Below are 111,700 nucleotides of genomic sequence, written 5' to 3'. Positions count from 1 at the left end.
CACCATCGCGGGCGTTGCTGCTGGTATGCGTAACACCGGCTAACCTCCGCCCTTCGTCAGCATAAATCCCCGGATAGCGCCGTACGCGCCCTATCCGGGGATTTTTATTAATGGTGCAGCATCTCGTCGACAATTTGCTCTTTATGCAGCGCATAAGGGTAGTACGTCGGCCAGTTGTCCATCTCTTTCAGCAGGGACTCGTGCGAATCATTCCCCATAAAGATATGAAAATGCTGTGATTTTCTCGGGCCAATCGTATGATCGCTAAACTGAACGAATTTTGGCGCTTTCGAGTCTGCCTGCTGGCATTCAAATAAATAACGCACGCCTTTCTTGCCGGAAGCATAGTGCAGGATCTTATAGCCGGAATAGGCGTATCGGCAGGCGTTAACGTCTTTCCCGACGTGGAACTCCATCACGTTGTCTTCAATCCCAATTTGATCAACGTCGGTGGCGTACCCCTTCTTATAATATTCCCGATACTCGGCGACGCTTTTCCCCCCCGCTTTTTTGGCCTTCTGCTCCAGCACCGGATCCAGGTCCCCATTAAGCAGATACGGATTCACCGATTGCCAGATTCCATCCCAGTCGCTTAACGGGCGATCCTTGACGTCTTTATCGGCGAAAATGCCTTCGCTCGCCTTAACTTCCGCCTCCGTCAATGCGGGGCCGTGGCTGTGGTGGCCGTGGGCAAAAGCCTGGCTACCGGCCAGCAGCATGCCGACGCCGAGCGCAAATGCGGGTATCTTTCTGGTCATTACTCTCTCCTGAGTTAACTTTTGCAATCGATGGTTACGATATAACATAACATTTATATTGTGCAACATCTGATGCGCGGAGATCCGCCTGACTTTTGCCCTTCCCGCGATGTCGGGTATGATAAAAACGTGGGGCTTTTTAAGGAGCAGGAATGGACGGCCATCTCAGTCAGCACATTGACGCTTTAATTAAAGGCCCGACGGCAATCAGGCAGGTTCGCTTTACCACGGAGCATCGCCCGGCCTCCGGGCTGGCGCTGCAGGTCGATTTTCCGCGCCTCGACGTTATCCTCGAAGGCCAGCGCGGCGATCCCGGCATCAAGGCCGAGCCGGCGCTGCTTGCCCGCTATGATGTGCTGTATATCCCCGCAGGCGGCTGGAATCTTCCGCAGTGGCAGGCGCCCTGCACCGCGTTGAGCATTCAGTTTGGTAAGCAGCAGCTGGAGTTCACCCTCCAGCGCTGGGACGGCAAGACGCTGCATATTGAAGAAAGAGTGCAGACGCCGCGCCGCGGCCCTCGCGTGGGCTCCTTTCTGCTGCAGGCTCTCAATGAAATGCAGATGCAGCCGCAGGAGCAGCAAACGGCGCGCTACATCGTGATCGGCCTGCTAAGCCACTGCGCCGATCTTCTCGGCAGCCAGGTTCAAACCTCTTCCCGCAGCCAGGCGCTGTTTGAAGCCATCCGAAAATATATCGATGCTCGCTTCGCCGAACCCTTAACCCGTGAGTCGGTCGCCGAGGAGTTTTACCTCTCCCCCAACTATCTCTCCCATCTGTTCCAGAAATGCGGCCCCATGGGCTTTAACGAATACCTGAACCACGTTCGTCTCGAACAGGCCCGAATGCTGCTAAAGGGCCATGATATGAAGGTTAAGGATGTCGCCCACGCCTGCGGCTTTGCCGACAGTAACTACTTCTGCCGCCTGTTTCGTAAAAATACCGAACGCTCGCCGTCAGAATATCGTCGCCAGTATCATAGCCAGCTGACGGAAAAGCATCCGCCGGCGGAAAACTAGATTTTTGTAAGTTCTCCCTGTCAGCCATCCCCACGGATCTCTCCAGGAACGCCAGGCACAGGCGGATAAACGTGATCTAAGTCACCCTTACCCGCAATGCGTACATTTATCCAGTTTTTGGCAAATTTGTCATCTGGCGACCCGCCGGGCAGAGGCCGTATTCTTATCTCAACGTCACTGAATTGAGAATTGAGGAAAGGCTATGGAACTCTATCTGGACACCGCGAACGTAGCAGAAGTTGAACGCCTGGCACGCATCTACCCGCTGGCCGGAGTAACCACCAACCCCAGCATCATCGCGGCGGGAAAAACGTCGGTTTGGGACGTTCTGCCGCGCCTGCAAAAAGCCGTTGGCCCGGATGGGGTCCTGTTTGCCCAGACCATGAGCCGCGACGCGCAGGGCATGGTTGAAGAAGCAAAACGCCTGAGTAACGCCATACCCGGCATTGTGGTAAAAATCCCGGTCACCGCCGAAGGCCTCGCCGCGATAAAGCTGCTGAAAAAAGAGGGTATCACCACGCTCGGTACCGCGGTCTACAGCGCCTCTCAGGGTGTGCTGGCGGCGCTGGCCGGGGCAAAATACGTCGCGCCTTACGTCAACCGCGTTGACGCCCAGGGCGGCGATGGCATCCGTATGGTGCAGGAGCTGCAGACCCTGCTGGAGCTGCACGCGCCGGGCAGCAAAGTCCTGGCCGCCAGCTTTAAAACCCCGCGCCAGGCGCTGGACTGCCTGCTGGCCGGGTGTGAAGCTATCACCCTTCCTTTAGATGTAGCGCAACAAATGCTCGGCACGCCTGCGGTAGAATCAGCAATAGAGAAGTTTGAGCACGACTGGAGTAGCGCTTTTGGAAATCTGAACCTGTAACCCGATCGGCTAACCGCCCGAGGGCGGTATCACGGTCATCCAGGAGGAATAGAAATGGATCGCATCATTCAATCGCCAGGCAAATACATTCAGGGTGCAAATGCTATCACCCGCCTCGGTGGCTATCTCAAACCGCTGGCCGAGCGCTGGCTTATCGTTGGCGACAAGTTTGTGCTGGGCTTTGCCGAAGAAAAGCTGCGTCAAAGCCTGACCGAAGCCGACCTTGTCGCCGAAATCGCCCCGTTCGGTGGCGAATGCTCACATAATGAAATCAATCGCTTGCGCGATATTGCAGGCTCAGCCCGCTGCAATGCCGTGCTGGGTATCGGCGGCGGAAAAACGCTGGATACCGCAAAAGCATTAGCACATTTTATGAATCTACCGGTGGTGATTGCCCCAACCATCGCCTCCACCGACGCCCCCTGCAGCGCGCTCTCGGTTATCTATACCGACGAGGGCGAGTTCGACAGCTATCTGATGCTGCCGCGCAACCCAAACATGGTTATTGTTGATACCCAGATTGTTGCCGGCGCTCCGCCACGCCTGCTGGCGGCCGGTATCGGCGACGCGCTGGCCACCTGGTTTGAAGCCCGCGCCTGTTCGCGCAGCGGCGCTACCACCATGGCCGGCGGTAAGTGCACGCAGGCGGCGCTGGCGCTGGCTGAACTGTGCTACCACACGCTGATTGAAGAGGGTGAAAAAGCGATGCTGGCGGCGGAGCAGCATGTTGTCACGCCTGCGCTGGAAAAAGTTATCGAGGCCAACACCTATCTCAGCGGCGTCGGTTTTGAAAGCGGCGGCCTCGCCGCCGCGCACGCGATTCACAACGGCCTGACCGCCCTGCCGGACGCCCATCATTACTATCACGGAGAAAAGGTTGCCTTCGGAACGCTGACGCAGCTGGTGCTGGAAAACGCGCCGGTAGAAGAGATTGAAACCGCCGCCGCTCTGTGTCACAGCGTGGGCCTGCCGCTCACCCTGGCCCAGCTGGATATCAAAGAGGATATTCCGCGTAAAATGCGGATCGTCGCCGAAGCCGCCTGCGCAGAGGGAGAAACTATCCATAATATGCCTGGCGGAGCCACGGCGGATCAGGTCTACGCCGCGCTGCTGGTCGCTGACCAGTACGGGCAACGTTTCCTGGAGGAGTGGGAATAAACAAAAAAGGCCCTCGAAGAGGGCCTTTTTTTACACCGCCGGGCGCACGCCCAGCGTGTGGCAAATCGCGTAGCTCATCTCCGCGCGGTTTAAAGTGTAAAAGTGAAAATCCTTCACCCCTTCGCGGCTTAAAATTTTGACCATATCCATGGCGATGTTCGCCCCCACCAGCTGGCGAGTTTCCGCATCATTATCCAGACCTTCGAACATTTTCGACATCCACGTTGGAATACGCACGTTGGTCATGTCGGCAAATTTCTTCGCCTGCTTGAAGTTGGATACCGGCAGAATGCCCGGGATAATTTCAACATCAATCCCCGCGGAGACGCAGCGATCGCGAAAACGCAGGTAGCTTTCAACATCAAAGAAGAACTGGGTAATCGCCCGGTTCGCGCCAGCATCGACCTTACGCTTCAGGTTCAGGAGATCCGCCTGGGCGCTTTTCGCTTCCGGATGGACTTCCGGATAAGCCGCAACGGAGATATCAAAATCGCCCACTTCTTTCAGCAGCGTAACCAGGTCCGCAGCGTACATATCCGGCTTACCGCTACCCGGCGGCAGGTCGCCGCGTAGGGCGACGATATGGCGGATCCCGTTGTTCCAGTAATCCTGAGCAATTGTGCGCAGCTCGTCGCGGCTGGCGTCGATACAGGTCAGGTGCGGCGCCGCCTCAAGGCCGGTACGTTCTTTGATACCTTTGATGATGCTGTGGGTACGGTCGCGTTCACCGGAGTTAGCCCCGTACGTCACTGAAACAAATTTTGGCTTCAGGCTGCTTAAGCGATCGATGGATTTCCACAGGGTTTGCTCCATTTCACTGGTCCGCGGCGGAAAGAATTCAAAAGACACATTAATCTGGCCCTGCACTTCTGCCAGGCTCTGATTCAGGGCTTCCCGCTGATTGGCGTGAAAAAAGCTCATACCTTACCTCATCAATCGCATTTTATTGTTTGTCGTGTTGCGAACTTCTATACGTTTAGACGTCCAGATGTAAAAATGACGGAAAAGAGCCCGGGCGTCAACAGAAAAATCAGCGTAAAGAGTGAGGAATATTCAGGGAAGATGAAATTAGTTCACGTCATTTCGGCTAAACGCCGTAGGGTTTGGCGCTAAGCTAATGATTCTTCAAGCACAGGGATCAGCCACGCAAGCAAAGCGTCATTCTGCGGCAGCGTTACCACGCCTAACGCCAGCGGAAAATGCAGGCTGGCCCCATCCAGCGGATGAAATACCACGCCCTGACGCTGGATAGCGGCAAAGGATGCCGGCAGCAAAATCATCCCCTCCCCGCGCGCGATGCGGGCCAGCAGAACGTCATGTTCTACGGGCTCTTCCACGTAGGCAGGCGTATACCCCGCGCGTTCAAACATCCGTCGGGTGTAGTCAAAAAATGCCGGATTGCGCTCGCGTTTAAACCAAAACAGCGGCCGATGGTTAAAGTCCCTTAGAGCCAGTCCGGCGACGCTGGATTCCGGCCATGACGCCGGCAGCGCGGCGATCAGCGGCTCCTGATAGGGCAAGGGGGATAAAATCAGCCCGCTGGCATCAAGGGGAAGCGCCACCAGCGCCGCGTCCAGCCGGCCCTTGCGCACCTGCTGCGCCAGGGATGGCGAGCCGTGACGGCTAATCTGCAAAGTGCGGGCATTATCCCTCAGCGCAGCTTCAGCGGCGGTAAAGACCCCCTGTTCAAAGGCGGTTGTCAGCCCGAGCCGCAGCGGCGGCTGCCCGCTATCAGACAGCTGGCCCAGGGCGGTTAAGGTTTGTTCCTGTAGCGCCAGCAGAGGGCGAATCATATCCAGCACCCGCTGCCCGTCCTCGGTCAGGATCAGGCCCCGGGTATGGCGCACGAATAGCGCGGTTCCCAGCTGCTCTTCCAGGTGACGGATATGACGGCTAAGCGGCGGCTGTGAGATAAATAAGCGCTGCGCCGCCCGGCTAATATTGTTCTCCTCCGCCACCACGGCAAAATAGCGCAGCAGACGAAGATCCAGAGAATAGAGGCGTAAATTTGTCATACCGAAAAGGTATCACGAAAAGGGTATTACTCAAGCCCGGCAAACTTTCTTAACCTCCTCATCACACCCCACATTATGAGGAAAGATCGTGACTTCAGAACGTTTTACTACCGGTATGGAAATGCTGCAGCGCGTTGACGGTAAGGGCGGCGAAGCCGTCGTTAACAGCCTGAGCGACATCGCCCCTGATTTTGCCCGCTTTCTGGTTGAGTTCCCTTTTGGCGATATTTACGCAAGACCCGGGCTCGATTTGCGCAGTCGTGAAATCGCCACCATTGCCGCGCTGACCGCTTTAGGCAATGCTGCCCCGCAGCTAAAGGTGCACATCGCAGCCGGACTGCACGTCGGCCTGACGCAGGAAGAGATCGTTGAAGCGATCATGCAGATGGCGGTCTATGCCGGATTCCCGGCCGCCCTGAACGGGCTGTTTGCCGCCAAAGAGGTGTTCGCCAGGCCTGGCGGAAAGAGAGACCGGACGGGCGCCCGGCCTCTCTGATACGGAGACTACAGCAGCTGCGCCAGGCGATTAATATCCGATTGAATCGCGCCAGCGGTAACATCGCGCCCCGCGCCCGGGCCGCGGATCACCAGCGGGTTATCACGATACCAGCGGCTGTCGATAGCAAACACGTTATCGCACGGCAGCAGTGCCGCCAGCGGATGCTCCTGGCGCACGGCTTCAACGCCAACGCGCGCCTTGCCGTTGGCGTCGAAACGCGCGACATAGCGCAGGACCAGGCCCATTTCACGGGCGGCCTCAAGGCGCTGTAGCATCTGCTCGTTCAGCTCTTCGCCATTCTCAAAGAAGTGATCGACGGACCCTTCTTCGCAGTGCGCCGGCACCAGCGATTCAACGCGCACCTGATCAGGCTCGATATCATAGCCCGCCTCACGCGCGAGGATCACCAGCTTACGCATCACGTCTTTACCCGAAAGGTCAACGCGCGGATCCGGTTCAGTCAGCCCCTGCTGCCATGCCTGATCGACCAGGTCAGTAAAGGGTACCGTCCCGTCAAACTGCAGGAACAGCCAGGAGAGCGTCCCGGAGAAAATACCGCTCAGCGCCAGAATGGTATCGCCGCTATCGATCAGATCGCGCACCGTGTGGTTTACCGGCAGTCCGGCGCCGACGGTCGCGTTGTACAGCCAATGACGCCCCGTTTTCTCAAACGCGTCGTGGATCTGGCGGTACTTATCGCTGCTGCTGGCCCCGGCCAGCTTATTGGCGCTGATCACGTGGAAGCCGTGGCTGGCAAAATCAAGATACTGATCGGCCAGCTGCGCGCTGGCGGTCACGTCCAGCACCACTAAATCATCATACGGGTGGGCACGCATCCACAGGAACAGCGATTCTTCATCCTGCTCAACGGCTTCATCATGGAAGAAGGCCAGCGCGCGGCTGGCGTCCAGCCCTTCATAATTCAGCAGGCTGCGGCGGCTATCCACCACCCCGGCGAGGACAAACTCAAAGCCGGTGCGGGCGGAAAGCGTGGTTTGCTCGCGGGCAAACAGCTCCAGCCAGCGGGAACCGATGTTGCCTTTACCAAAGAGCACCAGACCAATACGCTTTTCCGCGCGGAACAGCGACTGGTGCAGACCCTGAATCAGGCTCTCCGTTGGGCCCGCGCGCAGCACGGCAACCAGGCTAATCCCCTCTTCAGATTGCCAGGTAAACTCGACAGGCTGCCCCTTCAGCTGCTGCCAGAAGCGGTGGCAGTGCAGCGGATTGCGGGTGACGCCCGCGCCAACCATCGCCACCAGCGCCAGCTTCTGGCGCAAACGCAGCTCGCCCGGTAAACCGGCTTCATCGAGCAGCCTCAGCGCGCTGTCCGCCACTTCAGCGGTATAGCAGAACTGCAGCAGCTTGCGGTCGGCATGGACGCCAACGGCCAGCGGGCGCAGCTGAGCGCGTTTAAAGATCAGATCCAGCTCCTTGTGCGCCAGCTTGAAATCCTGGCCCGCGGGAACCTGGAACTCAATCAGGCACACGTCGTCATGGCTGGTGACAATTCGCGCCCCGGTCCCGGAGGCCAGAACGCGTTCAATACGCGTAGAACCCTGATCGGGCGTGTAGCTGCAGCGCAGCTGCAGATCGATATCGCTGCCGGAGACCGGCTGGAGCGTACGCGCATGCAGAACCGGCGCCGCCAGGCGAGCCAGCTCGCTGGCCTCATCCAGGCGCAGCAGCGGCAGCAGGCAGGCATCCTTCACTTTACGCGGGTCAGCGCTATAGACGCCGGCGACATCGCTCCAGATAGTGACGCGGGACGCGCCGGCAAGGGCACCAATTTGGGTCGCGGAATAGTCGGAGCCGTTACGTCCCAGCAGCACGGTTTCTCCGGCGTTGTTACGCGAGATAAAGCCGGTTACCACCAGACGTTTGTTCGGATGCTGCGCCATGAGCTGCTGCAGCAGCGGGTAGGATAAACCTTCATCCACCTGCGGCTGTGCCGAACGCTCGGCGCGCAGGAAGCTACGCGCATCAAGCCACGCGGCTTCCAGCCCCAGCTGATTGAGAACCGCAGCCATCAGGCGCGCGGACCAGACTTCGCCGTGGCCAACCACCTCAGCGTATACCGCATCGGTGACGCCGCTATCCAGTAAACCCGCCAGTCGTTCAAGATCGTGAATGAAGGTCGCGATAAGCGTGTCGGCAGCGTCTGCCGACAGCAGACCGGAGATCAGCTCCATCTGATAACGACGCAGCGACTGCTGTACCTGATGCGCAGAGAGGCGATCGGTCTGGCTGAGCTTCAGCCAGCTAATCAGCTGGTTGGTGGTGCTGCCGGCGGCGGAGACAACCATCATATCGCCAGCCTGCGAGTATTCCGTCATGATCCCCGCGACGCGCAGGTAACATTTCGCATCCGCTAAACTACTCCCACCAAATTTGTGCAGCTGACGACCCTTCGCCCCTGCCTGCGCAATCACACTCATGTTTATTCCTCGTTTGCTGCCCGGAAGCCATTTTCCAGGTCGGCAATTAAATCTTCACCATCTTCAATACCGGTCGAAATACGCAGAAGCGTTTCTGAGATCCCCGCCGCCGCACGTGCTTCAGGCGCCATACCTGCGTGGGTCATCGTCGCAGCGTGAGAAATCAGACTTTCTACGCCTCCCAGCGACTCCGCCAGCGTAAATAGCGACAATCCGCTCAGGAAACGACGCAGCGTCTGCTCATCGCCATCCAGCTCGAAGCTTAGCATCGCACCAAAACCTTTTTGCTGACGCGCAGCAATCTCATGCCCCTGATTTTCCGGCAGAGACGGATGATACAGTTTTTTCACCAACGGCTGAGTTTTCAGATAGTCGACGATCGCCTGCGCGTTGCGCTGGGCAACTTCCATACGCGGGGAAAGCGTACGCAGACCGCGCAGCAGCAGGTAGCTATCGAAGGCCCCGCCGGTGACGCCGATATTATTCGCCCACCATGCCAGTTCGGTGACAGTCTGCGGATCTTTGGCAATCACCACGCCGGCGACGACGTCTGAATGGCCGTTCAGGTATTTGGTGCATGAATGCAACACCAGATCGGCTCCCAGCGCCAGCGGATTTTGCAGAGCCGGGCTCAGGAAGGTGTTATCCACCACGCTCACCGCCCCCGCCTCACGCGCCAGCGTGCAGATTTTCGCAATATCCACCACTCTCAGCAATGGATTACTTGGGCTTTCGACCAATACCAGCTTCGGTTTTTCCGCCAGCGCAGCGCTCAGCGCCTGCTCATCGTTTTGATCGACAAACAGCACGCGGTAGCAGCCGCGTTTCGCCAGGCTATCAAACAGACGATAGCTGCCGCCGTAGCAGTCGTGCGGCGCCACCAGCAGGTCGCCCGGTTTCAGGTAAACGGTGGTCACCAGCAGAATAGCCGACATGCCGGTATTGGTCAGAACCGCACCCGCGCCGCCTTCCAGCTCCGCCAGGGCGCGCTGTACCACGTCACGAGTTGGGTTGCCGCGACGGGAATAGTCATGGGCACGAGGTTCGTTAAAGCCGGTGAAGTTATAGGTGCTGGAAAGGTGGATCGGCGGGACAACGCAGCCGTACTGTTCGTCGTCATTTAAACCGCTACGCACTGCGATGGTGGCCTGTTTACGCGTCATGTTGGGCAGTTCCTGGGCTGAATCGGTGAAATGTCAGACTCCAGAGTAATCATTGTCACAATAGACGTCAATACATCTGGACATCTAAACTTCTTTGCGTATAGATTGAGCAAACTGGAAATAGCCGTTAAAATTATATGCATTAGCGCACATCCGTATCGGCTTATCTCATGTCGGAAAGATGAGTCATGCGGTAAACTACGCGCGATTATGGCCCGGACTCAAGATTCAGGCCCTTAACTAATGACTAGAGGATTAAAGGTATCTCATGGCTGAATGGAGCGGCGAATATATCAGCCCATACGCTGAGCACGGTAAGAAGAGTGAGCAAGTAAAAAAAATTACGGTTTCCATTCCTCTGAAGGTGTTAAAGATCCTCACAGATGAACGCACGCGTCGTCAGGTCAACAACCTGCGTCACGCCACCAACAGCGAGCTGCTGTGTGAAGCGTTCCTGCATGCATTTACCGGTCAACCGTTGCCTAACGATGAAGACCTGCGTAAAGAACGCAGTGATGAAATTCCTGAAGCGGCGAAACAGATTATGCGTGAGATGGGCATCGACCCGGATACGTGGGAATACTAAGCCAATAAAAAAGGGCAGAAGACAACTTCTGCCCTTTTTTATTTCTCAGCGTTTGACGGCGAGAGAAACAAAAAAGCCGCCCTGAGGCGGCTTCTTCTTCCGGCAACTTACTTGCTGCTGCCCGGTACGCTGAAGCGCTTGTTGAAGCGGTCAACACGGCCACCGGTAGCAACATCACGCTGTTTGCCAGTGTAGAACGGGTGGCATTTACCGCACACGTCGAGGTTCAGGTCGTGACCTACGGTAGAGCGGATTTTCATGACGTTACCGCAAGAGCAGTTAGCAGTAACTTCTTCGTATTTCGGGTGAATATCTTTTTTCATGGGAGAACCTCAGTTAAGGCCGCGTCGCTCTTCCAGCCCTAACGCCAGACACCACGCGATGTTAATAATTTCCCGTAGACTTTCCGCCGTGCGGAATTCATGGGTAATAGTATACGCTTTGATGCTGCACGAAGCACACCAAAGGCGGCGAATCATACAGAATTTGACCGGCAGATGCAAACTGATCCGCGAGCCCTTATCACAATGTGTATACTAACCGGCCAGATTTCAAGTCAGGAAGATGACATGCCCGTCGCCCACGTAGCCCTGCCCGTTCCGCTGCCTCGTACCTTTGACTATTTGCTCCCTGAGGGCATCACGGTCAAAGCGGGCTGTCGCGTGCGCGTGCCGTTTGGTAAACAGGAGCGCATTGGAATTGTCACCGCGATTAGCGAGCGCAGCGAGCTGCCGCTGGATGGGCTCAAGCCGGTCGCAGAAGCGCTGGACGCCGAGCCGGTTTTTTCTTCCTCTATCTGGCGGCTGCTGCTGTGGGCTGCCGACTACTACCATCACCCGATTGGCGATGTGCTGTTTCACGCTCTCCCCATCGCCCTGCGCCAGGGAAAACCGGCCAGCGCGACGCCGCTCTGGTACTGGTTTGCAACCGAGCAGGGCCAGGCGGTTGACATCAACGGCCTCAAGCGTTCGCCGAAGCAGCAGCAGGCGCTGGCCGCGCTGCGTCAGGGAAAAATCTGGCGTCACCAGGTAGCGGAGCTGGAGTTCAGCGACGCGGCGCTGCAGGCGCTGCGCGGGAAAGGGCTCTGCGAGCTGGCGAACGAAGCGCCGGCCCTTACCGACTGGCGGACCGGCTTTACCGTACCCGGAGAGCGGCTGCGCCTGAATACCGAACAGGCCACCGCCGTCGGGGCGATCCACAGCGCCTCTGACCGCTTTTCCACCTGGCTGCTGGCGGGGATCACCGGCTCAGGGAAAACCGAAGTTTATCTGAGCGTGCTGGAAAACGTGCTGGCGCAAGGCCGCCAGGCGCTGGTGATGGTCCCGGAAATCGGCCTGACGCCGCAAACCATCGCCCGCTTTCGCGAGCGCTTTAACGCTCCCGTTGAGGTCCTGCACTCCGGACTTAACGATAGCGAACGCCTCTCGGCGTGGCTGAAAGCTAAAAACGGCGAGGCGGCGATAGTTATCGGCACCCGCTCGTCGCTATTTACCCCATTTAAAGACCTCGGGGTGATCGTTATTGATGAAGAGCACGACAGCTCCTATAAGCAGCAGGAAGGCTGGCGCTATCACGCCCGCGACCTGGCGGTGTGGCGCGCCCACAGCGAGCAAATCCCGATTATTCTCGGCTCAGCAACGCCGGCGCTGGAGACGTTACACAACGTTCGCCAGGGCAAATATCGCCAGCTGAAGCTGACCAGGCGCGCGGGGAACGCCAGCCCGGCCCAGCAGCACGTGCTGGATTTGAAAGGCCAGCAGCTGCAGGCAGGGCTCTCTCCCGCGCTTATTGCCCGGATGCGCCAGCACCTGCAGGCCGATAATCAGGTCATCCTGTTTTTAAACCGGCGCGGCTTCGCCCCGGCGCTGCTGTGCCATGACTGCGGCTGGATTGCCGAATGCCCGCGCTGCGACAGCTATTACACCCTGCACCAGGCGCAGCATCATCTGCGCTGCCACCACTGCGACAGCCAGCGGCCTATACCGCGTCAGTGCCCCTCCTGCGGCTCGACGCATCTGGTGCCGGTAGGGCTCGGCACGGAGCAGCTGGAGCAGGCGCTGGCGCCGCTGTTTCCCGAAGTGCCAATATCCCGCGTTGACCGGGATACGACCAGCCGCAAAGGGGCGCTTGAGCAGCATCTCTCCGATATTCATCGCGGCGGGGCGCGTATTCTGATTGGCACCCAGATGCTGGCAAAAGGTCACCACTTTCCGGATGTCACCCTGGTCTCTCTGCTCGACGTTGACGGGGCGCTGTTTTCCGCCGATTTCCGCTCGGCGGAGCGCTTCGCCCAGCTCTACACCCAGGTATCAGGCCGCGCGGGCCGCGCCGGAAAACAGGGCGAGGTGATCCTCCAGACCCACCACCCTGAGCATCCGCTGCTGCAAACGCTGTTATATAAAGGCTATGACGCCTTCGCTGATCAGGCGCTCGCCGAACGTCAGGCGATGCAGCTGCCGCCGTGGACCAGCCACGTGCTGATTCGCGCGGAAGACCATAACAACCAGCAGGCCCCGCTGTTCCTGCAGCAGCTGCGTAACCTGCTGCAGGCCAGCCCGCTGGCCGACGATAAGCTGTGGGTTCTTGGCCCGGTTCCGGCGCTGGCGCCAAAGCGCGGAGGCCGCTGGCGCTGGCAGATCCTTCTGCAGCACCCGTCGCGCACTCGCCTGCAGCATATCGTCAGCGGTACGCTGGCCCTGATCAATACGCTGCCGGAAGCGCGCAAGGTGAAGTGGATGCTGGACGTCGATCCTATTGAAGGTTAAGCCTTCTCTTGCGAGGAGGATCGAAAAAATTCAATGCTCATCACGTTTTTCATGAAAATTCTGTAACTCTCCGCATCGACTATCTGATAAAAATGTTGTTGATGTCAGAACACAAAGGATGTGTCTGCGCCAGTCAGCGAGGAGAAAACAGGTGAAGCCCAAAAAACAGGTGGTTGCCGCCACGATGAAAGACGTAGCCCTGAAGGCTAACGTTTCAACGGCAACCGTATCCCGAGCGTTAATGAATCCCGATAAGGTTTCACAAACTACCCGTAATCGGGTGGAGCAGGCGGCGCTGGAAGTCGGCTATTTGCCGCAGTCGCTCGGGCGGAATATGAAACGCAACGAATCGCGCACGATTCTGGTGATTGTGCCGGATATTTGCGATCCCTTTTTCAGTGAAATCATCCGCGGTATCGAAATCACCGCTGCGGAACAGGGGTACCTGGTGCTGATCGGCGACTGCGCCCATCAAAACCGTCAGGAAAAAACCTTTATCGACCTGATTATTACCAAGCAGATCGACGGCATGCTGCTGCTCGGCTCCCGGCTGCCGTTCGATGCCGGCGTAGAGGAGCAGCGCAATCTGCCGCCGATGGTAATGGCGAATGAGTTTGCGCCGGAGCTTGAGCTGCCCACGGTGCATATCGATAACCTCACCGCCGCATTCAACGCCGTCAACTACCTGCACGAGCTGGGGCACAAGCGTATTGGCTGTATCGCCGGCCCGGAAGAGATGCCGCTGTGTCACTACCGTCTGCAGGGCTACGTTCAGGCGCTGCGCCGTAGCGGGATAACCGTCGAGCCGCAGTATATTGCGCGCGGTAATTTTACCTATGAAGCCGGTTCAAACGCCCTCGAGCAGCTTTTATCGCTGCCCGTGCCGCCAACGGCCGTATTCTGCCATAGCGATATTATGGCGCTGGGGGCTCTGTCGCTGGCAAAACGCCGCGGCCTGAAAATTCCTGACGATTTGTCTATTATTGGTTTCGATAACATCTCTTTGTCTGAATTTTGCGATCCGCCATTGACGACCGTTGCGCAACCGCGCTTTGATATTGGCCGCGAAGCGATGCTGCTATTGCTGGACCAGCTACACGGCCACAGCGTCAACAGCGGCTCGCGACTTCTTGACTGCGAGCTGATCGTTCGCGGCAGTACGCGAAAAATCAGAGCATAACCATCAGGCTTTCGGGCCTGCTCTTCTGGTCAAAGGCCCGCCGCTTAAGTAACATGGCGGGCTGACGAATGAATAAGACAGCGAAACGATAGTGGCACAACGAGATTATGTACGCCGCAGCCAACCGGCTTCTTCGCGGCGCAAAAAGAGCAATACCCGAAGCTCAAGGAACAAGCAAAGCAGCCTTCCTGCTGTTTCACCTACTATGGTGGCAATCGCGGCGGCAGTGCTGGTGGCCTTTATCGGTGGACTGTACTTCATCACGCACCACAAAAAAGAAGAAGCTGAAGCGCTGCAAAATCGCCAGGTGGCGGGCAACGGCCTACCGCCGAAACCGGAAGAGCGCTGGCGCTATATTAAAGAGCTGGAAAGTCGTCAGCCTGGCGTACGTGCGCCTACTGAACCGACGGCCGGCGGCGAAGTGATGAAGCCCGAACAGCTGACCAACGAACAGCGCCAGCTGCTGGCCCAGATGCAGGCCGATATGCGCCAGCAGCCCACTCAGCTGACCGAAGTGCCGTGGAACGAACAGACCCCGGCGCAGCGTCAGCAGACGCTGCAGCGTCAGCGTCTGGCTCAGCAGCAGGTACAGCAGCAGCAGTGGGCGCAAACCCAGCAGCAGGCGCCGGTGCAACAGCCGCGCGTGCAGCAGCGGGTCGCAGAACAGCCGATCCCGCAGCCGAAGCCGGTACAGCAGCCGAAACAAACGGCGGCCGCGCAGCAGCCGTATCAGGATCTGCTGCAGACGCCAGCGCATACCGCAACGGCGCCTAAAACACAGGCGGCCGCGCCGGTTGCGCGGGTTGAAGAAGCGCCAAAAGCCGCTGCCGAGAAGAAAGACGATCGCAGCTGGATGATCCAGTGCGGCTCCTTTAAAGGTGCTGAACAGGCGGAAACCGTGCGCGCTCAGCTGGCCTTTGAAGGCTTTGCCTCGCACATCACCACCAACAACGGCTGGAATCGCGTGGTCATCGGGCCGCTGAAAGGCAAGGAAAATGCCAACGACATGATCGGCCGCCTGAAAATGGCCGGACACGCAAACTGCATTCGTCTCGCCGCCAGGGGTTGAAACCCTCAAAATCCCCCCCATCTATAATTGCATTCCGCCCCGCGTAAAGCGCGGGGCCCCTATTCCGCTTTTGTAACCAAGGGGTCTGCTCGTGACAACAATAGTTAGTGTTCGCCGTAACGGCCATGTGGTTATTGCCGGTGATGGCCAGGCCACGCTGGGCAACACCGTAATGAAAGGCAACGTGAAAAAAGTCCGCCGTCTCTACAATGACAAAGTGATTGCGGGCTTCGCCGGCGGCACCGCAGACGCCTTTACGCTGTTTGAACTGTTTGAACGTAAACTGGAAATGCATCAGGGCCATCTGGTCAAAGCCGCCGTTGAGCTGGCGAAAGACTGGCGTACCGACCGCATGCTGCGCAAGCTGGAAGCGCTGCTGGCGGTAGCGGATGAAAATGCCTCCCTGATCATCACCGGTAACGGTGACGTGGTGCAGCCAGAAAATGATTTAATTGCTATCGGCTCCGGTGGTCCCTACGCCCAGGCCGCTGCCCGCGCTCTGCTGGAAAATACCGATATGGGCGCTCGCGACATCGCAGAGAAGGCGTTGAATATTGCAGGCGATATCTGCATTTATACCAACCATTTCCACACCATCGAAGAATTAGCCTCTAAAGCGTAAGGATCTCCCATGTCTGAAATGACCCCACGCGAAATTGTCAGCGAACTGGACAAACATATTATTGGTCAGGACGCGGCTAAGCGTTCTGTCGCTATCGCTTTGCGTAACCGCTGGCGCCGCATGCAGCTTACCGAAGAGCTGCGCCATGAAGTTACGCCGAAAAACATTCTGATGATCGGCCCAACCGGCGTCGGTAAAACTGAAATCGCCCGTCGCCTGGCAAAGCTGGCCAACGCGCCGTTCATCAAAGTTGAAGCGACCAAATTCACCGAAGTGGGCTATGTCGGTAAAGAAGTGGATTCCATCATCCGCGATCTGACCGATGCGGCGATCAAAATGGTCCGCATGCAGTCCATCGATAAAAACCGCTATCGTGCGGAAGAGCTGGCGGAAGAGCGCATTCTTGACGTGCTGATCCCGCCGGCGAAAAATAACTGGGGCCAGGCCGAGCAAAATCAGGAGCCGTCCGCGGCTCGTCAGGCATTCCGTAAAAAACTGCGCGAAGGCCAGCTCGACGATAAAGAGATCGAGATTGACCTTGCCGCTGCGCCGATGGGCGTAGAAATCATGTCCCCTCCGGGCATGGAAGAGATGACCAGCCAGCTGCAGTCCATGTTCCAGAACCTGGGCGGGCAGAAGCAGAAACCGCGGAAGCTGAAAATCAAAGACGCGATGAAGCTGCTGATTGAAGAAGAAGCGGCAAAACTGGTTAACCCGGAAGAGCTGAAGCAGGATGCGATCGACGCGGTAGAGCAGCACGGTATCGTATTTATCGACGAGATCGACAAAATCTGTAAGCGCGGCGGCAATAGCTCCGGCCCGGACGTGTCTCGCGAAGGCGTCCAGCGCGATCTGCTGCCGCTGGTTGAAGGCTGTACCGTCTCAACCAAGCACGGCATGGTGAAAACTGACCACATTCTGTTTATCGCCTCCGGCGCATTCCAGGTGGCCAGCCCGTCGGACCTGATCCCTGAACTGCAGGGTCGTCTGCCGATTCGCGTTGAGCTGAAAGCGCTGACTACCGAAGATTTCGAGCGCATCCTGACCGAGCCGAACGCCTCGATTACCGTGCAGTATAAAGCGCTGATGGCGACCGAAGGCGTGAACATCGAGTTCACCGAAGAGGGTATCAAGCGTATCGCTCAGGCCGCATGGCAGGTCAACGAAACGACCGAGAACATCGGCGCGCGCCGTCTGCACACCGTCCTGGAGCGTCTGATTGAAGATATCTCCTACGATGCCAGCGAAATGAACGGCCAGAGCATCACCATTGATGCTGAATATGTCGGTAAACATCTCGATGTTCTGGTGGCAGATGAAGATCTGAGTCGTTTTATCCTATAATCCGGTTCAATGTATTTTCATCACAATCGATGGGGCTATATATAGCCCCATTTTTTTGGCCGGGAATTATGACTGAACAACCGATAAACCGAACCCAGGCCTGGCTGGAAAGCCTGCGCCCCAAAACGCTGCCTCTGGCCTTTGCCGCTATCGTTGTCGGCACGACGCTTGCGTGGCACCAGGGTCATTTCGATCCCTGGGTGGCTCTGCTGGCGCTGATTACTGCCGGCCTGCTGCAAATTTTATCTAATCTGGCTAATGATTACGGCGATGCGGTAAAGGGCAGCGACAAGCCCGATCGCATAGGCCCGCTGCGCGGGATGCAAAAAGGGGCGATCAGCCAGGCGCAGATGAAACGCGCGCTAATCCTCACCGTAGTGCTGATTTGTCTTTCCGGACTGGCTCTGCTGTTTTCCGCCTGGCAAACCATGGCCGATTTTATTGGCTTTATGGTTTTGGGTGGCCTGGCCATCGTGGCGGCAATCACCTATACCGTCGGTACCCGCCCTTACGGCTATATCGGCCTTGGCGATATTTCGGTGCTGGTCTTCTTTGGCTGGCTGAGCGTGGCGGGAAGCTGGTACCTTCAGGCCCACACGATTGCCGCAAGCGTCTTCCTGCCGGCAACGGCCTGCGGCCTGCTCGCGGCGGCGGTACTCAATATCAATAACCTGCGCGATATCGATAGCGACCGGGAAAACGGCAAAAACACGCTGGCCGTGCGCCTTGGTCCGATCAACGCCCGCCGCTACCACGCCTGCCTGTTAATCGGCGCTCCGCTATGCCTGGCGCTGTTTAATCTGCTTTCTCTGCACAACCCGTGGGGCTGGCTGTTTATCCTCGCTACGCCGCTGCTGGTGAAGCAGGTGCGATTTGTCATGCGCGAACGCGAACCGGTGGCGATGCGTCCGATGCTGGAACGTACGGTAAAAGCGGCCCTGTTAACCAACCTGCTGTTTGTCATCGGGATTATTTGCAGCAAGCTGGTGGGTTAACTGACAAATATCAATTAACAATTGATGATTTTGCCAACAATGGGTTTCGCGAGATATACTAAAAACTCTCGCAGCAACTGAACGTTAAGCCTATGAAATACGATACTTCCGAGCTTTGTGACATCTACCAGGAGGATGTCAACGTAGTGGAACCTCTGTTCTCCAACTTTGGGGGACGGTCGTCGTTTGGTGGACAAATCATCACGGTGAAATGTTTCGAGGATAACGGGTTGCTATACGATATGCTCGAACAGAACGGCCGTGGTCATATTTTGCTGATCGATGGCGGCGGTTCCGTCCGACGGGCGTTGATTGACGCAGACCTGGCGCGTCTGGCGGTGCAGAATGAGTGGGAAGGAGTGGTGGTTTACGGCGCGGTGCGTCAGGTAGACGATCTGGAGGAGCTGGATATCGGCATCCAGGCGCTGGCGGCCATTCCCGTAGGTGCCGCAGGTGAAGGCATCGGCGAAAGCGACGTACGCGTCAATTTCGGCGGCGTAACCTTCTTCTCTGGCGACCATCTGTACGCCGATAATACCGGAATCATCCTCTCCGAGGATGCGCTGGATATCGAATAACCCGCCCAATAAAAAAGGCCTTCTCTCTGAGAAGGCCTTTTTGTTTTACGCCGAAACTTAGTACAGTTTCTTCGCGCAATCCAGCCAGTCATTTTTGAACGGACGCTTCATGTTCTCGATAGCGTCGATGATGTCATGATGAACCAGCTTCTCGTTCTGAATACCAACACAGCGGCCGCCGAAGCCCTGCAGCAGCAGGTCAATTGCGTAGGCGCCCATGCGGGATGCCAGAATACGGTCATAAGGAACCGGGGAACCGCCGCGCTGAATGTGGCCCAGAACGGTAGCACGCGTTTCACGACCAGTCTCTTTCTCAATGTAGTCAGCCAGCTCGTGGACGTCGCACATGTGCTCAGTGATCGCCACAATCGCGTGTTTCTTACCTTTGGCGATACCCGCTTTAATTTCTGCGACCAAATCGTCGCGGCTGTAATCAACCTCAGGCACCATGACGAATTCACAGCCGCCGGAAATGGCGGCCGCCAGAGTCAGATCGCCGCAATAGCGGCCCATGACTTCAACGACGGAAATACGCTGGTGTGAAGAAGAGGTATCACGCAGACGGTCAATTGCTTCAACAACGGTGCTCAGCGCAGTGAAGAAACCGATAGTGTAGTCGGTACCCTTGATGTCGTTGTCGATAGTGCCCGGCAGACCGATGCACGGGAAGCCCATTTCAGTCAGGCGCATCGCCCCCATATACGAACCATCACCGCCGATAACAACCAGCGCATCCAGCCCGCGCTTTTTCATGTTCTCAAGGGCCACGGCGCGAACATGCTCTTCGCGGAACTCCGGGAAACGTGCTGACCCCAGGAAGGTGCCGCCACGGTTGATCATATCGGAAACGCTATAGCGGTCGAGCTGGATCATACGATCTTCATACAACCCGAGGTAACCGTCATAGATTCCAAAAACTTCCAGACCTTCCGTTAATGCCGCGCGCACAACGCCGCGAATTGCCGCGTTCATGCCCGGCGCATCACCGCCACTTGTCAACACACCGATTTTCTTAATCATGACTACCTCTGAACTTAGGAAGCAAAAAATAATCCTGTTGCCTGAAGCGCTCCCTTACCAGGAGTGCACGACGATAATTGCAATAGTATATCAAACGCTTCTGGCTGAATTGATTCAGGTCAGACCAAACGGCGGTAATTTATACAAATAATGCCGGCCTGCCCCACATTTTACATCGAGTTTACAGACTATAACTCAAAGCTTAAAAAACACCCTGTCGCGCCAGCGGCACCACAGAACAGGGGTCCTGATGGATAATGACATCGGAACCCGGAAAACGATGCAGAATCGCCTGCTCCACCTGGTCGGCAATGACGTGTGCCTGAACCAATGGCAGGTTATCTTCCATTTCCAAATGTATTTGAATAAAGCGAGTCGGCCCTGACTGCCGCGTCCGTAGATCGTGTGCCCCGCTGACGCCCGGCCATGCGGTCACGATATCGATAATGTCCTGACGTTCCTCATCAGGCAGCGCGCGGTCTAACAAAGACTGGACGGCCTCATAGGCCATACGCAGCGCGCTATACAGAATATAGACGCCAATCCCTAACGCAAATAGCGAATCGGCTCGATGCCAGCCGTACCAGGAGAGGCCCAGCGCCACCAGAATAGCGCCGTTCATCATAACATCAGACTGATAATGAAGCATATCTGCGCGCACCGCCTGACTCTGCGTTTTTCTCACCACCCAGCGCTGGAAGGTCACCAGCACCAGCGTACTGAGCAGCGCAATCAGGGTCACAATCATCCCGACGCCCGCCGCCTGCATCGGTTCCGGACGAGCCAGATGCTGAATGCCGGTTAAAAACAGGAACAGCGCCGACCCGGAGATAAACATGCTTTGCGCCAGCGCCGCCAGCGATTCAGCCTTGCCATGGCCAAAGGTATGCTCCTCATCGGCAGGTTGCAGCGAATAACGTACCACCAGGAGATTGGTTAACGAGGCGGCAATATCCACCAGCGAGTCCACCAGCGCAGCCAGAATACTCACAGAGCCGGTATACCACCACGCAAAAATTTTGATCAAAAGTAACGCGGAGGCCATCACCGTCGCCGCAACAGCCGCACGACTCACCAACCGCCCATAAGATTGATTCATAAACGCTCCTTCACCCGCAATGCGCTTAGTATAACCCGATCTATTGTTACGACGGATGGCAAGCGGGAGGTCGTTTAGCTGAATGACAGGCAAAAAAAACCCCCACATCATGTGGGGGAAGACAGGGATGGTGCGCTAAGGGCGGCATCATCCAACTGATAAAAAAGGATTTTTATCAAGCAGTGTCCACACTGCGACCATATCGACAAAAAGCCACGGTTACCCGTGGCTTCCTTTTGCGCTCACTTCCACCCGCATGACTTCTGTAGTGGTTTGATGGCCTCTGAAAGTCCCTTGAGATCGAAAGTGGTGGTGGCTGAATTTTCATTATATGGAGTAATCTGCGCCAGCATTTTTCCAGACTTCTCAAGACTCTTGATAAAATCAATTGTCCTGCCCCTGTAGAAAACTGCTTTTGTATTACCTGATATATCCCACACTTTTGTGACCGCCTTTTGCTTATCAAGCCTGTGAAGCATAGAGGTTTCACCAAGTCCTAAATAGACATCCCAGTTAATGAATAACTCAGTCTTCTTCTCTCTGCATGTAATAAAAAGTACGGGGGTGGAGGTTCTTCCAAAATTTGATGAGATCGGTAAATCGGCTGTCAGCATAGCAAAAACATTTGTCGAGTCATCAATATCTGATTCGACCGTTGATACTTGCCACTTCCCTGTGTCGCTTTTTTCCTCCGGGCTCTGTATCTCATTTGGCGGCAACAACAGATCGTAGCAACCTAACCTTTTTGTACCGTTTTCCTCGGCCTGGCACTTTGCCAAATCATCTTTGCTTATTGTGGGGGCTTCCTCTGTCTTTGGTTTCGGCTTTTCTTGCGCGTGAACCCCCAAAGAAATGAGCGCACCGAAGAAGGTCGCAAGAAATAAACAACTCTTCTTCATGTGGTTATCCCTTTGGTCTTGTGAGAAATACAAGGGTTCCGATTATTACATCACCAATAACCCAAATGGTCCCCATAGCCATCATTCCCAACCCCGCTCCCAAAGCGGCCCCAGCTCTTTCCGCGTCCGATGAGGCTTGACTGATCACCTCGCCGCTGCCACCTAACCCCTTAAAAACAGCGTAGATCATGAAGATATTAAACAGGATGAATACCCATTTAATTAACTTCCCAAAAATTGAGCGGCGTGGTTTTTTTAGCTGCTTGCCACAAGATGGGCACCTCAAAGCGGAATCACTTACTTCCTTCCTGCATTCCGGACAACTGACCAAAGCCATAATGCATCCCCTTAATTATTTAATAATTGCCATTTGTTACAAAACATTTTGATTTTATCGGATTACTCTGAATTGACAAGAAAATAGCCCCGCGAAATGCGGGGCTTGTTTTATACGGCGAGACTTAATTGCGGATCGCCATAGTGGGATGACGGAAACGCATCTGAAGGGATAAATCCAGGCGGTAACTTTTCGCGATGGCCGCGCTTTGTGACCAGTTTTTCAACGCTGTTTAGCGTGGTAAAAGTAATGCTGCATTCAAAGTTTTGGCACTGGTGATAATGCCGTACGGTGGTATTACTCAATGGGCGACTGGTGCGCGTTTTGGCAACGGCACCGCAAATAGGACACTTGAACATGATGGCCTCCCGGGCGGGAGTTGAACTCGCTCATATTATGGCCGTTAACTCTCCGTTTCTGCAATCCATTCAGGTATTTTCGCTTCAAGCTCCAGCTGCGTTTTAAATCCGCCGTCGTCGATCGTGTGCGTGGCCTTCGCAATTATCCAGTCCTGATTATTCATATCCGTCTTGAATCCCGATACCGTGCCGTGCATCTCCGGGTACAGATCTGCGCGGCCGTAAGCCAGCGTCATATTAAATTCGGCGGCGCCGCGTTTGAGCTGTTGCCACTTTGCCGCAGCGGCCCGCTGGGCGGCCGTTTCGTTGTTGAACGTGGTACGCAACACAAATACGTTGCCGTCTTCACCGGCGATATAATCCCCTTCCCTTGCGCTGCTGCGCGGCTTGTTCTCAGTCTTTTTCTTGCGTTCCTTGACCGTGACTTTCTTCTTTTTGCCGAACTCCAGATCCAGCCAGTACGCCTGCACGCCGGTGTAGGCGTCACGGTCGGCGATGCGGAAGGAATGCCGGTCGCCACTGGAGCGGGTGATCGCAAACTGCGGCAGGGCTTTGCCGTTCGCGCTGACGCCGCCACCCGGCAGGATAAACAGAAGGCTACCGTTTTTGATGGTGGCAATAGCCCCCAGCAGGTCGGCCATCCTCGTCAGAAATGACATATCACTTTCCTGGGTCTGGTCGGCGTGATCAATCTCGGCGCTCATCAGCTGCTCGGAAATCACCGGCGTCAGTTTGTAACGCCTGGCGATGGCTGACACGATGCGCTCAACCGTCACGTCATGCCATGACACCTCGCGCTTGACGTTGAACTCATCCCGAAAATCCGCGCTGCGGGCGGTGATCTCCAGTCTGTCCGGCGGCCCCGAATGGGCGACCTCGTCAACGGTGTAAACCCCTTTGTAAACCAGCGGCTCACCCTGCCACCCCAGCGATACCGACAGCTCAGCACCACGCGGCGGCAGTTCAATCAATCCGTCGCTGTCGTCGATAGCAATGGTCAGCTCGTCGGCCTCAAATCCGCGGTTGTCGGTCAGCTCCAGCGAAATAATGCGCGGATCCAGCTGCGTCAGTGCTTTGCCGCCCATCAGGATACTGAACGCCGGCACGCGCGAAAGCTCGGACTGATAGTCCTGGAATCGCTGTACCCCTTCGTCAAGTAGCGCTTTTGCTTTGTCGATAGTGTCTGTCGTCAGTGCCATATGCATTCCCCCGCCGTTGATGGTTTCATGCGCGCGCGATACTGGCGATGGCTTTTTGTTGTGACAGACCGGTCACAACCCTGATGGCACGACAGCGGCCCGCCATCCCGGCGATGATGACCGCGAACTCACTCAACATGATGGCGGTAGAGTATGACCGACAACTTTTTTCACGGGGCGCGCGTCAAGGAAAATACCGACCTCCAGACCGCGATCAATGACATTGATTCAACGGTCATTGGTCTGGTCGCGGTAGCCGAGGACGCCGACCCTGCCACCTTTCCACTTAACACTCCGGTGCTTGTGACGCGTGTTATCAGCGTGCTCGGCAAAGCAGGCAAAACCGGTTCGCTCTACAAATCGCTGAAGGCCATTTCCGACCAGGTCAGCACCCGCGTGATAGTGGTGCGCGTTGCCGAGGCTGAGGCCGGTGAAGGCAATCCAACACAGTCGCAGCTGATTATCGGCGGCACGCAGGCTGACGGCAGTTATACCGGGATGTTTGCCTTTCTGACGGCGGAGCAGAAAACCGGCTATCGCCCGCGCATTCTCGGTATTCCGGAGTACGACACCTCCGAAGTGACCGCGCAGCTGCGTGTTATCGCGAAGCAGCTGCGGGCGTTCTCATACAGCTACTGCGACGGCTGCGACACCATTGCGGAGGCAAAAACCTACCGCGAGACGTTTGCGGAGCGCGAGGGAATGCTGATCTGGCCGAACTTCATCGCCTATAACCCGCTGACCGGTGTGAATGAAGAATTCCCGGCCGTGGCTTATGCGCTGGGTCTGCGGGCGCTTATCGACAACGAGCAGGGCTGGCATAAATCACTGTCTAATGTGCCGGTCAAAAACGTGCTGGGGATTGCGAAGGACGTGTTCTGGGCGCTTCAGGCGGAAGACTCTGACGCCAACGAGCTGAATGCCAACGAGATCACCACGCTGATTAAGCGCGACGGATTCCGCTTCTGGGGCAACCGCACGACGGATACCGGCGAATTTATTTTCGAGGTGTTCACGCGAACCGCGCAGATCCTGGCGGACAGTATCGCAGAAGCGCAGTTCACCACCGTGGATACCCCACTGACCCCCGCGAACGTGAAAGACGTGGTGAGCGGGATTAACGCCAAACTTCAGGCGCTGGTCACGGCGGGCAAGCTGATTGGCGCGGCGACCTGGTATGACGTCGTTGATAACCCGGTAACGGGCATTCGTCAGGGTAAAGCCATCGTGCGCTACAACTACAGCCCGGTGCCACCGCTGGAAGATCTGACAATGATCCAGACGTTCACCGATCAGTATTACGAATCCGCTTTTGCATCGCTGGGAGGTGAATAGTGGCTATTCCTAAAAAACTCCGGCTGTTCACCGTCTTTGTGGACGGCGTGAACCATATCGGCAAAGTCCCCAGCGTGACGCTGCCGAAAGTGACCCGCAAGACCGAAGATTACCAGGGCGGCGGTATGCTCGGTTCGGTAGCGGTTGATCTGGGGCTGGATTCCGGCGCGCTGGACGCATCAATGATTGTCGGTGGCGTGGTTGAAGAGCTGATCCTGAAATACGGCGGTGATATCGACGAAATGCGCCTGCGCTTTGTCGGCGAGTTTTACAGCGGCGGCACCAGCTCGTTACTGGAAGTTGAGATGCGCGGGCGTATCACCGAAATCGATCCGGGTGATGCGAAACAGGGTGATGATACCAACCACACCTACGCCATCAAAAACACCTACTACAAGCTGTCAGTGGACGATAAGCCGCTGCTGGAAATCGACCTGCTGAACTTTATCTACAAGCGCAACGGGGAGAATCTCTACCCGGATCGCATTATGTCGGCGCTGGGCCTCGGCAGCTGATAACCCTTGTTACTCACCTTTAAGGCGGCCTGATGGCCGCCCGGAGAAAATGCTATGTCCGTTATTCTCAGTAAGCCGGTTAAGCGCGGCGATCAGGAAATTATCACCATCACTATCACCGACACCATCAAACAGGCTGGATCGTTGCGTGGTCTGCGTCTGGTTGACGTGCTGAACTTCGATTTTGATGCGGTCTCCACCCTGCTGACGCGCACCACCAGTCCGCAGCTGACCAGCGCCGAGATTGCCGCGTTGGCAACCGGTGACTTCACTGCGCTCTGTGAAGAGATCACGCCTTTTTTGACGAAACCGGCGCCGTCCGTACCGAACGGGGCGGAGACGGGGAACGAATAAGAGAGGCGGTATTTTCTGACGTCGACGATCTGATCGCCGACATTGCAGTTATTTTTCACTGGCCGCCCTCCGAGATGTACGGCATGGAGCTGCGCGAGCTGATGGCCTGGCGCGAGAAGGCGGCCATCAGAAGCGGCAACCATGAACAGGAGGATGACGACGATGGATCTTAGTATTCGCGTTGCGTTCAGTGCTATTGATAAGCTCACCCGCCCGGTCAGTGCCGCCAGCAAAGCGATTGGCGGCCTTTCGGACTCCCTCAAGCAAACGCAGGGCTCAATCAAAGAGGTTGAGCGGCAATCTGCCGCCTTCAACCGTCTACGCGACAGTGTTAAAAAAACTTCCCGCACTATCGACGACACTACCCGCACGCTGGAAGGACTGAAGCAGGCGCAGCGGTCAGGTGCTACGCTGACGGACAAGCAACGCCAGCAGATGACCGATCTCGCGGCGAAGCTGGATCGCCTCAAAGTCCGACGTGATAAAGAGACAGAGAGTCTCCGGGGAGCCTCCGAGGCGCTCCGTCGTCACGGCGTCTCCCTTGCGGGTGGCAGTCAGACCATTGCCAGCGCCATTCGCCGAACCGAGCAATATAACCAGACCCTTGAGCGCGAACGCCGCCAGCTCGCTGCTGCCACGCAAGCGCGCATGCAGTATGACCGCGCGAAAGAGATCGCCGGCAGGATGCGCGGCGCCGGGCTGGCGATGACGGCGGCCAGTGCCGGGGGGTTCTATCTGGGCTCGCGGCTGATGGCACCACAAATTCAGACTCAGGAGCACGCCTCCGTTATTGCCGCTCAGAATGGCGAGAGCGCAGCATCCGGCGGTCGCTACTCTCGCATCATTCAGAACATTAACGCCGCTGGCGTCAGTCGCGATTTAGCCCGTATATCCGAGGCTGTGGCGGGTGTTCGCAGCACGCTGGGCGCGCTCGGTGCGGTGGGTGACGAGGAACTCACGCGCATTTCCCGCAAGGCGCTGGATCTGCAAGCCGCCCTCGGCGGGGATATGACGGAACATATCCAGATGGCAGCGATCATGATGAAAAACGGGCTCGCCCGCAGCAGTGATGAGGCATTCGACCTTATCACGTCTGGCATGCAGCGCGTTTCCACGCAGATGCGCGGCGAGATGCCGGAAATCCTTCATGAGTATTCTACCCACTTCCGCAATATGGGTTTCACCGGCGCGGAAACCATGTCGCTGCTGGTCAATATGGCGCAGCAGGGTAAGTTCGCGCTGGATAAGACCGGGGATGCCATCAAGGAATTCAGCATTCGCGGCTCTGACATGTCAAAAAACAGCGTCAGCGCCTACAAGGCAATCGGTCTTGACGCGGCAGCCATGTCATCGGCAATAGCCACCGGCGGCGAAAGTGCGCGTAAGGCGATGGAGAAGACCGCAAAAGGGCTGCTGTCCATTCAGGATCCGGCGACGCGGGCTAATGCCGCGATTTCGCTTTTTGGTACCCCGATTGAAGACCTGTCTATCGATCAGATCCCGGCGTTTCTTTCGGCGCTGGCGAACGTTTCTAATCGCCTCGGTGATACCAGGGGAAGCGCCGACAGGCTGGGCGACACCCTGCGCGATAACCTGCCCGGTGATATCAGTAAGCTGGGCGGGGCATTCGACGGGCTGCGCACGGAAGTGCTGACGGGGATGGATACCAGCCTTCGGACAATCACGCAGACACTGACGGCCTTCGTCAACAACCTGCGGGCGTGGGTGAGTGAAAACCCGGAGCTTACACAGACTCTGGTGCTTGTCACTGCCGCGCTTGTGGCCCTGACTGGAGCGATAGGCGTAGCGAGTCTCGCCGTCAGTTTCTACGTCGGCCCCTTTGCAAAGCTAAGACTAGCCATTCAAAACATCGGCCTGTCCTCGATCACTGCGACTTCCAGTATTGCCAGGCTCAATCTGGTTCTTTCCGGGACGCGCGTCATTCTTGCTACATTGCTGGGCATCCCCGGTCTGATTGCGCTGGCATTTATCGCGGCTGGGCTGATTATCTGGAAATTCTGGGAGCCCATTAAAGCATTCTTTGGTGGTTTCCTTCGCGGGATATGGGAGGGATTAACCCCGCTCAGGAATGCATTCTCAGCGATGGCGCCAGTATTCTCCTCCTTGGGTGATGCCATTAAAGCAGTGTGGGGATGGTTCAAAGACTTGCTGTCTCCGATGCAGGCCAGCAAGGATACGCTGGATAAATGCGCTACCGCCGGGGAGACTTTCGGGCGGGTGATGAGTTCTGCGCTCAGTTTCCTGCTGTGGCCGCTACAGCAGTTAATGAATGGCGTGGGCTGGCTGCTTGAAAAGCTGGATCTTATTCCAGAAGGGATAGACAAGGCCAGGCAGCAGGCTGACAAGGCACAGCGGGAACTTGAAGCCTCTGCGACAGCGCTGGCCGGGCATCAACTACCCCTGGGTCAGGCGACGGTATCCAAACCAGTTAGTGGCGGTAAGCCGCCGGTCATTACCGGCGTTCAGGGCCACCTGAAAAACATCGATACGAATACCAAAGCAACGGCTAACAACACGAAGAAAGTCGACCCCGGCGACATTGTCTTTAAAAACCTGCCGCGCGCACTGGCGCTACGCGGTGCCTATCAGGAGGCGCGGATTATTCCGCAACCTGTGCCGCGCGTGTCTGCGGCGGCGGCCGGCGGCGTTCTGTCGGTACCGACGGCGACGCAAGGGGCAGCGTCTGCGCCGGTCGCTGCCTCTTCGGGTGCGGCGCCGTTCTTCCAACTGGTCTTTAACGACGTCGGCAAACGCTCGGATCAGGAGCTTGAAAAAATGGTTCACAACGCGGTGCGCGATCTGATGGCCAGCACCCGCAAAACTAACCGTGGTTCATTCCGCGATCGGGAGTAAGGAGGTTTTATGATGATGGTATTCGGGATGTTTGTTTTTACGCTGCGCACTGTCCCGTATCAGCAGCTGCGGCACTCGCAGGAGTGGCGTCACGTTAAGAATGACCGGGTTAATCAGTCAGCGGCCTGGCAGTATATCGGACCGGGTGACGATACGATCACCCTTGACGGTGTGCTCTACCCGGAAATCACCGGCGGCCGGTGGTCTCTATCGGCGCTGGAGACGATCGGCTTTGCCGGTCGCCCCTGGCCACTGATTGAAGGTGACGGGCAGATTTACGGGATGTACGTTATGACGCGTCTGGAGCGGGGAAAGACGGAGTTTGACCGCTACGGCAACCCCAAAAAGATTGAGTTCACTATCAGTCTGAGTCGGGCGGATGCGGATTTCCGGGAGAAGCTACAGACGTCGTCGGTCAGTGATGTACTGGATGATCTCAAAACCAGCGCAACCAAAGCCGTTAACTCGGTTTCAAACTCCCTTAACAGTCTGTTTTAACCCACAAAAAAAGCCCCTCATCTGAGGGGCTTTCACTGCTGGCAGATATCGCCGTTTCTGACTATGGTGGTACCGCACCGCCACTTCTGACAACCTGCAGCACCGTTAGTTTTGACGGTACTCGATACTCACGCGACCCTCGCCCAGCACATCAGCAGGGTGTGGGCCTCGACCACGCTAAACGATTTGCCTTCGCCGAGGTTGTCGGTTTTACCGTTGACGTCATGTTCATGCGGTGGGATATCAATATCATGCTCATGATCTTCGACCTCATCCGTGTCGCCCAGGTTCGCCGGGTTAAAGCGCTGGCTGATATCGCCGCCAATCTCCCACGGATTGTCCCGGCTCGGTACGCCGCCGTGCTTGTGCCTGCCACCGGGTTTCGTGGTCAGCTCCTGCTGAGGTTGCTCACTGGTTTTGCCGCTTACGTCAATCTGTACGGCGGGCAGGTTGGCCTGCTGTAGCGTGACGGTATCGCTGCCGCCGGTCGCGCCGACGTCTGAACCATCCGCTTTGCCGACGCGGATTGTTTTGCTTTCGCCGGTATAAACCCACTCCGACCACGGATAGCGATCGTTCGGATTGACGTTCTGCGCGTAAAACTTCACTGTGCCGATTGGGTTGTCTTCCTCCCAGAAATCACGCTTTGCCGCTGTGATGGCGTCTGCGATAGCCTGTTGAGTGTCGGTATTTATCGAGCCGGCCACCTCATCGGTGTAATCTTTCGCTTCGCTTTTGGCTCGGGCAACCTCTTCCACCGTTGCCATAATAACGGACGGGTCGGCCTTCAGTTCCACGCTGGCAGTATTGCTGACGGCTATCCACAGATTGACCGCCTGGAAGCGGCCCGCCCCTTCAGCCAGTAGAGGCTTGTACGATTCCGGCATGTTTGCCACCGCAAGACAGGCGCCCTCATCGTCGTATAGTGCCGCCTCCCGCAGCCAGAACCCACCCACTTGCGGAGGTATCAGCAGTTCCGCGCGGATGACGTTATTCGCCTGGTCTGCAATCACCACCCGGTTTAGCCGTGAGCGGTAAATTTCATTAATCAGCCCGCTCTGCTCCCATGAGGGAGTGGGTAATGTTCCGCCGCCGTCACCAACAGCCATCACAGCGAACCCGACAGATTCGCCGGACAGTGCCGCTGCCGCCAGTTTTTCCACCCCCGCCGCTGTCAGTATGGCGCTGTATGTTCTGCTCATATATTTTCCTGGCTAAAGACTGTATGCGCTCGCGGCATAGCCAGCAGCGATGGCGATTTCTTCCGTCGTCAGCAGGCGATCCCAGGTAACCATTTCAGCAAATTGCGGGCCGGTATTCGCTGAGCTGCCCGAATCTTTACCGAAACGCAGGCGTCGCTGCTCATCCATTGACCCGCCGCGCGTCACCACACCTGATGTCGTTACTGCCGCCGTGCCTGCGCCGATAAGTCGTAATGTTACTGCAACTGCGCCATCGGCGGGGATGGTCAGAATAGCTGCATAGCGACGCGCTGAAATCGCCACGCCGCCAGCCGCCGGATCGTTGGAGATGCTCAGTGTGGCGCCCGCAGCGCCGGACATTTTGGACAGACCCCAGCTGGCGCTTGCACGACTGAACCGTAATCCTCCGATGGTCAGAATTGAGTGGGATGCGGAGCCGTGAACCTCATACCACACAGCCAGCAGACTGACGTCACCGAATTTCCGGTTAATGTCCGTCAGTGCCGCCAGCGCACCGGGTGTGGCGCAGTCGACCATACGAATACCGGACTGTTCGACAATCACCGGATGATTGGTTGTATCCCCGGCAAGGATGTTATCTGGCATCAGGGGGCTGGGATATGTGGTGACTGCATCACCAACAGCGCGGGCGGCAAAATCCAGCGCCGGGCGCCAGCGGTCGGTATAGCCGGTAACACCTATGGCGGGAGCATATGGGGCATAATTTTTAATGGACGGGTCAGGGCTGGTCAGAGTGCCCGGTACAATCTCAAGGGTCATGATTAAACGCTCCGGTAAATAGCGGCAAGGCTGGTGTAATGTGCATTGGTGGCACGCGGGCAGGTTAGCGGGACTGACATGCGGTCAGACATCCGGATGTAACTCAGGAATTCGCCAGGCTGGGAAGAGCCGTAGACCGGCCAGTTAAACGCGCCGGCAGGCAGTGCCCCGGTGGTGTCGTCCTGCTGCCCGGCAAAAATCTCCAGGCGGTGCAGCAGCGTGTCGATATAGTCCTGCCGCGGGTCGGCAAACATGTAGGCAATCGCCGGGGCATAGGACAGTTCGCCGACAGGCTCCCTCCAGTCCATACTCCAGACCGAACCATCAGGATTGTAGGCCAGCGCGCGCAGGGTATCGGCCATATGCCAGAGGGCTGCCGAGGGTACCGGCTTGCCAGCCAGAATGAACGTGCGAAGCATCCACTCACTGCCTGACAACGATGCCATCGTGTACCAACGCGAGACGTCCTGCCCGTCAGCAACCCCGTGGTTTTCAACGAGGCGGGTCGGGTTGACGTTTGTCCCGTTCATGACGTCGCACGGTGCCAGCCCGTTAATCGTCATCGTCTCGGTCAGGTCGTTTCTGTCACCCAGCGCCGCAATTTGCATGGTGATCAGCCGTTCGGCCCACCGCTCGGCATTAGCATTATCCGGGGCTAAAATCAGCGCGCGGGCGAGGATAGCCAGATTCCAGGCGATTTCCTCTGATTTGGAATCGCCTGTCGGGTAGTTATCCGTCACCTGCCCCCGGATATCCGGGCGCGTCCAGCGGTATTTAGGGGTGTATTTCACAAAGCGATTGGCTTCATGCACCACCATTGCGGTGACTTTTGCTTTCTGGGCTGTCGTCAGGTGGGCGCTCATCAGGTCGCAGTGGCTGGCCACATTACGTGCCAGCTCTGCCGCCTGTGAGCCAAAAGTTACCGCCACATCTTCAGAGGCTTCGCTCCACGGCGGCGGCGGGCCTCCCCACCAACCACCGTTCGCCAGGTGCGCACTGACCACCAAATCCAGCCCCTGCACAATCCAGGAAACGGCAGTGTCATAACTGACGCCAATAAACGTTTCATCCCAGGTGGCGTAACCGGCATCACACCAGCTTATCCAGTGAACTACTGCGGCCAGCATCAGCGGATATTGCTCTATGCTGTCCATCGTCGAGCCTGTGGCCGGTAGCCCGGTTCCTCCCGCCATCGGTACCCACGTCGGCACCCAGGTAACCAGCATATATTTACAGGCACGCAGGGCGAGCGGTTCGACTGCCGCGCGCACGGCGGCGGGTAACGGTGTGAGGACCATTTCAGGCCGTTGATTCACCGATTGCCGGGCGCGACGATTGAGCGGTGGGAGGTAATTAATCCGCCCTGACTGGTCGGCTTCCAGCAAAACTACCCCGTCTTTGACAATCGCGTGACCAGCAGGAACGTCGGCGGGATTAAGCTGATAGACTGCCACGCCTTTGGCTGCGTATGCTGCAACGTTTTCATCAGCAGGAAGTCCGTCCAGCCCCTGAAGGGTACCTGGGAGGATTTCCCCGCTTTCCATGACTTTGCCCCAGATATAAGTCACGCCATCGCGGTATTCATCAGTAGGTTTAACGACACCGTCTTTTGACGGAATGTATTCCCCGGTTTTTTCAAGCGTGCCGTCGTTATTAATATATTCATCAACAATGGCTGAATTGTCGGCGCTGCGAATATAAACGCGCGCACCGGGTAAAATATTTCCGACAGACAAATCCTCTTCAGCAAGAGAGAGTGAATCAAACGTGCGAATGTTATTCGTGATGGAACCCCTCCCCAGCAACCCGGTGACCTCTTCAGCTACACCAGAATTATTGAGGTAGTAACGAAAACTGAGTATTTCCGCGCCGCTCTGAGCCACGCGAAACATTTTCCCGGCAGGCGTACCGGTGAGGCCGGCGATCGTTCCGTCCGGGTCTGCCTCTGTTTTAATAAACGTATACTCGCGGTAATCTGACATGCTCTCGATAAGCATTTTCAGAAACTGCGTACGGTCTGCCAGCTGCTTTGCCTGAAGATTGGCAACGCCACCGGTTCCCCCTTCAACCTTATCCTCCCGGGCGATTTGATAGATAAAATCAACCCAGCTAATTGCTTCTGAAATATTCATATCACTTTCCTGAAAAAGTCACGCTACCAAAGAAATACTGCTGCGCGTCGTAATGAATGCTGCCATCAGGCTGATAACCCGGCGGGTAAACGCTGATAACATCCCCGTCAAACAAGGCCAGTCCTGTCCAGATATCCCCTTGTGAGCTGGTCGATATAGTCATTCGGGATAAATGTCTGCTGACCGGTTTTGCGTCAGCAACCAGGCGGTTTAATTCGTCCAGTGTTTTTGGCGTCAGTCCGACGTCATTCACGTCCACTTCAAGCCTGAACGTTCCGGGCTCGTCGCCGACGTCAAACCACTCCGCGAACGTGGCAGAAAACCCCATATCTTCAATCACTCGTCGCACGGCGGCGCGAGTGCCTTTTCGGCGATGCAGCCAGTAGGATTGCTGGATAGCCGCAACTTTTCGTGCTGCCGGCCAGTCCCTGTCCCATCGATCTACCGACAGCGCCCAGGCCAGATACGGCAGTAAATCAACCGGGCAGGCGGTCGGCGTCCAGAGTGTGCGGATAGCAACCGTTATACCGGATAACTTCGCCGTGGCGGCCTCAGCGCTGCGTATCCACGCGCTGGAAGACGGGGGGAGCAGCGTGTTACTCATCCGTGCCGCCGTTTTCGATGTGGTAGCCGATATTTCGGGCCGCCTGAATATCACTAATCTTGATATCCTCCGGCGGTGAGTTAACCTCTACGCGCTGCACGCCCTGAACGTGCAGCGCTGCTGAGATCGCGGAACGCGCAACGTCGCGGCTAATCTTCTTATCATTCTGCTTCAGGAGCCTCTGCAACGAGGCGTCAGCAGCGTTGATAATCGGCTCTGACTCCGGCCCTGGGTACAGGTAAAGCGTGGCGTCGATTTCGTAATCCACGATCTCGGCGCTGCGCACTGTGACCCGATCCCCTATCGGGCGAACATCTTCATCGTTTACCGCCTCCGCCACGGCAGCCAGCAGATCCGACGATGCGGTCCCGTCACCTTCGGTAGACAGCACGGCAACCACCACCTCCGCCGGGGCCGGGCTGGATGCTTTGGCGTCAGCGACTTTACCGCTAGCGCTGCGGGCGAAATACTCATAGGCCGCAGACGGCCCGGCAACGCTCATCCCCTCAAACGCAGCCTGCGCGCGCAGGCGTAATGCCTCATCACTTTCCATCACGGCGTCTGTGGTATCCGTCGCTTCGGTAATCACCAGGCGCTCTGTATCCAGATTGGCCGCGATATTATCCAGATCGTCGCCGGTCGCATGACTCAGCATGCTGGCGGCGGCTCCCTCGTTAATCCGCTGGCGCAGTAGCATCTCGCGATAGGCTATCGCCTGAGCAATGATATTCAGCGGCTCGGATTCCAGCGCCAGTGCGGCAATCACTGCGGTCTGCTGGTCGACCGGATAGGCGGCCACCATCACCGCCTTCACCTCGATCAGGATCTCTTCAAAATCCAGCTCTTCGATAATGGTCGGCTGTGGCAGCTGCGAAAGGTCAATTGTCGGCATTGCTGGCACTCCTTAACGTCACTGATCTGGTGCTCTTTTCCATGCTTTCCGTCAGCATCCCCGACAGCTCCGCCGTCACGGCGCCACTGGCGGAATACGTCACATTGATGGTGTCCAGCACGATCCGCGGCTCCCACGCCGCCAACGCGATGACTGCCGCGCTCATCAGTTGCAGGCGGGTGACGTCGTTTTGCGGGCTGTCGATAAGATCAGGGCACAGTGAGCCGTAATTGCGGCGCATGACGCGGGTGTTTACCGGCGTCAGCAGAATGTCGCCCACGGACTGCCACACATGATCCTCATCGGTCAGCGTCCCGGTGCCGGTCGCATTCATACCGCGATATCTCTCGCTCATCGGGTGCCCTCTGTCCAGTCTCCGCCGCGTTCGACTTTTCCGTGATTGTGGTTGTCCACCTGCACACCGTTAGACGTAAACGCCCCGCCGGTGTGAGTGATATCGCCGTGCATCTCGCCGCCTTCTCTGACATTCAGGCTCTTTGTGGTCAGCAGGTTGGTGCATTCCACCTCCGGCGTATCGAGCGTGATTTTTACCGATGCCTCGATCGCTGCGGTTTTGATGCCCGTCACCTGCAATGCGCCGGCCGCCGCGTCATAACGGAACCTGGCGCCATCGGGAGCAGTCACCACCATCTCGTTGCGTGATGCGCCAGGGGCCGGGTTGTCGTCGCTGTAAAGACTGCCGCCAATAAAGGCGATATCGGTATTGCCGCCCAGACACAGGAACCAGACCTGCTCGCCGATGGATGGTGGCACCCAGACTTTAAACGCACCGGCGCGCTGTGCGTTCCAGCGCAGCCAGGTGGTTTCCAGCTCGCCGCTTTGCACGCGGACGCGCCATTTTCCCTCGTCGATCTCCGTCACCGTGCCGGTGCAGGCGACGTTCTCAAGCAGGCGAAGCAGCCCGGCAATCTCCATCAGCGCCCCTCCAGTGAGTTGATCACGTGGCGGAAAATAGCCGTGCGGTCGGCTTTGCTCAGGCCTAGTAGCTCGCGGCGCGGGTAGTCCGCCATTGCACCGCTGTCATTAATCCGATCACGTAGCCCTTCCTGATGCGCTCTCGCGATACGCGCAGCAACGCCGGAATAGCCCACTTCAACGCCATCGGCCGTGGCGCGTGACTTCAGGAAGCGCGCGGTTCTCAGGCGCCGGAACATCGGCTCGGCCGTAGTGGTATTGCGGCGCGTTTCACTCAGGTTGATATCGAGATAACGCTCAATATCCTCGCGATAGAATGACCGCTGCGCCCCGCGCTCGACGTCAAAACCGCTCACCATGCGCCCCCGCCTGCTGCGGGTTGTACGCCAGTTGCGCAGGCTTCTTTCCTGCCCCTGCCACATGAATTTGATGCCTGCACGCGCACGCAGCACCTTGCGGCGGCGGCCTTCATATTTCGTGCCGTCCGGATCTTCCTGCTTGCCGATGCGCCTGCTCTGGCTCTGGCGCAACATCGTAGCCATTCCCCTGGCCATGCGCAGGCGGCCTTGTACGGACACTCCTTCCAGAATGGCCGCAAACACCTCATCAAGCTGATGAAACGACGGATCGTTGCTCATGCCAGTGCACCTCCGGACTCAGGATTAAAGACCATCTCCCACTCGCCACCGTTGAAGCGCGGGCGCGACTCGGCCAGATGCTCTGCCTTCAGTGTGCCGTTGTCGTCGGTCACCATGACGCGCTCCCAGACCGGCACCTTAAACAGAATGTCGGCGACGTCGTCGTTGACAATATCGGCATCAAATTCCACCTTGCGGTTATTGTCGGGATTCAGCAGCAGATCGGGCTGCTGCTGCCATGCCCACGCCAGCAGCGGCAGCATGAGATCATCAATTTGGCCGGGAAAATCCATCGCCAGCACCTGAATGGTGTAGTGGTACATGAACGACGCTTCGCCGGTCGCCTCGATCTGGATATGGCCCTTCTCCACCCAGACCGTGATTTGTTCCGGGTTGGCTTTGCACCAGGTGTTACCGGCGGTCAGCGCGGCACGCAGTAGTTCAGCTTTTTTCACTTTATCCCCCTGGCGATACGCCGTAGTTCCAGCTCACGGATCCCCGCCTTATCGGCGTTGCAGGTATCCAGCGCGTCGAGTAATGAATCTGTCCAGACAGCCAGCCCGCCCCACGTCATCGGCCTGGCCGGTGGTGGCGGAACGTCAGTTTTTGCCGTCAGGCTTTCTGGTAGTGGCTCCTGAATAATCTGCGGCGGCGACTTCTTCGGCTCGCTGGTACAGGCTGTCAGCGCCAGCAGCAGGCAGAGGAGCAATGGCGCATTCGTTACCGGCCAGTGTGGTTTTGATGTTTTCACGTCGGTGCTCTCCCGTTACGGCGCGCTGCTGGTTTAGTGTTTTCAGCCTGGCCTCAACCTGGCTGACGTCCTGGCGCAGCGCCCTAACCTCGGTCAGCACATCGCCGGTCTGCTTCAGTTCTTCCCGGGTGCCGGTCAGCGATTTTTCGGCCTGTTCGCGCTTATGGCTTTGCCATGCAAGGGCGCTGACAGCGGCGATCAGCAGGGCAAATATCACGATGGCAAGAATGGCGGTCGCTTTCATTTCGCCCCCTTCAGTGCCGGATCAGATAAGCACCAGGCTTTGAACTCTTCCCGGCGGTTGACCAGCCCCTGCAAACGCTTGCCGCCGGAGTTCACAAAGTCCGTCAGTCGTTCGCAGACGCCCTTCCAGTTGCCCGCCTGTGCGTCGCGCCAGAGGGTGGTTCGTACCTTCTGGCCCTTGCTGTTGGTGTACCAGCCCAGCCCGGTGCAGCCGACGTTAAACGTGCCGTCGGTCATGCCCTCGAAGACTTTCTGCGGCGCAGCGGCACCGTTAAATTCACGGTTAACGCATTTCTCAGCACGCAGGAGGTCGTTAACCCAGCGCTCGGCGATCTCACCCTCGGCATACTGGCGATTTTCTACCTTTGAGGTGGAACCAAGGCCCACCGTCAGCACGCCCGCCGGGCAGTAGTACGGGGTTTTTCGGCAGTCCTCGTACTTCGCCGTCTTCAGTTGTGCTTCCGGGCTGGTTCGCAGCGTCTGCGGCCACAATGTGGCGGCCAGCGAGATGATCGCGGCGATGGAACAGGCAATAATTCCCTTTTTCATCGCGGCGCCTCCCGGATGGTGCGGATTAGCTCTTTAACGTCCTGCCGGTTCTCGGTGTCGTCGCGGATAGCGTCGATCAGTTCATTCAGCAGCGTGTTGTTGGTTTCCTGGATGCGCGCCATGCGGCGGCGATGCAGCTCGCCGAGCGCAGCCACCACCACGCCCGTCAGCGCGGCGATGACGGTCAACCAGTCTTTTTGCGTCATCATGCCGACGCCACCGAGGAGCAGCGACCAGAGGTATACCGTCCAGTTCCAGGCGCGGTTTATCAGCTCCATAGTTGTACGGTCTCCTTTGTCGCGGCAGTGCTGATTTCCGGCAGCTCCACCACCTGGCCGGCGTCGAGAAAGATCTGACCGGCCAGCGCTTTATTGGCGGCAAGAACGATCTCAGTCACCCCCTGCGTGGTGCCGTAGTAGCGCTGACATAACAGGTCCACCGTGTCGCCCTGCAACGCTTTGACTTTCATCAGAACGCCTCCGCAGAATTGCGCACAGTGCCGCGAATATCGGATATCGCCCAGCGGGCATCGCGCCACATGTCATCCGACTGTGAGAGCAGCGCGGCCGCGCGCTTTTCCCCGGCGTCGCCGGTGGTGTCCACGTCACGAAACGTTCCGAGGATATGCGCGCGGGCAATGCTGGACGCCGCGCGGCGGAAGCGATGCACCTTCACGCTTTCGCCGTCGATCTCAATGGCCGGAACATCGGCGAGGCTGCTGTAACCAGCGGCCACCTGCTCCGCCTGCCAGTCGGTTAGCTGTTCGATGACGTGCGCCACGCCTTCGATAACGGCTTCTTTCAGTCGTGAAGTGGTCACCGTGCCGGTGATGCGCATCTTTTTGCGGACGTCGCTCAGCGCGATTTCGGGCCAGAACGCGCCAGCGGTGACTTTTTCCCCGCCGTCGTCAACGTCCGGCACATCCTCCGCAGAGGGGGTTACTGTGCGAGGGGCTACAAGGCTCATCGTGTAGTCTCCTGAAAAAGGTGGCGGTGAGCGGACGGAGAAAAGAAAACGCAATGCGTTGCAGATCTCCGCCCGCGCCGCCAGCGCACGGGGCGCAAGTCGGTTATTTTTTGGCGGCAGGCGCTTTTTTCGTGGTTGTTTTGCGCACTGCCGGCTTCCGGGTTGTACTTTTGCGGGCGGTTTTTGCTGCTGTTTTCTCAGCTGGCACCGCCACTTCCGGCGGTGCTGCAGCGGCCTCGCCCTGCCCGCCATCTCCTGTGCCGCCGGCATCATTCTTTTCAGTGCTGGCATTCGCTGCGGCGGCCTTCTTCAGCTGGCTGGCGAGCTTGTCGATCAGCTTTTTCACCCCGGCGCCAGGGTCCATGATCAGCGCGGTGCGCAGCAGCTCTAACGCGGTTTCCTGCTCGGCGGGCGTCCCGTTGCGCAGCGCAAAGGCGCGGGCCTTGTGGAGTTTGGCGCGTACCATGTCCGGCATATCGCTGCCGGCGGTAAACTCCGCCACGTCATCGAGCACCGCCAGATATGGCGTCACGTCGGTGCTTTCATCCGCTTTGACCTGGATCAGAATCGGGTCGCAAAGCTCATCGACCAGCGCGGTTGCGGCGGTGCGGTTGAAACGGTCAGGCATCGCCATGTTATGGGCGATGACATACCGCCCGATGCGCGCTGCCAGCGGGTAATCACGAATATCAATCGCCCAAATCATCAGGCGGGTGATCACCTCATCCTGGCGGCCGCTGTTGCCTTCGAGCGTGCCCTCGATCCACCCTTCGTAATTGGGTAGCAGCTGGCGCTTGAGCGCGGCTTTCGCCTGCTCGCCCTGAATCTTTTTCAGCGCGGCCATATCCATGCGCATGCGGTGCAGGATCTGCTCATGCGCCGTTCGCGCCGCATCGGACAAATCGGCCGCCTTGCCATGACGTTCAGCCATGACGCGTTGAAAATGTTTTTGTGCCGGTGTCAGCATCATTTCTTCCCCGATTAATGGCGGGCCGAGGCCCGCCAGCGTGCGGTTACTCGCCGCCTTCCGGCGCTTCGGCAAACGTAATGCCGTCGATAAATGCAACGTTGCCGTAGTCCTCGATCACAAAGTCATCGTTAGAGGACTGATACGTCGCGACGCGGTTGTACTCCGGCTCTTCCTTGATGGTCCGGCGCAGACCGCCGCGCTGGTAGTACACCGACAGGTTTTTAAACGGCGTGATCAGGATGCCGTTCACCGGGAAATACGGCGCGATGAAGGTCGGCATGTTGCCTACGCGCTCCTGCGCGACAATCAGCTGACCGGCCAGCATTTCGGTGTTCGGGTTGGTCTGGCTCATCGCGTTGATGGCCGGGAAGTTGCCGGTTGTCAGCAGGTCGCCCGCCAGGATCACAACGTTATCCGGGTTGCGCTTGTGCCACTCATCCATAAGGCTGTTTTTGGCGTCGTACACGGCGGCGCCCAGGTTGCCGTAGGTGCCTTTTGTAATGATCTTGTTGTCCTCATCGCGCGAGGTGACGGTGACGCCGGAGATCACACGGTGTGGCGCTTCGGTGCGAATTTTTTGCAGCCAGCCGATGCCGCAATCCTGCAATAGCGGGTTGGCTGCACGGTCTGACGGGTCGTTATAGCTGGTACCGTTAAAGCCGATCATGATGCGGTCAAGCGACATCTGACGGGCCATTGCGGCGCTAATCAGCGGCTGGAAGTTCGGCATGTGCGCCCAGGCATCAAGCTGCTCATAGCCGATCCCGTAGTCGTAGTTGACTTTGCGGCACATGTAATCAAACGGTTCCATCGCATGATTCTGGCCTGGGTTGCGGCGCGTGGTGGTGCCGTTGTTTACGCCGGCCAGCGGCCCTTTACTGCCGATCAGTATCTTCTGGCCGATCTGCTGGTTAACGGGAAACACGTTAATTTTGCTCAGGAAGGAATCACTTTCCTGCGCGGCCTGTTCCATGCGCTGTTGCCGGGAGGGATCTACTGCAAATTTCGCAGCAATCGCCGCGGGCGAGACGCCGTTTAATTTCGCCTGGTGCGCGATGTACTGATCAAACAGCTGGCGGGTATTATTTTCCATGTTCTCTGCTCTCGTAGTGATTATCAGTAGTCAGCCAGCTGCGCGTTCGCGCCGCCGTTAGCCGCGGGTCGCTGGCTAAAGTTGGCGTCAGTGTTGCCGAGCTGCTGACGCAGTGCGTCGAGGTCGCTGGTCAGCTTCTGGATGGCGGCTTTATCCTGCTGGCGCTCCTGCTCGATGGTGCTGAAGCGGTCGAGCTGGTCGGACTGCGCTTGCGCCACGGCCTCGACGGCCTGATGCACCTGGCTGAAACGCTGATCGTCGGTTTTCTGCCCCTTTCCGAGAATATCCATCACGCGGGTGTACCACTTGGCGCCCTCGTCGCTGCGCTGGGTGGCCAGTTCGATCATTTCGGCCTCAATCGCCTCGGTGATCATCGGCGCTTCCGCCTGCTGATTATTGAAAGCCATCACCTGCGCGCGCTGCTGCGCGGCAAACTTCAGGCGCTCGGTGCCAAGGCTTGCCGGGGTGTCAGTCATCGCCAGGCCCATCATGTAAGCCTTGCCGTTGAGGGCAAACTGCGGGTGCAGCTCAATACTGGAGTAGACCTTCTGACCTTTATCGGTCATCTGCTTCATGCGCTCAGAGGGTTCGATCTCCGCATAAAGCGCGGTGCGGCCGGCCAGTGGCCCATCGGTAATGTCCTCGACGCTCAGCGCCACTACATCCCCCATCGCGCCGAAATCACTACCCGGATACGGGGAGAGGTAGTGCTCGATATTTACCCGCGCGGCGTACACCTCAAGGTTGTAGTTCGCCGCCGCATCGCGGAGGTGTTGCGGCTGGATTTCGCGGCCATCGACGGTATTCCCGGAGACGGCAACGCGAAACTTCTTACGGGGTTTAGCTGTGCCTGCCATGTTCGTTTACTCGCTGGTTTTTTGAGTTCCCGGAGATGATGGCAGGGGGTGCCGTGCGCTCTCAACGCGTTGTTGTTGTGAGGGTTCCGCCACAACCAAAAGCGGGCGAAAGGGCACGCGCGCGCGGGTTAATCTCCCCGGCAGGAAGCGAGGAGGATTAATGGCGATTGAAGAAGCATTCATCATGCAACGTGCGCGACAGCTCTACTGGCAGGGATATCCGCCGGCGGAAATCGCACGCCTGATGGGGATTAACCAAAACACGGTTTACTCCTGGAAAAAACGCGATGAGTGGGACACCACGCCACCGATCCAGCGCGTCACGACGTCCATTGATGCCCGACTAATCCAGCTCACCAGTAAGGACACAAAGACCGGTGGCGACTTCAAGGAAATTGACCTGCTCACGCGCCAACTGAAAAAGCTGGATAACGGGACGCCTGCGACGCAGCCGAAGAAAAAGATCCGCAAAAAGCAAAACTTCTTTTCAGAGGCGCAGATCTCCGCGCTGCGGGCCAACATTATCGACTCGCTACACTGGCATCAGAAAGGCTGGTATGAGAATCACCACCACCGCAACCGCATGATCCTGAAAAGTCGCCAGGTTGGGGCGACGTGGTATTTTGCTCGCGAGGCGCTGCTGCGCGCGCTATCCGGTGACGTGAAATACAAGCATCAGCTCAACCAGATATTTTTATCGGCCAGCCGCCGCCAGGCGTACCAGTTCCGTAGCTTCATTCGCTCCGCAGCGGAGGAAGTGGACGTTGAACTAAAGGGCGGCGACATGATCCAGCTGTTTAACGGCGCCGAGCTGCACTTCCTCGGCACGTCCGCGGCGACAGCGCAGTCCTACACCGGCAACCTGTATTTTGATGAATTTTTCTGGGTCGGTCAGTTCACCAACCTGAAGAAAGTGGCCGGCGCAATGGCAACCCTGAAGGGGCTGACGCGTACCTACTTCTCCACGCCGTCGGCGGAGAGTCACGAAGCGTACCCCTTCTGGACGGGTGAAGCCTTCAATAAAGGGCGAAGTCACGGCAAGCGGATTGAGTTCGACACGTCCTGGAAAACGCTCAACAGCGGGTTGATGTGTCCGGACAAAATCTGGCGCCAGATCGTCACGTTGCAGGATGCGATCGACAACGGCTGGGATCTGACTGATATCGACGAAATCCGCGACGAAAACAGCCCCGAGGAATACGACAATCTCTACGGGTGCCAGTTCATCAAGAGCGGTGAAAACGCCTTTGATTACAACCAGCTGATCAACTGCGGCGCGGACGGTTACGACGACTGGCCCGACTGGCGCCCGTATGCCTCCCGCCCGATGGCCGATCGTCCCGTGTGGATTGGTTACGACCCCAACGGGTCGAGCGGCAAAGGTGACAGCGGCGCCATCTCCGTCAATGCCGTGCCGATGGTGGCCGGCGGCAAGTTTCGCACGATTGAAACGCAGCGCATACGCGGCATGGAGTTCGAAGAGCAGGCCAACCTCATCATTAGCATGCTGACACGCTACAACGTGCAGCACATCGGCATTGATGGCAGCGGCATTGGCGAGGCGGTCTATCAGATCGTGAAGAAGCATTTCCCGGCGGCGGTTTGTTATCAGTTCTCCCTGGCTAGTAAGCGCATGCTGGTACTGAAGATGCAGCAGCTGGTACGCGGCGGGCGCTGGGAGTATGACCGGGGCGAGTACGACCTGATCACCGCGTTCAGCTCGGTGCGCAAGGTCGTTACGCCAGGCGGACTCATCACCTATGACACAGACCGATCGCGCGGCGTCAGTCACGGCGACGTCGCCTGGGCGACGATGCTCGCCACCATTAACGAGCCGCTGGGTCAGGAAGGCGGCAGCGGCATGACAGTTACGGAGTATTAACCTTGAGCAAACGAAAACCACGCGGCAGGCAGTACGCCCGGGAGCAAGCCGATCTCGCCGCAGCGTTAAAGGCGGCGCCCGACCTGAACGCGTTCACGTTCGACGGGCCCTGGCCGGTCAGTGGCGCCCATGATCTGCTGGATAACATGTACTGCGCCGACAATGGGCGGTATTACGAAACGCCGGTTGACTGGTACGGGCTGGCGCGTCAGTTCGGTTACGCGAGCTGGCACCAGTCCGCGCTGTACTTCAAGCGTAACGTGCTGTCAGGGTGCTTTATCCCGCATAAACTGCTTTCCCGCCAGGCGTTCAGCGCCTTTGCGCTGGACTGGTTTGTATTCGGTAACGGGTATCTTGAGATGCGAAAGAATCGCCTGAATGGGCCGCTGGGGTTTCGCAACTCGTTGGCTAAATATACCCGCCGGGGCTCCGACCTCGACACGTACTGGTTTATCCAGGCCGGACTACAGGATCACTCGTTCATCCCCGGCTCTGTGTGCCACGTCCTCAACCCGGATATACACCAGGAGATCTACGGCATGCCGGAGTACCTCGCCGGCCTGCTGTCTGCCAACCTGTCGCATTCTGCCGACAAGTTTCGCAAGCTCTACTACGATAACGGGTCGCACGCAGGGTGCATCGTCTATGTAAACAGCGCGATGGCCGATCAGGAAAGTCTCGACAAGCTGAAGAAAACATTGACCGACACACGCCGGGGTGGGGCATTCAAAAACATCCTGCTGCATGCGCCAGGCGGCGGCAAAGACTCGGTGCAGATCCTGCCGTTCAGCCAGATCACGGCTAAGGATGAGTTTGTTGGCGTGAAGACCTCCACCCGCGCCGACATGCTGGCCGCCCACCGCGTGCCGCCTCAGTTGATGGGTGTCATCCCGGAGGGTAGCGGCTCCTTCGGTGACATTGAGAAGGCGGCCCGCGTCTATGCCATCAACGAGCTGACGCCGGTCATGGAAGCCATGAAACACATTAACGACTGGCTTGGCGAAGAGGTGATCCGCTTCAACCCTTACGCCCTGCTCGACGTCGCACAGTAACACCAGGCAGCACCGCCATTCCCGGCGGTGCGGTACCGACCTGCAGCACCACCATTCCTGGCCATGTCGGCCAACCCGCAAAACCTCAACGTCATATCCCCAACCAGACGCCGCCAGCGCCATTCTGCGGGCCGAGCACGCCATCGCGGGCCGGATGCACTGCGATGGTGCGCGCCCGGCAGGAGGCTTTTGGCGAAGCATGCCGACCCCTTCCCTACCCCCTTTGCGCGCGCTTGCTCCCCCGCCTCGCCTGCGCGCTAAACACGCCTCTTTTTGTGCACTTTGTGCAAACCGCCCAAGCCGCGCCAGTGCTGGCGCCGCGTAGTAAAAACGACGTTTCAAAAATTACGCATATTTGTGCAGCTTCTTGCAATTATACGGGCAAAAAAAAGAGGCCTCTCGGGCCTCATTTTTGTTATTGCTGTTGGGGTGGCAGATTATCACTTTTTCTCGGAACAAAGCTGGGTGATAGCGCGGCTGAACCTACCTTGTCCGACTCTTCTTTTGCTTTGAATTGCGAATATGTGTCGGTATCAAAAAACGAGATACCTTCGATCTCATCCCTTGGAACCAGCGTCCTGAAGTCCGCAAGAGTAACCTGGCCATCACTGGCGCCACCAAGAATTCCGCTATCCATATAGTGGCGCTTGTAGTTCGTGGTGACATTAACCGTCAGATTATCCTTGTCACGATACCCGCTAAGTAGCGGTAACATCTGTAAATAATCCGTCTTGCCATGCTCAAACTGAGGGCAATCCACTATCCCAACGTAGAATTTTCTCGATCCCAGGGTGATGATAACCGGCATCTTTCTAACGGCGGCCTCAATGAGAAGGCTTTCGAGCGGGTCGTGATGTACGGCTTTAACCAGCGCATCAATCCTCCGGTCGGTGCTGCTACAGACATACCATCTCATGCCATGTCCTGCCGCCCACGCCAGAAACATTGACGTCACGCCAAAAACTGCGAATTTGAAATCAGCGAATTTAAACTGCTCAGCGGGGGACAGGGGGAAGACGCGCTTGATAGTGTTTGCCTCAATAAAACCATGAGACAACAAGAAGCTATATACCCAGCGGAAAATTCCCAACACACTGATGAAAGAACATAAAAGCCATGCGGCAAGGGTGAACAGAACGCCCCATGCGGCTACATAAAAATAAGCGTCCCAACCTTCGGAACGCTTAAATTTATATCTCGCAGAAACTGATCGTGTGACGTAGAGGTAGCCGCTAATCAAAGCGACGGCGAGAATGATTGTATTCATTCACCTTTCTTTCCAGACTCTTCCTTGATATCGCCGAGCTTCTCAATCTGGCGAGTAATAGCATCAACGACCTCTTTTTTATTGAGGTCAAGGGACACGTAACCATCTCGGCTAATCGTGTAGCTGTTTTTGTTGTCCTTCAGAGCCTTGGTCAGCCGCTCTTTCGAACTGAACATAGCCCCGGATAATGACAATCCAAATGCAAATGACATATCCGCCTCCTTTGTTCTGTTGCTATCCAGAAGTTGAAAAAATTCAGAAATATAAAGGCAATCACTGCGCGCGATTGCCTGGATGTATGCGCAATGCGCACCAAATTGATATCGGTATTGGTTACGTTATGTATAGTAAAGCATGAACCATAGCAACAGTTTTTGCTGTGCGTGCGAATAATATTTCGGAATAACACTATATATAGTGTATCGGCTATTTTTCCGTAACTATCGGCTAATCAATCGCCATCAACTTCGCAAAGCGCCTGCATTATCGCCAAACGCTCGGCGGCGGGAAGGGCCGAAAACTTGTCTTTCCAGCGCTGCGCTTTTCGCTTAATCCGGTAGCGGTCATTGTAGTCTTTACCGGCGAACTTATGCGTGTACGCGCCCCCCTCCGGGTAGTTCATCCAGATTTTCTCTGTCCGCACGCCGCCGCGGGTCATGGCCTGAAATTCTTTGCTACGCCAGCCCGGCAGGGCGTTGTCATAAACCGAAGAGGGATAGCCCGACACGATTACGCTCACGTTTTCCGGCATCGAGCAGAGCAAGCCCAGCAGGCGGTAATGATCGCCAACGGTGTATTCATAGCGATAACGCGCAGAACTGGAGCGCGTTTCGTGGAGATATGGCGGATCGGAGTATATTAAGACACGACCGGCAGAGGCGTAATCGAAACAACGCAAGAACTCGACGGCATCGCCAACATCAATAAGCAGAGTATCGGTCAGTCTATCAAGAAAATCAGGGTTGCCCTGGTTAAACGCCTCGACGGTTTCCGGGTCTATATCGATCCCCCAATTATGCCGCGCTGGGGGCTTGCGCAGCATCACCGCGCCGCCGCCCAGGTGCGTTTCAATGTAGGTATCATGTGGCGGCATCTCGGCGATGATTTTTTGATAAACACCGCTGGCCGCCTTGCTTCCCAGATAGCTCATAGTCTTCTCACTCCTCAAAAACAAAACCTGCAGCACCGCCAAAAATGGCGGTGCTCGATAGAATGGCCAGCACGGTCAAAAGTGACCATATTTGCCGGAGTGATCGGAGAGTCTTACCCGCAGCCCTTCGATAACATCGGGCGCATACTCCCATTTTCCATCTGGCGCAATCATGGCGCCCGCGGAGATGCCGGAGGCCGGATCACGGAAAATTGCCAGTCCAAGCGGGTGAAGAATTTCGGCGTTAATGCGGACAATGAGGCCGAGCGCTGACAGCTCATTCCAGTCCACCCAGTCGCAGCCGCCGATTGTTTCACGCCCTGCCGGGATGGCTGGCAGCGCGAGCGCTGGCTGCGCTTGTTCGGATTCTGCCTTCGGGGCGCAAAGGCGATCGTAGTGTTCGATAATCTGGAGAGCGACGGCGGCAACCTGCACCATCTCTTCGCGCGCCGTTCCCAATTTAGGGCCGCCAAATTCATCATGCAAAATTGCCTGGCTAAACTCGCCGACCTCTTCGCTAAGGATTGTCTGCCAGACGAACGGATGTTGGTCGCGGTCAGCGCCCCACTTTTTATCCTGCCGGTTCATCTCTGCGATAACTGACCCGATGGCTTTAGTGCTGAAATGTTTCATATTTACCTCTTGTTTTTCCGTTTAGCTGCTTTCTTCCAGCGCGTGACCAGGTCACGCACTGCCATATATTCGGAAGTTGGTTTATCTTTCTCGCCTGCGTGCCACACTCTCACCTCATGCAACCGGCCATTGTCCGCCGCGAGCAGGCCGCCGCCGTGGCGAACGCGTGCGCCGCCCGCGACTGACCGCACAACTTCATCACTGACGAAAATCCGGCAGTCGCGCAGCTGCGCGCCGATGCTGGCGATCATCTCTTCGGAGATATCGTGTTTTTGCGGCGCTTCTTTTTGCTGCGCCTGGCGCAGTGCGGCTTCGGCTTTTTTCTTCTGATACTCCGCAACCGCCGCCGCGTAGTTATCTGCGCGCCGTTCCGCCTCGATCCGCAGCTGCTCGCGCCAGCGCTGCTCGGCCTCTTCCGGCGTCAGGCTCATATCTTTCGCAGCGGTAACTTTTGGCCCCCATGTCAGCGCGCTTTCGTCATCAATCGACGTGCGCAGGCCGCGCGCGGTACGCGTGAAGGCTTGATCTGAGCTTTCCCGGGCGGATTTTCTTAGCCTGCTGGTGATTTCCTGCCTTTGCTGGCGTGAATATCGCCTCAAAACATCGATATTCAGCGGAAGTTCTGTCACTGAACTGTCGTCGGGCGCGGTTTTATCAGCTGACAGCGCCGTTTCTGACGGTGGTTTTTCGTCCGATCCGGCGCGCCCCGTACAGTTATTGACAGAACTCCGAGGGGCCGCTGCGCGGCCTTCTAAGGTCAAATTCTCGACCGGCGACGGCTTGCGCTTCGGCACAATTTTGTATTCGGTGGTGCGGGTAAAAATGACGGATTCACGGATGGTGAGAGGGCAATAGACACCGGTTATTTTGGCGACCGTGTCACCATAATCATTGCCCTCCTCGGTGTATTCATAGCTGAGACGAACGCGCAGGCAGTCACGAGGCACTAACGGGCCGCCCTGGGCGTTGGTGTACCCTGGCCAGTCCGCTGCGTCAGCTGCTGCGCGAGCCTCTTCGATCTCAGGATGTAGAACCAGCTCGCGGTTTCCTAACCGGCGCAGCTCGCGCCAGGTGGTCACCGGGGCGCCGCCGATCTGCTGAAACTGGCGGATATTCCAGCGCGACGCCCACGCGCGCACGCGCTTTGCCATCTCTTTGACGGGCTGGCCGGATTCATCGTCTAACTCGCCGTCCATGCCGTAGCCGTCGATATTTTTAGAGATGTACTTCGCGATATAGCCCGTTGCAGAGCCAAATTTTTCATCGATCGGCGTAACGGTAAAGCGGTGCTCCTGCGCGCCCGGCTCGTTACCGTCCTCTTTCAGCGCATGCTTGCGGAAAATGGCCGTTGCATAGTCCACCTCTTCCGGGTGCAGGAATAGCAACAGGTGCCAGTGTGGGGTGGCGTCGTGGTGCGGCTCGGCGACACGAAAGCCAAAAGTTCGAATACCCTCTCGGCCCCATTTTGCACGCACGCGCGCCCAGACTTTGCAGAGGTATTTCTGCGTCTGGCGCGGGCCGGCGTCGCGATATTTGTCGTTACGCTTGCCTGATTTTACGTGCGTAGAGTGATAACGAGACGGCGCGGTTAGCGTATAGAACATGCCAACCAGCCCCATTTCGGTTGCCATATCCTCAAACCCGCGCATGCGCACCATCAGCTCGGCGCGGGCGTTTTTGGGGTTGGACGTGCTACCCATGACCTTATCCAGCAAAGAGCTGCGCTCACCGGTAGCCTGATCTTCCAGCTCCATAGCCTGAAGGTATTCGAAATTCGCTTTTTTCTGGGCTATCCACTCTTTGAAGCACGGATCAGAACAATACGGCGACGCTACCTTACTGACATAGCCCGCGGCGATCATGAGGTGCTCGCGCCAGCAGTCATGTATCCGGCGGATTTTACCTAACCACCACTTTTCCGACTGAAGGCGCGCAACGGCGCGCAGCGCCTCTTCGGCCTCCAGCTCCTCTTCGCAATACCGGCTCCAGCCAGGGATCGCGATATTGAGCGCTGTAGCCTTGCTGGCGATATAGCCGTAAGCGTAGAGCGTGGAAAACTCGACATCGGCGGTTTTCCCGTACTGGAAATCAAACTCGCGCATAAACTCGCTTTTCATCAGGTTTGCGAGCTTATAGGCCAGTCGTTTCAGGCGTTTTTTGTCCGCCCAGGGCAGCAGGTGAAAATCATCACGGAGGGGCGCAAGGATCGCCGGGAGCGCGGCCTGCGGTAGGTATTGTGCGTTTACCGCATCGACACGGCGTAACACATGGCGTTCAAACGTACTGAACAGCCAGCGCACGGCCTCTTTTGGGTCGTGACGCTCCAGCGATTCCAGGCGCAGAGAGAACCGCTTGCGGATAAACGCCGGTAGAGTCTGAACCCGGCGGCGCAGGTAGTGGGCGCGTCCTTTGCGGTCGAATGCTTCACGCGCGGCACCTTCGCGCGGGCGCATGGGGGTGCGATAAACGGTATCGACCAAATCCGCATAGGCGAGCGTCTTCCGCTCGCCTTTCGGGGTGAGATACTCAATCGCAGAATCTGCAACGCTATTGGGGTTAATAGCCTGCCGTTTGGCGTTCCAGCTCCATGCTAAAGCAGCGGAATCAGACATGATCCACCGCTGCCATATAGGACTTTATGAACGCTGCCGCCGCTTCAATGTTGATAGCGTTTCCGTAGGCGCGCAGTCTTCCCACTCTGGCGGGAACCCCATCAGCCAGCGGGAATGATCCGGGTCTAACTGGCCGCCACTTTCCATCCCGGCAGTACAGCCAGTCAGCATCTCGCCAGAAGCCGTTAACCGGACCGGCAGCATCAGCCCCGCGCAGTGCGCTAGCATGATTTGCCTCTTCTCTTTGGATACTATTCTTCTCATTGGATTTTTTGGGCTGTGCTCTGAATCCTGCGCGCACGGTGTCGGCCAGCCCGCAAGCTGTGCCGCCACATCCAGCCTGTCCGTTGACAACTTCCCGTCCCGTACTCTGCCGCCCGGATAACCGCCCTTGCCATCCGTTGCCGTCGGTGTCGGCCATACCGCCATCTTCACCATCTGCGTAAGGCTGCTGCCCGTCATTCCCGAGGTGATCCCCGTACCTCCGCGCACTCCATCGGTCGCGCTCGGTGTTGTCCAGCCAGCCAATAACGCAGCTGTCTGAAGGTTTACCCCCCCCTGTCGGTTGAAATTCCCCGCGCCTCTCCCATTGCTGGCGATCGGCGTCGGCCACCCAATAAGCGCGATCTCGCCGGTGCGGCGCGCCGACGCTCGCAGACGGAAACGCAGTCGCCCCGAAGGCATAGCCCAGGGCTTCCACGTCAGCTTGTACAAGGTCGATCCAGTCGTTCGCGTCAGCGCTGCCAGATTGCTCGCCAAAGACCACGACAGGGCGGCGCTGGCCGACAAGCCAATGTGCGGAGGGCCATAAGTGCCGCTCGTCAGCAAACCCAAGCCCTTTGCCTGCCTGGCTGAAAGGCTGGCAGGGGCATGATGCTGTCCATGCCGGGCGACTGTCTGGCCATCCTGCGCGACGCAGCGCGAGAGACCATCCGCCGATCCCGGCGAAGAAATGGCACTGATTGAATCCGATAAGGTCATTGGGGGTTACATCCTCAATTGAGCGGGTATCAACGACGCCCGGCGCAATATGGCCGGCGTCGATAAGGTTGCGCAGGTGCTGTGCTGCGTGGGGGTCTATTTCGTTGTAATAAGCAACCACAGCGCCTCCCACACCACAGAGAAAATACGAAAGGCGAGATAGCCCATCGGAAGCCAGAACAGCAGCGAGCAGAGCGCGCAGCAGATAACAAGGTTTCGCCAGAAGCGGCGATAATTGGTTTCTTCGTTCATTTGCGGTCCCTCAGATCGTTACCGTGTCGCCGGGCCTAACCTGGCGGGCTTCTTTTTCGCTATCGCGGATGATGATCGTGTTGCTGTAATCGCCGTAGCACAGCACCTCCACCTCGACGACCCAGAAATGGCGATATGGACGAACGTCCAGAACTCGCGTCACAACGGCATCAAGCGTGTTCATCAGATGGCTCCCCGTTATCGAATCCGGCGGCCAGGTCAAACCCGATCCACATCACCGCCGGCCGCAGATGTTCAGTGGCGCTCGTCCAAGCTCCACATGCGCCAGAGTTGCAACCCACTCCGCCGCGAAGAACGCCGATCACTTCACCGGCCATATCGCGGCTTTTGGCGCTAACAGAACGGCGCACGCTGAAGGCATGGAGATTGAAAGCGGAATAGATTTCGCGGGTTTCCTGGGTATCGCTGTTGGATATCACCGAGCAGGTACCGTGCTGGCGATGAGCATCGAGCAGGGTTGTAACTAGGGCGCGATGGTCGTCCAGGGTAAACGGCTTGCCGTAGGCGGTGAAGTTGGCGGTTTCGCTGGCCGGGATATAGGGGGGGTCGCAGTAAATTACTGAGTCCGGCCGATTCTTCGCGATGTACGGAATGGAAGTGCGAAAATCATTGCAAAGAAAGAGCGCGTTGGTATCCCGCGCTTTTTCGGCGAATAAGCGCATTTCGGCTTCGGGGAAATATGGCTGTTTATATCGGCCAAATGGCACATTAAAACCGCCGTCCAGATTTGTACGATAAAGACCGTTGAAGCAGTGGCGATTCAGGTACAAAAATGATGCCGCCCACCGTACAACGTAATCATCTGCACACTCGTCATCCCACGACAGGTGGTTGAACAACTTGCGCTCTTCGTAATAGCTATCTTCGTTATTGCCATTTCTGAACAGGTTCTTAGCGATCGCTATCAATCGTTCTGTGTCATCTCTGAGCGCTAGAAAGAAGTTGATCAGCGCGCGATTGCTGTCGCAGAGGACGTAGCGGCGGTATTCCGTGTTCATGAATACGGTGCCGCTGCCAACGAATGGCTCAATCAGGCAATCAGCTTTCGGCAGGCGCTTCAGCAGCTGCGGCATCACGCGGGTTTTACCGCCGGCCCATTTGATCGGGGACTTAATCACGGTTCGCCTCCATCGCGGTGTATTTCTGGATTAACGGGTCAAGCACCAGATTCATCAGGTTAACGAGGGTCTTCGCGGCCTCCGGGCTTTCCAGCACACCGATCGCTGTCGCGTTTGCGAGATTGAGTGTTTTGGCTTCGCGTAAGGCGGCCAATGCGCCCTTGGCGCATTCGGGTGACCGGTTCATTTGCGGTATTCCTGGTTGTAGGTCTCGTGGGTCATCAGCCGCCACTGCTGGCCGCCGTTCTTACTGAGCAAGCGCCAGCGGCGACCAATACGGATCACGAGATAGGCATGCGGCATGACGCGGGAGAAATTGCGCTGACCGCGGGCGAAGCATTTCAGGGCGGCTAGCGCCCTGGTGCAGACAGGCAGCGGTGCGCTGCATATAACGGAGAGACGCGGATACATGGCGGCCCTCACAGCGATTCAAAGTGCGGGGAGGTCAGGCGCTGCCAGATCTCGCAGGTCTGCTCGGCGCGATAAACGGCATCGGTTAGCACGTAGCTTTTGGAGCGGCGCGGATGCGGGGCGTAGCCGGTGACACCTGCAATGTGGATTAGCGTTGAGAGATTGCGAACTTCAAATGGCGGTAGGAATGGCTCCAAGTCATACCGAGAAACGGCATGCGCCAGCGCCGCAACACTAAGCGAATCACCAGCAGACCAGCAAAAGAGCTTCTCGTGCTTTGACGCTGTTGACGCAATAAAGCGGCAGGCACCCGCGACAGCATCGATCGCGCTGCACGTTGCATTGATGACCTCGGCCCGCTGTGCTGAATCCCCCTTCATGAGCTGCAAGATCGCTTCTGGATAAATACCGCCGACTGTTGTGATATCAACAGCACGGTAGTATCTGGGGCCGATCTTCCCGGTGGATGGCTCAAAGAAAGCGCACTCGATGGCAAAAATGGGGGAGTCAGGAGATTTCCCCAAGACGCGAATATCTAACATGACGTTATTCATTGCTTGTTACCCTCGTTAATGGTTAATTCGCGGGCGTTGGCCCATTGTTCGATTGATGAATAAATCTCTTCCGGGGTGGCGCTTTCCTTTTTCAGCTGGCCGACATAAATGCGCAGCAGGCCCAGAAGGTGGGCGCGTTCGTGCTTCCGAGCGTTGGCGCTTATTTCCACAAACTCTGGATCGCTAATCCCGCCATCCAGTTTTATTGACGTGATCGACATGCGACCTCCTGAAAAAGGAAAAACGAATCCCCGGCAAAATGAATGCCGTTATTTTTAATGCTGGTTAATTAGTGGTTAGAGCGCGGCTTTCTTTTAGCCAGCTTGAATAACCTTTCGTGCCAGTGATACAGAAAATCAATAAAGGTTATTCGCGCGCGCGCATGATTACCGCGAATTTCCTTTTCCAGACCGTAAATAATTAAATCAATTGACGGGCTGTTTGCTGGTACGCCAATGACGCAACCATTTTTCAGGTGAACAGTAAAACCCTGCTCTGCGTTCTCTACTGCCTCGCGGATCAGCATTTCCTGTGCCCATGATGTTTTCTCTTCTGTGAACATGACGCGCTCCTATCCCCGAGAATAGAGTTGTGGTTTTCTCATTTGGCGGGGGATGTTCGCCATTGTCTCTTTCAGCTGTTGTACCATCTCCGGCGTAAGTTCCACTGTTACCGCCAGTGGACTAGCAAACATCATAGTCTTGCCTTTTGGGTCAATCGGCTCTGGCTGTTCGGCTTCCAGTGACAGCAAATCGTATGGCTTAGGGATGTCGCCATTAGTGATCGAAATGATGATGTTGCGAAGCTCTTCCAGAGTGGCTTCATCATTCTCGCCCTGGAGCATCGCAAAATGATAAAGATGGGATACGCCGTGGCGTAAAAGTTGATGTGAATAATCGTGGTTCCATTCCAGAAACTCTTTATTGAAATGGAAGCATTGCAACAGTGAGTTAATTTTGTCGGCGTATTCTCTTTTCATTTTCTACCTCGGCTATTTAATGAATGGTGAAACGTTTGTTATTCATAATTCGGTCTATCGTTTTGCAGGCTTCAGCTAACGCAAAATCAATTCCGAAGTAATGGCCGCCATGCGTAACCTGATACCGCTGGCGGCTATATGGTTTTTTGCGCGGGAGCTTCAGAATAGTAAAGCCACGATAAAGGCTGGTTTTACTATTCAGCTGCGAGACCGCTCCGCCAATTCCACTTTTCATAGAGTTGCTCCCTGAGGCGGTTCGCATTAAAGCCCCATCCACAGCAACCAGGCATCACGCTGCTCTACCGGGCGGTTGTAGTACGCCTCGCGCACTGCGCGATTAAACTCGGGGATATAAACCCAGCGCTCACCTGCGCGGGCGTTGGGTTTGTTGGGGTCGCGCAGCTCGATAACCGGTAGCTTTCTAGCCTTGATCATTTCCTCAACTGCGGTCTTCGGTTTGCCGATTAGCTCGGCGAACTTCTCTACATGAACGGCGTCAAGCGGGTATTTGATCGCGTAATCGCTCGCTTCCATCATTCACGCTCCTGTTAGCTCGTGTTAATCTCGTAAGATCCAGCCCTTTCTAAACCGTTTGAAAACGTTCTAGCGGCTGGTTTTTACGCCTGATAAGGTTTCCCAATGGGTACCTTTGATGGGAATATAGTCTCCACAAGGAAACCTTGTCAAATGAAAATATCGGAGAAGTTGCGGGAGATCCGTAAGGCTGAAGGGTTAACGCAGAAAAAGTTTTGTGAAATTAGCGGGGTAGCTCTTAGTTCACTGAAGAACTATGAGGGAGGCCATAAAGACCCTGGGATTCAAATCGTAACGCAAGTAGTAAACACACCGCAGTTCCAAAAATACACCCTATGGTTGATGACCGATAAGACTGCGCCCCAGGCTGGTCAGATCGCACCGGCCCTCGCACACATTGGGCCAGAATCAACGGAATCAGACCAATCCGAGAAACAGATTGGTTAACAGTTTATAAATCTTACATTTTCACTATTTGTTACCAAGATAGTGAAATCTGCGCCGGAGGGCTTTCTTATGTCGATTAAGAAGCTCGATGATGGTCGCTATATGGTGGACATTAGACCTCGCGGGGCAGCAGGACGCCGCATCCGCAAGACGTTTGACAGAAAGGCTGAGGCTGTTGTGTTTGAGCAATACACGATAGCGAACGCAAGCCAAAAAGAATGGGCAGGAAAGCGCGCCGACCGGCGGCCTTTAAGTGAGCTGCTCAATGCCTGGTGGCGGTACCACGGGCAAAACCATGAAAACGGCAAAAAGGAGTTCAATCACCTGCTGAAGACGATTAATGGCCTGGGCGATCCCGCTGTAAGTCGGCTGAGTAAAAGGGATTTGATGGACTACCGATCCGGCCGTTTGAGTGCCGGGATTAAGGCATCAACGATTAATCGTGAGATGTACCGGTTATCCGGCATGTTTACGAAGTTAATACAGATCGAGGAGTTTGGCGGGCAGCATCCCGTTAACGGGCTTCCACCACTGGCGGAAGAAAACCCGGAGATGACATTTCTGGAGCGGGAAGAGATCAGCAATTTGCTGAACGTTCTGGAGGGGGATTCTCTTTTAGTTGCCCTGTTATGCCTGAGTACCGGCGGAAGATGGTCAGAGGTCGCCACGCTGAAGCGGTCAAATATCGTTAACTGCCGCGTCACGTTCCTGAAGACCAAGAACGGGAAAAAGCGCACGGTGCCGATCTCTGAAGAACTGGAAAGTAAGGTGAAAAAAGAGGCCAGCGGAAAGCTGTTCAAAGTGGACTATGAAAGGTTCTGCAAAATACTGCGGGAGGTGAAACCGGATATCCCGGAGAACCAGGCAACGCATATCTTGCGCCATACCTTTGCGAGTCATTTCATGATGAATGGCGGGAATATTATCGCCCTGCAACAGATCCTGGGGCATGCAAATATTCAACAAACGATGGTCTACGCTCACCTGTCGCCTGACTACCTGCAAAACGCGGTTACGCTGAACCCGTTGCAGGGAGGAATTGCGGCATAAGGTGCGCCCCGAAGTGTCCACATACTGTCCACGCTTCGGGAAATTTGAAAGTGCTCCAAACCTTCACAACTCTTTTTAAGTCGTTGTTTTAGCTTGAATACAGAGGTAAGTGATTGATAAAAAAACCCCTCCATCATGGAGGGGAAGACAGGGATGGTGTCTATGGCAAGGAAAACAGGGTTTGTTACTGGGGTTGCACGGTATTGCTACTACTTGAAAGCATCTTCGCTGAGCCTTTCTGCATCCTTACAACCTCACGCAACTGATCCATTCGCTGCTGGTGCTTAGCATTTAAAACCGCTTGCTGCTCTGGCGTTAACAGGTGGTACATCTGGTTGCGAACCTTCGCCATTTCGATCTGGCGGTCAACCTGTTCCTGCGCCATCTTATCGGCCTGAGCGCGCACAGCGTTTTCATCAAATTTTTCTGCGGTGACAAGGCTATGCATTGTCTCCATTTCGCTAACATTAACGGGTAACCTATCGTGGCGTGCCCGTTGCATAAGATCTCGTAACTGCTGTCGTTGCTGTTCGGTTAAACTTATGCCATCAAACATATGGCCCTGACTGCTGCGCTGCGCCCCGTCTTCTCCGGGGAGCCAGTTAACGCTGGTAACGACTTCAGCGGCCTGGCTATAAGCACTTAGCGCCAGCGTTGAGGCCATGACGGCAGCAATAACATTGCGCATCACATACTCCCAAAACGTTTGTGTCGCGATTCAACGAGAGACAGTTTACGATTCGGGCTGCAAACATGCGTCAGGGGGTGTAAAACAACGTAAAGTCATGGATTAGCGAGCCTTGATGACGTAATTTCTGCCTCGGAGGTATTTAAACAATGAACAAAATCCTGTTAGTTGATGATGACCGGGAGCTCACCTCCCTGTTAAAAGAGCTGCTCGATATGGAAGGCTTTAACGTGCTCGTAGCCCATGATGGGGAACAGGCGCTGGCTCTCCTGGACGACAGCATCGATCTACTTTTACTTGATGTGATGATGCCGAAGAAAAACGGTATCGATACGCTTAAAGAGTTGCGTCAGACACACCAGACTCCCGTTATCATGCTAACTGCCCGCGGTAGCGAGCTGGATCGCGTTCTCGGCCTTGAACTGGGCGCGGATGATTATCTGCCTAAGCCGTTTAACGATCGTGAGCTGGTGGCGCGCATACGCGCGATTCTGCGCCGCTCCCACTGGAGCGAGCAGCAGCAAACTACCGAAGCCGGCTCACCGACGCTGGAGGTTGACGCATTGAGCCTCAACCCAGGCCGTCAGGAAGCCAATTTCGATGGTCAAACGCTGGAGCTGACCGGAACGGAGTTCACCCTGCTGTACCTGCTGGCGCAGCATCTTGGCCAGGTGGTCTCTCGTGAGCACCTGAGTCAGGAAGTATTGGGCAAACGCCTGACGCCGTTCGACCGCGCCATCGATATGCATATTTCTAACCTGCGGCGTAAGCTGCCGGAGCGTAAAGACGGCCACCCGTGGTTTAAAACCCTGCGTGGGCGCGGCTATCTGATGGTCTCAGCTTCATGATTGGAAGTTTAACCGCACGCATCTTCGCTATTTTCTGGCTCACGCTGGCGCTGGTGTTGATGCTGGTTCTGATGCTGCCCAAGCTGGATTCGCGCCAGATGACCGAACTTCTGGAAAGCGAGCAACGCCAGGGCATCATGATTGAGCAGCACGTTGAGGCCGAGCTGGCGACCGATCCACCCAATGATTTGATGTGGTGGCGTCGTCTGTTTCGGGCGATAGATAAATGGGCTCCGCCGGGACAGCGCCTGCTGCTGGTCACCAGCGAAGGGCGTGTTATCGGCGCAGAACGCAACGAAATGCAGATTATTCGCAACTTTATCGGCCAGGCCGATAATGCCGATCATCCGCAGAAAAAACGCTACGGTCGTCTGGAAATGGTCGGCCCGTTTTCCGTCAGGGATGGCGAAGATAATTATCAGCTCTATCTGATCCGCCCCGCCAGCACGTCACAATCAGATTTCATCAACCTGCTGTTTGACCGTCCGCTGCTGCTGCTTATCGTCACCATGCTGGTCAGCGCCCCGCTGCTGCTATGGCTGGCGTGGAGTCTGGCGAAACCGGCGCGTAAGCTGAAAAATGCGGCCGACGAGGTCGCCCAGGGGAACCTGCGCCAGCATCCGGAACTGGAAGCCGGCCCGCAGGAGTTTTTGGCCGCCGGGACCAGCTTTAACCAGATGGTCACCGCCCTGGAACGGATGATGACCAGCCAGCAACGTCTGCTCTCCGATATCTCCCACGAGCTGCGCACGCCGCTTACGCGCCTGCAACTGGGCACCGCCCTGCTGCGCCGCCGCAGCGGCGAGAGCAAAGAGCTGGAGCGTATTGAGATGGAAGCGCATCGGCTGGACAGCATGATCAACGATCTGCTGGTGATGTCGCGCAATCAGGCCAACAACGCGCTGGTCAGCGAGACGGTGAAAGCCAACCAGCTGTGGGGCGAGGTGCTCGATAACGCCGCCTTCGAGGCCGAGCAGGTAGGAAAATCGTTCACCGTGGAGTACCCGCCAGGGCCGTGGCCGCTGTACGGCAACCCCAACGCGCTGGAAAGCGCGCTGGAGAATATCGTACGCAACGCGCTACGCTACTCGCACACCCGAATTTCGGTGAGCTTCTCGGTGGATAAAGACGGCATCACGGTTAACGTCGATGATGACGGGCCGGGCGTCAGCCCTGAGGATCGCGAGCAGATTTTCCGCCCGTTCTACCGCACCGACGAAGCGCGCGATCGCGAATCAGGCGGTACCGGCCTGGGACTGGCGATTGTCGAAGCCGCTATTCAGCAGCATCGCGGCTGGGTGAAGGCCGACGACAGCCCGCTGGGCGGCCTGCGGCTGACCATCTGGCTGCCGCTGTATAAGCGCACCTGACGAGGTTTCCCCCGGCCTGCGCCCGCAGCCGGGGGAGCATTATTTTCCCCACAATCTGCGGGAATTATCTTCGATCTGTCCGCTTAAGCGCCGCTTCTGCATGGTGCGGCTCCAGCTTACCGATAGCCCTCCAGCAGAGAGCAGGCGATGATACTGCTCATCATCAAACGGCATATGCCAGGCAATCGCGCCGGCCTCATGTACGCTGACATCGCTCACCCGGGACACCAGCTCCAGCGGCGCGTCGCAGGACACCACGCCCCCCGCCACCACCCGATACAGCCAGCCGGTTTTACCGCTATTCTGCATGAGCTGGGCCATATCGCTGATGGAAAAATGGAAGTTGAGCTTAAAGCACGGCGATCGCGGCTGCGTCACCTGAATCAGCGCCTCGCCCCAGCGAAAGATATCGCCGATATAAACGTTTTTCTCGGTCATCCCTTCTGCAGAAAGGTTTTCGCCGAAGGCCGGAGCGCAGAAAAGGTCGGCCTGCTGGGGGAATTCACGGGCCCAGTCGGCGTAGTGCTCACGCGGGTACTGGCATAGCGCCCGATCCGGACCGCCATGAATTTTCTTTTCCGCCTGCTCATCGCCTTCCAGCCCCAGATCGCCGAGGGTTAACTCACCGTCGACCTGGATTTTCCCGATGGCGCTCGGACGGCTTCCTTCGTAATCCCTTATTTTGCCTACAAAGACGTTCACCGGATAATGCATCTGCTGCCCCCTGCTACAGGTATAAAAAAAGCGAGTCATCAGACTCGCTTCTCGGTCAGCACAATGCAACCTTATTTTTTGGCGGCAAAACGCGCTACGGCTTCGTCCCAGTTAACCACGTTCCAGAACTCTTTGATGTAGTCCGGACGACGGTTCTGGAATTTCAGGTAGTAAGCGTGTTCCCACACGTCCAGGCCCAGGATCGGGAAGCCGGAAGCGCCGGAGATGGCTTCACCCATCAGCGGAGAGTCCTGGTTCGCGGTAGAAACCACGGCCAGTTTGTCGCCTTTCAGCACCAGCCACGCCCAGCCGGAACCGAAACGAGTGGCTGCCGCTTTCTCAAACTCAGCCTTGAAGTTATCAACGGAACCGAAATCGCGCTCGATAGCCGCTTTCAGGTCGCCCTGCAGGGTGGTACCGGTTTTCAGGCCTTTCCAGAACAGGCTATGGTTAGCGTGACCGCCCGCGTTGTTGCGCAGAGGGCCTTTTTTGTCAGCCGGCAGCTGATCCAGTTTAGCGATCAGCTCTTCAGCAGACAGATCGGCGAATTCAGGCAGGCTTTCCAGCGCAGCGTTGGCGTTGTTAACGTAAGCCTGGTGGTGCTTAGTATGGTGGATTTCCATAGTCTGCTTGTCGAAATGCGGTTCCAGGGCGTCATAAGCGTACGGCAGGGCTGGCAGTGTAAAACTCATAATCATCTCCATTATTGTCGAGCGGCTGAGAGTGTTAAGGCCGCGTAAGCAGTTGGTTCATTATAGTTAATTAAATGATATTGAAAACGCTTATCAATGCCGTATTTTTAATAAGGTTATAACAGAGTGTGATACCTGCGATTTTGTGAGCTGGAACAAGTAATTAAGCTGTTGGTTGCCAGGGTTTCCCAACACGTGGCAACAGCCTGAAGGCGATAAAACTGACCGATTTTTACACTCATCGGGTCGGAAGAAGATTTATCCGATAAAAAATAGATGAGGATAAAATCAATGAATCACGCGATTACGATGGGTATTTTTTGGCATTTGATAGGTGCGGCCAGTGCAGCCTGTTTCTATGCTCCGTTCAAACAAGTTAAACAGTGGTCATGGGAAACCATGTGGTCTATCGGCGGGATTGTCTCCTGGCTGATCCTTCCCTGGACTATCAGCGCCATGCTGTTACCTGATTTTTGGGCCTATTACGGCTCCTTCAGCGCCTCGACTCTGCTACCGGTCTTCCTGTTCGGCGCGATGTGGGGGATCGGCAATATCAACTACGGCCTGACCATGCGCTATCTCGGCATGTCGATGGGGATCGGTATCGCCATTGGTATTACCCTGATCGTCGGTACGTTAATGACCCCTATTCTCAACGGTCAGTTCGAGGTATTAATCAATACCAAAGGCGGCCAGATGACGCTGCTCGGCGTGCTGGTCGCGGTGATTGGCGTGGCTATTGTGACCCGAGCGGGGCAGCTGAAAGAGCGCAAAATGGGCATTAAAGCCGAAGACTTCAATCTGAAAAAAGGCCTGCTCCTGGCGGTGATGTGCGGTATTTTCTCGGCGGGGATGTCGTTTGCGATGAACGCCGCCAAACCGATGCACGAAGCCGCCGCGGCGCTAGGGGTCGACCCGCTGTACACCGCCCTGCCTAGCTACGTGGTCATCATGGGCGGCGGCGCGCTGGTGAACCTCGGATTCTGCTTTATTCGGCTGGCCAAAGTGAAGAATCTGTCGATAAAAGCAGACTTCTCGCGGGCAAAACCGCTCATCATCGCCAATATTCTGCTTTCCGCTCTCGGCGGCCTGATGTGGTACCTGCAGTTCTTTTTCTACGCATGGGGCCACGCCAGCATTCCGGCGCAGTACGACTATATGAGCTGGATGCTGCATATGAGCTTCTACGTTCTGTGCGGCGGGCTGGTTGGTCTGGTGCTGAAGGAGTGGAAAAACGCCGGGCGCCGGCCGGTCGGCGTACTCAGCCTCGGCTGCGTGGTCATCATTATCGCCGCCAATATTGTCGGCCTGGGAATGGCGAACTAAATCACCTAAGCGGCGACGCGACTGCGTTGCCGCCACTGCCCCGGCGTCATGCCAATTTCACGGTTAAAGACCACCGAAAAGTAGTTACTGTCTTCAAATCCGCACAACATGGCGATTTCGCCAATCAGCCGCTCCGTATGCTGCAGCAGGTACTGCGCGTGGCAAATTCTCAGCTGACGTAAATAGTGGTTGATCGTCATCCCGGTCTGCTGGCGAAACTGCTGACGCAGGGCGCGCTCGCTGCACGCTTCCCGCGCGCAAAAACGATCGAGGAAAAAGGGCCTGTTCAGGCTGCCGGCCAGCTCGGTCAGCAGTTTATCGAGCAGGGCTTCACTTTGGGTCGCCGCCAGGTTATCGGTCGCGTAGCGATGGCGGTGCAGGATCAGCGCCAGCTGGGCAAACAGCAGTTCGGCCATCTGATTAGCCTGGGCATCGCTGCGGGTGCTCTCCTGCTCAAGCTGGGTAATCACCTGCCGCACCTGGGTCATACCGGAGCTGCCAATCCGCCAGTGCGGGAGCCACGGCGTACCAAACAGGCCGGGAATATGGGCCGCCCAGTCAAAGTTGAGCCGCAGCCGATCCGGACAGTAGATGACGTTTTGCAGGACCAAATCGTTAACCGACGCGTAGGAGTGCTTATCTTCCGCGCGGATATAGAACAGATCGCCGCGGGTAATGCGCCACGGGCGATCGTTAAGCACGTGCAGGCCGTTTCCCCGCCATACCAGCACCAGTTCGCAGAACTCATGGGTATGCTCGGCGAAGACGTTTTGCGGGTAGCGATCCGCTACCGCCACCGCCTGAGAAGGTGAGGCAAAAAACTCATCTTTGCGAAGAATCAACTGACCGGCCACCGCGACAACTCCAGGCGCAAATAACGTTTCATTATTCGCATTTTGCTTGCTAAAACGTTGACTGCTCTCGCGTTACTGAAGAATGGCGTCGCGCCCCTGGCGGATATCACGCGGCGACCAGGAAAACTCGCGGCGAAAAAGCGTCGAAAAGTGGTTACTGTCGCCGAATCCGCAGTGATAAGCGATATCCGTGACGCTGTCATCGCTGTGCCGCAGCAGATGGCGCGCCTTCATCAGCCGCACCCGGTTCAGGTAGCGCTGCGGCGTCAGGCCGGTCTGCTGCTTGAGCTGACGATGCAGAGTGCGCAGCGACAGCGAAAACTGAGCCGCCACCTCTTCCCAGCAAACATCCTCGGCAAAGTGATCTTCCAGCCACGCCATCAGGTGATTGAGCCGCGCCTCGCTATCGGCGGCCCCTTCCGCGAGGCTGCTTTTGCGCAGCAGCACCAGCAGCTGCATAAACAGAATCTCCCGACTGGCAATGGTATGCACATCCGACTCAGCGCCGAGGCTTTCCATCTGGTTGACGAGCTGCCGCACCTGCTGCAAGGCCCCCTGATTAACCCGCCAGTGCGAGAGATAGTTGCCCTCCTGCTCCTGCGGCAGCAGCTGGCTGACCCCGTTCAGAAAGCGAAACGCATCCGGCGCGCGGTAGAGCACGTTGGTCAGGCACAGATTATCGGTATGTTCATAAAGATGGCGGTCGTGATCGCGAATAAAGCACACCGAGCCACCGCTGATGGTATAGGGCTGGCCGTTGAAAACGTGGATCCCCGTCCCGTGCTCAACGATAACAATTTCATGGAAATCGTGGTGATGTTCCGGAAACGCCGACTGAGGGAGGCGTGGCTCAATAGCAACAGCAGAAGTACCGGACTTAAAGAAATCCACACTGTGCAATACGGTCATAGCAGCCCCCTCGAAATGAGAAATGTTATCAATCAGTGTGGCAAATAGTAATTAAGGACCGGCAATCCGGCCTTCAATTTTCGACCGCAAACGTCGTAAAGCCTGCCGCTTTTTCAAGAAACAGCCGGAAAGATCGGGAACTGCGGACAACGTCACATCCCCCGCGCCCATAGCGACAGAATGAAATTGTGAGCTCTCTCACGGTCACCTTTGCTTTCTTGCCAGCCGGGAAATTTCCCTGTCCGTGGCAAGAAGGTGCGCGACCGGCGACTTTTTTAGACTGCTGGCAATGATTTTCAGAAGGATCTCTGCCATGAGTTTTCGTCATTGTGTCGCCGTTGATTTAGGCGCCTCCAGCGGGCGGGTGATGCTCGCCAGCTATGAAAGCGGACAGCGTGCGCTGACGCTGCGTGAAATCCACCGTTTTACCAACAGCCTGCACCAGGTGGATGGCTATGACTGCTGGGATATCGATCGCCTGGAAGGCGAAATTCGCCGCGGACTGGAGAAGGTGTGCGCGCAGGGCATCCTTATCGATAGCATCGGCATTGATACCTGGGGCGTGGATTATGTCCTGCTCGACGCTCAGGGCCAGCGCGTCGGCCTGCCGGTTTCCTATCGCGACGACCGCACCCACGGCCTGATGCAGCATGCCGAAGAGCAGATGGGCCGCGCGGATATCTACCGCCGCAGCGGCATCCAGTTTCTGCCGTTCAACACCCTGTACCAGCTGCGCGCCCTGGTTGAGCAGCAGCCGGAGCTGGTGAGCCAGGCCGCGCACGCGCTGCTGATCCCGGACTATTTCAGCTTCCGTCTGACCGGCCAGATGAACTGGGAATACACCAACGCCACCACCACCCAGCTGGTCAATATCAACAGCGATAGCTGGGATGAGGATCTGCTGAACTGGAGCGGCGCGCCGCGCGAGTGGTTCGGTACCCCGACCCATCCCGGCAACGTGATTGGTCACTGGATCTGCCCGCAGGGCAACGCGATCCCGGTGGTCGCCGTCGCCAGTCACGATACCGCCAGCGCGGTGATCGCCTCTCCGCTGGCCGGTAAAAATGCGGCCTATCTCTCCTCCGGCACCTGGTCGCTCATGGGCTTTGAAAGCAAAACCCCCTGCACCGGCGATGAGGCGCTGAAGGCCAATATCACCAACGAAGGCGGCGCGGAAGGCCGCTATCGGGTGCTGAAAAATATTATGGGACTGTGGCTGCTGCAGCGGGTGCTGAAAGAGCAGAACGTCAGCGACCTGCCGGCGCTGATTGCCCATACCGCCGAACTCCCGGCCTGCCGCTCGGTGATTGACTGCAACGATGAGCGCTTTATCAACCCGGACAATATGAGCGCCGAGATTCAGGCCGCCTGCCGTGAATCCGGGCAGCCGGTGCCCAGCGGCGACGCCGAGCTGGCGCGCTGCATTTTTGACAGCCTGGCCCTGCTGTATGCCCGCGTGCTCGGCGAACTTGCCCGGCTGCGAGGCCAACCCTTCAGCCAGCTGCATATCGTCGGCGGCGGCTGTCAGAACGCGCTGCTCAATCAGCTGTGCGCGGACGCCTGCGGCATTACGGTCATCGCGGGTCCCGTCGAGGCCTCTACGCTCGGCAATATCGGCATCCAGCTGATGACGCTGGATGAACTGAACAACGTCGATGATTTCCGTCAGGTGGTGCGCCACAACTACGCGCTCACCACGTTTATCCCTAATCCTGAAAATGAAATTGCCCGCTTCGTTGCGCAGTTTCAGCAACAACAGACCAAGGAGCTTTGCGCATGACCACTCAACTTGAACAAGCCTGGGAAATTGCCAAACAGCGCTACGCCGCCGTCGGTGTGGATGTCGAGGAGGCTCTGCGCCAGCTGGACCGGCTTCCCGTATCCATGCACTGCTGGCAGGGCGATGACGTCGCCGGTTTTGAAAACCCGGAAGGGAATTTAACCGGCGGGATTCAGGCCACCGGCAACTATCCGGGCAAAGCCCGCAACGCGGGCGAGCTGCGCGCCGACCTCGAGCAGGCGCTGAGCCTGATCCCCGGCCCGAAACGGCTGAATCTGCACGCTATCTATCTGGAGTCTGATACCCCGGTTGCGCGTAACGAAATCAAACCTGAGCACTTTAAACACTGGGTTGAATGGGCCAAAAACAACGGCCTGGGGCTCGATTTTAACCCCTCCTGCTTCTCGCATCCGCTGAGCGCCGACGGTTTTACCCTGTCGCACGCCAACGATAAAATCCGCCAGTTCTGGATCGATCACTGCAAGGCCAGCCGCCGGGTTTCCGCCTATTTCGGCGAGCAGCTGGGCACCCCGTCGGTCATGAATATCTGGGTCCCCGACGGCATGAAGGACATTACCGTTGATCGTCTGGCGCCGCGCCAGCGTCTGCTGAACGCGCTGGACGAGGTCATCAGCGAGAAGTTCGACCCGGCGCATCATATCGATGCCGTGGAGAGCAAGCTGTTCGGTATCGGCGCCGAAAGCTACACCGTCGGCTCCAATGAATTCTATATGGGCTATGCCGCCAGCCGTCAGACCGCGCTGTGTCTGGACGCCGGGCACTTCCATCCAACGGAAGTTATCTCCGACAAAATCTCTGCCGCCATGCTCTACATTCCGCGCCTGCTGCTGCACGTCAGCCGCCCGGTTCGCTGGGATAGCGATCACGTGGTGCTGCTGGATGACGAAACCCAGGCCATCGCCAGCGAAATCATCCGCCACAACCTGTTTGACCGGGTGCACATCGGCCTCGATTTCTTCGACGCCTCCATCAACCGCATCGCGGCGTGGGTGATTGGTACCCGCAACATGAAAAAAGCGCTGCTGCGCGCGCTGCTGGAACCGACGGAACAACTGCGCCAGCTGGAAGCCGACGGCGATTACACCGCCCGTCTGGCGCTGCTGGAAGAGCAGAAATGCCTGCCGTGGCAGGCCATCTGGGAGATGTACTGCCAGCGTCACGATACCCCGGCGGGCAGCCAGTGGCTGGATAGCGTTCGCGGCTACGAGAAGAGCGTTCTCAGCCAGCGCGGAAACTAACCTCGCCCGGCGACCGGCAGATATACAACCTATTTAGGGTACGGGATAAACTCCGTACCGAATCAACAGGAAGCACAAGACTATGCACACCATTATCGACTCCTGGTTCGTCCAGGGCATGATTAAAGCCACCACCGATGCCTGGCTGAAGGGCTGGGATGAGCGCAACGGCGGTAACCTGACGCTACGCCTCGACGAGGCTGATATCGAACCCTTTGCCGCCGATTTCCACGCCAAACCGCGCTATATCGCCCTGAGCCAGCCGATGCCGACGCTGGCCAATCAGCCGTTTATCGTTACCGGCTCCGGTAAATTTTTCCGCAACGTGCAGCTCGATCCGGCCGCCAACCTCGGCGTGGTCAAAGTGGACAGCGACGGCGCGGGATATCACATCCTGTGGGGCTTGACCCACGAGGCGGTGCCGACCTCAGAACTGCCGGCCCACTTTTTGTCCCACAGCGAACGCATCAGGCTGACCGGCGGCAAAGATCGCGTGATCATGCACTGCCACGCCACCAACCTGATCGCCCTGACCTACGTCCTCGAAAACAACAGCGATCTGTTCACCCGTAAGCTCTGGGAAGGCAGTACCGAATGTCTGGTGGTGTTCCCGGACGGCGTTGGCATTCTGCCGTGGATGGTGCCGGGTACCGACGAAATCGGCGGGGCCACCGCGCTGGAAATGCGTAAGCATTCGCTGGTGCTCTGGCCGTTCCACGGCGTCTTCGGCAGCGGGCCGACGCTGGATGAAACCTTTGGCCTGATCGATACCGCCGAGAAATCGGCTGAAGTACTGGTGAAGGTTTACTCCATGGGTGGAATGAAGCAGACCATCACCCGCGAAGAGTTGATTGCCCTCGGCAAGCGCTTTGATGTGCAGCCTATGCAGTCCGCGTTAGACCTTTATCAATAATTACATCGCGCCCCGCTCACCGAGACGGGGCGAACTCTGTCACCTGCAAACCCTACCCGAAGCCTTTCGCCATGCGGGAAGCCTACGCATCAGCAAGGAGAAAGACAGCGGAAAACTAACTCAATCATGTGGAGTAAAAGCAATGAAAATAAAGACAAGCTTGATCCTCACCGTTGCCGCCCTGGCGTTGTCCGGTTCTGCTTTAGCTGAAGTTAAAATTGCCCTCGTGGCAAAATCATTGGGAAATGGATTCTTCGAGGCAGCGAACGTCGGCGCGCAGGAAGCGGCTAAAGAGTTAGGCGATGTGAAAGTGATTTATACCGGCCCCACCACCACCACCGCCGAAGCGCAGATCGAAGTGCTGAACGGGCTGATCGCCCAAGGGGTGGACGCGATCGCCATTTCCGCCAACGATCCGGACGCCGTGGTGCCGGTGCTGAAAAAAGCGATGCAGCGCGGAATCAAAGTGGTCTCCTGGGATTCCGGCGTGGCGCCGGCGGGCCGCCAGATCCACTTAAACCCTTCCAATAACGCACTTATTGGCGAAACCAACGTCAGGCTCGCCGCGGATGCCTTAAAAGCGCTGAACGTCGAAAAAGGCGACGTGGCGATCCTCAGCGCGACCCCAACCTCAACCAACCAGAACATCTGGATCGAAGAGATGAAGAAGGTGCTGCCGAAGTACCCTTCTGTCAACCTGGTCACCGTTGCCTACGGGGACGATCTCTCCGACAAGAGCTACCGCGAAGCGGTCGGCCTGCTGAAATCGTATCCGAATCTGAAAGCGATCGTCTCGCCTTCGTCGGTGGGGATCGTTGCCGCCGCCCAGGCGGTGAAGGATCAGGGCAAGATTGGCAAAGTGTACGTTACCGGGCTGGGGCTACCGTCCGAAATGGCCGGGGCGATTAAATCCGGCGCCAGCAAAAGCTTTGCTATCTGGAACCCCATTGACCTCGGCTACGCCGCCACGTACCTGGCCGACGATCTGGTCAAAGGCACGGCAACCAAAACCGAAGCCGATATGGGCAGGCTGGGCAAGGTGAAGCTGGATGCCGACGGTAGCGGCGCGATGGCGCAGCCGTTCGTCTACGATGCCGGCAACATCGATAAGTTTTCCAGGATTTTCTAATCATCATCCCCTGTTTCACTATCGAAACAGGGGAAAAACCGGAGACTTATCATGACGGCGTCCACCCCACTGCTGTCGCTTAAGGGCATCACCAAGGTTTTCCCCGGTGTGCGTGCCCTTGAGAACGTACAGCTCGATCTCTGGCCCGGCAAAGTGACCGCCTTAATTGGCGAAAACGGCGCCGGCAAATCCACGCTGGTCAAAGTGATGACCGGCATTTATCAGCCCGAAGAGGGCGAAATCCTGTATAAAGCGATCCCGATTCAACTGCCTCATCCGGAGTCGGCGCATAAGGTCGGGATCACCGCCATTCACCAGGAGACGGTGCTGTTTGACGAACTCTCGGTGACCGAGAATATTTTTGTCGGCCAGTATCTGCATAAAGGCCTGCTGAAAAAGCTCGACTGGCCCGCAATGCACCAGAAAGCCGGGGATATTCTCCGCCGCCTGGAAGTGCAGATCGACCCGCGCGCTACGCTAAAAACGCTGGGCATCGCCCAGCGCCACATGGTGGCCATCGCCCGGGCGCTCTCCTTTGAGGCGCAGGTGGTGATCCTTGACGAGCCGACCGCCGCGCTCTCGCAGCACGAAATTCTGGAGTTTTATCAGATAGTCGAACGCCTGAAGCAGGACGGTAAGGCCATCCTGTTTATCTCGCATAAGTTTGACGAAATCTTCGAGCTGGCGGACTACTACACCATTTTGCGCGACGGCGTGTACGTGAGCTCCGGCGCCATCAACGAGATCACCGAAGAGCGGATGGTGGCGATGATGGTCGGACGCGCCATTACCCAAACCTACCCGAAAATGAGCTGCGCCCTGGGAGAGGCGGTGCTGGAGGTCAACAACCTCTGTCATCCCACCGAGTTCGCCAATATCAACTTCACCCTGCGCAGAGGTGAAATCCTCGGCTTCTACGGCCTTGTCGGCGCCGGGCGTACCGAACTTATGCAGGCGCTTTCCGGCGTATCGCATCCCTCCTCCGGCGAAATCGTGCTGAAAGGCAAACCGGTGCGTTTTCGCCAGCCGGCGGACGCCATTCAGGCCGGTATCGTCTGCGTACCGGAAGAGCGGCAGAAGCAGGGAGCGATCATCGCCCTGCCGATCGCGCAGAACATCAGCCTGCCCCAGCTCGGCAAGCTCAACCCCAGCGGCGTGCTGAACGACGCGCGCGAATGGCGGCTGGCCGATGAGTATGCCTCACGCCTGCAGGTCAAAGCCTTCAGCTGGCAGCAGGCGGTCGAAACCCTCTCCGGCGGCAACCAGCAGAAGGTGGTGATCGGCAAATGGCTGGCCACCCATCCGCAGGTGATCATTCTCGATGAGCCGACTAAAGGCATCGATATCGGTTCAAAAGCGGCGGTACACCAGTTTATGTCCGAGCTGGTGAGCCAGGGGCTGGCGGTCATTATGGTCTCTTCAGAGCTGCCGGAGGTCATGGGAATGGCCGACCGTATCATCGTGATGCACGAAGGGCTGATGGTGGCTGAATATCGCGCCGGCGAAGCGACGGCAGAAACCATCGTCAGCGCCGCCAGCGGCATTGCCCGGGAGGCTGCGTAATGTGGCGACAACTGCTTAAACACCGCGAAGCGCTGCTGGCGGCGGTCATTATCCTGATGGTGGCGGGCATCGGCAGCCGGGTGCCGTCGTTCATCGCGGCGGAAAACCTGGTCGAGATGTTTAACGACACCTCGATTCTGATCGTCCTCGCCCTCGGCCAGATGATGGTGCTGCTGACCAAGGGGATCGATCTGTCGATGGCCGCCAACCTGGCGCTGACCGGGATGATCGTCGCCCTGCTTAACGCCAACCATCCGGAAATTCCGGTGTGGGCGCTGCTGCTGGCCACCCTGCTTGGCCTGCTGATGGGGGTGATTAACGGCCTGCTGGTCTGGCGTCTCGGCATCCCGGCGATCGTGGTGACCCTCGGCACCATGAGCATCTATCGCGGCATTATTTTCCTGCTCTCCGACGGCGGCTGGGTTAACTCGCATCAGATGAGCGCGGACTTCCTCGGCCTGCCGCGCGCCTCGCTGCTGGGGCTGCCGCTGCTGAGCTGGTGCGCCATCGCCGCCCTGCTGCTGGTGGGTTATTTCCTGCGCTATAGCCGTACCGGGCGGGCGCTGTACACCGCAGGCGGCAACGCCACGGCGGCGTACTACACCGGCATTAACGCCGGGAAAATGCAGTTCATCAGCTTCTGCCTTTCCGGGGCGCTGGCGGGATTTTGCGGCTATCTGTGGATCTCCCGCTTTGCCGTCGCCTATGTTGACGTCGCCAACGGCTTCGAACTACAGGTCGTGGCGGCCTGCGTCATCGGCGGCATTAGCACGATGGGCGGTACCGGACGCGTGGTCGGCTGCCTGTGCGGCGCGCTGTTCCTCGGGATTATCAACAACGCGCTACCGGTTATCGGTATCTCACCTTTCTGGCAAATGGCTATCTCCGGCGCGGTTATTGTCATCGCCGTGGTGCTTAACGAGCGTGGGAACAAACGTCACGGACGGCTCATTCTGCGCAGCGCGGTACTGGCTTCGCAAAAACAGACGGTGAAACCATGAGCAAAATAGTGACCACAGAAGAGATGACAAGCCGCGCGACGACGACGTCACCGCTGCGCCGCCTGCTGTGCTGGGAAGGCTTCCTGCTGGCGGTAACTCTGGCCGTTTTTGCGGCCAATGCGCTGGCGTCGCCCTACTTCCTTAATATCTGGAACCTGTCGGACGCCACCTTCAACTTTACCGAGAAGGCGATTATCGTCCTGCCGATGGCGATGCTGATTATCGCCAGAGAGATCGACCTTTCGGTCGCCTCAACCATGGCGCTGAGCTCCACGGCGATGGGCTTTTGCGCGGCGGCGGGGATGGATACGCCGCTGCTGGTTGCCGTTGGGCTAGGAGTTGGCCTGCTGTGCGGCCTGTTTAACGGCATCCTGGTGACGCGCCTGAACCTGTCGTCGATCGTTATCACCATCGGCACCATGAGCCTGTATCGCGGCCTGACCTACATCCTGCTGGGCGATAAGGCGCTAAACCACTATCCGGACAGCTTCGCCTGGTTCGGCCAGGGCTACGTTTGGGGAGCGCTCTCGTTTGAGTTTGCGCTGTTCCTGCTGCTGGCAGCCGCCTTCACCTTCCTGCTGCATAAAACCAACTTTGGCCGCCGCACCTACGCGATTGGCAATAATCCGACCGGCGCCTGGTTTTCCGGGATCAACGTCAAGCGCCATAACCTGATTCTGTTTGCCCTGGTCGGGCTGATGGCGGGGCTGGCGGCGGTGCTGCTGACGTCACGGTTGGGCAGCACCCGCCCAACGCTGGCGGTGGGCTGGGAGCTGGCGGTTGTGACGATGGCGGTGCTCGGCGGCATCAACATCCTTGGCGGCTCCGGCAGCATGGTTGGGGTGATTATCGCCGCCTTCCTGATGGGGCTGGTGACCTTTGGCCTGAGCCTGCTCAACGTACCGGGCATCGTGATGTCGATAATCATCGGCGCAATGCTGATCGCGGTGATTTCGCTGCCGATTATCACCCGTCGGGTCCTGCAACGAAGACATTAGCCCTTCGCCTGACGGTGGGGGGAACGGAATTTCATTAACAGGAGAGTTATTATGAGCTTTATGTTGGCATTGCCGAAAATCAGCCTGCACGGCGCAGGCGCCATTGGCGATATGGTTAATCTGGTCGCCGATAAACGTTGGGGCAAAGCGCTGATCGTCACCGACGGTCAGCTGGTGACGCTGGGCCTGCTGGACAGCCTGTTTGCCGCGCTCGACGCGCACCAGATGTCCTGGCACCTGTTTGATGAGGTGTTCCCCAACCCCACCGAAGCGCTGGTGCATAAAGGCATTACCGCCTTCCACGACGCGCAGTGCGATTACATCATCGCGTTTGGCGGCGGTAGCCCCATCGATACCGCTAAAGCGGTTAAAATCCTCACCGCCAATCCGGCCCCTTCCACCGCCTATTCCGGCGTCGGCAAGGTGAAAAACGCCGGCGTACCGCTGGTGGCGATAAATACCACCGCCGGAACGGCGGCGGAGATGACCAGTAATGCGGTCATCATCGATTCCGCGCGCCAGGTAAAAGAGGTGATTATCGATCCGAATATTATTCCGGACATCGCCGTCGATGACGCCAGCGTGATGCTGGACATTCCTGCCTCCATCACCGCGGCCACCGGAATGGATGCCCTGACGCACGCTATCGAAGCTTTCGTTTCGATCGGCGCCCATCCGCTAACCGATGCCAATGCTCTTGAGGCCATTCGGCTGATTAATCTGTGGCTGCCGAAAGCCGTCGACGACGGGCATAACCTTGAGGCACGTGAGCAGATGGCGTTTGGCCAGTATCTGGCGGGCATGGCCTTCAACAGCGCCGGGCTCGGCCTGGTTCATGCGCTGGCGCATCAGCCGGGCGCGACCCACAACCTGCCCCACGGCGTATGCAACGCCATCCTGCTGCCGATCATCGAAAACTTTAACCGCCCGAACGCCGTCGCCCGTTTTGCCCGCGTGGCGCAGGCGATGGGCGTCGAGACCCGCGACATGAGCGATGAAGCAGCCAGCATGGCGGCGATCGAGGCGATTCGCACCCTGAGCAAACGCGTCGGCATTCCGCAGGGCTTCAGCCAGCTTGGGGTGACCAAAGCCGACATCGAAGGCTGGCTGGACAAGGCCCTCGCCGACCCGTGCGCGCCGTGCAACCCGCGAACCGCCAGCCGCGACGAAGTACGCGAGCTGTATCTGGAGGCGTTATGATCCGCAAGGCGTTTGTGATGCAGGTGAATCCCGACGCGCACGAAGAGTATCAGCGTCGGCATTCGCCAATATGGCCAGAGCTGGAGGCGGTTCTGAAGGCGCATGGCGCGCACCATTACGCCATTTATCTCGATAAAGAGCGCAGCCTGCTGTTCGCCACGGTGGAGATTGAATCTGAAGCCCGCTGGAACGCGGTCGCCGGAACCGAGGTCTGTCAGCGCTGGTGGCGGCATATGCGCGACGTGATGCCCGCAAACGCCGATAACAGCCCGCTCAGCGCCGATCTGAAGGCGGTATTCTATCTGGATTAAACTCCTCGGCTGCCCCGCCGGGCTACGTTTCGCGGGGCAGCTTTTTACGGTTCTCAGAAGAAGTATTTAAAGCGCACGCGCGCGCCGTAGCGATCGTCGTCATCGCTCTTATTGGCCTGCACATCGCTATCAAGAATGGAGTAATAGGCCCCGAGATAGATATTAAAGTTCTGCATGTTCATCACGTTCGGGATTTGATACGACGCGTGGATGGTATGAATATTGTAGGTCCCCTCATCCTTAATCCAGCAGTCGTTATCGCAAATCACCCCGGCATAGTCGTTGATTTTGTTATGGGCGTAGATATAGCCCAGCTCAAAGCGCTGCCACAGCGCGTTAACCCCGGCGGTGAAGTCTTTTTCATTGTTGGCATCCATATACGCGGTGTTCACATTCACCACCACGCCATCGGCGGGGTTGGTTTTCAGGCCATTCCACGTCATGGTCAGCCCATAGCCGGTACGATCGGACTGATCGACGAAGTCTCCCTGCGCGTTGCTATAGCCGTAGGCATTTTTCACCACGTTTGACTCCATCGCCGCGGCGACGGAGAACTCATCCTTGGCCCACGAGACAACCGGACGCAGGTAGGCAACGTTCTTTTTCTGCTCCATGTCGCGGCCGTGGTAGTCTCCGCCGTCATACAGCGAGGTGCCGTCCTCCAGCAGCGTATTCAGCTCGAAATACCAGTTATCCAGCTGCTTGCTCAGCAGGAAATTACCGCCCGCGTCGGATCGCCCGCGCCCCTCTTTCATCATGTAGATATAGCCGTGACCGTCGCTATAAAGATCGTTGGCGGTATTACCCGAATGCTCAACAAAGGTGTCCTGGTTCAGCGGGAACATGTCATAGGCTTCGAAACGGCCGACCTTTATCTTCCAGTCCTTCTCCTGACCAAAGAAGAAAGCGGCATCATCAAGGTTCATGGAGCCGGTCATATCGGCCAGCGGTTGGATCGAGAATCCGGCAAAATAGCCGTTGTTCATGGTGCGGATGCCGTCAAAGCCCAGCAGAATGCGGCCGTTTAAATCCCAGTTATCATAGGTCGGGTCGCTGCCAACATCGGCGTTAGTCATCGCTAGCAGGCCGTGCTTGCTCTCCGCGTCCATGTTGAATTCAACGTCACCGTAGATCTTCAGATCGCCATAACCGGAGAGTTTAAGCTCCGGCGCGGTAATATTCCTGGCGCGCTCTTCGACAGGCGCGACGCTTTTTACCGCAACGGTCGTTTGTGCCAGCGAAATAGCGGCATTCTGCTTCGCCTGTAATTCCCGCACCTGGCCTTCCGCCACCGTTGCCCGACTTTCAGCCGCGGCAAGCCGCGCTTCCAGCTGTTCCATACGCTGTTCAAGCGTCAGAGAGTTATTTTTAGCTACTGCTGAACTCGCCATCAAACATAAACTAATCGCTAACGCTATCGTCTTTTTATTCATTTTTATTTTCCGGAGGTAACAGGAAGGTCAGGTGAGTTAATAACTCACCTTTTTATCTTCATTATTTTTATATGGTCAAAGCGGCTAATTAATATGCAATATTTATTTATCAACCGGTATATAGCTGATATTTATTTTTATCCTCATCGGTAATATCTCTTAATACCCGGCAAGGCACCCCGGCGGCAACAACGTTCGCCGGGATCGAGCGATTAACCACGCTGCCGGCGCCAATCACCGAGTTTTTGCCGATGGTAACGCCTGGATTAATAATCACTCCGGTGCCGAGCCAGACGCCATCCTCAATGATGACCGGCAGAGAGAACTGCTGCAGCGAACGGCGCAGATCCGGATGCAGCGGATGACCGGCGGTAGAGATTGTTACATTCGGCGCGAACATCACGTCATTGCCGATAATAATCTCCGCATCATCGACCAGCGTCAGATTGAAATTCGCGTAGAAGTTATCGCCAATAGTGGTGTGAATTCCGTAAGCAATATTGATCGGTGGCTCGATCCAGCACTGCCTGCCCACGCTCGCAAACATTCGCTGGATAATATCGTCTCTTAGTTCCTGAGCGAAAGGATGCGAGTGATTATATTCATAGGCCCGCGCCTTTGCCATCAGCCGCTCCTCTGGCAGCCCGTGTCCGGAATCAGAGTAGAGTTCACCGCTGTTCATTCTTTTTTTAATATCCATCGCCAACCTGTTCTCCATTTATTCAGCACATCCCTGTGAGAATTTATTCTGTTAATTTATTAAATGGTCATTGCTTTATTACCGACGCTGGCAGAGGCGGATTTCCCTGAAAGCGTAAAGGCCGATATTAACGTCACGGACAGTGCAATACCGCCAAGGATCATATACGTCTCCTGGAAACCAATCCGGTCATACATATTGCCGGCAAAGGCGGAGAGGAAAATCGCCGCCACCTGTTTGGAGAACTGGAAGCCAACCAGATAAATCGTCGCCGACAGCCGGACGTCAAATACGCCGGTAATATATTTAAACGCCCCCACCAGCAGGAACGGCACTTCCAGGGCATGGAGCATTTTCAGCGCCACGACCTCAACCGCCGTGGTGGCGAACGATGACCCGATCATCCGCGCCGCCATCACCATCCCGGCAATCAGCAGGGTGTTCTTCGCGCCGATGCGGTTAATAATCCACGGCGAACTGAACATGATGATAGCGTTGCAAATCTCCCCGGCGGTGGTCGCAAAACCAAAGGCGCGGGTGCCCGATTCCGGCGTAGCGAAGAAGGATTTAAAGAAGGTGGCAAACTGCTGATCGAAGACGTCGTATACGCACGCCACGCCGACCACATACAAAATGAACATCCACATTTTGCGCTGACGGAACATCCGCAAGGCGGTTTTTAAATCCACCGATGGGCGATTCGCTCCCAAAGAATCCATTACCTGGGCGGTCTGGCTGGCCTGGGGTTTAGCGATAGCCACCAGCACCACCAGCAGCAGCGCGGCGGCCGAGCCCATCCAGAATACCCACTCGGGGTTGACGCTAAACAGCATCCCAGCGGTCGTCGCGCACAGCGCCCAGCCAAGGCAGCCGAAGGTACGCGCTTTGCCGTACTCAAACCCGCTGTTGCGGCTGATGCGTTCGATATAGGCTTCCATCGCTCCGGCACCGGCGGAGAACACGAAACCGATATAGGCGCCTCCGCTTAATGCCCCCAACCAGATGTTGGTTTTCAGCAGCGGCGCAAAAACATAGAGGAAGAACGGCGCGATCAGCACCAGCAAAATCGTCACGATCCACATCAGGTGTTTTTTCAGCCCCAGCTTATCGGAAATCACCCCCAGAACGGGCTGAAAGCAGATCGCAAACAATGAAAGGCTGGAGAAAACGATGCCGGTCTCGGTTTTATTCAGGCCGATGACGTCCGACAGCCAGATCGGCAGGAACGGGAAGCAGGTGGCCATAATAAAAAAGTAGAGAAAAAAGAACAGGCCGAAAATCCAGAAATTAGGGTTGTTTTTATGGGTACAGGCAGTCGGATTCATTTTATATTCCTCAGTCAGGGCCGCCTGGCGGCCCGTCACCATTACACGCGTTGCAGGCCAATCAAAATGGCGCTTTCCGGATCGAGGATTGGCAGCGCCAGCCCCGCCTGCTGTAGCCACTCGCCGCTCACCGTTTGCGGGGTAATCATCCATTCCGGCAGCTTGCGCATCGTATGACCGCCCTCTCCCGTAATCTGAATATCCGGGTGATCGAGCAGCGTTACCCGATAGCGGGCGCCCGCGTCCAGCCCCGCTACCCGCAGCGGCGCCATCAGGGTGTAATCCGGCATCGCCAGCTGGCTGACGAGGAAAATCGCCTGGCTCTTATCTTCACTGACCACGCCGTGCGCCAGCGTGGTGGCGTCCGGCATATCCATACGCCACTGCACGCCGTGATGAATGACATCGCGCCACTGCTTATGCAACGCGGCATACTTGCGGTAGCCCGCGCGCTCCTGTTCGTCGGCGCTCACCGGATCCAGCTCCAGACCCATATGGCCAAACAGCGCGGTCAGGCCGCGGAAGGCGATGCTGTGCTGGCGGAAGGTGGCGTGGCAGTGGCGGTTGCCGATATGCGCACCCATCACTTCCGGCGGGAAGAAGTAGCTCATGCCGCGCTGGATAGTGTTGCGCTCCAGGGCATCGTTGTTATCGGAAGCCCAGAAGCGATGGCTGCGTTTCAGCACCTCATAATCGATGCGTCCGCCGCCGGAGGAGCAGGATTCAAATTCGATATGCGGGAAGCGGGCAACCAGCGCATCCAGCAGGCGATAAAACTGGCGGGTTTGCACATCGGCGGCGGCTTTACCGTTATGTCCCGGCTGCACCAGCTCGCGGTTCATATCCCACTTCACATAATCCACGTCGTGTTCGCCCAGCAGCCAGCTCATCCGCTCCAGCAGATAATCAAAAGCCTGCGGAATATTGAGGTTCAGGACGAACTGATGGCGTCCGGTCAGCGGCGTATAGCCCGGCAGGGCCAGCACCCAGTCGGGGTGCGCGCGGAAGAGGTCCGAATCCGGATTGATCATTTCCGGCTCAACCCAGATGCCGAACTCCATGCCCAGCGACTTCACGTGGTCGATAACCGGCGTCAGTCCGTTAGGGTACTTTTTCTCATCCAGATACCAGTCGCCGAGCGCCGCCCAGTCGTCGTTGCGCCCTTTAAACCAGCCGTCGTCAATGATGAAGCGCTCGACGCCAAGTTCCGCCGCCTCGTCCGCCATGCGCATGATGTACTGCGGATCATGATTGAAATAGATCCCTTCCCAGGTATTCAGATGCACCGGACGCGGCTTGTTGTCCGGGAAGCGCACGATCTGCTCGCGCAGGTAGCGATGAAACTGCTGGCTCATGCCGTTCAGCCCTTGCGCCGAATAGCTGGCGTACAGCGACGGCGTCCACAGCGTTTCGCCTTCGGCCAGCGCCATCTCACCCGGTAAATAGAGCGCTTCCGCCTGCAGATAGCGGCGACCATCGGTTTTTACCTCAGCGCGCAGGCGGTGGTTACCGCTCCAGCCGAGGTGCACTCCCCACACTTCGCCCTGCATCTCGCTGAAGGCGGTGCTGCCGGCGATCAGCGCCGGGAAATGCTCGTGGGAGGTACGCCCGCGGCGGTTTTCCAGCACGAAGCTGTCGTGCTCAAGAACCAGCCGATGCGGCTGAAACTCGCGGATCCAGCGGCCATGAAAGGCCATCACTTCGCGGGCACGTTCGGCAACCGGCAGCGTGACCGCAAGCCGGTCCACCTGCCAGGACTGCGCGCGTAGGTTGGTCAGTCCATGACGAACGCTCAGCACGCCGCTGCTATCGAGCACGATTTCGCTACGCAGGCGCAGGCCGGCATGCGGGTCCTCGCTGATAATGGTTAGGCTTTGCCCATCCTGCACAACCTCAGCGGTGGCGAACATCGGCGAGCCGTCCAGCCCCTGGCGGTGCCCTTCGATCCCCGGCGCGCCAAACAGACCATGACCCAGCTCGGCCATTAGCGTCACGGGGGAATCAACGTCCAGGCGACCGTTCGCCACCGGACGCGCCAGGCTGGCCGCATCCTGCGGCGAAAAATGGCTTAAATGCGGACCCCAGTAGATAATTTCGGCAAACGGATGGGTTTTGATTACCACATCGGCCCCTGCGCTTTGCAGGCGTAAAATCGAATCAGACATCAGACATCTCCACAACAAGGAATGCCTTACTGTTGATCCGAAACGTTTCGGGTGCCAACCAAAACGTTTCGGATTCGTGATCGAGTTCAGAAATTAGCGTAGCGGGAGAGAAATCAGGCGGTGTCGCCGGGGATAAATTCGGGCTGCCAGAGCACCTGCAGAGAGGTGAGATCGTCGCCGGCAATCAGCCGACGGACCATGCCGGCAATCTGGCGACCAACGCCCTGGCGAGTGGATTGAATCACCGCCGCGACCGGGGTTTCAATAATGCTGTCCTGCGGCAGTCCGTCGTAAACCACCAGCGACACGCGATTATCGCCGGTCAAGCGCCCCAGCTGGGACAGCGCCATCGCCGCGCCGTCGCCGTGGGTATTACAGTCGGTCACGATCGCCGTTGGCGGTTCCGGCAAACGCAGCAGCTCCATCGTCGCCTGATAGCCGCCGCGGCGGGTTGGCGGCACGCTGCGCAGCCATGTGTCCGCTAATCCGGCTTCACGCAGCGCCTGCAGATAGCCGTTACGGCGCTGAGTGATAAACGCCTGATTGTTATTTTCGCTCAACAACGCGATGCGCCGATGCCCCTGGCTAATCAAATGGCGGGTCGCGCGCCAGGTTCCGGCCTGATTATCAAAATCAAACCAGGCATAGGGCTGCGGCAGCCGGCTACGGCCAAGGGCGAGGAAAGGAAAACCGGAGGAGAGCAGCTGCGTCAGGCGGGGATCGTCATCCAGGGTATGGGCGACAATCAGCGCATCGACCCGCCGGCTTTGAACCATTCGCATATAGCCGTGCTTATCCGCCTGCTCATCGTCGGCAATCAGCAGTAAATCAATCTCATAGCGCGCCAGCTCGTGGCTAATTTCGCCGACCATGTCGAGAAACACGTTGTTATTCAGCGGGGCCGGACTGATGGGGAAAACCAAACCCACTGCGTCAATTTTGCCCATTTTAAGGCGCCGCGCGAAGGTATTGGGCCGGTAGCCACGGCGCTGCGCTTCCGCCTCCACGCGGGCGCGCGTCTCCTGCGACACATCGTCATAACCGTTCAGCGCGCGGCTGACGGTCGTTACCGAGATCCCAAGTTCTTTAGCAATAGCTTTCAGCGACATACGTATCCCAGTCGACGGTGGAGGAAACGGCTAGTGTCCCGCAATACGGGCGGGACGTCCAGAGAGCGGCGCGGTCATCGTCGCGATATGACGCTAACTTTGCTCGGCGACCAGAATAGCCTGGGTATCCGGCTCCAGCGCCTGGAAGAGATGTTCCCGATCCGCGGGGTAGCAGATGTAATCCCCGGCGCCCAGCTCTTCCGGAGCTTCGGTCAGGCCCACGCGCGCGCGGCCCTGGGTGACGATAATATGCTCTATCGATCCCGGCGGGTGAGGGTGAGAAATACGGTCAGCGCCCGGCTGGGTCAGCAGTAAATAGATATCGCGGCGGGCGCCGGGCGGGCAGGCCGCCAGCAGAATAGCCTGATAGTGGGCCTGCTCAGCCACCACCTTCGTCCCTTCCCCGCGACGCAGCACCTGCGTTTTTTGCGCCTGCGGCTCCAGCAGCCGGGCAAACGGAATATCGAGGGCGACGCAGAGCGCCCAGAGCGTTTCGAGGCTGGGGTTGCCGTTGCCTGACTCCAGCTGCGATAGCGTCGATTTGGCAATACCGGCCCGGCGCGCCACTTCCGCCAGCGACAGCCCGGTGCGCGAGCGCTCGCGTACCAGGCTTCTGGCAATCAGACTAATTGGCTGTGTCATACACGGCTCCGCGTTTTTTATATAGAACGATTCGTTCGACTTGAAAGTCGATGGGGTTGCGTTCATTATAATGGAAATTCGTTCGATATGGCTAAATAGTATGAAGCAGCACTTCTCCTGTCTCAAAGGAGACACGATAAAAGCGATAGTCTTAGTATGCCTGGCCGTTGGCGTCGTCGGCCTCTCCTACGGCTCGCTGGCGATAGCCTATGGCTTCCCGGTGTGGGTGCCGTTTGTGCTGTCGGTTTGCGTGCTGGCGGGGGCCTCGGAATTTATGTTTATCGGTATCGTCGCCAGCGGCGGTAATCCACTGGCCGCCGCCGCCGCGGGCTTACTGGTCAACGCCCGCCACGTGCCGTTCGGCGTAACGGTTCGCGATCTGGTCGGCCGGCGCGGCGCCAGCCTGCTGGGCTGCCATATTATGAATGACGAGAGCGTGGTCTTCGGGCTGTCGCAAAAAACGCCGGAACAGCGTAAAGCCGCCTACTGGCTGTGCGGACTCGGCGTAGCCATTATCTGGCCGCTGGGCGCGCTGCTTGGGGCATTGGTCGGCAAGATCCTGCCGGCCCCGGAAACCATTGGCCTCGATGCCGTCTTCCCCGCCATTCTGCTGGCCCTGGTCATTCCCGCGTTTAAAAACCGCACCACCTTAATCCGCGCCTGCAGCGGCGCGGCGTTATCCCTTGCGGCGGTCTCCTTTGCCCCTGCGGGCCTGCCGGTGCTGTTCTCCCTGTTCGGCCTGCTGGCGAGGAAAAAATAATGGGTGACATCACGCTGTTTATCGCCGGGATCGCTATCCTGTCGGCAGGAACCTACCTGATGCGCCTCGGTGGCGCGAAGCTCGGTAATCGGCTGGCGCTTTCCGAGCGTTCCCAGGCGCTGCTCTCCGACGCCGCGACGGTATTGCTGTTTTCCGTCGCCCTGGCGACCACATTTTATGAAAGCGAACATTTTGCCGGTATGGCGCGGGTGTTAGGGGTGGGCTTCGCGGTGTTTCTCGCCTGGCGCAAAATGCCGCTGATCGTGGTGATTATCGCCGCGGCGGTGGTTACCGCGCTGCTGAGGCTGGCGGGCATAAACTAAAAAAGCGCCCCAGGGGCGCTCTTTCGACAGTAGCTCTGAATTTATTTGTTCAGTTCTGCCGTCATATGCACGCGGTTACCGGTAAAGGCTTCGGTAATTTTATAAGACGATGCGCCAGCAGCCTGTGCCTGAGCGGCAATTTTAGCTTCAGCCCCGTCCATCGTTGAGGCGGTGGCGGTCACGCTTTCAGCGGCGAAAGAACCAAAAGAAGCGGCAAGAGCAATAACTGCGACAAAAGTTTTGACGTTTTTCATGATGTAAATCCTTCAATTAAGTTGTTTGGATAAGGCGTTGTGCCTTGATGTGATAAATAATAGACCTCACATCCCATAACGAAAAGCGGAAGGATTTGTTCTCATCATTCAAAAAAATTGACTATATTTTAGCCCGCAATAAGCCGCTGCGGGTGGGTATAAATCGTCGCTCTGCCAGGCTTGCAAAAACCGACCAACGTCAGGTTGCAGCGTTCCGCCACTTCAACCGCCAGCGCGGTCGCGGCGGAGACCGCAAACAGAATTTCCACGCCGCACATCGCCGCTTTTTGCACCATCTCGTAGCTGGCCCGGCTGGAAACCAGCGCCGCTCCGTGCTGCCAGTCGATTCCCTCCTCTACGCGCCGTCCAAGCAGCTTGTCGAGGGCGACGTGACGACCAACATCTTCATGCCCGCCCGCCAGCTGGCCCGATGGGCGAACCCAGGCGGCCGCATGGGTGCAACCGGTGATGCGGCCAACAGGCTGCACATCATTAAGGTGCTCCAGCGCACGATCGAGATTCGCAAGGTTGAAAGTTTGCGTAAACGCCAGCGGCTGCACCGGCCTGCCGATATCGTTTAGCTGTTCAACGCCGCATACCCCGCAGCCGGTGCGGCCCGCCAGCGCGCGGCGGCGCTCTTTCAGCCCCATAAACCGACGGCTGGAGAGCTCAATTCTGACGGCAAGGCCGTTGCATTCCTGCACCACATCCATGCCGTAGATCTCGGAGCGATTTTTGATAATCCCTTCGGATAAGGAAAAACCGACGGCAAAGCGCTCCAGATCACCGGGAGAGGCCATCATCACGACGTGCGAGATGCCGTTATAGACCAGGGCGACCGGCACTTCCTCAGCTAACTCGTCCGGCTGAGAATGTTGCAAATTCTCGCGCTTCCACAGCGCGACCTGGCGATAACCTGTGACATTCATCACATTTTCGATTTGTTCGGGAGGGTTCTTATTCACTTTGTTTTAACCGTATTGGAACAGGCATACACACAATGTGGTATTCTTTGCATACCCCCTCAAGAAAGAGGGTGATTGCCCCTAATTCTGAACCTTTGCGACCCTTACCGCAAAGTAAATAACTACATGTGACAATGTCGATACAAGGAGTGAACCATGCAGGTCAGCAGAAGGCAGTTCTTTAAGATCTGCGCTGGCGGTATGGCAGGTACAACGGCAGCAACGCTGGGCTTTGCCCCGGCCATTGCGCTCGCGGAGACCCGGCAATATAAGCTGCTGCGTACCCGTGAAACCCGCAACACCTGTACGTACTGTTCCGTTGGCTGTGGGCTGTTAATGTATAGCCTCGGTGACGGTGCGAAAAACGCCAAAGCATCCATCTTTCATATCGAAGGCGACCCCGATCATCCGGTCAACCGTGGCGCACTCTGCCCAAAAGGCGCTGGCCTGGTGGACTTTATCCACTCCGAAAGCCGCCTGAAGTTCCCGGAATATCGTGCCCCAGGTTCCGATAAATGGCAGCAAATCAGCTGGGACCAAGCGTTCGATCGTATCGCTAAGCTGATGAAAGAAGACCGCGATGCCCACTTTATCGCCAAAAACGACGCCGGCACCACCGTTAACCGCTGGCTGACGACCGGCATGCTGTGCGCATCCGCCTCCAGCAACGAAACCGGCTACCTAACGCAGAAATTCACCCGCGCGCTCGGTATGCTCGCGGTCGACAACCAGGCGCGCGTCTGACACGGACCAACGGTAGCAAGTCTTGCTCCAACATTTGGTCGCGGTGCGATGACGAACCACTGGGTTGACATTAAAAATGCCAATCTCATTGTGGTCATGGGCGGCAACGCCGCTGAAGCGCACCCGGTAGGATTCCGCTGGGCGATGGAAGCCAAAATTCACAATGGCGCGAAGCTCATTGTTATCGACCCGCGCTTTACGCGCACCGCGTCGGTAGCCGACTTCTATACCCCAATTCGCTCCGGGACTGACATTACCTTCCTGTCAGGCGTCATTCTGTACCTGTTGAATAACGAAAAATTCAACCGCGAGTACACCGAAGCCTATACCAACGCCAGCCTGATCGTGCGTGAGGATTACAGCTTCGATGACGGCCTGTTTAGCGGCTATGACGCCGAAAACCGCAGGTACGATAAGACCAGCTGGAACTACGAGCTGGACGAAAACGGCTTTGCCAAACGCGATACCTCTTTGCAGCATCCGCGCTGCGTCTGGAATCTGCTGAAACAGCACGTTTCCCGCTATACGCCGGACGTCGTAGAAAATATCTGCGGTACGCCAAAAGCCGACTTCCTGAAGGTCTGCGAATATATCGCCGAAACCAGCGCGCATGATAAAACCGCTTCATTCCTCTATGCCCTTGGCTGGACGCAGCACTCTATCGGCGCGCAGAACATCCGTACTATGGCGATGATCCAGCTGCTGCTCGGCAATATGGGGATGGCGGGCGGCGGCGTGAACGCGCTGCGCGGGCACTCCAATATTCAGGGACTGACCGACCTCGGCCTGCTGTCGCAGAGCCTGCCGGGCTATATGACCCTGCCGAGCGAGAAGCAAACCGATCTGCAGACCTATCTGACCGCCAACACGCCAAAACCGCTGCTGAAAGATCAGGTGAACTACTGGGGCAACTACCCGAAATTCTTCGTCTCGATGATGAAGGCCTTCTATGGCGATAAAGCCACCGCGGAAAACAGCTGGGGCTTTGACTGGCTGCCGAAGTGGGATAAAGGGTACGACGTTCTGCAGTACTTCGAGATGATGAACCAGGGCAAGGTGAACGGCTATATTTGCCAGGGCTTTAACCCGGTCGCCTCGTTCCCGAATAAAAACAAGGTCGTCGCATCGCTGTCGCAGCTGAAGTTCCTGGTCACTATCGACCCGCTCAACACCGAAACGTCCACCTTCTGGCAAAACCACGGTGAGTCGAACGACGTCGATCCGGCGAAAATTCAGACCGAAGTCTTCCGCCTGCCGTCAACCTGCTTCGCCGAAGAGAACGGCTCTATCGTCAACTCCGGACGCTGGCTGCAGTGGCACTGGAAAGGCGCGGACGCCCCGGGGATTGCCGTCACCGATGGCGAAATCCTCGCCGGTATCTTTATGCGCCTGCGGAAAATGTACGCCGAAGAAGGCGGCCCGGCGCCGGAGCCGGTGCTGAATATGACCTGGGACTACTCCACTCCGCATGAACCGGCCTCCGAAGAGGTCGCGATGGAGAGCAACGGTAAGGCGCTGGCGGATATAACCGACCCGACCACCGGCGCGGTTATCGTCAAGAAAGGGCAGCAGCTGAGTACGTTCGCACAGCTGCGCGATGACGGCACCACCGCCAGCGGCTGCTGGATCTTCGCCGGCAGCTGGACGCCGGATGGCAACCAGATGGCACGCCGCGATAACGCCGACCCGTCGGGCCTCGGCAATACGCTGGGCTGGGCATGGGCGTGGCCGCTTAACCGCCGCATCCTGTATAACCGCGCTTCCGCAGACCCGCAGGGCAAACCGTGGGATCCGAAACGCCAGATCCTCAAATGGGATGGCGCAAAATGGGGTGGTATGGATATTCCGGACTACAGCGCCGCCGCGCCGGGCAGCGACGTCGGGCCGTTTATCATGCAGCCTGAAGGGATGGGCCGCCTGTTTGCTATCGATAAAATGGCGGAAGGACCGTTCCCTGAGCACTACGAACCGTTCGAAACGCCGCTGGGCACTAACCCGCTGCACCCCAACGTCGTCTCCAACCCGGCCGCCCGCGTCTTTAAGGGTGACCTGGAGCAGATGGGTAAAGCGGATAAGTTCCCGTACGTTGGTACCACCTATCGTCTCACCGAGCACTTCCACTACTGGACCAAGCACGCCTTGCTCAACGCCATCGCGCAGCCGGAGCAGTTCGTGGAAATCGGCGAGAAGCTGGCGAATAGGCTCGGTATTGCCCACGGCGATACCGTCAGAGTCTCCTCCAACCGCGGTTATATCAAGGCCAAGGCGGTGGTGACCAAGCGTATTCGCACGCTGAAGGTGGACGGTAAGGATATCGATACTATCGGTATTCCAATCCACTGGGGCTATGAAGGCGTGGCGAAGAAGGGCTTTATCGCCAACACGCTAACGCCGTTCGTCGGTGACGCGAATACGCAGACGCCGGAGTTCAAGGCCTTCCTCGTGAACGTGGAAAAGGTGTAAGGGAGACGGCTTATGGCTTATCAATCGCAAGACATTATTCGTCGTTCCGCGACTAACGGTTTCACCCCCGCGCCTCAGGCGCGGGACCACCAGCAGGAGGTGGCGAAGCTTATCGACGTCACCACCTGTATCGGCTGTAAAGCCTGTCAGGTGGCCTGTTCCGAGTGGAACGATATCCGTGATGAGGTCGGTCACAACGTCGGGGTGTACGACAACCCGGCCGATCTGACCGCCAAATCCTGGACGGTGATGCGCTTCTCGGAAGTGGAGCAAAACGACAGGCTGGAGTGGCTGATCCGTAAGGATGGCTGTATGCACTGCGCCGACCCGGGCTGCCTGAAGGCGTGTCCGTCGGAAGGGGCTATCATTCAGTATGCTAACGGCATCGTCGACTTCCAGTCCGAGCAGTGTATCGGCTGCGGCTACTGCATCGCCGGCTGCCCGTTCAACGTCCCGCGCCTGAACCCGGAAGACAACCGCGTCTACAAGTGCACGCTGTGCGTCGACCGCGTTACCGTCGGCCAGGAGCCGGCCTGCGTGAAAACCTGCCCGACCGGCGCTATCCACTTTGGCTCCAAAGAGGATATGAAGGTGCTGGCAGGCGAGCGCGTCGCCGAGCTGCAAACCCGCGGTTATGACAATGCGGGCCTGTACGATCCGGCCGGCGTCGGCGGCACGCACGTGATGTACGTCCTGCATCATGCCGACAAGCCGAATCTGTACCACGGCCTGCCGGAGAACCCGGAAATCAGCGCCACCGTGAAGTTCTGGAAAGGTATCTGGAAACCGCTCGCGGCGGTGGGCTTTGCCGCGACCTTCGCCGCCAGCATCTTCCACTACGTCGGCGTCGGTCCGAACCGTGCGGAAGAGGAAGAAGACAACCTGCATGAAGAGAATGACGAGGTGCGCAAATGAAAAGACGTGACACCATCGTGCGCTACACGGCGCCGGAGCGAATCAACCACTGGGTCACCGCCTTCTGCTTCATGCTGGCGGCGATAAGCGGGCTGGGGTTCTTCTTCCCGTCCTTCAACTGGCTGATGCAAATTATGGGCACCCCGCAGCTGGCGCGAATTCTGCACCCGTTTGTGGGCGTGATCATGTTTGCCTCGTTCATCATCATGTTTTTCCGCTACTGGCATCACAACCTAATCAATCGGGATGATATCTTTTGGGCGAAGAATATTCGTAAGATCGTCGTCAACGAGGAGGTAGGTGACACCGGGCGCTATAACTTCGGCCAGAAATGCGTGTTCTGGGCGGCGATTATTTTCCTGGTTCTGCTGCTGATAAGCGGCGTGATCATCTGGCGTCCGTATTTTGCGCCTGCGTTCTCAATCCCGGTGATCCGATTTGCGTTAATGCTGCATTCATTTGCCGCAGTGGCGTTAATTGTGGTTATCATGGTGCATATCTACGCCGCCCTGTGGGTGAAAGGCACCATTACCGCGATGGTGGAAGGTTGGGTTACCAAAACATGGGCGAAGAAACATCACCCGCGCTGGTATCGCGAAGTTCGCCAGAAACAGGAAAAAAAGACTGAATGAGTATTCGCATAATCCCGCAAGATGAGCTGGGTTCGAGCGAGAAACGCACGGCGGAATATATTCCGCCGCTACTGTTCCCCAGGCTAAAAAATCTTTATAACCGCCGCGCTGAGCGCCTGCGCAAGCTGGCGGAAGACAATCCGCTGGGCGACTACCTGCGCTTTGCCGCGCTGATCGCTCACGCCCAGGAAGTGGTGCTGTACGACCATCCGCTGCAGATGGATTTGACGGCCCGCCTTAAAGCCGCGAATGATCAGGGCAAACCGCCGCTGGATATTCACGTCCTGCCGCGCGATAAGCACTGGCACAAGCTGCTGCATTCGCTTATCGCCGAGCTGAAGCCGGAAATGAGCGGCCCGGCGCTGGCGGTGATCGAAAACCTGGAAAAAGCGTCCGAACAGGAGCTTGAGCTGATGGCGAGCGCGCTTTTCGCGTCCGACTTTGCCTTAGTCAGTAGCGATAAAGCCCCGTTTATCTGGGCCGCGCTGTCGCTCTACTGGGCGCAGATGGCGAGCCTGATCCCCGGTAAAGCCCACGCCGAGTACGGCGAGCATCGCCAGCATTGTCCGGTTTGCGGCTCGATGCCGGTCTCCAGCATGGTACAAATCGGTACCACTCAGGGGCTGCGCTACCTGCACTGCAATCTGTGCGAAACCGAATGGCACGTCGTGCGCGTGAAGTGCAGCAACTGCGAACAGAGCCGCGATTTGCACTACTGGTCGCTGGATAACGAGCAGGCGGCTATCAAGGCTGAAAGCTGCGGCGACTGCGGGACTTACCTGAAGATTATGTATCAGGAAAAAGATCCCAACGTCGAAGCCGTTGCCGACGATCTTGCCTCACTGGTGCTGGATGCCCATATGGAGCAGGAAGGCTTCGCCAGAAGCTCTATCAACCCGTTTATGTTCCCGGGCGAAGGCGAGTAAAGTCCACCGTATTGCCGGGTAGCGCAGGTTGCCCGGCCTGTCCTCACTCCGCATATCTCAAAACCGCGCTCTTTTGCGCGCCATTTCCCCCGCACCTGCCCTGAATAATCCCGTGTTCATCTGCCATAAACCAGGCTATAAAGCTGTATATCCATACAGAAAAGGACAGACAGATGACGCTGGAAAAAGGCATTAACCGGCTGGTTGATGAGTTTATCGCGGCGGGCCGCCCCTCTTCGCGAGCGCAGAATATTGATGACCGGAGAGCGGGCTACGTGGCCAGTACGGTGCTGGCGGGAGAACCTGAAACCCGCGTGCAGGTCGAGGATATCGTGATAGAAGGAATGACCTTTCGCGTGATATCGCCGCAGGACGCCGTCGGCCTGCTCCCCACGGTTATTTACTATCACGGCGGCTGCTTTATCAGCGGCGGCTTCGCCACCCACGATCCGCAGCTTCGGCAGCTGGCGTATGAGAGCCGCTGCCGGGTCATCGCCGTGCAGTACCGGCTGGCACCCGAGCATACCTTCCCTGCCGCACATGATGATGCGCAGAACGGCGCCTTAATTATCCACCGCCATGCCGGGCGGCTGGGCGTAGATACCTCGCGCATCACGCTGGCCGGAGACAGCGCTGGCGGGCATCTGGCACTGGTTACCGCCCTGCGGCTGAAAACAACGACAGAGTGGCGGCCCGCGCGGCTGATCCTGATTTACCCGATGCTGGACGCCACCGCCCGCTCGGCAAGCTACGTCAGCAACGGCGAAGATTACATCATCACCCGGGATACGCTGCTGAGCGGCTACGAGATGTATCTACCCTCGACCGACTTTGCCCATCCGGAGGCGAGCCCTCTGTGGCGAGAGGACTTCAACGGCCTGCCGCCGGTGCATATTATTACCGCAGAATACGACCCGCTGCGCGATGAAGGCGAAGCCTTATATCGCCGGCTGCTCCAGCAGAACGTCGAGTGCAGCGCTCAGCGCTACCTCGGGGTTATTCACGGCTTCTTTCAGCTTGGGGGGATCAGCCCGGCGGCGCGAGATGCTATGCGGGATATCGCCTGGCGAAGCGGTTCACCAGGCGCCGCATAAGGTAAGAGGGACGGGCTACTCTTCTTCGTTGCCGCCCTCTTCGTACGAGCCAAACGGCTTCGCGGGCAGAACGATATAAATGCCTTCAAAAACGGCACCCTGATTCTCATCGCCAAACAGCTCCACCTGAAGCTGTACCCGCGCTTTACGGCCGCGGGCCAGGCGGTCAAGATCGCCGCTTAAGGACCCCAGGTCCGCAACCGCGCTCGGGCGGCCGCTAATCGGCTGGCTGTAGCGGATATGCGCGTCGGCAAGGATAATCGTTCCGCCCAGGTGCCGCTCGCGCAGCATCAGCCAGATAAGCCCCCAGCCGGTGAGGGTCGCGAGGGAAAACAGGCTTCCGGCAAACAGCGTGTGGTGCGGATTCTGGTTGCCCGCTTCAGGCATGGTGGTGATGAATTTTTTCCCGGTGTACTGCTGGATGCGCACGCCCATTTTTTCGCTGAGCGGAATGTGCTGATACCAGGCCTGTTGCAGCTGTCCGCACCAGTCACCGCGGTGAAGAATATCGTCCAGCGAGGCAATCGGCTTGATCATCAGAAAATGGCGAATCGGCGTGGTGGTTGGCGTGGTTATCTCGCCCTGGTTAACGAACCCCAGCTTGGCAAAGAAATCCACCGCATCCTCGCGGGCGCTGCAGGTCACCCGCTTCACGCCTTCCTGGCGCGCCACGGACTCCAGGGTCATCGCCATTAACGTCCCGAGCCCTTTATCCTGTACGGAAGGGTGCACCGCCATAAAGCGAATGGAGGCTTCATTTTCAGCGTTAACGTACAGCCGCCCTACGGCAACCAAATTTCCGTCTTCATCCACCACCATCTGGTGATGCGCCATGGCATCCCAGGCATCGCGTTCCGACCCTTTTGGCTGATGCAGCGGTTTACGCAGCATCTCCCAGCGGAACTGATAGTAGCTCTCTAACTCTTCTTCTGTTTGCGGTACACGAAGGTGATACATAGCTGTACTCTCTTTTGTTACCCGCAGCCGGCCCGGAAGCTGACTCATACCTGTAACCAGAAAGTTACAGGACCATCATTGACCAGCGAGACCTGCATATCCGCAGCGAATCTTCCGGTCTGTGTGTGCATTTCCTGCTGCCGACAGCGCGCGACGAAATACTCATACAGGGCCTCAGCGGCATCGGGCGCGGCGCCTTTTGAGAAGCCCGGACGCATGCCGCGCTCGGTATCCGCAGCCAGCGTAAACTGTGAGACGACCAGCACGCTGCCGCCAGCCTGCTGGACGTTGAGGTTCATTTTGCCTTCCGCATCGCTAAAGATGCGGTAGCCCAGCACGCGTTCACAGAGGCGGTTCGCCTTCTGCTCATCGTCATCTTTCTCGACCCCTAACAGCACCAGAAGCCCCGGGCCGATTTCACCCGTCACATCGCCCTCCACGGTAACGCTTGCACGGGATACGCGTTGAATTAATGCAATCATAGTTGTTCTGTTTCTTCTTTTTTTAGTTTGCGGTATTCCCCGAGAGTGACAGTAATTTCAGCCCCAAGCAAGACGATACACCACGTCCAGTACACCCAAACAAACAAAATGGGCACGACGGCTATCACGCCATAAATCAGCTGGTACGACGGAAACGCGGTGATATACAGGGCAAACGCTTTTTTACCGGCCTCAAACAGCAGCGCGGCCACCAGCGATCCTATCACCGCGTCGCGGTTTCGCACCTGCGTCGTCGGGACAATGCTGTAAAGCAGCCAAAACGCCGCCCACGATAAAATCAGCGGGAAGATGCGCAGCACGTCATCAATGACGCTATTGAGCTCGCTGGCCCAGCGCAGCGACAGCAGGTATGAGCTGATCGCCAGGCTCGCCCCCGCCAGTAAAGGTCCGAGGGTAAGGATCATCCAGTAGACCGCAAAAGAGTAGATTTTTGGCCGGGCGCGCGCGCTGCGCCATATGGTATTCAGCGCGCTATCGATCGAATACATCAGCAGCAGCGACGTCACGATCAGCCCGCAGGCGCCGACCGCCGTCATTCGGCTGGAGTTAGCAACAAACTGCTCGATATAGCGCTGAATGACATCCCCCGTCGCCGGGATAAAGTTGGCAAAGATAAAGTGGCGTATCTGCCCGCTCACTTCGGAAAACATGGGAAAGGCGGAGAAAAGCGCGAACACCACGGCAATCAGCGGCACCAGCGCGAGTAACGACACATAGGCAAGATTTCCCGCCAGTGTCGTCATATTGTCTTCATCAATCCGGTGCCACAGCAGCTTTAGCCAGGCCAGCAGCGGCCGGCACCGGTGCTTCGCTTTTTGATGAACGGTTTTTAACATAATCATTGCGCAAAGTAGTCGGGGATGGTCTCCTTTCCGGTCACCAAAATGCTGGTTATTCCCAACCGGTTCGCACCCGCGATATTCTCGGCGTTATCGTCAAAGAAGACCGTATCTGCAGCGGAAAAACCCTCCTCCTGCAGGACGCTTTGGTAGATCCGCTCCTCAGGCTTACGCATCCCCATCTCCTGCGAAAGATAGATACGATCGGCCGCGGCGCGCACCTGCGGATATTCATCTGGCCAGAAAGTGGTGTGCAGGCGGTTGGTATTCGACAGCACGACGACGCGGTGTCCCTGCTCGCGTAGTTTTTGCATAATCGCGATGACCTCCGGGCGGAGAGCCACAAATACAGCCTGCCAGCCGTGGGAAAACTGCTCATAGCTCAGCGCCATATTCATCTCATGGCACATCGCTTCAGCGAAGGCTTCGTCGCTGATTTCACCGCGCTCGTGCTGGCGAAACGCCTCACCCATGGTGAAGTGCTGCTTCAGCGTCGCCAGCGGAATGCGGCTTAAATCACTCCACGTTCCGAGTACCCGGTTGAAGTCGATGTCGACAATCACATTACCTAAATCAAAGATATAGAGCATGGCCCTCTCCTTTTGCACCGTGGAAAATTAACTGTAGCGGGAAAGGCGGGGTTTGACTATGAGGTGAGCGCTTTGCGCCCAAAAAAGAAACCCCGCCATAAAGGCGGGGTTGGGGCATCAACAGGCAGCGAGAATTAGTCTTCTTTCGCACCGCGCATTGCGCGTTTACGATCGTTCTCGGTCAGGTGACGTTTACGAATACGTACGGAAGCAGGGGTCACTTCTACCAGTTCGTCGTCATCAATGAACTCAAGAGCTTGTTCCAGAGTCATTTTGATCGGCGGAACCAGAACCGTTGCTTCGTCAGTACCGGACGCACGCATGTTGGTCAGTTTCTTACCGGTCAGGCAGTTTACGGTCAGGTCGTTAGAACGACTGTGAATACCGATGATCTGGCCTTCGTAAACTTCAGCACCGTGGCCCAGGAACAGCTTGCCGCGGTCCTGCAGGCTGAACAGTGCGAACGCAACTGCTTTACCCTGACCGTTGGAGATCAGTACGCCGTTCTGACGCTGGCCAACATCGCCCGCACGAACATCATCGTAGTGGCTGAAGGTGGAGTACAGCAGACCGGTACCGGAGGTCATGGTCATGAACTCAGAACGGAAGCCAATCAGGCCACGGCTTGGGATCACGTAGTCGAGACGTACGCGGCCTTTGCCATCTGGATTCATGTTTTTCAGGTCGCCTTTACGCTCACCCAGAGCCTGCATCACAGAACCCTGATGCTGCTCTTCAACGTCCAGCGTTACGTTTTCGAACGGCTCTTGTTTGCGGCCGTCGATTTCGCGGAAGATAACTTTCGGACGGGAAACCGCCATTTCGAAACCTTCACGACGCATGTTCTCGATAAGAACGGACAGGTGCAGTTCGCCACGGCCAGAAACGCGGAATGCGTCGGCATCCGGAGTTTCTTCAACGCGCAGCGCTACGTTGTGCACCAGCTCTTTGTTCAGGCGATCGAGGATCTGGCGAGAAGTAACGTACTTACCTTCTTTACCACAGAACGGAGAGGTGTTAACGCAGAAGAACATAGATACGGTCGGTTCATCAACGGACAGCGGCGGCAGCGCTTCGACGTTCTGCGGATCGCAGATGGTGTCGGAGATGTTCAGCTCGCCCAGACCGGTGATCGCAATGATATCGCCAGCTTCCGCGACGTCAGTCTCGATACGTTCCAGACCAAGGTGGCCCAGGACTTTACCGACTTTACCGTTACGGGTTTTGCCTTCGCTATCAATGATCGTGATCTGCTGGTTCGGCTTCACTTTACCGCGTTTGATGCGACCGATGCCGATTACGCCAACGTAGTTGTTGTAATCAAGCTGGGAGATCTGCATCTGCAGCGGGCCATCAATATCAACGTCCGGAGCCGGTACGCGATCGATGATGGTCTGATACAGCGGAGTCATGTCTTCAGCCATATCTTCGTGGTCCAGACCCGCGATACCGTTCAGCGCAGATGCGTAAACGATAGGGAAGTCCAGCTGCTCATCAGTTGCGTCGAGGTTAACGAACAGATCGAAGACCTGATCGACAACCCAGTCAGGGCGCGCGCCCGGACGGTCAACTTTGTTGATGACCACGATCGGCTTCAGGCCGTGGGCAAAGGCTTTCTTGGTGACGAAGCGCGTTTGCGGCATTGGGCCGTCAAAGGCATCAACCACCAGCAGCACAGAATCAACCATGGACATAACACGCTCAACTTCACCTCCGAAGTCGGCGTGCCCAGGGGTATCAACGATGTTGATACGGTAATCATTCCATTTGATTGCGGTGTTTTTCGCGAGGATGGTAATCCCACGCTCTTTCTCCAAATCGTTGGAGTCCATCACACGCTCTTGTGTTTCGGCACGTGCATCGAACGTACCGGATTGCTGGAGCAGCTTGTCGACCAGGGTAGTTTTACCATGGTCAACGTGCGCGATGATGGCGATGTTACGCAGATTTTCGATCACAAACTTTGCCTCAGGCATTAGAAATAGCGCGTTATTGTACACGTAATAAGCGAAGGACTGAACAGGATCACAAACATCCTCCGCAAACAAGTATTGCAGAGTTTCTTTGTGATCGCTTTCACGGAGCGATAAAAGGGCACCGTAACAAAAAGTGCACCAAAATGGTGCTCAACGTTCACACTGAGGCACTATTTTGGTGCATTATTCCTATCATGGTGCAGTTCTTTTGCACTATGGTGCGCATGATACAGCGTTTTACATAGCATTTAAAAGTTGGCACAGATTTCGCTTTATCTATTTTAAGGCAACAACGCCACTTTAAGTAGTAAAAAAGTTTTCGTTACCACGACGACAATGACCAATCCGGGAGAGTTTAAGTATGTCCGCTGAACACGTTTTGACGATGCTGAACGAGCACGAAGTGAAGTTTGTCGATCTGCGCTTCACCGATACCAAAGGTAAAGAACAGCACGTCACGATTCCTTCTCATCAGGTTAATGCCGAATTCTTCGAAGAAGGCAAAATGTTTGATGGCTCCTCGATTGGTGGCTGGAAAGGTATTAACGAATCTGACATGGTTCTGATGCCGGATGCGACCACCGCGCTGATCGACCCGTTCTATGAAGAACCTACGCTGATCATCCGCTGCGATATCCTGGAACCAGGCACCCTGCAGGGCTACGATCGTGACCCGCGCTCCATCGCTAAACGCGCTGAAGAGTACCTGCGTTCTACCGGCCTGGCAGACACCGTACTCTTCGGGCCAGAGCCAGAGTTCTTCCTGTTCGATGACGTTCGCTTTGGCGCTTCTATCTCCGGTTCCCACGTGGCTATCGACGATATCGAAGGCGCATGGAACTCCTCCACCAAATATGAAGGTGGCAACAAAGGTCACCGTCCTGGCGTGAAAGGCGGTTACTTCCCGGTTCCGCCGGTTGACTCCTCTCAGGACATCCGTTCTACCATGTGTATGATCCTGGAAGAGATGGGCCTGGTTGTTGAAGCTCACCACCACGAAGTCGCGACTGCTGGTCAGAACGAAATCGCTACCCGCTTCAACACCATGACCAAAAAAGCGGACGAAATTCAGATCTACAAATACGTTGTGCACAACGTTGCTCACCGCTTCGGTAAAACAGCGACCTTTATGCCAAAACCAATGTTTGGCGATAACGGTTCCGGTATGCACTGCCATATGTCCCTGTCCAAGAACGGCGTAAACCTGTTCTCTGGCGACAAATATGCTGGCCTGTCTGAGCAAGCGCTGTTCTACATCGGTGGCGTCATCAAACACGCCAAAGCGATTAACGCCTTGGCTAACCCGACCACCAACTCCTACAAGCGTCTGGTCCCGGGTTACGAAGCGCCGGTTATGCTGGCTTACTCTGCCCGTAACCGTTCCGCCTCTATCCGTATTCCGGTGGTCACCTCTCCGAAAGCGCGTCGTATCGAAGTGCGCTTCCCGGACCCGGCCGCCAACCCGTACCTGTGCTTCGCTGCGCTGCTGATGGCTGGTCTTGACGGTATCAAGAACAAAATCCATCCGGGCGAAGCGATGGACAAAAACCTGTATGACCTGCCGCCGGAAGAAGCGAAAGAGATCCCACAGGTTGCTGGCTCTCTGGAAGAAGCACTGAACGCGCTGGACGCTGACCGTGAGTTCCTGACCGCTGGTGGCGTATTCACCAACGACGCTATCGATGCCTACATCGCCCTGCGTATTGAAGAAAACGACCGCGTACGCATGACTCCGCACCCGGTTGAGTTCGAGCTGTACTACAGCGTCTAATTTTGCTGTAAATCCTCGGTATTCCGTGTTGTGGCGTGGGATACCAAGGATATTTTGTTGCCGTGGAAACTTTCAGCCCATCTCAGGATGGGCTTTTTTCTCCACCAACATGCTGATCTTATGCGCTTTTTAATTATAAAAAGCTATACTGCACTAAAATAGTGCACTCTTTTCAGGAGACTGTCAGATGGCAACAGGCACTCAGCCCGATGCTGGGCAGATCCTTAACTCTTTAATCAACAGCATCTTATTGGTCGATGACGACCTGGCGGTGCATTACGCGAACCCGGCGGCGCAGCAGCTGCTGGCGCAAAGTTCACGTAAGCTATACGGCACGCCACTCCCCGAGCTGTTGAGCTACTTTTCGCTGAATATCGGTCTGATGCAGGAGAGCCTGCTGGCGGGCCAGGGCTTTACCGACAACGAAGTCACCCTGGTGATCGATGGCCGCTCGCATATTCTGTCCTTAACCGCACAGCGTCTGCCGGAAGGGCAAATCCTGCTGGAGATGGCGCCAATGGATAACCAGCGGCGTCTGAGCCAGGAGCAGCTACAGCACGCGCAGCAGATCGCGGCGCGTGATTTAGTCCGCGGCCTGGCCCACGAGATTAAGAACCCTTTGGGCGGCCTGCGGGGCGCAGCGCAGCTGCTGAGCAAGGCGCTACCCGATCCGGCGCTGATGGAATACACCAACGTCATCATTGAGCAGGCCGACCGCTTAAGAAATCTGGTCGATCGCCTGCTGGGACCGCAGCATCCCGGAATGCACGTTACCGAAAGCATCCATAAAGTCGCTGAGCGGGTGGTGAAGCTGGTTTCGATGGAGCTGCCGGATAACGTCAAGCTTACCCGTGATTACGACCCTAGCCTGCCGGAGCTGGCGCACGACCCGGACCAAATCGAACAGGTCCTGCTGAATATCGTACGCAATGCGCTGCAGGCGCTGGGGCCAGAAGGCGGCGAAATTATTCTGCGTACCCGTACCGCCTTCCAGCTGACGCTGCATGGCGTACGCTACCGTCTCGCTGCGCGCATCGACGTTGAAGACAACGGCCCGGGAATTCCGTCCCATTTACAGGATACGCTGTTTTATCCCATGGTCAGCGGTCGCGAAGGCGGTACCGGTTTGGGGCTTTCCATTGCCCGCAGTCTCATCGATCGACACTCCGGCAAAATTGAATTTACCAGTTGGCCAGGGCATACCGAATTCTCGGTGTTCCTGCCTATTCGGAAGTAGAGGTGTTTATGCAACGAGGGATAGCCTGGATCGTTGATGACGATAGCTCCATCCGTTGGGTGCTTGAACGCGCGCTCACCGGGGCAGGCTTGAGTTGTACAACGTTTGAAAGCGGCAACGAGGTGCTTGATGCACTCACCACCAAAACCCCGGATGTACTGCTGTCTGATATTCGGATGCCGGGGATGGATGGGCTGGCGCTGCTGAAACAAATTAAGCAACGCCATCCGATGCTTCCGGTCATCATAATGACCGCGCATTCGGATCTGGATGCCGCAGTAAGCGCCTATCAGCAGGGGGCTTTTGATTATCTGCCGAAACCTTTTGATATCGATGAAGCCGTGGCGCTGGTTGACCGCGCCATCAGCCACTATCAGGAGCAGCAGCAGCCGAGAAATGCGCCGATAAACAGCCCAACGGCCGATATCATCGGCGAAGCGCCGGCGATGCAGGACGTTTTTCGCATTATCGGCCGCCTGTCGCGTTCTTCCATTAGCGTGCTGATCAATGGTGAATCCGGTACCGGTAAGGAGCTGGTCGCCCACGCCCTGCACCGCCACAGCCCGCGGGCAAAGGCGCCGTTTATCGCGCTGAATATGGCCGCAATTCCAAAAGATTTGATCGAGTCCGAGCTGTTCGGCCATGAGAAAGGAGCGTTTACCGGCGCCAACACCGTACGCCAGGGCCGTTTTGAGCAGGCCGATGGCGGCACGCTGTTCCTCGATGAAATTGGCGATATGCCGCTGGACGTGCAGACGCGCCTGCTGCGCGTGCTGGCCGACGGTCAGTTCTATCGCGTTGGCGGCTATGCGCCGGTGAAGGTGGATGTCAGGATCATTGCCGCTACCCACCAAAACCTCGAGCAGCGCGTTCAGGAGGGTAAATTCCGTGAGGACTTATTCCACCGTCTGAACGTGATACGCGTCCATCTGCCGCCGCTGCGCGAGCGCCGGGAGGATATTCCGCGCCTGGCTCGCCACTTCCTGCAGGTTGCGGCTCGCGAACTTGGCGTTGAGGCTAAGCTGCTGCATCCGGAAACGGAAACGGCGCTAACCCGTTTGGCCTGGCCGGGTAACGTACGTCAGCTCGAAAATACCTGCCGCTGGCTGACGGTGATGGCCGCAGGTCAGGAAGTTCTGACCCAGGATCTTCCCAGCGAGCTGTTTGAAACCTCGGTACCGGACAGCCCAACGCATATACAGCCGGATAGCTGGGCGACGCTGCTGGGACAATGGGCCGATCGCGCCCTGCGATCCGGTCATCAAAACCTGCTCTCTGAGGCTCAGCCGGAAATGGAGCGGACTCTGCTGACCACCGCCCTGCGCCATACGCAGGGACACAAGCAGGAGGCTGCACGCCTGCTGGGATGGGGACGAAATACGCTTACCCGCAAGCTGAAAGAGCTGGGAATGGAGTAACAAGGTTCGCGCTGGCCGCCCGGCCAGCCGTTTTACCAACCCGGCAGGCCATGCGCCGCCGGGGTTTCGCTTAAATCACCCGTGAGAACTGCTGTATCCGCGCTTTCTGGCGCAGATAGGCATCAAAGCACATGCAGACGTTGCGGATCAGCAGCCGGCCTTTCGGCGTCACCTGAATCCCCTTTTCATCGACATCCACCAGCCCATCTTTCGCCAGCGGTTCGAGCAGCTGCAGATCTTCGGCAAAATAATGCCGACAATCGACATCCCACTGCGCGGTGACGGCAGAAAAATCGAGACGGAAATTACAGATCAGCGATTTGATGACGTCCCGGCGAATGCAGTCATCTCGGGTCAGCGCAATACCGCGCCACAGGCCGTTCCCGATGTCATCAACCTGCTGATAGTATTGCTTCAGCTCTTTCTGGTTCTGCGCGTAGCAGTCGCCGATCATGCTGATTGCAGAAACGCCCATCCCCAGCAGGTCGGTGTCGCCCTGCGTGGTGTAGCCCTGGAAGTTGCGATGCAGGACGCCTTCACGTTGGGCAATCGCCAGCTCGTCATCCGGACGCGCAAAATGATCCATACCGATAAACTGATAGCCGGCATCGGTGAGCGAGCCGATCGTCTCCTGCAGGATATCCAGCTTCTGTTCCGCCGTAGGCAGGTCCGCATCTTTGATTTTACGCTGCGCGGCAAAGAGCGTTGGCAGATGCGCATAGTTGAATACGCTCAGGCGATCGGGATTGAGTTCGGCCACCTTCTGCAGCGTAAAGGCAAAACTTTCTGGCGTTTGCTTCGGCAGGCCATAAATCAAATCGATATTGGTAGAGGTAAACCCAATGTCACGCGCATGGTTGAGCAGAGCAAAGATAAACTCTTCATCCTGCTCGCGGTTCACCAGACGCTGCACCTCTTTATTGAAGTCCTGCACGCCCATACTCAGGCGATTGAAGCCCTCAGCGCGCAGGTGATCCAGCACATCCAGCTCAATTTCCCGCGGATCGACTTCAATTGAAATCTCGGCATCGGCAATAAAACGGAAGTGGGTGCGCAGCAAATTCATCAGCCGGCTGATTTGTTCTTTATTCAGATAGGTTGGCGTTCCGCCGCCCCAGTGCAGCTGATGCACCTGGCGCCCGGTAAAAAGCGGGGCCCGATGAATAATTTCCTGCTCGAGCACGTCCAGGTACTGGTCAGCCTTATGCTGCTGGCGAGTAACAATTTTATTGCAGCCGCAGAAATAGCAGAGCTTATGGCAAAACGGGATATGCACGTACAGCGATAGCGGGCGCTGCGGATAGCGGGCCACCGCCTCGTCGAACTCAGCGGCGCCAAATTCTGGAGAAAACTCCAGCGCGGTGGGGTACGAGGTATAACGGGGCCCGGAATAGTTATATTTTTGGATCAGGGCCAGATCCCAGTCGATTAACTGCACAGACATGCTCACTCCTTCCGATGGTGCCGCCGGCGGGTACGCCGCCCCGGCCCAACCGCACTTCGGGTAATGAGCCGGTTGCGCAGCCATTTCTGACGCCGCGACAACCGTCGTAGTTTAGCGAATAACCACAGCAGATAACACATAACCAGAAGGGTTATAAGCAGGACCGGGAATCCGACTGAGTGCAAACGTTAGTTTCCACCCTTCAGCAGGCGCATCATATCTTCCTTGCGCTCTTCTTCTTCCTCATCTTCATCATCGTCGTAGGAGAGGCCGAGCTGCTGCATAAGCTCATCAATGCGATCGAGCTTGGCATCAACCCAGGTCTGCTCTTCAGCATTCAGGGAACCACCCTCTTCCAGACGTTCCAGCAGCGCGTCCAGGCGCTCATCGTTTTCCAGCAAATCCAGCTCAGCCTGCGGTGAAAGCATAGGTTTCTCGCTCTTCGGTTTGTGCTGCTTAGTAGCCGGGGTGCTCTCGGTCACGCCCAGCGGAATCGGTTTTTTACTACCAATACGCGGATCTTGCTGCTGACCTGCTTTTTTGCCAGCCGAAGAGGCTTCTCCGCCGGTGGCGCGACTTCCTGCCGTATGACCGCGATGCTTCTTCTGACGCTTGCGATCGCGGGATTCCTGATTCACTTCTTCACGCGTCTTACGCTGTGTTTTACCACGGGATACAGCTGTAGGTTTTTTCATTGTGTGTAATCTTCAGATCGTTTTCTTCAGTATAGAATTGAGGCGGAATCTAGCAGAAAGCAAGCAAAGAAAAAAGGCGACAGATTACTCTGTCGCCTTTTTCCTCACGAACAACCCTTAAAGGGTTTCCACTTTCCATGTTAGCTAACGACAAACCCTGTCTTTCCCTTAGCTAATGTTACATCCCTTTCCCTTTGAAAACGTCTCCAGACGCCCGTCATCCTGACAATCCTTGGTCTTCGCCTCCTGGCACTCCCTGACTGCTCATCCTGAGCCATAATCCTGTTGGCATCCTCGCCTTGACCACTACTTTACCGGGTTAAAGGAAACCTACAACCAGGCACGGTGTAAAAAAGCAATTTTCAGAATTTTCTTCAAGAGTTAATACATTGATAAACAACGATTTTAACTGTTACTTAACTACTCTTTCTCATGGATTTCGCATATCACGAATGGTCAATGTCTTACAAAGCATAGGGTTTTAACCTACAGCGGCCTTAATTCACGGGATGCGGTAAAAACAGTCTTTTTCTGCTGTTCAGGTATAATCCCCGCCATAGCCTTATTTAACGGAGACGACAGTCTTGACCAACTGGAATTATCAACAGACGCATTTTGTCACCAGCGCACCGGATATCCGCCATCTTCCTTCCGATACCGGAATCGAAGTGGCGTTTGCCGGCCGCTCAAATGCCGGGAAATCCAGCGCCCTGAATACGCTGACGAATCAGAAAAGCCTCGCGCGTACCTCAAAAACGCCGGGACGAACCCAGCTAATTAACCTGTTCGAAGTTGCCGACGGCAAACGCCTGGTCGATTTACCGGGCTACGGCTACGCTCAGGTCCCTGAGGAGATGAAGATCAAATGGCAGCGGGCGCTGGGTGAATACCTCGAAAAACGCCTGTGTCTGAAAGGACTGGTCATTTTGATGGATATTCGCCATCCGCTGAAAGACCTCGACCAGCAGATGATCGAATGGGCCGTAGAAAGCGATATCCAGGTGCTGGTGCTGCTCACTAAGTCCGATAAGCTGGCCAGCGGAGCCCGCAAAGCGCAGCTCAATATGGTGCGTGAAGCGGTACTCGCCTTTAACGGCGATGTGCAGGTTGAGGCGTTCTCTTCGCTGAAGAAATCAGGCGTCGATAAACTGCGTCAGAAGCTCGATAGCTGGTTTAACGAAATCCCGCCTCAGGAAGAGATCGAAGACGGGGAGTAATCTCCGCCAGACTCCCCGGATAACGGCGCGTAGCGCCTTATTCGGGCGACAAAATCAGGCCAACTCTCACCATCCCGATCGAGAACCGGTCGAGAAAAACTTTTCTTTCGCGCAATAAAAAACGCCCCGGTCATAAATGACCGGGGCGGCTAAAATATTCAGCCAAATCCGATTACGTGAAGTAAAAGGTCTGAAAGATAGAACATCTTACCTCTGTACCCTACGTCATTAACTCTACTCTTCTTTCAGTTATGGAGAAAGCACTTTTTGTAGTTTTTTTTCACTCTTTACATAGCAAATTCGAATGATCGTCACAAAACGCTATAAGTTATGTTGCTTACTTACAGAAAAAGGCTCTCTCCACGAAACGCTTAGTGCGCTTGATCCCAGTTTTCTCCACTACCCACTTCCACCAGCAGCGGTACCGCCAGCGTGGTGCTGTTTTCCATTAATTCATGGACCTTTTTCGCCACGCTATCGAGGTCATCTTTATGCACTTCAAAGACCAGTTCATCGTGCACCTGCATGATCATCCGCACCCGCGGCTTCTCGGCCAGCAGCCACTCGTCCACGGCAATCATCGCCCGTTTAATGATATCCGCCGCCGTACCCTGCATTGGCGCGTTGATTGCCGCTCGCTCGGCGCCTGCACGACGCGCGCCGTTGCTGGATTTGATGTCCGGAAGATAGAGCCGACGACCGTCCAGAGTTTCAACATATCCCTGCTCTTTAGCCTGCGAGCGGGTGCGCTCCATATACTCCAGCACGCCCGGATAGCGTTCGAAGTAGAGATCCATATACTTCTGCGCTTCTCTGCGCGGAATATTGAGCTGGCGCGCGAGGCCGAAAGCGCTCATGCCGTAGATCAAACCAAAGTTGATCGCTTTAGCGCTACGACGCTGCTCGCCGCTGACGCTCTCCAGCGGCAGGCCAAATACCTCAGCCGCCGTCGCCCGGTGGATATCTTTCCCCTCAGCAAAAGCGGTCAGCAGGCCGTTATCACGAGATAAATGGGCCATAATGCGCAATTCAATCTGCGAGTAGTCGGCAGAGACGATGAGATAATCTTGCGGCGCGATAAACGCCTGACGAATGCGTCGCCCTTCCTCGTTACGCACCGGTATATTTTGCAGGTTAGGGTCCGTTGAAGAGAGACGCCCGGTGGCGGTGACGGCCTGGTGATAAGAAGTATGGACCCGGCCGGTTTTGGGGTTAATCATCAGCGGCAGCTTATCGGTATACGTCGACTTCAGCTTGGCCAGCCCGCGGTACTCAAGAATCACCTTCGGCAGCGGATAGTCCAGCGCCAGCTCTTCCAGCACCTCTTCCGAAGTCGATGGCGCGCCGCCTGGGGTTTTCTTCAGCGGTTTAATACCCTGCTTTTCAAACAGAATTGTTTGCAGCTGTTTCGGCGAGGAGAGATTGAACTCTTCCCCGGCGATCTCATAGGCCTTCTGCTCCAGCTCAATCAGGCGCTTAGCGAGCTCCTGAGAATGGGCGTGCAGCACCGCCGGATCAATTTTTACCCCATTGCGCTCAACGCGGGATAACACCGGTACCAGCGGCATTTCGATATTTTTAAATACGTGCAGCGGCCCTTCGTGCTGCTGCAGCTTCGGCCACATCTTCAGATGCAGCTGCAGAGTGACGTCGGCATCTTCAGCCGCATAGCGTCCCGCTTCTTCCAACGCAATCTGGTTAAACGTAAGCTGGTTCTTTCCTTTGCCGGCAATCTCTTCGAAGGTGATGGTTTTATGTTTTAGCCAGCGATCGGAGAGGCTGTCCATATCATGACGCCCCGCCACGCTATCAAGGATGTAGGACTCCAGCATCGTATCAAAGGCAATGCCGCGAAGTTCAATGTCATAGTTAGCCAAAATCCCGCGGTCATACTTCAGGTTTTGCCCAACTTTGAGGAGGCTGTTATCTTCCAGCAGCGGCTTGAGCAACTCAAGCACGCGATCGCGCGGGATCTGATCCGGCGCATCGAGATAATCATGCGCGACCGGTACATAGGCCGCGACGCCGGGTTCGATAGCGAACGACAGGCCGACCATATTGGCAGAGATGTTATCCAGGCTGTCCGTTTCCGTATCGAAAGCAAACAGCGGCGCTTTCTTCAGCTTCTCAATCCACGCCGTCAGCGTCTCTTCATCGAGAATCGTGACGTAGTTTTCGGCAGACAGCGTTGATGCAGCTTCAACAGGCTCTTCTTCAGCCACCGCAGCTTGCGTTGGTTTTGCCGCCGGTTTACTCCCTTTTGCCTGCATCCATTTGCCGGACTCCACGTCGGTTATCCAGCGCTTGAATTCATATTTTTTAAACAGCGTCAGCAGATCGTCCGCCGCCGGCTCCAGCACCAGCAGTTCTTCACAGCTCAGATCCAGCTCCACATCTGTTTTAATGGTTGCCAGCTGGTAAGAGAGGTACGCCACCTCTTTATTCTGTTCCAGCTTCGCCGCCATCGTTTTGGCGCCACGGAAGCTCAGGCCAGCGATTTTTTCCGCTTCGGCATACAGCGTATCAAGGCCGCCTAATCCCTGTAGCAGGGCCTGGGCGGTTTTCTCTCCGACGCCCGGAACGCCTGGAATATTATCCGAGGAGTCGCCCATCAAGGCGAGGAAGTCGATGATCAGCTCAGGCGGAACGCCGTACTTCGTCACCACTTCATCCGGGCCGAGGATCGTATTCGTCATGGTATTAATCAGGGTGATACCCGGAGTGACCAGCTGAGCCATGTCCTTATCGCCGGTACTGATCAATACCGGACGACCCGCTTTTTCAGCCTCACGCGCCAGGGTGCCAATCACATCGTCAGCCTCCACGCCCGGTACCGCCATCAGCGGCAGGCCCATGGCTTTCACCATCGTGTGCAGCGGCTCAATCTGCGCGCGCAGATCGTCGGGCATCGGCGGACGGTGGGATTTGTAGTGCTCAAACAGTTCGTCACGGAAAGTTTTTCCTTTGGCATCAAACACCACCACGGCGTGGGTGGGCTGGTACTGCAGGATCAGGCTTCGCAGCATATTCAGCACGCCATACATTGCGCCGGTCGGCTCGCCTGCGCTGTTGGTCAGCGGCGGGAATGCGTGATATGCCCGGTAAAGGTAAGAGGAGCCGTCAACGAGGATGAGAGGGTTTTCAGGGATCTGAACCATAATTTCCGTGCCTGTTTATCAGATTATGGATAAAGGATGCCACAGACAGGCATGAAAACCTGAATTTTTCCCACATTTCGCCGAAAAGATTCATCGATCCGGTCGATCGTGCGGTGAGGCTATCTGTGGATAAGTTTGTGCATAGTTTTAGACTGGTAGCCAGAGCGTCGGTAAAACAGCACGTATCATTATAATTAGTGTTTATTTATCATAATGTTATATATGTATTATTGATTTAAAGCCGTAGCGATGACTCAATGCTCCATGTGGATATAAGATCCGCGTATTTTTCTATTCTCGTTAGACCCATCATTTGCTGCGTTTTCTGATAAAATCAGGCTCTTGCGCTGTTTAATCGCGCTCTTTCTCAGCCTAACTTTCTGAATAAAATAACTATGTCGAGATTACTCGTTGCGATAACGCTTCCTCTGAGTATCGCTCTTACCATCTTAGTCACCATTATTTGTTCCGTACCGATAATCATCGCCGGACTGATTAAACTGCTGCTGCCGATCCCTGCGGTATGGCGGGCTATATCTCATTTTTGCAATTTCATGATGTACTGCTGGTGCGAAGGGCTGGCGCTGCTGCTGTACCTCAATCCGAGGCTGAAGTGGGACGTGCAGGGTCTTGAAGGGCTGAATAAAAAAAACTGGTATCTGCTCATTAGCAACCATCATAGCTGGGCAGATATCGTGGTGCTCTGCGTTCTGTTCCGCAAGCATATACCGATGAACAAATATTTCCTCAAGCAGCAGTTAGCCTGGGTGCCCTTTATCGGTCTTGCCTGCTGGGCGTTGGATATGCCCTTTATGCGTCGCTACTCGCGAGGCTATTTAATTCGCCACCCGGAGCGCCGCGGCAAAGATGTTGAAACGACCCGTCGCTCCTGCGAGAAATTCCGCGCTTACCCAACGACCATCGTTAACTTCGTAGAAGGGTCGCGTTTCACCGAGGAAAAGCAGCACCAGACCCGTTCGCCTTACGCCAATTTATTGCCCCCAAAGGCGGCGGGCATTGCGATGGCGCTAAACGTACTGGGTAGTCAGTTCGATAAGCTGCTGGACGTGACGTTATGCTATCCACAGAATAACCGGCGCCCCTTTTACGATATGCTCTGCGGCCGCCTCACGCGTATCGTGGTCCTCGTTAATCTGATGCCCGTTGCTGAAGAGCTGCACGGTGATTACGTGAATGATAAAAACTTTAAACGTCGTTTTCAGCGGTGGCTGAACGAGTTATGGCAAGAAAAAGACGGTCGGCTGACGGAAATGCTGCGACGGCAGGAAAAGTAATCTTATTGAGCCCGAAAGCAACAACGCCGGTCAGTGACCGGCGTTATTTTTTTATTTCTTCTCAACCAGCTGCTTAACGGTATCAGCATACTGGGCGACAAATGCGTCCATATTGCTGGTATCCATCCCCTGCGGGTTCAGCTGATATTTACCATTAACATACATCGCCGGCACGCCCTGCAGCTGCAGGTCAGCAGCCGCTTTTTCCTGCTGAGCAACCAGCGATTTCACCACAAAGCTGTTCCAGGCCGCATCGTAATCTTCACCCTTCACGCCGGCGTCAACGAAGACTTTACGAATATCGGCAACGGTCTGCACGGTTTGCGTTTTCTGTACCGCTTCAAACATCGGCACGGTGATCCGATCTTCAACGCCCAGCGCCATGGCCACCGCCCACGCCTGAGTTAAATCTTTGCCCAGCGGGCCAAGGAACTCAACGTGATATTTGGTCATTTTGACGCCTTCCGGCAGCTTTTTCTTCACGTTGTCAGAAACGTGCAGCACTTCTTCAAACTGATAGCAGTGCGGGCAGTAGAACGAGAAGAATTCGAGCACCTGAGGCTCGCCTGCAACCGGCTTCTCGAGGGTAATGTACTGCTTGCCGTCGGTTATCTGGGCAGCGGATGCACTAAAAGCCAGAATCATACCAGCCAGCGCCAGCCAAATTTTTTTCATTTTTAACTCTCTCCTGGAAATATCAGATTAATACATTGGCGTTAACTGAAGAGGGGGTTCCTGTAGAACCTTCACCTGCTCAAGAAAAGTTTTGCTCTGCCCGCGCCAGTAGTCTTCCTCGGTCAGCCATGGGAAGTTGATAGGGAAGGCAGGATCGTCCCAGCGTCTGAGCAACCACGCAAGGTAGTAAACTAAGCGCATGGCGCGTAAAGGTTCGATTAGGGCAATTTCGTCGGTGTTAAACGGGCTGAATTCTTCATAAGCTTCAACGATCGTCTCCAGCTGCATGCGCTGCTCGGCTTTATCGCCGTTCAGCAGCATCCAGAGATCCTGGATGGCGGGACCATTACGGGCATCATCCAGATCGACAAAAAGCGGGCCATCGCGCCAGAGAATATTTCCGGCGTGGCAGTCACCATGCAGGCGCAGGATCCTGGCACCACCGTCCCACTTCGCCGTGACCGCATCGATCAGCTTATCAGCGGCAGCAAGAAAACGTCCCTTCAGGCCGGCTGGTATCAGCGTTGATTGCTCAAAGACCGCGCGCGGCTCGAGTAAATATTCCTTAATGCCGATCTCTGGTCGGGCAACAAAGAGCTGCTTGCGCCCGGTTTGATGCAGGCGGCCAAGAAAACGCCCTACCCATTCCATCTGATCGAGGTTATCCGCTTCAAACTGACGCCCGCCCAGGCTTGGGAAAACGGCAAAGAAGAAGCCCTGGTGCTGATGAAGCGAGCGACCGTTGAAGAGCAGCGGCGCGGCGACGGGCACCTCATCCTGCTCTAGCTGGAGGGTAAACTGGTGTTCTTCGAGGATCTGTTCGGCAGACCAACGCTCAGGACGATAGAACTTCACCACATAGCGGCGGCGATCTTCGTCCTGAAACTGGTAAACGCGGTTTTCATAGCTATTCAGCGGGGTGAGACCTGAGTCTACCCGCATCCCCAGATCAAACAGGCCATCAATGATGGTATCCGGGTGAAGCGTCTGAAAATTGAAAGCCTTATCGTGCATCCTGACATCCGATAATCGTACGAATAGTTCAGGATATCATCTCATAACTCATTCTGCGGTCGCACTTACAACCTTTTACTCTTTAATCACGCCGCGAGCGCGCAGCAGGGCCGTTTTGAAATCTTCTTCGTAGTCTTTCTTAATCCCCGGAATAACGGCTTCTTTTGTAGAGTCACGCATCTTCAGGTGGTAAATAAGAATATCGTCAGAAAGATCGGCAAGTTCCCCCTTGTAACCGGCCTCTTTCGCCAGTTTCTGCAGGAATTGAATCAGATTCAGTTCCGGCTCTTTTTGCCAGGCTGGCTGGAGGAGTTCAATAACTTCATTCAGACGTTTACATTTCATGGTCATGCTCCTTACTCTTGATAGGCACAAGTTAACAGGGTCAATCCCACAATGAAAGAGGCGATATTTATATGCAAGGCGAGGCAATAACCGGCGTCGTGCTGGCCGGCGGAAAAGCCACGCGAATGGGCGGAGTGGATAAAGGACTGCAGCCGCTCAACGGGCAACCGCTATGGCGCTATGTTACAGGTGCGCTGGAACCGCAGGTGACGAGTCTGGCGATCAGCGCTAACCGTAATCTGGAAATCTGGCGAGCGACGGGTTACCCAATCTATACCGATAGCCTTAACGATTTTCCCGGGCCGCTGGCCGGTATGCTGTCGGTGATGCAGCAGATAGAGTGTCCCTGGTTTGCGTTTTGCCCCTGCGACACGCCGTTTATCCCCCCGTTTCTGGTTGAACGTTTGATGCAGCAGAAACAAGCATCCCCGGTGGTCTGGGCGCACGACGGGGAGCGGGATCATCCCGCTATAGCCCTGATGCATCGCCAGCTGATACCACAGCTTGAGGCCTATCTGGCGGCCGGCGAGCGACGGGTGATGGTCTTTATGCGTCAGGCAGGCGGGCATAGCGTCGATTTTAGTGACGTAAAGTCTGCGTTTATTAATATGAATACCCTTGCTGATTTGCAGAATATTCAGGAGCCTTCATGATCCCTGTATTGGCCATTTCGGCCTGGAGCGGAACCGGTAAAACAACCTTATTAAAGCAGCTGATCCCTGCATTATGCGCCGAGGGGTTGCGTCCTGGTTTGATAAAGCATACCCATCACGATATGGATGTCGATAAGCCCGGGAAAGACAGCTATGAGCTGCGTAAAGCAGGCGCCGCGCAAACCATTGTCGCCAGTACTCAGCGCTGGGCGCTGATGACTGAAACCCCGGATCAAGAAGAAGTGGACCTGCCGTGGCTGGTTAGCCGGATGGATGCCGCAAAGCTGGATATCGTGCTGGTAGAGGGTTTTAAGCATGAACCTGTGGCGAAGATCGTACTTTTTCGGCAAAACGGCGGGCATCATGTTGAGGATCTTATTCTGGATAAATACGTTATTGCCGTGGCCAGAGATGCTCCGGTTACGACATCTTTGCCCCAGCTGGATTTAAACAATATTTCGCAGATAGCGGCATTCATTGTGCGCTGGTTAGAAGAAGAACGAGGGTGATGGCAGCAAGGTTTAGTCGCGGATCGCGGCGCGTAGCGCTGCGGTACACCGTTTTTCCTGAACCGCAGACAACAAAAAAACCCCATGCCTGCGCATGAGGTTTCTTCGTCTGTCTGATGCCTGGCCGTTGTATGCCGGACCTCCTGCCCGCCACCCTCCGGGCTGCACGGCGTGCTGTGCGCTTACCGACAAACAACAGATAAAACAAAAGGCCCAGTCTTTCGACTGAGCCTTTCGTTTTATTTGATGCCTGGCAGTTCCCTACTCTCACATGGGGAGACCCCACACTACCATCGGCGCTAC

General features: G+C 56.7%; 119 protein-coding genes (1 of these 119 cut by a window edge). 49 read left to right on the top strand and 70 right to left on the bottom strand.

The window, feature by feature from the left end:
* Positions 1-43: the 3' portion of a phosphoenolpyruvate carboxylase gene (ppc, locus tag NWP14_RS25895; protein ID WP_095105404.1), read on the top strand. Its footprint begins 2,609 nt before the window's first position; the window shows 43 of its 2,652 coding nt (coding positions 2,610-2,652); its start codon lies off the left edge, out of view; it ends in the stop codon at positions 41-43.
* Between the two features lie 64 nt (positions 44-107).
* Here the strand turns inward: ppc and zinT are convergent, their stop codons facing one another.
* Entirely contained in the window at positions 108-758 is a 651-nt protein-coding gene (gene zinT, locus NWP14_RS25890; protein ID WP_095105402.1) for a metal-binding protein ZinT, read from the bottom strand.
* Positions 759-910: 152 nt separating this feature from the next.
* Here zinT and NWP14_RS25885 point away from each other — a divergent pair, with 152 nt between their 5' ends.
* From NWP14_RS25885 to NWP14_RS25875, 3 genes are all read left to right on the top strand, one after another.
* A complete protein-coding gene (locus NWP14_RS25885) occupies positions 911-1,774 on the top strand; it encodes a helix-turn-helix transcriptional regulator (RefSeq protein ID WP_375216210.1) in 864 nt (287 codons plus the stop codon).
* Between the two features lie 202 nt (positions 1,775-1,976).
* The gene (gene fsa, locus NWP14_RS25880) at positions 1,977-2,639 is read left to right on the top strand and encodes a fructose-6-phosphate aldolase (protein WP_375216209.1); all 663 of its coding nucleotides are present in this window, start codon (positions 1,977-1,979) and stop codon (positions 2,637-2,639) included.
* Positions 2,640-2,693: 54 nt separating this feature from the next.
* Positions 2,694-3,797 carry a glycerol dehydrogenase gene (locus NWP14_RS25875; protein ID WP_375216208.1) on the top strand — a complete coding sequence of 368 codons (1,104 nt, stop codon included), beginning with the start codon at positions 2,694-2,696 and terminating at the stop codon, positions 3,795-3,797.
* A gap of 30 nt (positions 3,798-3,827) precedes the next feature.
* On the opposite strand, the gene metF is transcribed toward NWP14_RS25875, so the two are convergent.
* The gene (metF, locus tag NWP14_RS25870; protein WP_095105394.1) at positions 3,828-4,718 is read right to left on the bottom strand and encodes a methylenetetrahydrofolate reductase; all 891 of its coding nucleotides are present in this window, start codon (positions 4,716-4,718) and stop codon (positions 3,828-3,830) included.
* Positions 4,719-4,906: 188 nt separating this feature from the next.
* Complete coding sequence (locus tag NWP14_RS25865) at positions 4,907-5,812, bottom strand: LysR family transcriptional regulator (protein WP_375216207.1); 906 nt, start codon at positions 5,810-5,812, stop codon at positions 4,907-4,909.
* Positions 5,813-5,900: 88 nt separating this feature from the next.
* Between NWP14_RS25865 and NWP14_RS25860 the strand changes: the two genes are divergently transcribed.
* Positions 5,901-6,308, top strand: coding sequence for a carboxymuconolactone decarboxylase family protein (locus NWP14_RS25860; protein WP_095105390.1), 408 nt, complete (start codon positions 5,901-5,903; stop codon positions 6,306-6,308).
* Between the two features lie 8 nt (positions 6,309-6,316).
* On the opposite strand, the gene NWP14_RS25855 is transcribed toward NWP14_RS25860, so the two are convergent.
* Together NWP14_RS25855 and metB are read right to left on the bottom strand one after the other, a co-directional pair.
* Positions 6,317-8,749, bottom strand: coding sequence for a bifunctional aspartate kinase/homoserine dehydrogenase II (locus NWP14_RS25855; RefSeq protein WP_095105388.1), 2,433 nt, complete (start codon positions 8,747-8,749; stop codon positions 6,317-6,319).
* Between the two features lie 2 nt (positions 8,750-8,751).
* The gene (gene metB, locus NWP14_RS25850; protein WP_041143440.1) at positions 8,752-9,912 is read right to left on the bottom strand and encodes a cystathionine gamma-synthase; all 1,161 of its coding nucleotides are present in this window, start codon (positions 9,910-9,912) and stop codon (positions 8,752-8,754) included.
* A gap of 268 nt (positions 9,913-10,180) precedes the next feature.
* Here metB and metJ point away from each other — a divergent pair, with 268 nt between their 5' ends.
* Positions 10,181-10,498, top strand: coding sequence for a met regulon transcriptional regulator MetJ (gene metJ, locus NWP14_RS25845; protein WP_004869405.1), 318 nt, complete (start codon positions 10,181-10,183; stop codon positions 10,496-10,498).
* A 107-nt stretch (positions 10,499-10,605) separates the two neighbouring features.
* Here the strand turns inward: metJ and rpmE are convergent, their stop codons facing one another.
* Entirely contained in the window at positions 10,606-10,821 is a 216-nt protein-coding gene (gene rpmE, locus NWP14_RS25840; protein WP_041143439.1) for a 50S ribosomal protein L31, read from the bottom strand.
* A 246-nt stretch (positions 10,822-11,067) separates the two neighbouring features.
* Between rpmE and priA the strand changes: the two genes are divergently transcribed.
* The 7 genes from priA (at position 11,068) to rraA (ending at position 19,051) form a co-directional block, all read left to right on the top strand.
* Positions 11,068-13,263, top strand: coding sequence for a primosomal protein N' (priA, locus tag NWP14_RS25835; protein ID WP_375216206.1), 2,196 nt, complete (start codon positions 11,068-11,070; stop codon positions 13,261-13,263).
* Positions 13,264-13,414: 151 nt separating this feature from the next.
* Positions 13,415-14,443, top strand: coding sequence for a DNA-binding transcriptional regulator CytR (cytR, locus tag NWP14_RS25830; RefSeq protein ID WP_095105384.1), 1,029 nt, complete (start codon positions 13,415-13,417; stop codon positions 14,441-14,443).
* Between the two features lie 91 nt (positions 14,444-14,534).
* Positions 14,535-15,512: a cell division protein FtsN gene (gene ftsN / locus NWP14_RS25825; protein WP_095105434.1), complete on the top strand. Its 978-nt coding sequence runs from the start codon at positions 14,535-14,537 to the stop codon at positions 15,510-15,512.
* A 91-nt stretch (positions 15,513-15,603) separates the two neighbouring features.
* On the top strand, positions 15,604-16,134 hold the full coding sequence (hslV, locus tag NWP14_RS25820) for an ATP-dependent protease subunit HslV (protein WP_095105382.1): 531 nt from the start codon (positions 15,604-15,606) through the stop codon (positions 16,132-16,134).
* 9 nt (positions 16,135-16,143) lie between these two features.
* Positions 16,144-17,478 (top strand): HslU--HslV peptidase ATPase subunit, encoded by a 1,335-nt coding sequence (gene hslU, locus NWP14_RS25815; protein WP_331833601.1) that lies wholly within the window; start codon positions 16,144-16,146, stop codon positions 17,476-17,478.
* Between the two features lie 68 nt (positions 17,479-17,546).
* On the top strand, positions 17,547-18,473 hold the full coding sequence (menA, locus tag NWP14_RS25810) for a 1,4-dihydroxy-2-naphthoate polyprenyltransferase (protein ID WP_095105380.1): 927 nt from the start codon (positions 17,547-17,549) through the stop codon (positions 18,471-18,473).
* Between the two features lie 92 nt (positions 18,474-18,565).
* Complete coding sequence (gene rraA / locus NWP14_RS25805) at positions 18,566-19,051, top strand: ribonuclease E activity regulator RraA (protein ID WP_095105378.1); 486 nt, start codon at positions 18,566-18,568, stop codon at positions 19,049-19,051.
* Between the two features lie 57 nt (positions 19,052-19,108).
* Here the strand turns inward: rraA and pfkA are convergent, their stop codons facing one another.
* The 6 genes from pfkA to NWP14_RS25775 all read right to left on the bottom strand — a co-directional run bounded on the left by pfkA (position 19,109) and on the right by NWP14_RS25775 (position 23,964).
* Complete coding sequence (gene pfkA, locus NWP14_RS25800; RefSeq protein ID WP_095105376.1) at positions 19,109-20,071, bottom strand: 6-phosphofructokinase; 963 nt, start codon at positions 20,069-20,071, stop codon at positions 19,109-19,111.
* 202 nt (positions 20,072-20,273) lie between these two features.
* Positions 20,274-21,170, bottom strand: coding sequence for a CDF family cation-efflux transporter FieF (gene fieF, locus NWP14_RS25795; RefSeq protein WP_095105374.1), 897 nt, complete (start codon positions 21,168-21,170; stop codon positions 20,274-20,276).
* 242 nt (positions 21,171-21,412) lie between these two features.
* Complete coding sequence (locus tag NWP14_RS25790; protein WP_282916499.1) at positions 21,413-22,069, bottom strand: type VI secretion system-associated protein TagO; 657 nt, start codon at positions 22,067-22,069, stop codon at positions 21,413-21,415.
* A 4-nt stretch (positions 22,070-22,073) separates the two neighbouring features.
* Complete coding sequence (locus NWP14_RS25785) at positions 22,074-22,406, bottom strand: zinc ribbon domain-containing protein (RefSeq protein WP_048757645.1); 333 nt, start codon at positions 22,404-22,406, stop codon at positions 22,074-22,076.
* Positions 22,407-22,516: 110 nt separating this feature from the next.
* Entirely contained in the window at positions 22,517-22,765 is a 249-nt protein-coding gene (locus NWP14_RS25780) for an ogr/Delta-like zinc finger family protein (protein WP_071995702.1), read from the bottom strand.
* Between the two features lie 44 nt (positions 22,766-22,809).
* Entirely contained in the window at positions 22,810-23,964 is a 1,155-nt protein-coding gene (locus tag NWP14_RS25775) for a phage late control D family protein (protein WP_268961836.1), read from the bottom strand.
* A 153-nt stretch (positions 23,965-24,117) separates the two neighbouring features.
* Here NWP14_RS25775 and NWP14_RS25770 point away from each other — a divergent pair, with 153 nt between their 5' ends.
* The 6 genes from NWP14_RS25770 to NWP14_RS25745 are packed head-to-tail and all read left to right on the top strand — an operon-like array spanning position 24,118 to position 29,540.
* Positions 24,118-25,299, top strand: coding sequence for a phage tail sheath subtilisin-like domain-containing protein (locus NWP14_RS25770; protein WP_268961837.1), 1,182 nt, complete (start codon positions 24,118-24,120; stop codon positions 25,297-25,299).
* The gene (locus NWP14_RS25765) at positions 25,299-25,814 is read left to right on the top strand and encodes a phage major tail tube protein (protein ID WP_023328126.1); all 516 of its coding nucleotides are present in this window, start codon (positions 25,299-25,301) and stop codon (positions 25,812-25,814) included. Before NWP14_RS25770 ends, NWP14_RS25765 begins: the two co-directional genes overlap by 1 nt.
* A 54-nt stretch (positions 25,815-25,868) precedes the next feature.
* Positions 25,869-26,168 (top strand): phage tail assembly protein, encoded by a 300-nt coding sequence (locus NWP14_RS25760; protein WP_375216205.1) that lies wholly within the window; start codon positions 25,869-25,871, stop codon positions 26,166-26,168.
* The gene (locus tag NWP14_RS25755; RefSeq protein WP_071836356.1) at positions 26,165-26,341 is read left to right on the top strand and encodes a GpE family phage tail protein; all 177 of its coding nucleotides are present in this window, start codon (positions 26,165-26,167) and stop codon (positions 26,339-26,341) included. The genes NWP14_RS25760 and NWP14_RS25755 overlap by 4 nt, the downstream gene beginning before the upstream one ends.
* A complete protein-coding gene (locus NWP14_RS25750; RefSeq protein WP_375216204.1) occupies positions 26,331-29,042 on the top strand; it encodes a phage tail tape measure protein in 2,712 nt (903 codons plus the stop codon). Before NWP14_RS25755 ends, NWP14_RS25750 begins: the two co-directional genes overlap by 11 nt.
* Positions 29,043-29,051: 9 nt before the next feature.
* Positions 29,052-29,540 (top strand): phage tail protein, encoded by a 489-nt coding sequence (locus NWP14_RS25745; protein ID WP_117035245.1) that lies wholly within the window; start codon positions 29,052-29,054, stop codon positions 29,538-29,540.
* Positions 29,541-29,668: 128 nt separating this feature from the next.
* Here the strand turns inward: NWP14_RS25745 and NWP14_RS25740 are convergent, their stop codons facing one another.
* The 18 genes from NWP14_RS25740 to NWP14_RS25655 all read right to left on the bottom strand — a co-directional run bounded on the left by NWP14_RS25740 (position 29,669) and on the right by NWP14_RS25655 (position 42,153).
* Positions 29,669-30,742 carry a phage tail protein gene (locus NWP14_RS25740; RefSeq protein ID WP_375216203.1) on the bottom strand — a complete coding sequence of 358 codons (1,074 nt, stop codon included), beginning with the start codon at positions 30,740-30,742 and terminating at the stop codon, positions 29,669-29,671.
* Positions 30,743-30,754: 12 nt separating this feature from the next.
* Positions 30,755-31,522: a hypothetical protein gene (locus tag NWP14_RS25735; protein ID WP_375216202.1), complete on the bottom strand. Its 768-nt coding sequence runs from the start codon at positions 31,520-31,522 to the stop codon at positions 30,755-30,757.
* 2 nt (positions 31,523-31,524) lie between these two features.
* Complete coding sequence (locus NWP14_RS25730) at positions 31,525-33,654, bottom strand: hypothetical protein (RefSeq protein ID WP_375216201.1); 2,130 nt, start codon at positions 33,652-33,654, stop codon at positions 31,525-31,527.
* Between the two features lies 1 nt (position 33,655).
* Positions 33,656-34,258 (bottom strand): phage tail protein I, encoded by a 603-nt coding sequence (locus NWP14_RS25725; RefSeq protein ID WP_375216200.1) that lies wholly within the window; start codon positions 34,256-34,258, stop codon positions 33,656-33,658.
* Positions 34,251-35,150: a baseplate J/gp47 family protein gene (locus NWP14_RS25720; RefSeq protein ID WP_375216199.1), complete on the bottom strand. Its 900-nt coding sequence runs from the start codon at positions 35,148-35,150 to the stop codon at positions 34,251-34,253. Before NWP14_RS25720 ends, NWP14_RS25725 begins: the two co-directional genes overlap by 8 nt.
* A complete protein-coding gene (locus tag NWP14_RS25715; RefSeq protein WP_375216198.1) occupies positions 35,137-35,505 on the bottom strand; it encodes a GPW/gp25 family protein in 369 nt (122 codons plus the stop codon). The genes NWP14_RS25720 and NWP14_RS25715 overlap by 14 nt, the downstream gene beginning before the upstream one ends.
* Positions 35,502-36,086 (bottom strand): phage baseplate assembly protein V, encoded by a 585-nt coding sequence (locus NWP14_RS25710; protein WP_375216197.1) that lies wholly within the window; start codon positions 36,084-36,086, stop codon positions 35,502-35,504. Before NWP14_RS25710 ends, NWP14_RS25715 begins: the two co-directional genes overlap by 4 nt.
* Positions 36,086-36,724, bottom strand: coding sequence for a phage virion morphogenesis protein (locus NWP14_RS25705; protein ID WP_180405232.1), 639 nt, complete (start codon positions 36,722-36,724; stop codon positions 36,086-36,088). Before NWP14_RS25705 ends, NWP14_RS25710 begins: the two co-directional genes overlap by 1 nt.
* Complete coding sequence (locus NWP14_RS25700) at positions 36,721-37,179, bottom strand: phage tail protein (RefSeq protein ID WP_375216196.1); 459 nt, start codon at positions 37,177-37,179, stop codon at positions 36,721-36,723. The genes NWP14_RS25705 and NWP14_RS25700 overlap by 4 nt, the downstream gene beginning before the upstream one ends.
* Positions 37,176-37,298, bottom strand: a complete 123-nt coding sequence (locus NWP14_RS25695; RefSeq protein WP_254910982.1) for a hypothetical protein — start codon at positions 37,296-37,298, stop codon at positions 37,176-37,178. Before NWP14_RS25695 ends, NWP14_RS25700 begins: the two co-directional genes overlap by 4 nt.
* A 25-nt stretch (positions 37,299-37,323) precedes the next feature.
* Complete coding sequence (locus NWP14_RS25690; RefSeq protein ID WP_375216195.1) at positions 37,324-37,719, bottom strand: DUF2570 domain-containing protein; 396 nt, start codon at positions 37,717-37,719, stop codon at positions 37,324-37,326.
* A complete protein-coding gene (locus NWP14_RS25685) occupies positions 37,716-38,267 on the bottom strand; it encodes a lysozyme (RefSeq protein ID WP_375216194.1) in 552 nt (183 codons plus the stop codon). The genes NWP14_RS25690 and NWP14_RS25685 overlap by 4 nt, the downstream gene beginning before the upstream one ends.
* Positions 38,264-38,545: a hypothetical protein gene (locus NWP14_RS25680; RefSeq protein WP_122117743.1), complete on the bottom strand. Its 282-nt coding sequence runs from the start codon at positions 38,543-38,545 to the stop codon at positions 38,264-38,266. Before NWP14_RS25680 ends, NWP14_RS25685 begins: the two co-directional genes overlap by 4 nt.
* Entirely contained in the window at positions 38,536-38,736 is a 201-nt protein-coding gene (locus tag NWP14_RS25675; RefSeq protein ID WP_094307707.1) for a tail protein X, read from the bottom strand. Before NWP14_RS25675 ends, NWP14_RS25680 begins: the two co-directional genes overlap by 10 nt.
* The gene (locus NWP14_RS25670) at positions 38,736-39,233 is read right to left on the bottom strand and encodes a head completion/stabilization protein (RefSeq protein ID WP_122117744.1); all 498 of its coding nucleotides are present in this window, start codon (positions 39,231-39,233) and stop codon (positions 38,736-38,738) included. Before NWP14_RS25670 ends, NWP14_RS25675 begins: the two co-directional genes overlap by 1 nt.
* A gap of 103 nt (positions 39,234-39,336) precedes the next feature.
* Complete coding sequence (gene gpM, locus NWP14_RS25665) at positions 39,337-40,200, bottom strand: phage terminase small subunit (RefSeq protein WP_375216211.1); 864 nt, start codon at positions 40,198-40,200, stop codon at positions 39,337-39,339.
* A 46-nt stretch (positions 40,201-40,246) separates the two neighbouring features.
* A complete protein-coding gene (locus tag NWP14_RS25660) occupies positions 40,247-41,296 on the bottom strand; it encodes a phage major capsid protein, P2 family (protein WP_375216193.1) in 1,050 nt (349 codons plus the stop codon).
* Between the two features lie 23 nt (positions 41,297-41,319).
* Positions 41,320-42,153: a GPO family capsid scaffolding protein gene (locus NWP14_RS25655; RefSeq protein WP_375216192.1), complete on the bottom strand. Its 834-nt coding sequence runs from the start codon at positions 42,151-42,153 to the stop codon at positions 41,320-41,322.
* Between the two features lie 160 nt (positions 42,154-42,313).
* Between NWP14_RS25655 and NWP14_RS25650 the strand changes: the two genes are divergently transcribed.
* Together NWP14_RS25650 and NWP14_RS25645 are read left to right on the top strand one after the other, a co-directional pair.
* A complete protein-coding gene (locus NWP14_RS25650) occupies positions 42,314-44,035 on the top strand; it encodes a terminase large subunit domain-containing protein (RefSeq protein ID WP_224357185.1) in 1,722 nt (573 codons plus the stop codon).
* Positions 44,036-44,037: 2 nt separating this feature from the next.
* On the top strand, positions 44,038-45,087 hold the full coding sequence (locus NWP14_RS25645; protein ID WP_230489395.1) for a phage portal protein: 1,050 nt from the start codon (positions 44,038-44,040) through the stop codon (positions 45,085-45,087).
* Positions 45,088-45,502: 415 nt separating this feature from the next.
* Here NWP14_RS25645 and NWP14_RS25640 read toward each other — a convergent pair whose 3' ends face one another.
* The 16 genes from NWP14_RS25640 to NWP14_RS25565 form a co-directional block, all read right to left on the bottom strand.
* On the bottom strand, positions 45,503-46,354 hold the full coding sequence (locus NWP14_RS25640; RefSeq protein WP_096903709.1) for a hypothetical protein: 852 nt from the start codon (positions 46,352-46,354) through the stop codon (positions 45,503-45,505).
* Positions 46,351-46,566, bottom strand: coding sequence for a hypothetical protein (locus NWP14_RS25635; protein WP_047049912.1), 216 nt, complete (start codon positions 46,564-46,566; stop codon positions 46,351-46,353). The genes NWP14_RS25640 and NWP14_RS25635 overlap by 4 nt, the downstream gene beginning before the upstream one ends.
* Before the next feature lie 239 nt (positions 46,567-46,805).
* Positions 46,806-47,504, bottom strand: coding sequence for a DNA adenine methylase (locus tag NWP14_RS25630; RefSeq protein WP_375216191.1), 699 nt, complete (start codon positions 47,502-47,504; stop codon positions 46,806-46,808).
* Positions 47,505-47,579: 75 nt separating this feature from the next.
* The gene (locus tag NWP14_RS25625; RefSeq protein WP_375216190.1) at positions 47,580-48,137 is read right to left on the bottom strand and encodes a MazG-like family protein; all 558 of its coding nucleotides are present in this window, start codon (positions 48,135-48,137) and stop codon (positions 47,580-47,582) included.
* A 2-nt stretch (positions 48,138-48,139) separates the two neighbouring features.
* Positions 48,140-50,749, bottom strand: coding sequence for a replication endonuclease (locus NWP14_RS25620; RefSeq protein WP_375216189.1), 2,610 nt, complete (start codon positions 50,747-50,749; stop codon positions 48,140-48,142).
* The gene (locus NWP14_RS25615; RefSeq protein WP_375216188.1) at positions 50,742-51,851 is read right to left on the bottom strand and encodes a DNA cytosine methyltransferase; all 1,110 of its coding nucleotides are present in this window, start codon (positions 51,849-51,851) and stop codon (positions 50,742-50,744) included. Before NWP14_RS25615 ends, NWP14_RS25620 begins: the two co-directional genes overlap by 8 nt.
* Positions 51,827-51,982 (bottom strand): hypothetical protein, encoded by a 156-nt coding sequence (locus tag NWP14_RS25610; RefSeq protein WP_165795142.1) that lies wholly within the window; start codon positions 51,980-51,982, stop codon positions 51,827-51,829. The genes NWP14_RS25615 and NWP14_RS25610 overlap by 25 nt, the downstream gene beginning before the upstream one ends.
* 10 nt (positions 51,983-51,992) lie before the next feature.
* The gene (locus NWP14_RS25605) at positions 51,993-52,166 is read right to left on the bottom strand and encodes a hypothetical protein (RefSeq protein WP_375216187.1); all 174 of its coding nucleotides are present in this window, start codon (positions 52,164-52,166) and stop codon (positions 51,993-51,995) included.
* Positions 52,153-53,121, bottom strand: coding sequence for a DNA adenine methylase (locus NWP14_RS25600; RefSeq protein ID WP_375216186.1), 969 nt, complete (start codon positions 53,119-53,121; stop codon positions 52,153-52,155). The genes NWP14_RS25605 and NWP14_RS25600 overlap by 14 nt, the downstream gene beginning before the upstream one ends.
* Positions 53,114-53,308, bottom strand: a complete 195-nt coding sequence (locus tag NWP14_RS25595; protein WP_375216185.1) for a hypothetical protein — start codon at positions 53,306-53,308, stop codon at positions 53,114-53,116. The genes NWP14_RS25600 and NWP14_RS25595 overlap by 8 nt, the downstream gene beginning before the upstream one ends.
* A gap of 232 nt (positions 53,309-53,540) precedes the next feature.
* Positions 53,541-54,086 (bottom strand): 3'-5' exonuclease, encoded by a 546-nt coding sequence (locus NWP14_RS25590; RefSeq protein WP_375216184.1) that lies wholly within the window; start codon positions 54,084-54,086, stop codon positions 53,541-53,543.
* A complete protein-coding gene (locus tag NWP14_RS25585) occupies positions 54,083-54,307 on the bottom strand; it encodes a hypothetical protein (RefSeq protein ID WP_375216183.1) in 225 nt (74 codons plus the stop codon). Before NWP14_RS25585 ends, NWP14_RS25590 begins: the two co-directional genes overlap by 4 nt.
* Before the next feature lie 68 nt (positions 54,308-54,375).
* Entirely contained in the window at positions 54,376-54,648 is a 273-nt protein-coding gene (locus NWP14_RS25580) for a hypothetical protein (protein ID WP_375216182.1), read from the bottom strand.
* Positions 54,649-54,657: 9 nt separating this feature from the next.
* The gene (locus NWP14_RS25575) at positions 54,658-55,065 is read right to left on the bottom strand and encodes a hypothetical protein (RefSeq protein ID WP_064181598.1); all 408 of its coding nucleotides are present in this window, start codon (positions 55,063-55,065) and stop codon (positions 54,658-54,660) included.
* Between the two features lie 16 nt (positions 55,066-55,081).
* The gene (locus tag NWP14_RS25570) at positions 55,082-55,300 is read right to left on the bottom strand and encodes a hypothetical protein (RefSeq protein WP_064181599.1); all 219 of its coding nucleotides are present in this window, start codon (positions 55,298-55,300) and stop codon (positions 55,082-55,084) included.
* A gap of 26 nt (positions 55,301-55,326) precedes the next feature.
* Positions 55,327-55,599: a Cox family DNA-binding protein gene (locus tag NWP14_RS25565; RefSeq protein WP_047662805.1), complete on the bottom strand. Its 273-nt coding sequence runs from the start codon at positions 55,597-55,599 to the stop codon at positions 55,327-55,329.
* A gap of 153 nt (positions 55,600-55,752) precedes the next feature.
* Here NWP14_RS25565 and NWP14_RS25560 point away from each other — a divergent pair, with 153 nt between their 5' ends.
* Complete coding sequence (locus tag NWP14_RS25560; protein WP_064181600.1) at positions 55,753-56,046, top strand: helix-turn-helix domain-containing protein; 294 nt, start codon at positions 55,753-55,755, stop codon at positions 56,044-56,046.
* A gap of 69 nt (positions 56,047-56,115) precedes the next feature.
* Complete coding sequence (locus tag NWP14_RS25555) at positions 56,116-57,096, top strand: tyrosine-type recombinase/integrase (protein WP_042943998.1); 981 nt, start codon at positions 56,116-56,118, stop codon at positions 57,094-57,096.
* Between the two features lie 184 nt (positions 57,097-57,280).
* Here the strand turns inward: NWP14_RS25555 and cpxP are convergent, their stop codons facing one another.
* Positions 57,281-57,784 carry a cell-envelope stress modulator CpxP gene (gene cpxP / locus NWP14_RS25550; protein ID WP_095105372.1) on the bottom strand — a complete coding sequence of 168 codons (504 nt, stop codon included), beginning with the start codon at positions 57,782-57,784 and terminating at the stop codon, positions 57,281-57,283.
* Positions 57,785-57,933: 149 nt separating this feature from the next.
* Here cpxP and cpxR point away from each other — a divergent pair, with 149 nt between their 5' ends.
* Together cpxR and cpxA are read left to right on the top strand one after the other, a co-directional pair.
* Positions 57,934-58,632 carry an envelope stress response regulator transcription factor CpxR gene (gene cpxR, locus NWP14_RS25545; RefSeq protein ID WP_004203671.1) on the top strand — a complete coding sequence of 233 codons (699 nt, stop codon included), beginning with the start codon at positions 57,934-57,936 and terminating at the stop codon, positions 58,630-58,632.
* Positions 58,629-60,002, top strand: coding sequence for an envelope stress sensor histidine kinase CpxA (cpxA, locus tag NWP14_RS25540; RefSeq protein WP_041143428.1), 1,374 nt, complete (start codon positions 58,629-58,631; stop codon positions 60,000-60,002). Before cpxR ends, cpxA begins: the two co-directional genes overlap by 4 nt.
* Positions 60,003-60,041: 39 nt before the next feature.
* On the opposite strand, the gene yiiM is transcribed toward cpxA, so the two are convergent.
* Both yiiM and sodA read right to left on the bottom strand, forming a co-directional pair.
* A complete protein-coding gene (gene yiiM, locus NWP14_RS25535; RefSeq protein WP_331833602.1) occupies positions 60,042-60,716 on the bottom strand; it encodes a 6-hydroxyaminopurine reductase in 675 nt (224 codons plus the stop codon).
* Positions 60,717-60,787: 71 nt separating this feature from the next.
* Positions 60,788-61,408, bottom strand: coding sequence for a superoxide dismutase [Mn] (gene sodA / locus NWP14_RS25530; RefSeq protein ID WP_375216181.1), 621 nt, complete (start codon positions 61,406-61,408; stop codon positions 60,788-60,790).
* A 291-nt stretch (positions 61,409-61,699) separates the two neighbouring features.
* Between sodA and rhaT the strand changes: the two genes are divergently transcribed.
* Positions 61,700-62,734 (top strand): L-rhamnose/proton symporter RhaT, encoded by a 1,035-nt coding sequence (rhaT, locus tag NWP14_RS25525; protein ID WP_095105366.1) that lies wholly within the window; start codon positions 61,700-61,702, stop codon positions 62,732-62,734.
* A 5-nt stretch (positions 62,735-62,739) separates the two neighbouring features.
* Here rhaT and rhaR read toward each other — a convergent pair whose 3' ends face one another.
* Together rhaR and rhaS (NWP14_RS25515) are read right to left on the bottom strand one after the other, a co-directional pair.
* Entirely contained in the window at positions 62,740-63,588 is an 849-nt protein-coding gene (rhaR, locus tag NWP14_RS25520; RefSeq protein ID WP_223261845.1) for an HTH-type transcriptional activator RhaR, read from the bottom strand.
* A 72-nt stretch (positions 63,589-63,660) separates the two neighbouring features.
* The gene (rhaS, locus tag NWP14_RS25515; protein WP_095105364.1) at positions 63,661-64,497 is read right to left on the bottom strand and encodes an HTH-type transcriptional activator RhaS; all 837 of its coding nucleotides are present in this window, start codon (positions 64,495-64,497) and stop codon (positions 63,661-63,663) included.
* 313 nt (positions 64,498-64,810) lie between these two features.
* On the opposite strand from rhaS (NWP14_RS25515), the gene rhaB reads away from it, so the two are divergent.
* The 9 genes from rhaB (at position 64,811) to rhaM (ending at position 74,651) form a co-directional block, all read left to right on the top strand.
* Entirely contained in the window at positions 64,811-66,277 is a 1,467-nt protein-coding gene (gene rhaB / locus NWP14_RS25510) for a rhamnulokinase (RefSeq protein WP_375216180.1), read from the top strand.
* Positions 66,274-67,536: an L-rhamnose isomerase gene (locus tag NWP14_RS25505; RefSeq protein WP_375216179.1), complete on the top strand. Its 1,263-nt coding sequence runs from the start codon at positions 66,274-66,276 to the stop codon at positions 67,534-67,536. The genes rhaB and NWP14_RS25505 overlap by 4 nt, the downstream gene beginning before the upstream one ends.
* Positions 67,537-67,618: 82 nt before the next feature.
* Complete coding sequence (gene rhaD / locus NWP14_RS25500) at positions 67,619-68,449, top strand: rhamnulose-1-phosphate aldolase (protein ID WP_095105354.1); 831 nt, start codon at positions 67,619-67,621, stop codon at positions 68,447-68,449.
* 142 nt (positions 68,450-68,591) lie between these two features.
* Positions 68,592-69,578, top strand: coding sequence for a rhamnose ABC transporter substrate-binding protein (gene rhaS, locus NWP14_RS25495; protein WP_095105350.1), 987 nt, complete (start codon positions 68,592-68,594; stop codon positions 69,576-69,578).
* Positions 69,579-69,629: 51 nt separating this feature from the next.
* Positions 69,630-71,141, top strand: a complete 1,512-nt coding sequence (locus tag NWP14_RS25490) for a sugar ABC transporter ATP-binding protein (RefSeq protein ID WP_375216178.1) — start codon at positions 69,630-69,632, stop codon at positions 71,139-71,141.
* Complete coding sequence (locus tag NWP14_RS25485) at positions 71,141-72,142, top strand: ABC transporter permease (protein ID WP_375216177.1); 1,002 nt, start codon at positions 71,141-71,143, stop codon at positions 72,140-72,142. Before NWP14_RS25490 ends, NWP14_RS25485 begins: the two co-directional genes overlap by 1 nt.
* A complete protein-coding gene (locus NWP14_RS25480; protein WP_095105344.1) occupies positions 72,139-73,140 on the top strand; it encodes an ABC transporter permease in 1,002 nt (333 codons plus the stop codon). Before NWP14_RS25485 ends, NWP14_RS25480 begins: the two co-directional genes overlap by 4 nt.
* Positions 73,141-73,191: 51 nt before the next feature.
* On the top strand, positions 73,192-74,340 hold the full coding sequence (gene fucO, locus NWP14_RS25475) for a lactaldehyde reductase (RefSeq protein WP_095105342.1): 1,149 nt from the start codon (positions 73,192-73,194) through the stop codon (positions 74,338-74,340).
* Positions 74,337-74,651 carry an L-rhamnose mutarotase gene (gene rhaM / locus NWP14_RS25470; RefSeq protein WP_375216176.1) on the top strand — a complete coding sequence of 105 codons (315 nt, stop codon included), beginning with the start codon at positions 74,337-74,339 and terminating at the stop codon, positions 74,649-74,651. The genes fucO and rhaM overlap by 4 nt, the downstream gene beginning before the upstream one ends.
* A gap of 53 nt (positions 74,652-74,704) precedes the next feature.
* Here rhaM and NWP14_RS25465 read toward each other — a convergent pair whose 3' ends face one another.
* The 6 genes from NWP14_RS25465 to NWP14_RS25440 form a co-directional block, all read right to left on the bottom strand.
* Positions 74,705-76,084 carry a carbohydrate porin gene (locus NWP14_RS25465; RefSeq protein ID WP_375216175.1) on the bottom strand — a complete coding sequence of 460 codons (1,380 nt, stop codon included), beginning with the start codon at positions 76,082-76,084 and terminating at the stop codon, positions 74,705-74,707.
* Positions 76,085-76,193: 109 nt separating this feature from the next.
* The gene (locus NWP14_RS25460) at positions 76,194-76,784 is read right to left on the bottom strand and encodes a maltose acetyltransferase domain-containing protein (RefSeq protein WP_095105336.1); all 591 of its coding nucleotides are present in this window, start codon (positions 76,782-76,784) and stop codon (positions 76,194-76,196) included.
* A 59-nt stretch (positions 76,785-76,843) separates the two neighbouring features.
* Positions 76,844-78,109, bottom strand: coding sequence for an MFS transporter (locus NWP14_RS25455; protein WP_095105433.1), 1,266 nt, complete (start codon positions 78,107-78,109; stop codon positions 76,844-76,846).
* Between the two features lie 41 nt (positions 78,110-78,150).
* Positions 78,151-80,274: an alpha-galactosidase gene (locus tag NWP14_RS25450; protein WP_375216174.1), complete on the bottom strand. Its 2,124-nt coding sequence runs from the start codon at positions 80,272-80,274 to the stop codon at positions 78,151-78,153.
* A gap of 113 nt (positions 80,275-80,387) precedes the next feature.
* A complete protein-coding gene (locus NWP14_RS25445; protein WP_095105332.1) occupies positions 80,388-81,383 on the bottom strand; it encodes a substrate-binding domain-containing protein in 996 nt (331 codons plus the stop codon).
* 93 nt (positions 81,384-81,476) lie between these two features.
* Positions 81,477-82,025, bottom strand: a complete 549-nt coding sequence (locus NWP14_RS25440; protein ID WP_045853684.1) for a helix-turn-helix domain-containing protein — start codon at positions 82,023-82,025, stop codon at positions 81,477-81,479.
* Between the two features lie 100 nt (positions 82,026-82,125).
* On the opposite strand from NWP14_RS25440, the gene NWP14_RS25435 reads away from it, so the two are divergent.
* Both NWP14_RS25435 and NWP14_RS25430 read left to right on the top strand, forming a co-directional pair.
* Positions 82,126-82,785, top strand: coding sequence for an AzlC family ABC transporter permease (locus tag NWP14_RS25435; RefSeq protein ID WP_095105330.1), 660 nt, complete (start codon positions 82,126-82,128; stop codon positions 82,783-82,785).
* Positions 82,785-83,108: an AzlD domain-containing protein gene (locus NWP14_RS25430; RefSeq protein ID WP_375216173.1), complete on the top strand. Its 324-nt coding sequence runs from the start codon at positions 82,785-82,787 to the stop codon at positions 83,106-83,108. Before NWP14_RS25435 ends, NWP14_RS25430 begins: the two co-directional genes overlap by 1 nt.
* Positions 83,109-83,149: 41 nt before the next feature.
* Here NWP14_RS25430 and NWP14_RS25425 read toward each other — a convergent pair whose 3' ends face one another.
* Positions 83,150-83,362 carry a YdgH/BhsA/McbA-like domain containing protein gene (locus NWP14_RS25425; RefSeq protein WP_095105326.1) on the bottom strand — a complete coding sequence of 71 codons (213 nt, stop codon included), beginning with the start codon at positions 83,360-83,362 and terminating at the stop codon, positions 83,150-83,152.
* Positions 83,363-83,490: 128 nt separating this feature from the next.
* Positions 83,491-84,327 (bottom strand): formate dehydrogenase accessory sulfurtransferase FdhD, encoded by an 837-nt coding sequence (gene fdhD / locus NWP14_RS25420; protein ID WP_331833615.1) that lies wholly within the window; start codon positions 84,325-84,327, stop codon positions 83,491-83,493.
* Positions 84,328-84,483: 156 nt separating this feature from the next.
* Here fdhD and fdnG point away from each other — a divergent pair, with 156 nt between their 5' ends.
* The 5 genes from fdnG (at position 84,484) to NWP14_RS25395 (ending at position 91,101) form a co-directional block, all read left to right on the top strand.
* Positions 84,484-87,534 carry a formate dehydrogenase-N subunit alpha gene (fdnG, locus tag NWP14_RS25415; protein WP_331833616.1) on the top strand — a complete coding sequence of 1,017 codons (3,051 nt, stop codon included), beginning with the start codon at positions 84,484-84,486 and terminating at the stop codon, positions 87,532-87,534.
* Positions 87,535-87,546: 12 nt separating this feature from the next.
* Positions 87,547-88,449, top strand: coding sequence for a formate dehydrogenase subunit beta (gene fdxH, locus NWP14_RS25410; protein WP_375216172.1), 903 nt, complete (start codon positions 87,547-87,549; stop codon positions 88,447-88,449).
* Positions 88,446-89,081, top strand: a complete 636-nt coding sequence (gene fdoI / locus NWP14_RS25405) for a formate dehydrogenase cytochrome b556 subunit (RefSeq protein WP_375216171.1) — start codon at positions 88,446-88,448, stop codon at positions 89,079-89,081. Before fdxH ends, fdoI begins: the two co-directional genes overlap by 4 nt.
* Positions 89,078-90,007: a formate dehydrogenase accessory protein FdhE gene (fdhE, locus tag NWP14_RS25400; protein WP_095105761.1), complete on the top strand. Its 930-nt coding sequence runs from the start codon at positions 89,078-89,080 to the stop codon at positions 90,005-90,007. The genes fdoI and fdhE overlap by 4 nt, the downstream gene beginning before the upstream one ends.
* A 173-nt stretch (positions 90,008-90,180) precedes the next feature.
* Positions 90,181-91,101, top strand: coding sequence for an alpha/beta hydrolase (locus NWP14_RS25395; RefSeq protein ID WP_375216170.1), 921 nt, complete (start codon positions 90,181-90,183; stop codon positions 91,099-91,101).
* 15 nt (positions 91,102-91,116) lie between these two features.
* Here the strand turns inward: NWP14_RS25395 and fabY are convergent, their stop codons facing one another.
* From fabY to typA, 5 genes are all read right to left on the bottom strand, one after another.
* A complete protein-coding gene (gene fabY / locus NWP14_RS25390) occupies positions 91,117-92,058 on the bottom strand; it encodes a fatty acid biosynthesis protein FabY (protein WP_157349441.1) in 942 nt (313 codons plus the stop codon).
* A gap of 44 nt (positions 92,059-92,102) precedes the next feature.
* Positions 92,103-92,540 carry a D-aminoacyl-tRNA deacylase gene (gene dtd, locus NWP14_RS25385; RefSeq protein WP_375216169.1) on the bottom strand — a complete coding sequence of 146 codons (438 nt, stop codon included), beginning with the start codon at positions 92,538-92,540 and terminating at the stop codon, positions 92,103-92,105.
* Positions 92,537-93,397, bottom strand: coding sequence for a virulence factor BrkB family protein (locus tag NWP14_RS25380; protein WP_095105765.1), 861 nt, complete (start codon positions 93,395-93,397; stop codon positions 92,537-92,539). The genes dtd and NWP14_RS25380 overlap by 4 nt, the downstream gene beginning before the upstream one ends.
* A 2-nt stretch (positions 93,398-93,399) precedes the next feature.
* A complete protein-coding gene (yihX, locus tag NWP14_RS25375; RefSeq protein ID WP_095105751.1) occupies positions 93,400-93,990 on the bottom strand; it encodes a glucose-1-phosphatase in 591 nt (196 codons plus the stop codon).
* Positions 93,991-94,124: 134 nt separating this feature from the next.
* A complete protein-coding gene (gene typA / locus NWP14_RS25370; protein WP_095105748.1) occupies positions 94,125-95,948 on the bottom strand; it encodes a ribosome-dependent GTPase TypA in 1,824 nt (607 codons plus the stop codon).
* A 379-nt stretch (positions 95,949-96,327) separates the two neighbouring features.
* Here typA and glnA point away from each other — a divergent pair, with 379 nt between their 5' ends.
* The 3 genes from glnA (at position 96,328) to glnG (ending at position 100,392) form a co-directional block, all read left to right on the top strand.
* Complete coding sequence (gene glnA, locus NWP14_RS25365; protein ID WP_045853701.1) at positions 96,328-97,737, top strand: glutamate--ammonia ligase; 1,410 nt, start codon at positions 96,328-96,330, stop codon at positions 97,735-97,737.
* Positions 97,738-97,924: 187 nt separating this feature from the next.
* The gene (gene glnL / locus NWP14_RS25360; protein WP_095105745.1) at positions 97,925-98,974 is read left to right on the top strand and encodes a nitrogen regulation protein NR(II); all 1,050 of its coding nucleotides are present in this window, start codon (positions 97,925-97,927) and stop codon (positions 98,972-98,974) included.
* 8 nt (positions 98,975-98,982) lie between these two features.
* On the top strand, positions 98,983-100,392 hold the full coding sequence (gene glnG, locus NWP14_RS25355; protein ID WP_095105742.1) for a nitrogen regulation protein NR(I): 1,410 nt from the start codon (positions 98,983-98,985) through the stop codon (positions 100,390-100,392).
* Positions 100,393-100,462: 70 nt separating this feature from the next.
* Here glnG and hemN read toward each other — a convergent pair whose 3' ends face one another.
* Together hemN and yihI are read right to left on the bottom strand one after the other, a co-directional pair.
* Positions 100,463-101,836, bottom strand: coding sequence for an oxygen-independent coproporphyrinogen III oxidase (gene hemN / locus NWP14_RS25350; RefSeq protein WP_095105739.1), 1,374 nt, complete (start codon positions 101,834-101,836; stop codon positions 100,463-100,465).
* Between the two features lie 188 nt (positions 101,837-102,024).
* On the bottom strand, positions 102,025-102,531 hold the full coding sequence (gene yihI, locus NWP14_RS25345; protein WP_095105736.1) for a Der GTPase-activating protein YihI: 507 nt from the start codon (positions 102,529-102,531) through the stop codon (positions 102,025-102,027).
* Between the two features lie 584 nt (positions 102,532-103,115).
* Between yihI and yihA the strand changes: the two genes are divergently transcribed.
* Positions 103,116-103,748 (top strand): ribosome biogenesis GTP-binding protein YihA/YsxC, encoded by a 633-nt coding sequence (gene yihA / locus NWP14_RS25340; RefSeq protein WP_041143382.1) that lies wholly within the window; start codon positions 103,116-103,118, stop codon positions 103,746-103,748.
* Positions 103,749-104,119: 371 nt separating this feature from the next.
* Here the strand turns inward: yihA and polA are convergent, their stop codons facing one another.
* Positions 104,120-106,906 (bottom strand): DNA polymerase I, encoded by a 2,787-nt coding sequence (gene polA / locus NWP14_RS25335; protein ID WP_375216168.1) that lies wholly within the window; start codon positions 106,904-106,906, stop codon positions 104,120-104,122.
* A 395-nt stretch (positions 106,907-107,301) separates the two neighbouring features.
* Here polA and NWP14_RS25330 point away from each other — a divergent pair, with 395 nt between their 5' ends.
* A complete protein-coding gene (locus NWP14_RS25330; protein ID WP_375216167.1) occupies positions 107,302-108,201 on the top strand; it encodes an acyltransferase in 900 nt (299 codons plus the stop codon).
* 51 nt (positions 108,202-108,252) lie between these two features.
* On the opposite strand, the gene dsbA is transcribed toward NWP14_RS25330, so the two are convergent.
* The 3 genes from dsbA to NWP14_RS25315 all read right to left on the bottom strand — a co-directional run bounded on the left by dsbA (position 108,253) and on the right by NWP14_RS25315 (position 110,235).
* Positions 108,253-108,876: a thiol:disulfide interchange protein DsbA gene (gene dsbA / locus NWP14_RS25325; protein ID WP_041143379.1), complete on the bottom strand. Its 624-nt coding sequence runs from the start codon at positions 108,874-108,876 to the stop codon at positions 108,253-108,255.
* Between the two features lie 27 nt (positions 108,877-108,903).
* Entirely contained in the window at positions 108,904-109,890 is a 987-nt protein-coding gene (locus tag NWP14_RS25320) for a serine/threonine protein kinase (RefSeq protein WP_095105725.1), read from the bottom strand.
* A 75-nt stretch (positions 109,891-109,965) separates the two neighbouring features.
* On the bottom strand, positions 109,966-110,235 hold the full coding sequence (locus tag NWP14_RS25315) for a YihD family protein (protein ID WP_045853708.1): 270 nt from the start codon (positions 110,233-110,235) through the stop codon (positions 109,966-109,968).
* A gap of 71 nt (positions 110,236-110,306) precedes the next feature.
* On the opposite strand from NWP14_RS25315, the gene mobA reads away from it, so the two are divergent.
* Together mobA and mobB are read left to right on the top strand one after the other, a co-directional pair.
* Positions 110,307-110,888: a molybdenum cofactor guanylyltransferase MobA gene (gene mobA, locus NWP14_RS25310; RefSeq protein WP_095105724.1), complete on the top strand. Its 582-nt coding sequence runs from the start codon at positions 110,307-110,309 to the stop codon at positions 110,886-110,888.
* Positions 110,885-111,397: a molybdopterin-guanine dinucleotide biosynthesis protein MobB gene (gene mobB, locus NWP14_RS25305; RefSeq protein ID WP_375216166.1), complete on the top strand. Its 513-nt coding sequence runs from the start codon at positions 110,885-110,887 to the stop codon at positions 111,395-111,397. Before mobA ends, mobB begins: the two co-directional genes overlap by 4 nt.
* The last annotated feature ends 303 nt before the right edge of the window (positions 111,398-111,700 follow it).

Source organism: Klebsiella sp. C349492 (assembly GCF_042055345.1).
GTDB lineage: Bacteria > Pseudomonadota > Gammaproteobacteria > Enterobacterales > Enterobacteriaceae > Klebsiella > Klebsiella scottii.
Note: the sequence above shows the minus strand (reverse complement) of the source record. Positions and strands in the feature narration are given on the sequence as shown.

What these genes read in the sequence shown, in the direction of transcription:
- zinT (WP_095105402.1), bottom strand. Translation starts at nt 758, where the DNA reads ATGACCAGAAAGATACCCGCATTTGCGCTCGGCGTCGGCATGCTGCTG.
- NWP14_RS25885 (WP_375216210.1), top strand. Translation starts at nt 911, where the DNA reads ATGGACGGCCATCTCAGTCAGCACATTGACGCTTTAATTAAAGGCCCG.
- fsa (WP_375216209.1), top strand. Translation starts at nt 1,977, where the DNA reads ATGGAACTCTATCTGGACACCGCGAACGTAGCAGAAGTTGAACGCCTG.
- NWP14_RS25875 (WP_375216208.1), top strand. Translation starts at nt 2,694, where the DNA reads ATGGATCGCATCATTCAATCGCCAGGCAAATACATTCAGGGTGCAAAT.
- metF (WP_095105394.1), bottom strand. Translation starts at nt 4,718, where the DNA reads ATGAGCTTTTTTCACGCCAATCAGCGGGAAGCCCTGAATCAGAGCCTG.
- NWP14_RS25865 (WP_375216207.1), bottom strand. Translation starts at nt 5,812, where the DNA reads ATGACAAATTTACGCCTCTATTCTCTGGATCTTCGTCTGCTGCGCTAT.
- NWP14_RS25855 (WP_095105388.1), bottom strand. Translation starts at nt 8,749, where the DNA reads ATGAGTGTGATTGCGCAGGCAGGGGCGAAGGGTCGTCAGCTGCACAAA.
- metB (WP_041143440.1), bottom strand. Translation starts at nt 9,912, where the DNA reads ATGACGCGTAAACAGGCCACCATCGCAGTGCGTAGCGGTTTAAATGAC.
- metJ (WP_004869405.1), top strand. Translation starts at nt 10,181, where the DNA reads ATGGCTGAATGGAGCGGCGAATATATCAGCCCATACGCTGAGCACGGT.
- rpmE (WP_041143439.1), bottom strand. Translation starts at nt 10,821, where the DNA reads ATGAAAAAAGATATTCACCCGAAATACGAAGAAGTTACTGCTAACTGC.
- priA (WP_375216206.1), top strand. Translation starts at nt 11,068, where the DNA reads ATGCCCGTCGCCCACGTAGCCCTGCCCGTTCCGCTGCCTCGTACCTTT.
- hslU (WP_331833601.1), top strand. Translation starts at nt 16,144, where the DNA reads ATGTCTGAAATGACCCCACGCGAAATTGTCAGCGAACTGGACAAACAT.
- menA (WP_095105380.1), top strand. Translation starts at nt 17,547, where the DNA reads ATGACTGAACAACCGATAAACCGAACCCAGGCCTGGCTGGAAAGCCTG.
- rraA (WP_095105378.1), top strand. Translation starts at nt 18,566, where the DNA reads ATGAAATACGATACTTCCGAGCTTTGTGACATCTACCAGGAGGATGTC.
- pfkA (WP_095105376.1), bottom strand. Translation starts at nt 20,071, where the DNA reads ATGATTAAGAAAATCGGTGTGTTGACAAGTGGCGGTGATGCGCCGGGC.
- fieF (WP_095105374.1), bottom strand. Translation starts at nt 21,170, where the DNA reads ATGAATCAATCTTATGGGCGGTTGGTGAGTCGTGCGGCTGTTGCGGCG.
- NWP14_RS25790 (WP_282916499.1), bottom strand. Translation starts at nt 22,069, where the DNA reads ATGAAGAAGAGTTGTTTATTTCTTGCGACCTTCTTCGGTGCGCTCATT.
- NWP14_RS25785 (WP_048757645.1), bottom strand. Translation starts at nt 22,406, where the DNA reads ATGGCTTTGGTCAGTTGTCCGGAATGCAGGAAGGAAGTAAGTGATTCC.
- NWP14_RS25780 (WP_071995702.1), bottom strand. Translation starts at nt 22,765, where the DNA reads ATGTTCAAGTGTCCTATTTGCGGTGCCGTTGCCAAAACGCGCACCAGT.
- NWP14_RS25775 (WP_268961836.1), bottom strand. Translation starts at nt 23,964, where the DNA reads ATGGCACTGACGACAGACACTATCGACAAAGCAAAAGCGCTACTTGAC.
- NWP14_RS25770 (WP_268961837.1), top strand. Translation starts at nt 24,118, where the DNA reads ATGACCGACAACTTTTTTCACGGGGCGCGCGTCAAGGAAAATACCGAC.
- NWP14_RS25760 (WP_375216205.1), top strand. Translation starts at nt 25,869, where the DNA reads ATGTCCGTTATTCTCAGTAAGCCGGTTAAGCGCGGCGATCAGGAAATT.
- NWP14_RS25750 (WP_375216204.1), top strand. Translation starts at nt 26,331, where the DNA reads ATGGATCTTAGTATTCGCGTTGCGTTCAGTGCTATTGATAAGCTCACC.
- NWP14_RS25745 (WP_117035245.1), top strand. Translation starts at nt 29,052, where the DNA reads ATGATGATGGTATTCGGGATGTTTGTTTTTACGCTGCGCACTGTCCCG.
- NWP14_RS25740 (WP_375216203.1), bottom strand. Translation starts at nt 30,742, where the DNA reads ATGAGCAGAACATACAGCGCCATACTGACAGCGGCGGGGGTGGAAAAA.
- NWP14_RS25735 (WP_375216202.1), bottom strand. Translation starts at nt 31,522, where the DNA reads ATGACCCTTGAGATTGTACCGGGCACTCTGACCAGCCCTGACCCGTCC.
- NWP14_RS25730 (WP_375216201.1), bottom strand. Translation starts at nt 33,654, where the DNA reads ATGAATATTTCAGAAGCAATTAGCTGGGTTGATTTTATCTATCAAATC.
- NWP14_RS25725 (WP_375216200.1), bottom strand. Translation starts at nt 34,258, where the DNA reads ATGAGTAACACGCTGCTCCCCCCGTCTTCCAGCGCGTGGATACGCAGC.
- NWP14_RS25720 (WP_375216199.1), bottom strand. Translation starts at nt 35,150, where the DNA reads ATGCCGACAATTGACCTTTCGCAGCTGCCACAGCCGACCATTATCGAA.
- NWP14_RS25715 (WP_375216198.1), bottom strand. Translation starts at nt 35,505, where the DNA reads ATGAGCGAGAGATATCGCGGTATGAATGCGACCGGCACCGGGACGCTG.
- NWP14_RS25710 (WP_375216197.1), bottom strand. Translation starts at nt 36,086, where the DNA reads ATGGAGATTGCCGGGCTGCTTCGCCTGCTTGAGAACGTCGCCTGCACC.
- NWP14_RS25705 (WP_180405232.1), bottom strand. Translation starts at nt 36,724, where the DNA reads ATGAGCAACGATCCGTCGTTTCATCAGCTTGATGAGGTGTTTGCGGCC.
- NWP14_RS25695 (WP_254910982.1), bottom strand. Translation starts at nt 37,298, where the DNA reads ATGACGTGGGGCGGGCTGGCTGTCTGGACAGATTCATTACTCGACGCG.
- NWP14_RS25690 (WP_375216195.1), bottom strand. Translation starts at nt 37,719, where the DNA reads ATGAAAGCGACCGCCATTCTTGCCATCGTGATATTTGCCCTGCTGATC.
- NWP14_RS25685 (WP_375216194.1), bottom strand. Translation starts at nt 38,267, where the DNA reads ATGAAAAAGGGAATTATTGCCTGTTCCATCGCCGCGATCATCTCGCTG.
- NWP14_RS25680 (WP_122117743.1), bottom strand. Translation starts at nt 38,545, where the DNA reads ATGGAGCTGATAAACCGCGCCTGGAACTGGACGGTATACCTCTGGTCG.
- NWP14_RS25675 (WP_094307707.1), bottom strand. Translation starts at nt 38,736, where the DNA reads ATGAAAGTCAAAGCGTTGCAGGGCGACACGGTGGACCTGTTATGTCAG.
- NWP14_RS25670 (WP_122117744.1), bottom strand. Translation starts at nt 39,233, where the DNA reads ATGAGCCTTGTAGCCCCTCGCACAGTAACCCCCTCTGCGGAGGATGTG.
- gpM (WP_375216211.1), bottom strand. Translation starts at nt 40,200, where the DNA reads ATGCTGACACCGGCACAAAAACATTTTCAACGCGTCATGGCTGAACGT.
- NWP14_RS25660 (WP_375216193.1), bottom strand. Translation starts at nt 41,296, where the DNA reads ATGGAAAATAATACCCGCCAGCTGTTTGATCAGTACATCGCGCACCAG.
- NWP14_RS25655 (WP_375216192.1), bottom strand. Translation starts at nt 42,153, where the DNA reads ATGGCAGGCACAGCTAAACCCCGTAAGAAGTTTCGCGTTGCCGTCTCC.
- NWP14_RS25650 (WP_224357185.1), top strand. Translation starts at nt 42,314, where the DNA reads ATGGCGATTGAAGAAGCATTCATCATGCAACGTGCGCGACAGCTCTAC.
- NWP14_RS25640 (WP_096903709.1), bottom strand. Translation starts at nt 46,354, where the DNA reads ATGAATACAATCATTCTCGCCGTCGCTTTGATTAGCGGCTACCTCTAC.
- NWP14_RS25635 (WP_047049912.1), bottom strand. Translation starts at nt 46,566, where the DNA reads ATGTCATTTGCATTTGGATTGTCATTATCCGGGGCTATGTTCAGTTCG.
- NWP14_RS25630 (WP_375216191.1), bottom strand. Translation starts at nt 47,504, where the DNA reads ATGAGCTATCTGGGAAGCAAGGCGGCCAGCGGTGTTTATCAAAAAATC.
- NWP14_RS25625 (WP_375216190.1), bottom strand. Translation starts at nt 48,137, where the DNA reads ATGAAACATTTCAGCACTAAAGCCATCGGGTCAGTTATCGCAGAGATG.
- NWP14_RS25620 (WP_375216189.1), bottom strand. Translation starts at nt 50,749, where the DNA reads ATGTCTGATTCCGCTGCTTTAGCATGGAGCTGGAACGCCAAACGGCAG.
- NWP14_RS25610 (WP_165795142.1), bottom strand. Translation starts at nt 51,982, where the DNA reads ATGAACGAAGAAACCAATTATCGCCGCTTCTGGCGAAACCTTGTTATC.
- NWP14_RS25605 (WP_375216187.1), bottom strand. Translation starts at nt 52,166, where the DNA reads ATGAACACGCTTGATGCCGTTGTGACGCGAGTTCTGGACGTTCGTCCA.
- NWP14_RS25595 (WP_375216185.1), bottom strand. Translation starts at nt 53,308, where the DNA reads ATGAACCGGTCACCCGAATGCGCCAAGGGCGCATTGGCCGCCTTACGC.
- NWP14_RS25590 (WP_375216184.1), bottom strand. Translation starts at nt 54,086, where the DNA reads ATGAATAACGTCATGTTAGATATTCGCGTCTTGGGGAAATCTCCTGAC.
- NWP14_RS25585 (WP_375216183.1), bottom strand. Translation starts at nt 54,307, where the DNA reads ATGTCGATCACGTCAATAAAACTGGATGGCGGGATTAGCGATCCAGAG.
- NWP14_RS25580 (WP_375216182.1), bottom strand. Translation starts at nt 54,648, where the DNA reads ATGTTCACAGAAGAGAAAACATCATGGGCACAGGAAATGCTGATCCGC.
- NWP14_RS25575 (WP_064181598.1), bottom strand. Translation starts at nt 55,065, where the DNA reads ATGAAAAGAGAATACGCCGACAAAATTAACTCACTGTTGCAATGCTTC.
- NWP14_RS25570 (WP_064181599.1), bottom strand. Translation starts at nt 55,300, where the DNA reads ATGAAAAGTGGAATTGGCGGAGCGGTCTCGCAGCTGAATAGTAAAACC.
- NWP14_RS25565 (WP_047662805.1), bottom strand. Translation starts at nt 55,599, where the DNA reads ATGGAAGCGAGCGATTACGCGATCAAATACCCGCTTGACGCCGTTCAT.
- NWP14_RS25560 (WP_064181600.1), top strand. Translation starts at nt 55,753, where the DNA reads ATGAAAATATCGGAGAAGTTGCGGGAGATCCGTAAGGCTGAAGGGTTA.
- NWP14_RS25555 (WP_042943998.1), top strand. Translation starts at nt 56,116, where the DNA reads ATGTCGATTAAGAAGCTCGATGATGGTCGCTATATGGTGGACATTAGA.
- cpxP (WP_095105372.1), bottom strand. Translation starts at nt 57,784, where the DNA reads ATGCGCAATGTTATTGCTGCCGTCATGGCCTCAACGCTGGCGCTAAGT.
- cpxR (WP_004203671.1), top strand. Translation starts at nt 57,934, where the DNA reads ATGAACAAAATCCTGTTAGTTGATGATGACCGGGAGCTCACCTCCCTG.
- cpxA (WP_041143428.1), top strand. Translation starts at nt 58,629, where the DNA reads ATGATTGGAAGTTTAACCGCACGCATCTTCGCTATTTTCTGGCTCACG.
- yiiM (WP_331833602.1), bottom strand. Translation starts at nt 60,716, where the DNA reads ATGCATTATCCGGTGAACGTCTTTGTAGGCAAAATAAGGGATTACGAA.
- sodA (WP_375216181.1), bottom strand. Translation starts at nt 61,408, where the DNA reads ATGAGTTTTACACTGCCAGCCCTGCCGTACGCTTATGACGCCCTGGAA.
- rhaT (WP_095105366.1), top strand. Translation starts at nt 61,700, where the DNA reads ATGAATCACGCGATTACGATGGGTATTTTTTGGCATTTGATAGGTGCG.
- rhaS (WP_095105364.1), bottom strand. Translation starts at nt 64,497, where the DNA reads ATGACCGTATTGCACAGTGTGGATTTCTTTAAGTCCGGTACTTCTGCT.
- rhaB (WP_375216180.1), top strand. Translation starts at nt 64,811, where the DNA reads ATGAGTTTTCGTCATTGTGTCGCCGTTGATTTAGGCGCCTCCAGCGGG.
- NWP14_RS25505 (WP_375216179.1), top strand. Translation starts at nt 66,274, where the DNA reads ATGACCACTCAACTTGAACAAGCCTGGGAAATTGCCAAACAGCGCTAC.
- rhaD (WP_095105354.1), top strand. Translation starts at nt 67,619, where the DNA reads ATGCACACCATTATCGACTCCTGGTTCGTCCAGGGCATGATTAAAGCC.
- rhaS (WP_095105350.1), top strand. Translation starts at nt 68,592, where the DNA reads ATGAAAATAAAGACAAGCTTGATCCTCACCGTTGCCGCCCTGGCGTTG.
- NWP14_RS25490 (WP_375216178.1), top strand. Translation starts at nt 69,630, where the DNA reads ATGACGGCGTCCACCCCACTGCTGTCGCTTAAGGGCATCACCAAGGTT.
- NWP14_RS25485 (WP_375216177.1), top strand. Translation starts at nt 71,141, where the DNA reads ATGTGGCGACAACTGCTTAAACACCGCGAAGCGCTGCTGGCGGCGGTC.
- NWP14_RS25480 (WP_095105344.1), top strand. Translation starts at nt 72,139, where the DNA reads ATGAGCAAAATAGTGACCACAGAAGAGATGACAAGCCGCGCGACGACG.
- fucO (WP_095105342.1), top strand. Translation starts at nt 73,192, where the DNA reads ATGAGCTTTATGTTGGCATTGCCGAAAATCAGCCTGCACGGCGCAGGC.
- rhaM (WP_375216176.1), top strand. Translation starts at nt 74,337, where the DNA reads ATGATCCGCAAGGCGTTTGTGATGCAGGTGAATCCCGACGCGCACGAA.
- NWP14_RS25465 (WP_375216175.1), bottom strand. Translation starts at nt 76,084, where the DNA reads ATGAATAAAAAGACGATAGCGTTAGCGATTAGTTTATGTTTGATGGCG.
- NWP14_RS25460 (WP_095105336.1), bottom strand. Translation starts at nt 76,784, where the DNA reads ATGGATATTAAAAAAAGAATGAACAGCGGTGAACTCTACTCTGATTCC.
- NWP14_RS25455 (WP_095105433.1), bottom strand. Translation starts at nt 78,109, where the DNA reads ATGAATCCGACTGCCTGTACCCATAAAAACAACCCTAATTTCTGGATT.
- NWP14_RS25450 (WP_375216174.1), bottom strand. Translation starts at nt 80,274, where the DNA reads ATGTCTGATTCGATTTTACGCCTGCAAAGCGCAGGGGCCGATGTGGTA.
- NWP14_RS25445 (WP_095105332.1), bottom strand. Translation starts at nt 81,383, where the DNA reads ATGTCGCTGAAAGCTATTGCTAAAGAACTTGGGATCTCGGTAACGACC.
- NWP14_RS25440 (WP_045853684.1), bottom strand. Translation starts at nt 82,025, where the DNA reads ATGACACAGCCAATTAGTCTGATTGCCAGAAGCCTGGTACGCGAGCGC.
- NWP14_RS25435 (WP_095105330.1), top strand. Translation starts at nt 82,126, where the DNA reads ATGAAGCAGCACTTCTCCTGTCTCAAAGGAGACACGATAAAAGCGATA.
- NWP14_RS25430 (WP_375216173.1), top strand. Translation starts at nt 82,785, where the DNA reads ATGGGTGACATCACGCTGTTTATCGCCGGGATCGCTATCCTGTCGGCA.
- NWP14_RS25425 (WP_095105326.1), bottom strand. Translation starts at nt 83,362, where the DNA reads ATGAAAAACGTCAAAACTTTTGTCGCAGTTATTGCTCTTGCCGCTTCT.
- fdxH (WP_375216172.1), top strand. Translation starts at nt 87,547, where the DNA reads ATGGCTTATCAATCGCAAGACATTATTCGTCGTTCCGCGACTAACGGT.
- fdoI (WP_375216171.1), top strand. Translation starts at nt 88,446, where the DNA reads ATGAAAAGACGTGACACCATCGTGCGCTACACGGCGCCGGAGCGAATC.
- fdhE (WP_095105761.1), top strand. Translation starts at nt 89,078, where the DNA reads ATGAGTATTCGCATAATCCCGCAAGATGAGCTGGGTTCGAGCGAGAAA.
- NWP14_RS25395 (WP_375216170.1), top strand. Translation starts at nt 90,181, where the DNA reads ATGACGCTGGAAAAAGGCATTAACCGGCTGGTTGATGAGTTTATCGCG.
- fabY (WP_157349441.1), bottom strand. Translation starts at nt 92,058, where the DNA reads ATGTATCACCTTCGTGTACCGCAAACAGAAGAAGAGTTAGAGAGCTAC.
- dtd (WP_375216169.1), bottom strand. Translation starts at nt 92,540, where the DNA reads ATGATTGCATTAATTCAACGCGTATCCCGTGCAAGCGTTACCGTGGAG.
- NWP14_RS25380 (WP_095105765.1), bottom strand. Translation starts at nt 93,397, where the DNA reads ATGTTAAAAACCGTTCATCAAAAAGCGAAGCACCGGTGCCGGCCGCTG.
- yihX (WP_095105751.1), bottom strand. Translation starts at nt 93,990, where the DNA reads ATGCTCTATATCTTTGATTTAGGTAATGTGATTGTCGACATCGACTTC.
- glnA (WP_045853701.1), top strand. Translation starts at nt 96,328, where the DNA reads ATGTCCGCTGAACACGTTTTGACGATGCTGAACGAGCACGAAGTGAAG.
- glnL (WP_095105745.1), top strand. Translation starts at nt 97,925, where the DNA reads ATGGCAACAGGCACTCAGCCCGATGCTGGGCAGATCCTTAACTCTTTA.
- glnG (WP_095105742.1), top strand. Translation starts at nt 98,983, where the DNA reads ATGCAACGAGGGATAGCCTGGATCGTTGATGACGATAGCTCCATCCGT.
- hemN (WP_095105739.1), bottom strand. Translation starts at nt 101,836, where the DNA reads ATGTCTGTGCAGTTAATCGACTGGGATCTGGCCCTGATCCAAAAATAT.
- yihI (WP_095105736.1), bottom strand. Translation starts at nt 102,531, where the DNA reads ATGAAAAAACCTACAGCTGTATCCCGTGGTAAAACACAGCGTAAGACG.
- polA (WP_375216168.1), bottom strand. Translation starts at nt 106,906, where the DNA reads ATGGTTCAGATCCCTGAAAACCCTCTCATCCTCGTTGACGGCTCCTCT.
- NWP14_RS25330 (WP_375216167.1), top strand. Translation starts at nt 107,302, where the DNA reads ATGTCGAGATTACTCGTTGCGATAACGCTTCCTCTGAGTATCGCTCTT.
- dsbA (WP_041143379.1), bottom strand. Translation starts at nt 108,876, where the DNA reads ATGAAAAAAATTTGGCTGGCGCTGGCTGGTATGATTCTGGCTTTTAGT.
- NWP14_RS25320 (WP_095105725.1), bottom strand. Translation starts at nt 109,890, where the DNA reads ATGCACGATAAGGCTTTCAATTTTCAGACGCTTCACCCGGATACCATC.
- NWP14_RS25315 (WP_045853708.1), bottom strand. Translation starts at nt 110,235, where the DNA reads ATGAAATGTAAACGTCTGAATGAAGTTATTGAACTCCTCCAGCCAGCC.
- mobA (WP_095105724.1), top strand. Translation starts at nt 110,307, where the DNA reads ATGCAAGGCGAGGCAATAACCGGCGTCGTGCTGGCCGGCGGAAAAGCC.
- mobB (WP_375216166.1), top strand. Translation starts at nt 110,885, where the DNA reads ATGATCCCTGTATTGGCCATTTCGGCCTGGAGCGGAACCGGTAAAACA.